At 68.0% G+C, this 112,100-nt stretch carries 101 protein-coding genes and 2 tRNA genes (2 of these 103 cut by a window edge); 69 read left to right on the forward strand and 34 right to left on the reverse strand.

Features of this window, described 5'->3' with window-relative positions; translation table 11 throughout:
* Both AC1RTO_RS15550 and AC1RTO_RS15555 read right to left on the reverse strand, forming a co-directional pair.
* On the reverse strand, positions 1–1,099 hold the 5' portion of the coding sequence (locus AC1RTO_RS15550; protein WP_493161710.1) for an ABC-F family ATP-binding cassette domain-containing protein. 746 nt of this gene lie to the left of the window's left edge; 1,099 of the gene's 1,845 nt are visible here — the first part of the coding sequence; its start codon is at positions 1,097–1,099; its stop codon lies off the left edge, out of view.
* 30 nt (positions 1,100–1,129) lie between these two features.
* On the reverse strand, positions 1,130–1,693 hold the full coding sequence (locus AC1RTO_RS15555) for a helix-turn-helix domain-containing protein (RefSeq protein ID WP_493161711.1): 564 nt from the start codon (positions 1,691–1,693) through the stop codon (positions 1,130–1,132).
* A gap of 97 nt (positions 1,694–1,790) precedes the next feature.
* On the opposite strand from AC1RTO_RS15555, the gene AC1RTO_RS15560 reads away from it, so the two are divergent.
* The 4 genes from AC1RTO_RS15560 to AC1RTO_RS15575 all read left to right on the forward strand — a co-directional run bounded on the left by AC1RTO_RS15560 (position 1,791) and on the right by AC1RTO_RS15575 (position 4,025).
* Complete coding sequence (locus tag AC1RTO_RS15560) at positions 1,791–2,243, forward strand: DUF6456 domain-containing protein (RefSeq protein WP_493161712.1); 453 nt, start codon at positions 1,791–1,793, stop codon at positions 2,241–2,243.
* Positions 2,244–2,349: 106 nt separating this feature from the next.
* On the forward strand, positions 2,350–3,312 hold the full coding sequence (gene dapF, locus AC1RTO_RS15565) for a diaminopimelate epimerase (RefSeq protein WP_493161871.1): 963 nt from the start codon (positions 2,350–2,352) through the stop codon (positions 3,310–3,312).
* 106 nt (positions 3,313–3,418) lie between these two features.
* Positions 3,419–3,670: a hypothetical protein gene (locus AC1RTO_RS15570; protein ID WP_493161713.1), complete on the forward strand. Its 252-nt coding sequence runs from the start codon at positions 3,419–3,421 to the stop codon at positions 3,668–3,670.
* A 64-nt stretch (positions 3,671–3,734) separates the two neighbouring features.
* On the forward strand, positions 3,735–4,025 hold the full coding sequence (locus tag AC1RTO_RS15575; RefSeq protein ID WP_493161714.1) for a hypothetical protein: 291 nt from the start codon (positions 3,735–3,737) through the stop codon (positions 4,023–4,025).
* Positions 4,026–4,043: 18 nt separating this feature from the next.
* Here AC1RTO_RS15575 and AC1RTO_RS15580 read toward each other — a convergent pair whose 3' ends face one another.
* Positions 4,044–4,748: a PAS domain-containing protein gene (locus tag AC1RTO_RS15580; protein ID WP_493161715.1), complete on the reverse strand. Its 705-nt coding sequence runs from the start codon at positions 4,746–4,748 to the stop codon at positions 4,044–4,046.
* A gap of 159 nt (positions 4,749–4,907) precedes the next feature.
* On the opposite strand from AC1RTO_RS15580, the gene AC1RTO_RS15585 reads away from it, so the two are divergent.
* The 19 genes from AC1RTO_RS15585 to AC1RTO_RS15675 all read left to right on the forward strand — a co-directional run bounded on the left by AC1RTO_RS15585 (position 4,908) and on the right by AC1RTO_RS15675 (position 22,380).
* Positions 4,908–5,414, forward strand: a complete 507-nt coding sequence (locus AC1RTO_RS15585) for a hypothetical protein (RefSeq protein WP_493161716.1) — start codon at positions 4,908–4,910, stop codon at positions 5,412–5,414.
* Positions 5,411–6,751 carry a DNA-packaging protein gene (locus AC1RTO_RS15590; RefSeq protein ID WP_493161717.1) on the forward strand — a complete coding sequence of 447 codons (1,341 nt, stop codon included), beginning with the start codon at positions 5,411–5,413 and terminating at the stop codon, positions 6,749–6,751. Before AC1RTO_RS15585 ends, AC1RTO_RS15590 begins: the two co-directional genes overlap by 4 nt.
* 784 nt (positions 6,752–7,535) lie before the next feature.
* Positions 7,536–8,639 carry a phage portal protein gene (locus AC1RTO_RS15595; protein ID WP_493161718.1) on the forward strand — a complete coding sequence of 368 codons (1,104 nt, stop codon included), beginning with the start codon at positions 7,536–7,538 and terminating at the stop codon, positions 8,637–8,639.
* Entirely contained in the window at positions 8,636–8,941 is a 306-nt protein-coding gene (locus AC1RTO_RS15600; protein WP_493161719.1) for a DUF6127 family protein, read from the forward strand. The genes AC1RTO_RS15595 and AC1RTO_RS15600 overlap by 4 nt, the downstream gene beginning before the upstream one ends.
* A complete protein-coding gene (locus tag AC1RTO_RS15605) occupies positions 8,938–9,297 on the forward strand; it encodes an HK97 family phage prohead protease (RefSeq protein WP_493161720.1) in 360 nt (119 codons plus the stop codon). The genes AC1RTO_RS15600 and AC1RTO_RS15605 overlap by 4 nt, the downstream gene beginning before the upstream one ends.
* 37 nt (positions 9,298–9,334) lie before the next feature.
* Positions 9,335–10,339, forward strand: coding sequence for a phage major capsid protein (locus AC1RTO_RS15610; RefSeq protein WP_493161721.1), 1,005 nt, complete (start codon positions 9,335–9,337; stop codon positions 10,337–10,339).
* Positions 10,340–10,397: 58 nt separating this feature from the next.
* Entirely contained in the window at positions 10,398–10,901 is a 504-nt protein-coding gene (locus AC1RTO_RS15615; protein WP_493161722.1) for a head-tail connector protein, read from the forward strand.
* Positions 10,898–11,278 carry a tail completion protein gp17 gene (gp17, locus tag AC1RTO_RS15620; protein ID WP_493161723.1) on the forward strand — a complete coding sequence of 127 codons (381 nt, stop codon included), beginning with the start codon at positions 10,898–10,900 and terminating at the stop codon, positions 11,276–11,278. The genes AC1RTO_RS15615 and gp17 overlap by 4 nt, the downstream gene beginning before the upstream one ends.
* A gap of 13 nt (positions 11,279–11,291) precedes the next feature.
* Complete coding sequence (locus AC1RTO_RS15625) at positions 11,292–11,699, forward strand: phage major tail protein, TP901-1 family (RefSeq protein WP_493161724.1); 408 nt, start codon at positions 11,292–11,294, stop codon at positions 11,697–11,699.
* Entirely contained in the window at positions 11,696–12,010 is a 315-nt protein-coding gene (locus AC1RTO_RS15630; protein ID WP_493161725.1) for a gene transfer agent family protein, read from the forward strand. Before AC1RTO_RS15625 ends, AC1RTO_RS15630 begins: the two co-directional genes overlap by 4 nt.
* On the forward strand, positions 12,007–12,207 hold the full coding sequence (locus tag AC1RTO_RS15635; protein ID WP_493161726.1) for a phage tail assembly chaperone: 201 nt from the start codon (positions 12,007–12,009) through the stop codon (positions 12,205–12,207). Before AC1RTO_RS15630 ends, AC1RTO_RS15635 begins: the two co-directional genes overlap by 4 nt.
* On the forward strand, positions 12,200–12,742 hold the full coding sequence (locus AC1RTO_RS15640; protein WP_493161727.1) for a tail tape measure protein: 543 nt from the start codon (positions 12,200–12,202) through the stop codon (positions 12,740–12,742). Before AC1RTO_RS15635 ends, AC1RTO_RS15640 begins: the two co-directional genes overlap by 8 nt.
* Positions 12,743–13,181: 439 nt before the next feature.
* A complete protein-coding gene (locus AC1RTO_RS15645; RefSeq protein WP_493161728.1) occupies positions 13,182–15,446 on the forward strand; it encodes a DUF2460 domain-containing protein in 2,265 nt (754 codons plus the stop codon).
* A gap of 22 nt (positions 15,447–15,468) precedes the next feature.
* Entirely contained in the window at positions 15,469–16,263 is a 795-nt protein-coding gene (locus tag AC1RTO_RS15650; RefSeq protein WP_493161729.1) for a phage/gene transfer agent baseplate hub protein, read from the forward strand.
* A complete protein-coding gene (locus AC1RTO_RS15655) occupies positions 16,256–16,648 on the forward strand; it encodes a peptidoglycan endopeptidase (protein ID WP_493161730.1) in 393 nt (130 codons plus the stop codon). The genes AC1RTO_RS15650 and AC1RTO_RS15655 overlap by 8 nt, the downstream gene beginning before the upstream one ends.
* Positions 16,648–18,792, forward strand: a complete 2,145-nt coding sequence (locus tag AC1RTO_RS15660) for a GTA baseplate fiber-binding domain-containing protein (protein ID WP_493161731.1) — start codon at positions 16,648–16,650, stop codon at positions 18,790–18,792. The genes AC1RTO_RS15655 and AC1RTO_RS15660 overlap by 1 nt, the downstream gene beginning before the upstream one ends.
* 2 nt (positions 18,793–18,794) lie before the next feature.
* Positions 18,795–19,298 carry a DUF2793 domain-containing protein gene (locus AC1RTO_RS15665; protein WP_493161732.1) on the forward strand — a complete coding sequence of 168 codons (504 nt, stop codon included), beginning with the start codon at positions 18,795–18,797 and terminating at the stop codon, positions 19,296–19,298.
* A gap of 114 nt (positions 19,299–19,412) precedes the next feature.
* Positions 19,413–20,534: an OmpA family protein gene (locus AC1RTO_RS15670; protein ID WP_493161733.1), complete on the forward strand. Its 1,122-nt coding sequence runs from the start codon at positions 19,413–19,415 to the stop codon at positions 20,532–20,534.
* A 532-nt stretch (positions 20,535–21,066) separates the two neighbouring features.
* On the forward strand, positions 21,067–22,380 hold the full coding sequence (locus AC1RTO_RS15675) for a UDP-glucose dehydrogenase family protein (RefSeq protein WP_493161734.1): 1,314 nt from the start codon (positions 21,067–21,069) through the stop codon (positions 22,378–22,380).
* On the opposite strand, the gene ygfZ is transcribed toward AC1RTO_RS15675, so the two are convergent.
* Positions 22,323–23,087, reverse strand: coding sequence for a CAF17-like 4Fe-4S cluster assembly/insertion protein YgfZ (gene ygfZ, locus AC1RTO_RS15680; RefSeq protein ID WP_493161735.1), 765 nt, complete (start codon positions 23,085–23,087; stop codon positions 22,323–22,325). The genes AC1RTO_RS15675 and ygfZ overlap by 58 nt on opposite strands.
* A gap of 71 nt (positions 23,088–23,158) precedes the next feature.
* Between ygfZ and pyrC the strand changes: the two genes are divergently transcribed.
* Positions 23,159–24,184, forward strand: a complete 1,026-nt coding sequence (pyrC, locus tag AC1RTO_RS15685) for a dihydroorotase (protein ID WP_493161736.1) — start codon at positions 23,159–23,161, stop codon at positions 24,182–24,184.
* Between the two features lie 56 nt (positions 24,185–24,240).
* Here pyrC and AC1RTO_RS15690 read toward each other — a convergent pair whose 3' ends face one another.
* On the reverse strand, positions 24,241–24,978 hold the full coding sequence (locus tag AC1RTO_RS15690; protein ID WP_493161737.1) for a DUF1134 domain-containing protein: 738 nt from the start codon (positions 24,976–24,978) through the stop codon (positions 24,241–24,243).
* 178 nt (positions 24,979–25,156) lie between these two features.
* Between AC1RTO_RS15690 and AC1RTO_RS15695 the strand changes: the two genes are divergently transcribed.
* From AC1RTO_RS15695 to AC1RTO_RS15715, 5 genes are all read left to right on the forward strand, one after another.
* A tRNA-Ser gene (locus AC1RTO_RS15695) sits at positions 25,157–25,246 on the forward strand.
* A gap of 198 nt (positions 25,247–25,444) precedes the next feature.
* Complete coding sequence (locus AC1RTO_RS15700) at positions 25,445–27,931, forward strand: N-6 DNA methylase (protein ID WP_493161738.1); 2,487 nt, start codon at positions 25,445–25,447, stop codon at positions 27,929–27,931.
* Positions 27,932–28,132: 201 nt separating this feature from the next.
* Entirely contained in the window at positions 28,133–28,591 is a 459-nt protein-coding gene (locus AC1RTO_RS15705) for a GIY-YIG nuclease family protein (protein ID WP_493161739.1), read from the forward strand.
* Between the two features lie 148 nt (positions 28,592–28,739).
* The gene (locus AC1RTO_RS15710) at positions 28,740–30,617 is read left to right on the forward strand and encodes an AAA family ATPase (protein WP_493161740.1); all 1,878 of its coding nucleotides are present in this window, start codon (positions 28,740–28,742) and stop codon (positions 30,615–30,617) included.
* Between the two features lie 192 nt (positions 30,618–30,809).
* Complete coding sequence (locus AC1RTO_RS15715; protein WP_493161741.1) at positions 30,810–31,391, forward strand: recombinase family protein; 582 nt, start codon at positions 30,810–30,812, stop codon at positions 31,389–31,391.
* Positions 31,392–31,406: 15 nt separating this feature from the next.
* Here the strand turns inward: AC1RTO_RS15715 and AC1RTO_RS15720 are convergent, their stop codons facing one another.
* A complete protein-coding gene (locus AC1RTO_RS15720) occupies positions 31,407–32,051 on the reverse strand; it encodes a hypothetical protein (RefSeq protein ID WP_493161742.1) in 645 nt (214 codons plus the stop codon).
* Positions 32,052–32,626: 575 nt separating this feature from the next.
* Here AC1RTO_RS15720 and AC1RTO_RS15725 point away from each other — a divergent pair.
* From AC1RTO_RS15725 to AC1RTO_RS15735, 3 genes are all read left to right on the forward strand, one after another.
* Positions 32,627–33,058, forward strand: coding sequence for a hypothetical protein (locus tag AC1RTO_RS15725; protein ID WP_493161743.1), 432 nt, complete (start codon positions 32,627–32,629; stop codon positions 33,056–33,058).
* Positions 33,059–33,369: 311 nt separating this feature from the next.
* Positions 33,370–34,035, forward strand: a complete 666-nt coding sequence (locus AC1RTO_RS15730; protein ID WP_493161744.1) for a hypothetical protein — start codon at positions 33,370–33,372, stop codon at positions 34,033–34,035.
* 306 nt (positions 34,036–34,341) lie between these two features.
* The gene (locus tag AC1RTO_RS15735; protein ID WP_493161745.1) at positions 34,342–34,518 is read left to right on the forward strand and encodes a hypothetical protein; all 177 of its coding nucleotides are present in this window, start codon (positions 34,342–34,344) and stop codon (positions 34,516–34,518) included.
* Positions 34,519–34,720: 202 nt separating this feature from the next.
* Here AC1RTO_RS15735 and AC1RTO_RS15740 read toward each other — a convergent pair whose 3' ends face one another.
* From AC1RTO_RS15740 to yghU, 4 genes are all read right to left on the reverse strand, one after another.
* Positions 34,721–36,172 carry a hypothetical protein gene (locus AC1RTO_RS15740; protein ID WP_493161746.1) on the reverse strand — a complete coding sequence of 484 codons (1,452 nt, stop codon included), beginning with the start codon at positions 36,170–36,172 and terminating at the stop codon, positions 34,721–34,723.
* Between the two features lie 267 nt (positions 36,173–36,439).
* On the reverse strand, positions 36,440–36,613 hold the full coding sequence (locus AC1RTO_RS15745; RefSeq protein ID WP_493161747.1) for a helix-turn-helix transcriptional regulator: 174 nt from the start codon (positions 36,611–36,613) through the stop codon (positions 36,440–36,442).
* A gap of 173 nt (positions 36,614–36,786) precedes the next feature.
* Positions 36,787–38,001, reverse strand: coding sequence for a tyrosine-type recombinase/integrase (locus tag AC1RTO_RS15750; protein WP_493161748.1), 1,215 nt, complete (start codon positions 37,999–38,001; stop codon positions 36,787–36,789).
* Between the two features lie 237 nt (positions 38,002–38,238).
* Positions 38,239–39,111, reverse strand: a complete 873-nt coding sequence (yghU, locus tag AC1RTO_RS15755; RefSeq protein ID WP_493161749.1) for a glutathione-dependent disulfide-bond oxidoreductase — start codon at positions 39,109–39,111, stop codon at positions 38,239–38,241.
* Between the two features lie 305 nt (positions 39,112–39,416).
* Here yghU and glsA point away from each other — a divergent pair, with 305 nt between their 5' ends.
* Entirely contained in the window at positions 39,417–40,361 is a 945-nt protein-coding gene (glsA, locus tag AC1RTO_RS15760; protein ID WP_493161750.1) for a glutaminase A, read from the forward strand.
* 22 nt (positions 40,362–40,383) lie between these two features.
* Here the strand turns inward: glsA and AC1RTO_RS15765 are convergent, their stop codons facing one another.
* From AC1RTO_RS15765 to pelA, 3 genes are all read right to left on the reverse strand, one after another.
* Complete coding sequence (locus AC1RTO_RS15765; RefSeq protein ID WP_493161751.1) at positions 40,384–41,187, reverse strand: phosphate/phosphite/phosphonate ABC transporter substrate-binding protein; 804 nt, start codon at positions 41,185–41,187, stop codon at positions 40,384–40,386.
* Positions 41,188–41,193: 6 nt separating this feature from the next.
* A complete protein-coding gene (locus tag AC1RTO_RS15770) occupies positions 41,194–42,105 on the reverse strand; it encodes a fatty acid desaturase (RefSeq protein ID WP_493161752.1) in 912 nt (303 codons plus the stop codon).
* Between the two features lie 188 nt (positions 42,106–42,293).
* A complete protein-coding gene (pelA, locus tag AC1RTO_RS15775) occupies positions 42,294–43,577 on the reverse strand; it encodes a pectate lyase (protein WP_493161753.1) in 1,284 nt (427 codons plus the stop codon).
* A 202-nt stretch (positions 43,578–43,779) separates the two neighbouring features.
* On the opposite strand from pelA, the gene AC1RTO_RS15780 reads away from it, so the two are divergent.
* The 7 genes from AC1RTO_RS15780 to AC1RTO_RS15810 are packed head-to-tail and all read left to right on the forward strand — an operon-like array spanning position 43,780 to position 57,208.
* Positions 43,780–44,790 carry a pectinesterase family protein gene (locus tag AC1RTO_RS15780; RefSeq protein WP_493161754.1) on the forward strand — a complete coding sequence of 337 codons (1,011 nt, stop codon included), beginning with the start codon at positions 43,780–43,782 and terminating at the stop codon, positions 44,788–44,790.
* 29 nt (positions 44,791–44,819) lie between these two features.
* On the forward strand, positions 44,820–48,383 hold the full coding sequence (locus tag AC1RTO_RS15785; RefSeq protein ID WP_493161755.1) for a TonB-dependent receptor domain-containing protein: 3,564 nt from the start codon (positions 44,820–44,822) through the stop codon (positions 48,381–48,383).
* 34 nt (positions 48,384–48,417) lie between these two features.
* A complete protein-coding gene (locus AC1RTO_RS15790; RefSeq protein WP_493161756.1) occupies positions 48,418–49,677 on the forward strand; it encodes a family 43 glycosylhydrolase in 1,260 nt (419 codons plus the stop codon).
* The gene (locus AC1RTO_RS15795; protein ID WP_493161757.1) at positions 49,674–51,287 is read left to right on the forward strand and encodes a family 43 glycosylhydrolase; all 1,614 of its coding nucleotides are present in this window, start codon (positions 49,674–49,676) and stop codon (positions 51,285–51,287) included. Before AC1RTO_RS15790 ends, AC1RTO_RS15795 begins: the two co-directional genes overlap by 4 nt.
* Positions 51,284–53,905, forward strand: a complete 2,622-nt coding sequence (locus AC1RTO_RS15800; protein WP_493161758.1) for a glycoside hydrolase family 3 C-terminal domain-containing protein — start codon at positions 51,284–51,286, stop codon at positions 53,903–53,905. The genes AC1RTO_RS15795 and AC1RTO_RS15800 overlap by 4 nt, the downstream gene beginning before the upstream one ends.
* 34 nt (positions 53,906–53,939) lie before the next feature.
* Complete coding sequence (locus tag AC1RTO_RS15805; protein WP_493161759.1) at positions 53,940–54,755, forward strand: rhamnogalacturonan acetylesterase; 816 nt, start codon at positions 53,940–53,942, stop codon at positions 54,753–54,755.
* Between the two features lie 11 nt (positions 54,756–54,766).
* The gene (locus AC1RTO_RS15810; protein ID WP_493161760.1) at positions 54,767–57,208 is read left to right on the forward strand and encodes a glycoside hydrolase family 95 protein; all 2,442 of its coding nucleotides are present in this window, start codon (positions 54,767–54,769) and stop codon (positions 57,206–57,208) included.
* Positions 57,209–57,275: 67 nt separating this feature from the next.
* On the opposite strand, the gene AC1RTO_RS15815 is transcribed toward AC1RTO_RS15810, so the two are convergent.
* The 6 genes from AC1RTO_RS15815 to AC1RTO_RS15840 form a co-directional block, all read right to left on the reverse strand.
* The gene (locus tag AC1RTO_RS15815; protein ID WP_493161761.1) at positions 57,276–58,670 is read right to left on the reverse strand and encodes an efflux transporter outer membrane subunit; all 1,395 of its coding nucleotides are present in this window, start codon (positions 58,668–58,670) and stop codon (positions 57,276–57,278) included.
* Positions 58,671–58,682: 12 nt separating this feature from the next.
* Positions 58,683–61,862 (reverse strand): efflux RND transporter permease subunit, encoded by a 3,180-nt coding sequence (locus tag AC1RTO_RS15820; protein ID WP_493161762.1) that lies wholly within the window; start codon positions 61,860–61,862, stop codon positions 58,683–58,685.
* 51 nt (positions 61,863–61,913) lie between these two features.
* Positions 61,914–63,167 (reverse strand): efflux RND transporter periplasmic adaptor subunit, encoded by a 1,254-nt coding sequence (locus AC1RTO_RS15825; RefSeq protein WP_493161763.1) that lies wholly within the window; start codon positions 63,165–63,167, stop codon positions 61,914–61,916.
* On the reverse strand, positions 63,164–63,568 hold the full coding sequence (locus tag AC1RTO_RS15830; RefSeq protein ID WP_493161764.1) for a hypothetical protein: 405 nt from the start codon (positions 63,566–63,568) through the stop codon (positions 63,164–63,166). The genes AC1RTO_RS15825 and AC1RTO_RS15830 overlap by 4 nt, the downstream gene beginning before the upstream one ends.
* 284 nt (positions 63,569–63,852) lie before the next feature.
* The gene (locus tag AC1RTO_RS15835; protein ID WP_493161765.1) at positions 63,853–64,329 is read right to left on the reverse strand and encodes a hypothetical protein; all 477 of its coding nucleotides are present in this window, start codon (positions 64,327–64,329) and stop codon (positions 63,853–63,855) included.
* A 72-nt stretch (positions 64,330–64,401) separates the two neighbouring features.
* Positions 64,402–65,205 carry a hypothetical protein gene (locus tag AC1RTO_RS15840; protein WP_493161766.1) on the reverse strand — a complete coding sequence of 268 codons (804 nt, stop codon included), beginning with the start codon at positions 65,203–65,205 and terminating at the stop codon, positions 64,402–64,404.
* 131 nt (positions 65,206–65,336) lie between these two features.
* Between AC1RTO_RS15840 and AC1RTO_RS15845 the strand changes: the two genes are divergently transcribed.
* Genes AC1RTO_RS15845 through AC1RTO_RS15870 form a run of 6 tightly spaced genes read left to right on the forward strand, consistent with a single transcriptional unit; the run spans position 65,337 to position 71,402 of the window.
* Positions 65,337–66,077: a DUF4129 domain-containing protein gene (locus AC1RTO_RS15845; RefSeq protein ID WP_493161767.1), complete on the forward strand. Its 741-nt coding sequence runs from the start codon at positions 65,337–65,339 to the stop codon at positions 66,075–66,077.
* On the forward strand, positions 66,074–67,288 hold the full coding sequence (locus AC1RTO_RS15850) for a hypothetical protein (protein WP_493161768.1): 1,215 nt from the start codon (positions 66,074–66,076) through the stop codon (positions 67,286–67,288). The genes AC1RTO_RS15845 and AC1RTO_RS15850 overlap by 4 nt, the downstream gene beginning before the upstream one ends.
* Positions 67,285–68,241, forward strand: a complete 957-nt coding sequence (locus AC1RTO_RS15855) for an AAA family ATPase (protein ID WP_493161769.1) — start codon at positions 67,285–67,287, stop codon at positions 68,239–68,241. Before AC1RTO_RS15850 ends, AC1RTO_RS15855 begins: the two co-directional genes overlap by 4 nt.
* Complete coding sequence (locus AC1RTO_RS15860; RefSeq protein WP_493161770.1) at positions 68,238–69,542, forward strand: DUF58 domain-containing protein; 1,305 nt, start codon at positions 68,238–68,240, stop codon at positions 69,540–69,542. Before AC1RTO_RS15855 ends, AC1RTO_RS15860 begins: the two co-directional genes overlap by 4 nt.
* Positions 69,539–70,561 (forward strand): stage II sporulation protein M, encoded by a 1,023-nt coding sequence (locus tag AC1RTO_RS15865; protein ID WP_493161771.1) that lies wholly within the window; start codon positions 69,539–69,541, stop codon positions 70,559–70,561. The genes AC1RTO_RS15860 and AC1RTO_RS15865 overlap by 4 nt, the downstream gene beginning before the upstream one ends.
* Entirely contained in the window at positions 70,539–71,402 is an 864-nt protein-coding gene (locus tag AC1RTO_RS15870; RefSeq protein WP_493161772.1) for an RDD family protein, read from the forward strand. Before AC1RTO_RS15865 ends, AC1RTO_RS15870 begins: the two co-directional genes overlap by 23 nt.
* On the opposite strand, the gene AC1RTO_RS15875 is transcribed toward AC1RTO_RS15870, so the two are convergent.
* Together AC1RTO_RS15875 and AC1RTO_RS15880 are read right to left on the reverse strand one after the other, a co-directional pair.
* Positions 71,399–72,763 carry a sensor histidine kinase gene (locus AC1RTO_RS15875; protein ID WP_493161773.1) on the reverse strand — a complete coding sequence of 455 codons (1,365 nt, stop codon included), beginning with the start codon at positions 72,761–72,763 and terminating at the stop codon, positions 71,399–71,401. The two genes, AC1RTO_RS15870 and AC1RTO_RS15875, sit on opposite strands and share 4 nt — an antisense overlap.
* Before the next feature lie 47 nt (positions 72,764–72,810).
* Complete coding sequence (locus AC1RTO_RS15880) at positions 72,811–73,464, reverse strand: response regulator (protein WP_293874337.1); 654 nt, start codon at positions 73,462–73,464, stop codon at positions 72,811–72,813.
* Between the two features lie 107 nt (positions 73,465–73,571).
* Between AC1RTO_RS15880 and AC1RTO_RS15885 the strand changes: the two genes are divergently transcribed.
* The 5 genes from AC1RTO_RS15885 (at position 73,572) to AC1RTO_RS15905 (ending at position 79,415) form a co-directional block, all read left to right on the forward strand.
* Positions 73,572–74,648 carry an ABC transporter substrate-binding protein gene (locus tag AC1RTO_RS15885; RefSeq protein WP_493161774.1) on the forward strand — a complete coding sequence of 359 codons (1,077 nt, stop codon included), beginning with the start codon at positions 73,572–73,574 and terminating at the stop codon, positions 74,646–74,648.
* Entirely contained in the window at positions 74,645–76,117 is a 1,473-nt protein-coding gene (locus AC1RTO_RS15890; RefSeq protein WP_493161775.1) for an OprO/OprP family phosphate-selective porin, read from the forward strand. The genes AC1RTO_RS15885 and AC1RTO_RS15890 overlap by 4 nt, the downstream gene beginning before the upstream one ends.
* A 28-nt stretch (positions 76,118–76,145) precedes the next feature.
* Positions 76,146–77,450, forward strand: coding sequence for a CitMHS family transporter (locus tag AC1RTO_RS15895; protein WP_493161776.1), 1,305 nt, complete (start codon positions 76,146–76,148; stop codon positions 77,448–77,450).
* A gap of 50 nt (positions 77,451–77,500) precedes the next feature.
* Positions 77,501–78,133: an alpha/beta fold hydrolase gene (locus tag AC1RTO_RS15900; protein ID WP_493161872.1), complete on the forward strand. Its 633-nt coding sequence runs from the start codon at positions 77,501–77,503 to the stop codon at positions 78,131–78,133.
* Between the two features lie 73 nt (positions 78,134–78,206).
* A complete protein-coding gene (locus AC1RTO_RS15905; RefSeq protein WP_493161777.1) occupies positions 78,207–79,415 on the forward strand; it encodes an SGNH/GDSL hydrolase family protein in 1,209 nt (402 codons plus the stop codon).
* Between the two features lie 28 nt (positions 79,416–79,443).
* Here the strand turns inward: AC1RTO_RS15905 and xylA are convergent, their stop codons facing one another.
* From xylA to AC1RTO_RS15920, 3 genes are read right to left on the reverse strand one after another with little or no spacing between them, the layout of a single operon-like run.
* The gene (gene xylA, locus AC1RTO_RS15910) at positions 79,444–80,751 is read right to left on the reverse strand and encodes a xylose isomerase (protein WP_493161778.1); all 1,308 of its coding nucleotides are present in this window, start codon (positions 80,749–80,751) and stop codon (positions 79,444–79,446) included.
* A complete protein-coding gene (gene xylB / locus AC1RTO_RS15915) occupies positions 80,752–82,194 on the reverse strand; it encodes a xylulokinase (protein ID WP_493161779.1) in 1,443 nt (480 codons plus the stop codon).
* Complete coding sequence (locus tag AC1RTO_RS15920) at positions 82,194–82,346, reverse strand: hypothetical protein (protein ID WP_493161780.1); 153 nt, start codon at positions 82,344–82,346, stop codon at positions 82,194–82,196. The genes xylB and AC1RTO_RS15920 overlap by 1 nt, the downstream gene beginning before the upstream one ends.
* Before the next feature lie 191 nt (positions 82,347–82,537).
* Between AC1RTO_RS15920 and AC1RTO_RS15925 the strand changes: the two genes are divergently transcribed.
* Positions 82,538–83,617, forward strand: a complete 1,080-nt coding sequence (locus AC1RTO_RS15925) for a LacI family DNA-binding transcriptional regulator (protein ID WP_293874256.1) — start codon at positions 82,538–82,540, stop codon at positions 83,615–83,617.
* Between the two features lie 143 nt (positions 83,618–83,760).
* On the forward strand, positions 83,761–85,185 hold the full coding sequence (locus AC1RTO_RS15930; RefSeq protein ID WP_493161873.1) for a sugar porter family MFS transporter: 1,425 nt from the start codon (positions 83,761–83,763) through the stop codon (positions 85,183–85,185).
* 204 nt (positions 85,186–85,389) lie between these two features.
* On the opposite strand, the gene AC1RTO_RS15935 is transcribed toward AC1RTO_RS15930, so the two are convergent.
* Both AC1RTO_RS15935 and AC1RTO_RS15940 read right to left on the reverse strand, forming a co-directional pair.
* A complete protein-coding gene (locus AC1RTO_RS15935; protein WP_493161781.1) occupies positions 85,390–88,194 on the reverse strand; it encodes a hybrid sensor histidine kinase/response regulator in 2,805 nt (934 codons plus the stop codon).
* A gap of 229 nt (positions 88,195–88,423) precedes the next feature.
* A tRNA-Leu gene (locus AC1RTO_RS15940) sits at positions 88,424–88,510 on the reverse strand.
* 108 nt (positions 88,511–88,618) lie between these two features.
* Between AC1RTO_RS15940 and AC1RTO_RS15945 the strand changes: the two genes are divergently transcribed.
* The 4 genes from AC1RTO_RS15945 (at position 88,619) to gltB (ending at position 96,516) form a co-directional block, all read left to right on the forward strand.
* Entirely contained in the window at positions 88,619–89,548 is a 930-nt protein-coding gene (locus AC1RTO_RS15945) for a complex I NDUFA9 subunit family protein (protein ID WP_493161782.1), read from the forward strand.
* A gap of 15 nt (positions 89,549–89,563) precedes the next feature.
* Positions 89,564–90,361, forward strand: a complete 798-nt coding sequence (locus tag AC1RTO_RS15950) for an undecaprenyl-diphosphate phosphatase (protein WP_493161783.1) — start codon at positions 89,564–89,566, stop codon at positions 90,359–90,361.
* 153 nt (positions 90,362–90,514) lie between these two features.
* Positions 90,515–91,948 carry an NAD(P)-dependent oxidoreductase gene (locus tag AC1RTO_RS15955; RefSeq protein ID WP_493161784.1) on the forward strand — a complete coding sequence of 478 codons (1,434 nt, stop codon included), beginning with the start codon at positions 90,515–90,517 and terminating at the stop codon, positions 91,946–91,948.
* A 44-nt stretch (positions 91,949–91,992) separates the two neighbouring features.
* Positions 91,993–96,516, forward strand: a complete 4,524-nt coding sequence (gene gltB / locus AC1RTO_RS15960) for a glutamate synthase large subunit (protein ID WP_493161785.1) — start codon at positions 91,993–91,995, stop codon at positions 96,514–96,516.
* A gap of 4 nt (positions 96,517–96,520) precedes the next feature.
* Here the strand turns inward: gltB and AC1RTO_RS15965 are convergent, their stop codons facing one another.
* Together AC1RTO_RS15965 and AC1RTO_RS15970 are read right to left on the reverse strand one after the other, a co-directional pair.
* The gene (locus AC1RTO_RS15965) at positions 96,521–96,910 is read right to left on the reverse strand and encodes a type II toxin-antitoxin system VapC family toxin (protein ID WP_493161786.1); all 390 of its coding nucleotides are present in this window, start codon (positions 96,908–96,910) and stop codon (positions 96,521–96,523) included.
* Positions 96,907–97,161: a type II toxin-antitoxin system VapB family antitoxin gene (locus tag AC1RTO_RS15970; RefSeq protein WP_493161787.1), complete on the reverse strand. Its 255-nt coding sequence runs from the start codon at positions 97,159–97,161 to the stop codon at positions 96,907–96,909. The genes AC1RTO_RS15965 and AC1RTO_RS15970 overlap by 4 nt, the downstream gene beginning before the upstream one ends.
* 96 nt (positions 97,162–97,257) lie before the next feature.
* Between AC1RTO_RS15970 and AC1RTO_RS15975 the strand changes: the two genes are divergently transcribed.
* A complete protein-coding gene (locus tag AC1RTO_RS15975) occupies positions 97,258–97,932 on the forward strand; it encodes a glutathione S-transferase family protein (RefSeq protein ID WP_293874275.1) in 675 nt (224 codons plus the stop codon).
* Positions 97,919–98,266: a tRNA-binding protein gene (locus tag AC1RTO_RS15980; protein ID WP_493161788.1), complete on the forward strand. Its 348-nt coding sequence runs from the start codon at positions 97,919–97,921 to the stop codon at positions 98,264–98,266. Before AC1RTO_RS15975 ends, AC1RTO_RS15980 begins: the two co-directional genes overlap by 14 nt.
* A gap of 4 nt (positions 98,267–98,270) precedes the next feature.
* On the opposite strand, the gene AC1RTO_RS15985 is transcribed toward AC1RTO_RS15980, so the two are convergent.
* Positions 98,271–98,690: a DUF1810 domain-containing protein gene (locus AC1RTO_RS15985; protein WP_493161789.1), complete on the reverse strand. Its 420-nt coding sequence runs from the start codon at positions 98,688–98,690 to the stop codon at positions 98,271–98,273.
* 42 nt (positions 98,691–98,732) lie between these two features.
* On the opposite strand from AC1RTO_RS15985, the gene AC1RTO_RS15990 reads away from it, so the two are divergent.
* Both AC1RTO_RS15990 and AC1RTO_RS15995 read left to right on the forward strand, forming a co-directional pair.
* The gene (locus tag AC1RTO_RS15990) at positions 98,733–99,239 is read left to right on the forward strand and encodes a hypothetical protein (protein WP_493161790.1); all 507 of its coding nucleotides are present in this window, start codon (positions 98,733–98,735) and stop codon (positions 99,237–99,239) included.
* A gap of 4 nt (positions 99,240–99,243) precedes the next feature.
* On the forward strand, positions 99,244–99,864 hold the full coding sequence (locus tag AC1RTO_RS15995) for a YbhB/YbcL family Raf kinase inhibitor-like protein (protein ID WP_493161791.1): 621 nt from the start codon (positions 99,244–99,246) through the stop codon (positions 99,862–99,864).
* Between the two features lie 187 nt (positions 99,865–100,051).
* Here the strand turns inward: AC1RTO_RS15995 and AC1RTO_RS16000 are convergent, their stop codons facing one another.
* The 3 genes from AC1RTO_RS16000 to AC1RTO_RS16010 form a co-directional block, all read right to left on the reverse strand.
* Complete coding sequence (locus AC1RTO_RS16000; protein ID WP_493161792.1) at positions 100,052–100,303, reverse strand: hypothetical protein; 252 nt, start codon at positions 100,301–100,303, stop codon at positions 100,052–100,054.
* Between the two features lie 25 nt (positions 100,304–100,328).
* Entirely contained in the window at positions 100,329–101,393 is a 1,065-nt protein-coding gene (locus AC1RTO_RS16005) for a GGDEF domain-containing protein (protein ID WP_493161793.1), read from the reverse strand.
* 64 nt (positions 101,394–101,457) lie between these two features.
* Entirely contained in the window at positions 101,458–101,988 is a 531-nt protein-coding gene (locus tag AC1RTO_RS16010) for a peroxiredoxin (protein ID WP_493161794.1), read from the reverse strand.
* Between the two features lie 66 nt (positions 101,989–102,054).
* Between AC1RTO_RS16010 and AC1RTO_RS16015 the strand changes: the two genes are divergently transcribed.
* Complete coding sequence (locus AC1RTO_RS16015) at positions 102,055–102,876, forward strand: inositol monophosphatase family protein (RefSeq protein WP_493161795.1); 822 nt, start codon at positions 102,055–102,057, stop codon at positions 102,874–102,876.
* A 107-nt stretch (positions 102,877–102,983) separates the two neighbouring features.
* Here the strand turns inward: AC1RTO_RS16015 and AC1RTO_RS16020 are convergent, their stop codons facing one another.
* Entirely contained in the window at positions 102,984–105,113 is a 2,130-nt protein-coding gene (locus AC1RTO_RS16020; RefSeq protein ID WP_493161796.1) for an AsmA family protein, read from the reverse strand.
* 162 nt (positions 105,114–105,275) lie between these two features.
* On the opposite strand from AC1RTO_RS16020, the gene rpmI reads away from it, so the two are divergent.
* The 5 genes from rpmI (at position 105,276) to pheT (ending at position 109,856) form a co-directional block, all read left to right on the forward strand.
* Positions 105,276–105,479: a 50S ribosomal protein L35 gene (gene rpmI, locus AC1RTO_RS16025; RefSeq protein ID WP_017977259.1), complete on the forward strand. Its 204-nt coding sequence runs from the start codon at positions 105,276–105,278 to the stop codon at positions 105,477–105,479.
* 12 nt (positions 105,480–105,491) lie between these two features.
* Positions 105,492–105,857 (forward strand): 50S ribosomal protein L20, encoded by a 366-nt coding sequence (gene rplT / locus AC1RTO_RS16030; protein ID WP_293874306.1) that lies wholly within the window; start codon positions 105,492–105,494, stop codon positions 105,855–105,857.
* A 206-nt stretch (positions 105,858–106,063) separates the two neighbouring features.
* Positions 106,064–106,387, forward strand: coding sequence for a GIY-YIG nuclease family protein (locus AC1RTO_RS16035; RefSeq protein ID WP_493161797.1), 324 nt, complete (start codon positions 106,064–106,066; stop codon positions 106,385–106,387).
* Positions 106,388–106,416: 29 nt separating this feature from the next.
* Positions 106,417–107,484, forward strand: a complete 1,068-nt coding sequence (gene pheS, locus AC1RTO_RS16040) for a phenylalanine--tRNA ligase subunit alpha (protein ID WP_493161874.1) — start codon at positions 106,417–106,419, stop codon at positions 107,482–107,484.
* On the forward strand, positions 107,481–109,856 hold the full coding sequence (gene pheT, locus AC1RTO_RS16045; protein WP_493161798.1) for a phenylalanine--tRNA ligase subunit beta: 2,376 nt from the start codon (positions 107,481–107,483) through the stop codon (positions 109,854–109,856). Before pheS ends, pheT begins: the two co-directional genes overlap by 4 nt.
* Positions 109,857–109,895: 39 nt before the next feature.
* On the opposite strand, the gene AC1RTO_RS16050 is transcribed toward pheT, so the two are convergent.
* On the reverse strand, positions 109,896–110,606 hold the full coding sequence (locus AC1RTO_RS16050; protein ID WP_493161799.1) for a murein L,D-transpeptidase catalytic domain family protein: 711 nt from the start codon (positions 110,604–110,606) through the stop codon (positions 109,896–109,898).
* A gap of 210 nt (positions 110,607–110,816) precedes the next feature.
* Here AC1RTO_RS16050 and AC1RTO_RS16055 point away from each other — a divergent pair, with 210 nt between their 5' ends.
* Complete coding sequence (locus AC1RTO_RS16055; protein ID WP_493161800.1) at positions 110,817–111,404, forward strand: L,D-transpeptidase family protein; 588 nt, start codon at positions 110,817–110,819, stop codon at positions 111,402–111,404.
* A gap of 69 nt (positions 111,405–111,473) precedes the next feature.
* Positions 111,474–112,100 carry the 5' portion of an aldose 1-epimerase family protein gene (locus tag AC1RTO_RS16060; protein ID WP_493161801.1) on the forward strand. The gene runs 249 nt beyond the window's last position, so 627 of the gene's 876 nt are visible here — the first part of the coding sequence; the start codon lies at positions 111,474–111,476; its stop codon lies beyond the right edge, outside the window.

Consider the following 112,100-nt stretch of genomic DNA (forward strand, 5'->3'; position numbering starts at 1 on the left):
CCATCTCGCCGTCCATCGGCGCGAGCTGCGCGGCGAGCAGGCGCGCGAGCGTCGTCTTGCCGTTGCCGTTGCGCCCGAGCAGCGCGACGCGATCGTCAGGGTCGAGGCGCATGTTGAGGCGCTTGAGGATCGGCGTCTCGCTGTAGCCGACGCTCGCCATGTCAAGCGTGATGAGCGGCGGCCGGAGCTCGCTGGGGTCCGGGAAGTCGAACGAGAGCGAAGGATCGTTGGCCAGCTCGGCGATCGGCTGCATCTTCGCGAGCATCTTCTGCCGGCTCTGCGCTTGTTTGGCGGTGGAGGCGCGGGCGGAGTTGCGGGCGACGTAATCCTGCAGCTTGGCGCGCTGGATATCCTGGTTCGCCTTGGCCGCGGCGAGCTGCGCCATGCGTTCGGCGCGCTGGCGCTCGAAGCTGTCGTAGCCGCCCGGGTAGAGCGTGATCTTGCCGTTCTGAAGGTGGAGGATGTGATCCACCACGTTGTTGAGGAAGTCGCGCTCGTGGCTGACGACGACGATCGTCGCCTTGTAGCCGACGAGGAAATCCTCGAGCCACATCACCGCCTCGAGATCGAGGTGGTTCGACGGTTCGTCGAGGAGCAGCAGGTCGGGTTGCGAGAAGAGCAGCGCTGCGAGGGCGACGCGCATTTTCCAGCCGCCCGAGAAGCTGTCGAGGGGGCGCTGCTGCATATCCTCGTCGAAGCCGAGGCCGAGCAGGATCTGCGCGGCGCGCATCGGGGCGGTGTAGGCGTCGATCGCGATCAGGCGTTCGTAGACGTCGCCAAGGCGGTCCGGGTCCTCGCTGGTTTCGGATTCGAGCATCAGCGCGGCACGCTCGGTGTCCGCGGCGAGGACCGTGTCGAACGGCGTGGCGGTGCCCGACGGCGCTTCCTGTGCGATATAGCCGAGGCGCGCGCCGCGCGGCATGTCGGCGGTGCCGTCGTCGGGTTCGAGCATACCGGCAATGACGCGGACGAGCGTCGACTTGCCAGCGCCGTTGCGGCCGATCAGCCCGACCCGACTGCCGGGCGGCAACGCTGCGGATGCGCCGTCGAGGATCGTGCGGCCGCCTAGGCGCACGGTGATGCCGTTCAGATTGAGCATGACGTGGCCTTAGCAGATGTTGCGGTGCAGCTAAAGCGTGCGGATGAGGCGGGTGGCCTGGGCCAGCCAGGGGGGGGATCCGACCGACGTGGGGCGGGCGCCGGGGGTGAGAGGGAGGAGGAGGAGCGCGTCGCCGTCGATGCCGATCAGCCGGGCGAACAGGAAGCGGCCGGCGGGCAGGGGGACGAGGACGTCGCGGTTCAGCGCCAGCGGGAAGGCGGCGCGCGCGCGCAAATCGCACCACAGCTGGTCGCCGCTGCGATAGTCAGCGACGCTGCCGGCCACGACTATCGCGACGCCGCCGGTCGCGGGCTGGGGCGGGGCGAGCGTCTGCGGCTGGCGGAGTGCATGGGCGCCGTCGGCATCGAGCGTCGCGGCGACGGGTAGCGCGGCGCGATCGGGCAGGGTGACGAGATCGGCGGGCGCGACCTCCAGCGCGGCGGCGATGCGATTGAGCCATGCGACCGAAACGGTGCGGGTGCCAGTTTCGAGCCGGCCGATAGTCTGCGCAGTCGTTGGAGGCGAGCAGCGCAGCGCGACCTGCTCCAGCGTCATGTTCCGGGCCCTACGTACCTCTCGTATCGCGGTAATCATGATCCGTCCTTAACCGCTGCGGTTATTCCTCTGTCCTACAAAGCTGACGTTGTGGCAAGTCCGCGATCGAGTCGGAGGCCGGGTCGGGAGCAGGCGCATGCGTGAGTTGGTGGAACGGACGATCATCGCGACGGGCGGGACGGGCGGAACCGGGCGGCGGGTAAGCGTGAACGTCGGCGAATCGCCGCTCGGTTGGCTGCGCGCGCGCGGGCTGGTCGATGCGCGGCAGTGCGAGGCGGGCGAGCGGCTGCGCGGCGATTACGAGACGGCGGCGCTGGGACCGCGGGTGACGATGACGTGGACGGCGCGGGTCGATGGCGGTGGCGGCGGGGGGCTCGGCCCGACGACCGCGCAGATCGCAGCCAAGGCGCGGTTCGACGCCGCCATGGCGGCAGCGGGCGCCGGGCTGGCCGATATCGCGTGGCGGGTGATCTGCGCCGGCGAGGCGCTGCCGGTGGCGGAGAGGGGGCTGGGATGGCCGGCGCGGGCGGGGCGGCTGGTGCTAACGCTGGCGCTCGACCGGCTGGCGGATCATTATCGCCTACCGTGACGGCAGGTGGGGCGGGTTTATCGTTTGCCGTCACCGGGGGGCGGGGTGTAACGGTGCGGCAGACGAGAACATAAGCGGGCCATGCGGACCGCAGAGGATGAGCGACGTGCGGTTCGATTTCGTGAAATGCCATGGCTCCGGCAACGACTTCCCCCTGATCGACGCGCGCGGGATCGCGCTGTCGCCGGCCGAATGGGCGGTGGTGGCGCGGGCGCTGGCGGACCGGCGCGGGCCTGTCGGCGGCGACGGCCTGTTGCTGCTGGGCGCGGGGGAGGGGGATTGTTGCTTTGGGATGGCGATGTACAATTCGGACGGGAGCGAGGCGGAGACGTGCCTCAACGGGCTGCGCTGCGTCGCGCGGATGGGGTTCGAGGCGCTGGGGATCGATCGCGCCCGCGTGAAGCTGAAGACGTCGAGCGCCTGGGCCGAGCGCGATGCGGATCTGGCGCCGGGGGTCTATACGGTGCGCGAGACGGCGGGGCCGGCGGGGCTCGACGTGCGCGCATGGCCGCTGCATGCCGGAACAGAGCAGATCGTCGACGCGCCGGTGCCGCCGCTGGGCAGCGACCGGGCGTTCACCGCCGTCGCCATGCCCAATCCGCATCTGGTCACCTTCGTCGAGCGGATCGACGAGGCGGAGCTGGTCGCGATCGGCACGGCGTGCGAGGCGGCGCCCGACTGGCTGCCCCATCGCGCCAACGTGTCGTTCGTCGAGCTGCGCGGGCAGGGCCCCGCATCGGGACAGGCGCTGTTCGTGCGGACCTTCGAACGCGGCGTCGGTCTGACCGACAGCTGCGGCAGCGCGATGGCGGCATCGGCCTTTGCCGCCTGCCTGACCGGACGGCTGGCCTATGACACGGCGATCACCGTGTTCAACAAGGGCGGGCTGGTGCGCGCCGCGGTCGCGCGCGATGCGATGGTCAGCCTGTCGGGCAATGCGACCTGGGAATGGCACGGATCGGTCGAGGTCGACATCGCCGCCGAGCGCGCCGGCGACCTGATCGTCCACGCCCATGCCGACGCGGAGATCGCGGCCTGGGCACGGATCGCCGACAGCGCGGGCCGATAACGGCACAGTCCGGGCGGCAGCGCGTTATGCCGAATGATGATCCACATGAGGGCGGGGGCGGAGCGGGCAGGCTATCTCCCTGGAAAGACATACAGAAGTGCAGAACATGCGTGACGATGAGATCTATTTCTACGAGCGGGCGGAGACGGAACTGGAACTGGCGCAGCGCGCCACCCACCCGCTGGCGGTGCGGGCGCATTACATCATCGCCAACCATTATCTCGACCGCTGCTACGGCGGCGCACCGACGCTGGCGGCCAACGACGGTGACGGCGACGGGGGTGGCGAGGGCGACTCGGCGGGGACCGGGAGCGCCAGCGGGGATAGCGACGGCGACGGGGCGAACCCGGCCGGATAGGGGCGAAACACTGCCATGAACCCTTGGCGCGGCCGTTCGTTGAAGCGGCGGAACGAGGGTCGCAATGGCGGATGGGTTCGGCAGGGACGAGAGCGACGAGCAGGAACTGCAGAACCGGCAGGGCGCGAAGCTCTATCCGGTGGGACAGGCGCTGCGTGCGACGTTCGACGCCGACAATCATGCGACGCTGAGCAAGGACGTTACCGGGCTGATGCTCGATCTGGCGCACGTGCCGTTCGAGCCGCATGAATTCGAACCGATCGTGACGACGCTGACGCCGCCACCGCGGATGGGCTGGCTGGCGCGGATGCGATCGGCGCTGCCGCGCGCGTTGCAGCGATCGTGGCGCGCCTGACGGACGACGCGCGCGGCGTCAGGCGGGGACCAGCGGCCCCTGCACGACGGCGACGAGCGAGCCGAAGATCACCTCCAGCATGGCGAGCGCGCGGACGCCGAGGCGGATCGGCGTGTCGCGGTCGATCGGCCCGGGCAGCTCCGCCTCGATGAAGCCGGCGTCGACCAGCGCGTGCAGCCAGCGTTGGGTGAGCGGCCAGGAGACGTTGATCCGGCCCGAGATATCCCCGGCGGAGATGGTCCGCGCCTCCGCCTCCGCGACATAGCCGACGAGCAGGATCTCGGTCGCGGGACTGCCGATCAGCGTGTCGCCGAACGCGCGCTTGCCGCCGTTGATCGCCTCCAGCAGCAGCCGCGCGACCTTCCACTGCGCCTCGATCGTCGAGGGGCGTTCGCCCTCCGGCGGCAACGGGCGGCAGGTGATGACGAGGCGGCGGCCGTCGCCGTGGCCGAGACGGGAGACGTAGATGTTGACGAAGATCGCGCGGCCATCGACATGCTGGTGCCGTTGCGTCGCGGCGAGCGTCGTCCCTTCGTCCCAGACGCGGCGCAGCAGCAGCTCGACCGCGGCGCGGTCGGCCGGCAGCACGACGTCGAGCACCGAGCGGCCGAGACCGGCGTCCGGCTCCAGCCCGAGCAGGGTTTCATAGGCAGAATCGAGATCGGTGATCCCGAGATCGGCGCCGACCAGGGCGTGGGCGATCGGTCCCGCTGCTGGATACATGTGAGTCGTCGCCTGTTCGAGCGATGGAGGCGCATCTGTAGAAACGTTCGTTGCGCAAGATCAAGTCCGTATTGGCCCTATGTGACGGCGTTGTATGGCAAATGTGTATCGGTCCGGATCAGGTATTCTCCGCGCTCTCACCGATATGGTTCAAAATGCTTGACAGCGCGACGCTGGACCGGGGGGAATGGAGAGGCGGCGCGCAGCATCACGCTGCCGCAGCGGGGAAAGCGCGTGCGCTGGACGCAGGAACTGATCGGGCTGTTCATGGATCATCTCGCCGAAACCGGAAACATCGCTGCGTCGGCGCGCTACATCGGGGTCGATCCGTCGCAGGTCTATTACCGGCAACGAACCGACGCGGCGTTCGCCGCCGCGTGGCGGGCGGCCATCGAGGCCGGATATCTGACGGTAGAGGCGCGGATGATCGGCCACGTCCTGTCGGGCGGCGACGACGCGGCGACCGCGAGCGCACGCGGTACGTTCAATTGGGAACAGGCGCTGCGCCTGCTCGCCCAGCGTGACGGCCATGCGACCCGCACGCGCCGGCATGGCCCGCAGCGGCAATTGGCGACGCGGCAGGAAACGGATGCTGCCATCTTGCGGCAGCTGTCGCGGCTTGCGCAGAACAAGGCGCGTCGCGAACGCGAGGCGGAGCCGTCATGAGCGGCGGCGCGAACAGGCCGCCGGTCGATGCGATGGCCGCCCTGCTTGCCATCTCCGAAGAGGAGCGGGGCTATGCGATACGGCGGCTGACGCCGGGGCAACGACGGGAGCTGGCGGAGCGCTGGGACGGCGGCTGGGCGCGGCCGGGGCAGGTGGCGCCGGCGGGGGACGACTGGCGGATCTGGCTGATCCGGGCGGGGCGCGGGTTCGGCAAGACGCGGGCGGGGGCGGAATGGGTGACGGGCCTCGCCGACGACCCCGAGGCGCTGATCGCGCTGGTCGGCGCGACCGCGGCGGACGTGCGGCGGGTGATGATCGAGGGGCCGAGCGGGCTGCGCGCGGTCGCCAAGACGGGGAAGATCCCGGCCTATTCGAGCAGCCGCGGCGAGATCCGCTGGCCCAACGGGGCGCGGGCGTTCGTCTATTCGGCGGACGTGCCCGACCAGTTGCGCGGGCCCGAGCATCATGCGGCATGGTGCGACGAGCTGGCCAAATGGCGGCGCGGCGATGCGGCGTGGGACAATCTGATGATGGGGATGCGGCGCGGCGCGCATCCGCGGGTGCTGGTGACGACGACGCCGCGGCCGACCAACCTGATGAAGCGCGTGTTGCGCGCCCGGGGGCTGGTCGAGACGCGCGGGCGGACGCGCGACAATCCGTTCCTGCCCGATGCCTTCGTCGACCACGTCGAGGATGCCTATGCCGGGACGGCGCTGGGGCGGCAGGAGCTGGACGGCGAGATGATCGACGACCTGACCGGCGCGCTGTGGTCGCGCGCGATGCTGGAGGCGTGCCGGGGCGATGCGCCGGGCGATCTGGTGCGCGTGGTGGTCGGCGTCGACCCGCCCGCGGGGGCGGTCGCGGAGGGCGGCGCGGGCGATGCCTGCGGGATCGTAGCGGTCGGGCTGGACGGTGACGGCATGGCGTATGTGCTCGCCGACGCCAGCGTGGCCGCGGCCTCGCCCGAGGGCTGGGCGCGGGCAGTGGCGAGTTGCGCGGCGCAACATCGCGCCGACCGGGTGGTGGCGGAGGCCAACCAGGGCGGGGCGATGGTGCGGTCGGTGCTGCTCGCGGCGGACGTGACGCTGCCGGTGCGGCTGGTGCGCGCGAGCCGCGGCAAGGCGGCGCGGGCGGAGCCGGTGGCGACGCTCTACGAACGCGGGCGGGTGCGGCATTGCGGGCGCTTCCCCGCGCTGGAGGACGAGATGTGCGGGCTGGTCGCCGGGGGCGGCTATCAGGGGCCGGGGCGTTCGCCGGACCGGGCGGATGCGCTGGTGTGGGCGCTGACGGAATTGTGCCTGGAGCGGCGTGGCGCTGCGGGGGTGCGGGGGTTGTAGCCGGGGTTTCGCGTGGGGGTGGTGGGCCTCTCGCCCATCGTCAGCGCGGACTGGTTTTAGGGGTTTGCCGGGCGGTGGGGGCGGGGCTGGAGGCTCCGGCCGTTCTCCTCGCCGCGGGGTGGGCCCCGGAACGGGGCCGGGGTGACGGGTGGGATGGGCGGGAGGCGGGAAGAAGGGGGTTCGCGCGGAGGCGCGGAGACGCGGAGACGCGGAGAAGAAGGGAAGGGGTTTTCGCGCGAAGGCGCGAAGACGCGACGGAGTTTGGGTGGGGGCGGGCCTCTCGCCCATCGTCAGTGCGGACTGGTTTTAGGGGCTGCCGGGCGGTGGGGGCGGGGCTGGAGGCTCCGGTCGTCCTCCTCGCCGCGGTAAATGCCGGAACGGGTCCGGGGTGACGGGTGGGATGGGTCGGGGGGCGGGAAGAAGAGGGTTCGCGCGGAGACGCGGAGACGCGGAGAAGAAGCGAAGGGGGTTTCGCGCGAAGGCGCGAAGGCGTTCGGGTGTGGGGCGGGCCTTTTGCGCTTCGTCACCGTGGACTGGTTTCGGGGTCTGCCGGGCTGCGGGGGCGGGGTGGGGGCTTCGGCCGTTCTCCTCGCCGCGGGGTGGACCCCGGAACGGGTTCGGGGTGACGGTGGGGGGCTCTTTCCTTCTTCTCCGCGTCTCCGCGTCTCCGCGTCTCCGCGTGAACCTCCTTCTGCGCGGCCTGACGTGAAACCAGGGATCGGGCGGCCGTTCAGGCTGCCCCTGCATCGCGGCGATCGGGCGCGGTGGCAAACGGGAGATCATCATGCGGTTGTTCGGGTGGAAGGCATCCCGCGAGGGCGGGCGGCCGGCGTTGTCGCGTGGCGGGTCGGGCGTCGCGCTGGGGGAGTGGCCGCGGTCGTACGAGGCGCAGGTGCGCGACGGCTTTGCGGGCAATGCGATCGCGCAGCGGGCGGTGAAGCTGGTCGCGGAGGGGGTCGGCTGGGCGCCGTTGACCGCGAGCACGCCGGCGCTGCTGACGCTGGTGCAGACGCGGTCGACCGGACAGGCCCTGCTGGAAACGGTGGCGGCGCAGATGCTGTTGCACGGCAATGCCTATGTGCAGGTGCTGCGCGACGCCGGGGGCGGCGTGGGCGCGCTGTACGCGTTGCGGCCCGAGCGGGTGAGCGTCGAGGTGGATGCCGGCGGCTGGCCGACCGCCTATCGTTATGCGGTCGGCGATCGGCGGGTGCGGCTGGAGGCGGAGGGGCCGCGGCCCGAGGTGGTGCATATCCGCAGCTTCAACCCGATCGACGACCATTATGGCATGGGCTGCCTGGGCGCGGCGTCGGGCGCGGTCGCGGTGCACAATGCGGCGGGGCGGTGGAACAAGGCGCTGCTCGACAATGCGGCGCGGCCGTCGGGGGCGCTGGTCTACGATCCCGGCGACGGCGCGGCGCTGAGTGCGGAACAGTTCGCGCGGCTGAAGGCGGAGATGGAGGCGGGGTTCGCGGGTGCGGGCAACGCCGGGCGGCCGATGCTGCTGGAGGGCGGGCTGCGCTGGCAGGCGCTGTCGCTGTCGCCCGCGGACATGGACTTCGTCGGGCTGAAGGCGGGGGCGGCGCGCGAGATCGCGCTCGCCTTCGGGGTGCCGCCGATGCTGCTCGGCCTGCCCGGCGATGCGACCTATGCCAATTATCGCGAGGCCAGCCGCGCGCTGTGGCGGCTGACGGTGCTGCCGCTGGCGGAGGCGATCCTGACCACGCTGGTGCAGGGCCTCGGCGGCTGGTTCGAGGGGGCGGCGCTGGCGGTCGACCTCGACCGGGTGCCGGTGCTGGCGGAGGAACGCCGGCATCTGTGGGCGAGCGTCGCCGCGGCCGATTTCCTGACGATCGAGGAGAAGCGGCAGATGGTGGGGTTGGGGGCATGAGCAGCGAGGTGCTGGCGCAGCTGATGACGCAGGCGGCGCGCGAGGGCGCGGACCTCGCCACGATGCGCGCGGTGGCGGAGGAGGCGGGCGAGCTGTCGGCGACGCGGGCGCTGACCCGGCTGGGGCTGGCCGACGAGGCGGCGCGGGCGGACCTTGCCGAACTGCGCGAGCTGCTGGCGGCGTGGCGCGATGCGAAACGGTCGGCGTGGAAGGCGGCGGCGGGCTGGTGCCTGCGGCTGGCGGGGGCGCTGCTGCTGACGGGGCTGGCGGTCAAGCTGGGGTTCCGCGGGTGGCTGGAATGAGGTTCGCTGGTTACGCGGCGGTGTTCGACCGGGCCGACCGTGCGGGCGACGTGATCCGGGCGGGCGCCTTTGCGGGCGCGGCGGCGGTGCCGCTGCTGTGGCAGCATCGCGGGGCGCCGGTCGGCCGGGTGACGGTCGCCGAGGATGCGCGGGGGCTGCGCGTCGAGGGGGTGGTGGACGATCCCCGGGCGGCGGCGCTGGTGACGGCGCGGGCGCTGGACGGGCTGTCGGTCGGCTATCGGCCGCTGGTGGTGCGGCAGGGGGCGCGGCGCGAGCTGCTGCGCGTGGCGCTGGCCGAGGTGAGCCTGGTGGCGATGCCGATGCAGCCGCTGGCGCGGATCGACCGGATCGACTGACCTTTCGGGGTTTCCAATTTCCAACGAGGAGAATGACGTGGACGTGATCGAACGGCCGGCGCTGGATGGCGCGCGCGTGGGGAGCAACGACGGGGGAGCCTTCGCGGGCTTCGTCCGGGCGGGGACGACGCTGGAGATGAAGGCGTTCACCGGGGTGACGGGGGATGCGGGCGGCTTTGCGGTGCCGCGCGAGATCGATGCGGCGATCGCGCGGGTGCTGACCGGCGCCTCGCCGATCCGCAGCATCGCCAATGTGGTGCAGGTGGGGTCGGCGGGGTATCGCAAGCTCATCACCACCGGCGGCACGCCATCGGGCTGGGCGGCGGAGACGGGGCCGCGGCCGGAGACGGCGAGCCCGGTGTTCACCGAGCTGGCGCCGCCGATGGGCGAACTCTACGCCAACCCGTCGGCCAGCCAGGCGATGCTCGACGATGCGGCGTTCGACGTCGAGACATGGCTCGCCGGGGAGATTGCGGCGGAATTCGCGCGTGCGGAGGGCGCGGCGTTCGTCGGCGGCACCGGGATCAACCGGCCCAGGGGGTTCCTGACCGGGCCGACCTCCACCGCGAAGGACGGCGTGCGCCCGCTGGGGACGCTGCAATATCTGCCGAGCGGGGCGGCGAGCGATTTCGGCGCGAACCCCGACGAACGGCTGATCGATCTGGTCCAAAGCGTGCGCGCGCCCTATCGGCAGGGGGCGAGCTGGGTGATGAACGCCAGCACGCTGGCGCGCATCCGCAAGTTCAAGACCGGCGACGGCATGCCGCTGTGGCAGCCGGGGCTCGCGGCCGGGCAGCCGGCGATGCTGCTCGGCTATCCGGTGGTCGAGGCGGAGGACATGCCCGACATCGCCGCGAACGCGCTCGCCATCGCCTTCGGCAATTTCAAGGCGGGCTATCTGATCGCGGAGCGCAGCGAGACCGCGATCCTGCGCGATCCCTACACCAACAAGCCGTTCGTCAGCTTCTACGCGACCCGGCGGATCGGCGGCTGCGTCGCCGACAGCGAGGCGATCAAGCTGCTGAAGTTCGCCACTGCGTGACGGTATCGGCGCCCCCGCCGCATCGGCGGGGGCGCGTCTTTTCCGAGGGGACGGGCTGATGGATGGGGCGGCGATGCCGGTCGGGGTGGTCGCGGCGGCGGCCGCCGTGGCGGGGGCGTATCTGCGGATCGCGGAGGCGCCCGACGGCGTGCTGACGCAGGGGGCGGCGACGGCGCTGGCGCTGGCCGAGGCGTTCTGCGGGCAGATGCTGATCGTGCGGGCGTGCGAGCAGGGGATCGGCACCGGCGGCGACTGGCAGCGGCTGGGCGCGCTGCCGGTGCGGGCGATCGACGGGCCGGTCGGTCTGCCGGTCGGGGCCTATGCGGTGGATATCGATGCGGACGGCGTCGGCTGGGTGCGGGTAACCGCGCCGGGCGGGGCGCGCCGGGTGACGGTCCGGTACAGCGCCGGGCTGGCGGAGGAGTGGGACGGCCTGCCCGCGCCGGTCGCGCAGGGCGTGACGCTGCTGACGGCGCATCTGTTCGAGCATCGCGAGGGGGGCGCGGCGCCGCCGGCGGCGGTGGCGGCGCTGTGGCGACCGTACCGGCGGATGCGGCTGTGAGCGCGGGGGCGGTGCTGCGCGCGGCGGTGGTCGCGCATCTGGCCGACATGGGCCGCGTGTTCGACGCGGCGCCGGCGCGGGCGGCGATGCCGTACGTCGTGGTCAACGATCCGGTGCTGGCGGCCGGGGATGCGATCGGCGTGTCTGGGCGGACCGGCATGCTGGCGGTGGCGTGCATCGACACCGGTGTGTCGCCGGAGCGGGTGCGCGCGCTGCTCGCCGCGGTCGAGGCGCGGATGGCGAGCCTGCCGGCGGCGCCGGGCGAGGGGTGGCGGGTGACCGCGGTGCGGCTGGCGCGCAGCCAGGTCGTGCAGGGCAAGGGCGAACGCTGGACGGCGACGGGCGTGTTCGCGGTGCGGATGTTCCGTAGCAACTAGGGGAGATACGGAGATGGCGGTGGAACGGGGCAGTGCCTTCCTGTTGAAGGTGGGCGACGGCGCGGCGGTGCCGGCGTTCGCGACGGTGGCGGGGCTGCGCACGACGCAGCTGAGCGTCAACGGCGAGGCGGTGGTGGTGACCAACAAGGATTCGGGCGGCTGGCGGCAGCTGCTGTCGGGCGCCGGGGTGCGCAGCGTCAGCGTGTCGGGGGCGGGCGTGTTCACCGGCTCCGCCGCCGAGACGCGGATCAAGGCGAGCGCGCTGGCGGGCGTGCTCGACGATTACCGGCTGAGCTTCGAGAGCGGCGACCACATGACCGGGCGGTTCCTCGTCACGCGGCTGGACTATGCCGGCGATTTCAACGGCGAGCGGTCCTACACGCTGAGCCTCGAAAGCTCCGGCCCGGTGGTGGTGGCATGAACGCGGCGGCAAACCCGGCGCGGGGCGAATGCGGCCTGCGCGTCGACGGCTGCGACCTGGTGCTGCGGCCGTCGTTCGCGGCGCTGGTCGCCGCGGAGGGCGAACTGGGGCCGCTGTTCGCGCTGGTCGAGCGGGCGGTCGAGGGCCGGCTGACGATCGCGGAACTGGTCGCCCTGTTCTGGCACTGCCTGCGCGATCATCCGGAGGGGATGACGCGCGAGCGGCTGTGCGAGGCGCTGATCGAACTGGGGCTGGCGAAACTGACGCCGGTGCTGCGCGGGCTGCTCGGGCAGATCCTGGCGGGGTGGTGAGCGACTTCGCGGGCGGGGCGGTGCGGCTGGCGGGGTTCGCGGGGGCGGTGCTGAGGTGGAGCCCGGACGCCTTCTGGCGGGCGACGCCGGCCGAACTGGCGGCGGTGGTGACGGCGGCGGGCGGCGGCGAGGGGGCGATGGCGCCGCCCGACGCGGCGACGCTGGCGCGGATGCGGGAGGCGTTTCCGGATGGATGAGGTGGAGCGGATCATGGTCGGCGTGCGCGCCGACACGGCGGGCTTCGCGCGCGAGGTCGAGGCGATGCGGGGCACGCTGGAGGGATCGCTGGGCGCGGGTGCCGAGCGCGCCGGGCGGGCGATCGAGACGGCGCTGCTGCGCGCGGCGCGGTCGGGGCGGTTCGGGTTCGAGGAGCTGAAGGGCGTCGCGCTCGGCGTGCTGGCCGACATCGCGCGGGCGGCGGTGCATGCGGGGATGGAGCGGGTGACCGGCGGCGTGTCGCTGGGGAGCACGCTGGCGGGGCTGGCGGGATCGCCGGGGCGGGCGACCGGGGGACCGGTGGCGCCGGGGCGCGGCTATGTCGTCGGCGAGCGCGGGCCGGAGCTGTTCGTGCCGACCGCGAGCGGACGGGTCGAGCCCGGGGGGCCGGGTGCCGGGGCGCGGGACGTGCGGGTGACGATCACCGTGCAGGCCGGGGCGGGGGAGGCGCCGGCGGCGCTGCAACGGTCCGGGCGGCAGGTGGCGCGGGCGGTTCGGGCGGCTCTGGAGGGGTAGCTTCGGTTTTGGCGCGCGCGGGGGCGTGGGAAGAAGGGGTTCGCGCGGAGGCGCGGAGACGCGGAGAAGAAGTAAGGGGTTTTCTCGCGAAGGCGCGAAGGCGCGAAGAGGTTTTGATGCCTCTTGCGCGTCGTCGCCTGGACCAGTTCCGGGGTCTGCCGGGTCGCGGGGGTGGGGCTGGAGGTTCTGGCGGTTGTCCTCGCCGCGCGGGGGGGACCCCGGGACGGGGTGACGGTCTGGGTGCATGGCGGGCGCGCCTTCGCGGCGGTGTGGGGCCGTGGGTCCCGACTTTCGTCGGGATGACGGGTTTGTCCGGGGCGGGCGGCGGCTCTTTGCGGCTTTGCGGCTTCGCGTGAACAGGCCTTCTTCTCTGCGTCCTCTGCGCCTCTGCGCGCGCCCTTCTTCTTCGTGCGCGGTGGGAAACATTCAGGAGAGCATCATGGCGCATTGGCTGTGTACCCGGCGGGACGGGCAGGTCGAGGGGGTGGTGAGCCGGTTCGATCCGCGGTTCTGGACGGTCAATTTTCCGCGGCCGATGATGGCGGCGGTGACCAATCCGGCGGCGGATGCGCTGCGGGTGGATGCGGTCTTCTATACGCGCGGCGATCTGGCGGGGCTGATCTGGGAGGCGGAGGACCGGTTCGACCATGCGCTGCTGCGCTACGCGACGGCGCGGGATTTCCGGGACTGCCGGTTGCGGTTCCGCTGGCGGTCGGCGGGGATCAAGCCGCTGGATGCGGTCAACGGGCCGACGCTGACGATCGAGGGGCGCGATGCCGCCGGGCAGCCGCGCGCCTGGTACGTGCGGCTGTGGAATTATGCGGTCGGGACGCCGGAGGATGCGGTCGTCGGACTCGACTTCGCCGATCTGGCGGGCGGGTTCCTGTTGCCGGGCGAGGCGGACCCGGTGTGGGCGGGGGACGTCGACCGGATGTTCGTGTCGCTGGTCGCACCCGATTACGACGGCGGCGCGGCACCGCTGGCGGCGGCGCAGGAGGGCTGGGTCGAGTGGACCGGCATCGCCTGCGAGGGGCCGGGATCGGTGCTGGCGATCGGCGATGCGGTGCTGCCCGACCATGGCTTTGCGATCGCGAGCGGTTTCGACGACAGCTACAATCTGACGCCGGCCCGGCTGCTGCGCAACGCGCTGCACCTGGGGTATCGCGGCACGATCACGCATTACGTGGGGATGAGCCATTATTTCCGGCTCGAGGCGCTGTATGGCGGCTTCTACGTCGGGCTGGCCGGCGGCGTGCTCAACGTCGCCTGCGCCGCGTGGCATCGCGATTTCGCGGACCGGGCGCGGGTGCTGGGCTATGACCTCGTCTGGTCGCTGAGCTACGAACTGTTCGACGCGCATTGCTGGAACGACTGGAAGCAGCGTGCCGCCGACGGGGCGCCGGCGCTGACCGGCTGGGAACCGCCGTCGACGCTGTTGTCGCCGTGTCACGCGGGGGCGATGGCCTATCTGCAGCAGGTGGCGGCGGCGTTCGTCGGGATCGGCGTCGCCGCAGGGCTGGCGCCGCGGTTCCAGGTCGGCGAGCCATGGTGGTGGACGATGCCGGACGGGCGGCCGTGCCTGTACGATGCGGCGGCGGTGGCGGCGTTCGCACCAGCGGCGATCCCGAGCGTGCGGGGGGCGATGACCGCGGCGCAGACCGAGACGATGGACCGCGCCGGGGCGGCGCTGGCGGCGTCGACCGCGGCGCTGGTCGCGGCGGTGAAGGCACGCTTTCCGGGCTGCGAGACGCTGCTGCTCACCTATCTGCCGACGGTGCTCGACCGCGCCGCGCCCGAACTGAAGCGCGCCAACATGCCGGTGGGCTGGGCGTCGCCCGCCTTCGACGTGTTGCAGCTGGAGGATTACGACTGGGTGACCGAGGGCGACAGCGCCTCGACCGCGCGCGGCGTCGCGGCGGCGACGGCGCGGCTCGGCTATCCGCCGGAGCGCCAGCATTATCTGTCGGGCTTCGTGTTGCGACCCGATCAGGCGGCGCAATGGGCAAGGATCGAGGCGGCCGGGCTGGCGGCGCGGGCGCGCGGCGTCGCGGCGGTGTTCCTGTGGGCGCTGCCGCAGGTGATGCGCGACGGCTTCGTGCATTTCGAGGGGGATGACGACGTGCAGGACTATGACGACGTGCTGTTCCCGGTCGCGCTGGGGCGCGAGGCGGAGGTGGCGCCGGCCTTTTCGACGACGATCCTGACCGCGGCGGGCGGGGCGGAGCAACGGCTGGTCGGCTGGGCGGAGGCGCGGACCAGCTACGACGTCGGGCCGGGCGTCCGCTCCGAGGCAGATATCGCGACGCTGCTGGCGTTCTTTCGGGCGCGGATGGGGCCGGCGCGCGCGTTTCGGCTGCGCGATCCGTTCGATGCGGAGGGGGCGGACGAGGCGATCGGGACCGGCGACGGGGTGCGGCGGCGGTTCGATCTGGTCAAACATTATGGCGCGGCGACGCGGCGGATCGTGCGGCCGGTCGCGGGCAGCGTGCGCGTCGCGGTGGACGGCGTCGCGACGCAGGCCTTTGCGGTCGAGGACGACGGCGTCGTGCTGCTCGATGCGGCGCCGGCGGCGGGTGCGCGCGTGACGGCGAGCTTTGCGTTCGACGTCATGGTGCGCTTCGCCGAGGACCGGTTGCGGGTGGCGCGGACCACGTTCCTCGCCGGCGAGGCGGTGTCGGTGCCGCTCGTCGAGGTGCGCGCGTGACCGCGGTGGGGGAGGTGCGCGCATGACCGCGGTGGGGATCGCGCTGTGCTGGCGGGTCGAGCGCGGCGACGGGGTGGCGATCGGGCTGACGACGCACGACCGCGACCTCGTCCTCGACGGGCTGGTGCATCGCGCCGCGCCGGGGATGACGCCGTCCGCGATCGAGCGGTCGGCGGGGCTGGAGGCGGATACGATGGACGTCGGCGGGGCGCTGAGCAGTGGCGCGATCGGCGAGGCGGACCTGCTGGCGGGGCGCTGGGACGGCGCGCGGGTGCGCCTGTTCGCGATCGACTGGGAGGCGGGGACGACGATCGCCGTGCTGGGCGAGGGGCGAATCGGCGCGGTCGCGCTGGGCGAGGACGGCTTCACCGCGGAGCTGGCGGGGGCGAGCGCGGGGCTGGCGCGGCCGGTGGTCGAGGAGACCTCCGCCGAATGCCGGGCCGAGCTGGGCGACCGGCGGTGCCGGGTGGCGCTGGGCGGGCGCCGGCGGTTCGTGCGGGTGCTGGGCGTCGGCGACCGGGTGGTGACGCTGGATGCGGCGGAGCCGGTGGCGGGCGCCTATGCGGGCGGGACGTTGCGCTGGTTCGGCGGGGCGAACGGCGGGCTGGCGCAGGCGGTGGACGCCTCGGCCGGCGCGACGCTGACCTTGCGGGCGGCGCCGGCGTTCGCGGTGGCGGCGGGCACGTTGGTCGAGGTGATCGAGGGGTGCGACAAGAGCCTCGCCACCTGTGCGGCGCGGTTCGGCAATGCGGCGAACTTTCGCGGCGAGCCGCACCTGCCGGGGATCGACCTGCTGACGCGCTATCCCGGTGGGTGAGGCGGTGGCGGCGGGGGCGCTGGCGCTGGTCGGCGCGCCGTTCCGGCTGCACGGGCGCGATGCGGCGCACGGGTTCGATTGCATCGGCGTGATCGCGGCGGCGCTGCGCGCGGCGGGCTGGGCGGGCGCGGTGTCGAGCGGATACGCGCTGCGTGGCGGCGCGGCGGAGGCGGTGGCGGCGCGGTTCGATGCGGTGCTGGCGCGCGGCGACGGATCGGTGGGGGACGTGCTGCTGTTCCGGGTCGGGCCGGGGCAGTTGCATGGCGCGGTGCGGGTGGCGGGCGGGATCGTCCATGCCGACGCGGCGCTGCGCCGGGTGGTGATGCGGCCGGGAACACCGGACTGGGTGCCGATCGGCGCCTGGCGCTATGACGGGAGGGGCTGATGGCGACGCTGGTGCTGACGGGGCTGGGGCAGGCGATCGGCGGGCCGGTCGGGGGCGCGCTGGGGGCGCTCGCCGGGCAGGCGATCGACGGGCGGCTGTTTCGCGGGGCGGCGCGCGAGGGGCCGCGGCTGACCGAGCTGGCGGTGCAGACGTCGAGCTACGGCACGCCGATCCCGAAGCTGTTCGGGACGATCCGGGTGGCGGGGACGGTGATCTGGTCGACCGACCTGATCGAGACGCGCAGCACCAGCCGCGCGGGCAAGGGGCAGCCGGGGACCAACACCTACAGCTATTCGGCGAGCTTCGCGGTGGCGCTGTCGGCGCGGCCGATCCGGGGCGTGCGGCGGATCTGGGCGGAGGGGAAGCTGCTGCGCGGTGCGGCGGGCGACTGGAAGGGGCGGACCGGGTTCCGGCTGCACATGGGCGGCGAGGACCAGGCGGCCGATCCGCTGATCGCTTCGGCAATGGCGGTGACGCCGGGGTATCGCGGCCTCGCCTATGCGGTGTTCGAGGGGATGCAGCTGGCGGATTACGGCAACCGCATCCCGTCGCTGACCTTCGAGGTGGAGGCGGATGCGGGGGCGGTGGCGAGCGGGGACATTGCGGCGGCACTCGCGGCGGAGGTGACGGGGCGCGGCGGCGCGCTGCTGGGCGGGTTCGCGGCGTCGGGGGCGAGCGTGCGCGGCGTGCTCGACACGCTGGCGGTGCTGGACGGCGGCTGGTGGCAGCCCGTGGGGGCGACGCTGGCGCGGCGGCACGATGCGGGGCCGGCGCTGGTGGTGACGGATGCGGGCGTCGGCGCGGCGCGGCGGCGGCGGACGGTGGCGGCGCTGGCGAGCGCGCCGCGCGAGGTGGCGGTGGCGCATCACGATCCGGCGCGCGACTATCAGATCGGCGTGCAGCGGGTGCGGCGGCCGGGGGCGGGGGAGCGGATCGACCGGGTCGAGCTGCCCGCGGTGCTCGACGCGGCGAGCGCCAAGGCGGTCGCGGGCGCGCTGGTCGCGCGCGGCGAGGCGGAGCGGACGCGGCGGCGGGTGACGCTGGGGATCGAGGGCCTGGGCGTCGCGCCGGGGGAGATCGTGACGGTCGCAGGCGAGACGGGGCGCTGGCGCGTGGCGGGCAGCAGCACGGTCGGGCTGGCGACGACGCTGGAGCTGGTCCCGCTGGCGGCGATGCCGGTCGCGGGCGCGGCGACCAGCGGCGCGGTGCGCGCGGCGCCCGACCTGACCGCGGGACGGACGCTGCTGATCGCCGCGGAGCTGCCGGCGCTGGGCGAGGCGCCGCTCGCCGCCCCGCGTGTCTGCGTGCTGGCGGCGGGCGAGGGGGCGGGGTGGCGGCAGGCGGCGCTGCTCTACAGCCTCGACGACGGTGCGAGCTGGACCGCGGCGGGCGGCACCGCCGCGCCGGCGGCGATCGGGCGGATCGAGGTCGTGCCCGAAGCCGCGTCGACGTGGCTGGTGGACCGGCGCAGCCGCGTCGTGGTGGCGATGGCGCGGCCGGACATGATGCCGGGCGATGCCGATGCGGCGGCGCTGGCGCAGGGGACGAACCTTGCGTTGCTGGGCGACGAGCTGATCCAGTTCGCGCGCGCCGATCCTTTGGGGAACGGCCGCTGGGCGCTCACCGATTTGCGGCGCGGGTTGCACGGCACCGAGGCGGCGATCGGCATGCAGCGGCCGGGGGACCGGTTCGCGCTGATCGAGGCGGACGCGGTCGCGACGATCGACCTGCCGGTCGCGGCGATCGGGCGCCGGCTGCGCATCCTTGCGAGCGGAACCGGCGACGATGCGGCGCCGGTGGAGGTCTCGCTGATGGTGACCGGCGCGTCGGTGGCGCCGCCGGCGCCGGTGCATGGCACGGTCGCGGCGCAGCCGGACGGCGGGCTGGCGATCGGCTGGGTGCGGCGCAGCCGGGCGGGCTGGTCGTGGAGCGATGGCGCCGACGTGCCGCTCGCCGAAGAGACGGAACGATATCGGGTGACGCTGACGGCCGCAGGCAGCGCGCGGACGTTCGACGTGACCTCGCCGCGGCTAGCCCTGCCCGTAGCGGAGCGGCCGCATGGCATGGCGACGCTGCGGATCGTCCAGCAGGGGACGCTGGCGCCCTCGCCGGCGGCGGAATTCACTTTCGATGCAGGAGGATGACGATGACCGAACCGGCGACCGCGCGACTCGCGATGCCGCTGCTCGCGGCCGGGCAGGCGGAGAAGGAACTGACGCACAACGAGGCGCTGGCGCGGCTGGACATGCTCGTCCAGCCCGCGGTGATCGCGCTCGGCGTCGACCAGCCGCCGGCCGCACCGGCCCCCGGGCAATGCTGGGTCGTCGGGAACACCCCCACCGGCGCATGGGCCGGCCATGGTGCGGAACTGGCGGGCTGGACCGACGGCGGATGGCGGTTCGCGGTGCCGCGCGAGGGCTTCTCTGCCTGGTGTATTACGACTGCTAAACCAATAGCTTACCACAATGGTCTGTGGCAGGAAGGTGACGTGTTCGCCGATCGCCTGATCGTCGGCGGCAAGGCGGTGGTGGGCGCCCGCGCCGCCGGGATCGCCGACCCGGCCGGCGGCACCGTGGTGGACGAGGCGGCGCGGCAGGCGGTCGCGGCGATCCTGGGCGCGTTGCGACAACATGGGCTCATCGCGAGCTGACCCGAAGTGTTGTATCCTTGCCACAGGTCCGGACTTTTGCGTGCTTGCGTGGAAACCAACCCCGGGATAGTGAGTTTGCGCTGTCCGTAGTGACACTCAAGAAAGGGGACTTCTATGCGGAAGCTTGCCGTCGTTCTGGCACTGGCCTCCACCGCACTCGCCACTCCTGCCCTCGCCCGCGACAAGTCGTGGTACGTTGGCATCGAAGGCGGTGCGATGATCGTCGAAGACATCGATTACGACATCGGTGCAACCAACAACGCCGCCACGGTTGACCACAACTATGGCTATGACGTCGATGGCGTCATCGGCTACGATTTCGGCGGTTTCCGCGTCGAAACCGAAGTCGGCTACAAGAGCGCGACCGTCGATGGCTACAGCTCCACGCTGACCACGCCGCGCTACAACGCAGCCGGCGCGATCGTCGCGACCCCGGCCGGCACCTATGACTATGCCGGTGGCAAAACCTCGGCGCTCAGCTTCATGCTGAACGGCCTGCTGGACTTCGGCGACGATGACGGCATCCAGGGCTTCGTCGGCGGCGGTGTCGGTGTCGCTCGCGTCAAGGCGAACTACGCGCTCACCACGCGCGGCAACTTCGTCGATGATTCGGACACCGTGTTCGCATGGCAGGGCCTGGCGGGCGTGCGCGCTCCGCTGACCGACCACATCGACGCGACGCTGAAGTATCGCTTCTTCAACGCCGACAACGTCAAGCTGGTGGACGTGACCAACCGTACCTTCGAGGGCCGGTTCCGTTCGCACAGCATCCTGGGTGGCGTGACGTACAACTTCGGTTCGCCGACGCCTCCGCCGCCGCCGCCGGTCGAAACGCCGCCGCCGGCTCCGCTGCCTGCGCCTGCGCCGGCTCCGGAAGCTCCGGTCTGCTCGCCTGGTCCGTTCATCGTGTTCTTCGAATGGGACAAGTCGGACATCACGCCTGAGGCCGGTTCGATCCTCGACAACGCGGTCAGCCAGTACCAGAGCTGCGGTAACGCGCAGGTCATGCTTGCCGGTCACGCCGACAAGTCGGGTTCGGCATCGTACAACGTCGGCCTGTCGCAGCGTCGCGCGGACTCGGTGAAGGCGTATCTCACGTCGCACGCCATCCCCGATGGTGTGATCTCGACGGAAGCGTTCGGCGAGAGCCGTCCGCGCGTCGACACCGCCGATGGCGTCCGCGAGGTTCAGAACCGTCGCGTGGAAGTCACCTACGGTCCGGGCGCAGGTCAGTAAGACCTACGTCTACCGTTGGAGTACAGATCGGGAGGTCGGCACATGCCGGCCTCCCTTTTTGTTTGTCTGCGGTACGGGGCGGGGCGGGAAGACGGGTCCGTCCAGGGCGCGTGAATGGTGTCAGGAAAGTGTATTCGCGCAGAGGACGCAGAGGGGCGCCGCGTCGGGCTGCGCGGCCCTGTCATCTTCGACGCCTGACAGGACGGACCACTGCGGCGGGCACAATATCTCTGCGTCCTCCGCGCCTCCGCGCGAACCAAAGTCTTTTTCCCTTTTCTCTTCGCGTCTCCGCGTCTTCGCGTGAACACAACCTGCCGCCGTTCACCGGATCCGCTGGCCGGAAGAGATTCGCGCGAAGACGCGAAGGCGCGACGATGGTGCGCGAGAGGGGATGCGGGTGGATCTCATGGCGCGTCGATTGTCTTACGGTCGGTATCCGACGTGCGGGTTGCTGTTGCGGGATGCTGGCAATCCGCGGCTGTTGGGGTAGAGAGCGCGGGTCCGGGGTTCGTCCCATCGCCAAGAGGTATCGATGCGCATCACGATGATCGGTTCGGGCTATGTCGGCCTGGTGTCGGGCGCCTGTTTCGCCGATTTTGGTCACGACGTGATCTGCGTGGACAAGGACGAGAGCAAGATCGCCGCGCTGAGGGCGGGGCGGATGCCGATCTACGAACCGGGCCTCGAGGCGCTGGTCGCGACCAATGTCGCAGCGGGGCGGCTGACCTTCACCACCGATCTCGCCGCTTCGGTCGCAGGCGTCGATGCGATCTTCATCGCGGTCGGCACGCCGTCGCGCCGCGGTGACGGCCATGCCGACCTCAGCTACGTCTTCGCCGCCACCGAGGAGATCGCCGCTGCGGTGACCGGGCCGACGGTGGTGGTCACCAAGTCGACCGTCCCGGTCGGCACCGGCGACAAGGTCGAGGCGATCCTGCGCGAGACGCGCCCCGACGTCGACATCCAGGTCGTCTCCAATCCCGAGTTCCTGCGCGAGGGTGCCGCGATCGGCGACTTCAAGCGCCCCGACCGGATCGTGATCGGCACCGACGACGAGGGCGCGCGCATCGTGATGCGCGGCGTCTACCGGCCGCTCTATCTCAACGAATCGCCGATCCTGTTCACCGGCCGGCGGACCAGCGAGCTCATCAAATATGCCGCGAACGCGTTCCTCGCGACCAAGATCACCTTCATCAACGAGATCGCCGATCTGTGCGAGGCGGTCGGCGCCAACGTCCAGGACGTCAGCCGCGGGATCGGGCTCGACAACCGCATCGGCAAGAAATTCCTCCATGCCGGTCCCGGCTATGGCGGGTCGTGCTTCCCCAAGGACACGCTGGCGCTGCTCAAGACCGCCGAGGATTTCGAAAGCCCGGTCCATATCGTCGAGGCGGTGGTCAAGGTGAACGACAGCCGCAAGCGCGCGATGGGCCGCAAGGTGCTGCACGCGCTGACCGCGGGCGGCGACGGCGAGGCGAAGGGCAAGACCGTCGCGCTGCTGGGCCTGACCTTCAAGCCCAATACCGACGACATGCGCGACGCGCCGTCGATCGCGATCGCGCAGGCGCTGACCGATGCCGGGGTGACGGTGCGCGCCTATGATCCCGAGGGAATGGAACCGGCGCAGCGGATGATGCCCGAGCTGACCTGTTGCAGGGATGCCTATGAGGCGGCGACCGGGGCGGATGCGGTGGTGATCGTCACCGAATGGGATGCGTTCCGCGCGCTCGACCTCGTCAAGCTGAAGGGCGTGATGGCGGCGCCGGTGCTGGTCGACCTGCGCAACGTCTATCGCCGCGAGGACGTCGAGGCGACCGGCTTCGCGTATACCGCCGTCGGGCGCTGATCGTCGGCGAGCGCCGCGGCAAGCCAGTCGGGGATCAGCGCGTCGCCCAGCGTTTCGACCCGGCGGTGTTCGATCATCAGGCCGAGGTCCGGATAGGTCGCGCGGGTGCGGTCTCCCGCTTCGGTCAGCGGCGCGACGACCAGCCGGCGGTTCACCTTCGCGCGGTGGTGCATGCGCGCGGTATTCTCCTGCCCGATATAGCAGCCGCTGGTGAAGCTGACGCCGTTCAGTTCGCGCGCGTTGCATTCCAGCCAGAGCGTCTCGCCGTTGCCGAGCTCGCCGACGCCTTCGGCGACGCCGAGCAACAGGCGGTGTTCGTGCCAGCCCTGCGCCGGGGCGGACGGGGCAGCGATCCAGCGGCGGCCGAGCGCGGGCAGGCGCGGGTCGGGTACGCCTTCGTCGCCGTCGCGCGACCAATGCGCCGCCAGCGTGTCGTCGCGGACGATGGTGATCGCACGGCGCAGCCGGTACAGGCCCAGCCGGCGGATCAGCGCATCCGCCTGCGCCGCTTCGGCATCGAGCAGCACATCCTCTCCGTCCGCCCAGACGATGAAGTCGAACAAGGCCTTGCCCTGCGGCGTCAGCAACGCCGCCCAGACCGGTAGCGGCCCGGCGACGTCGTTGGTGACGAGGCCCTGGAGAAAGCCGCGGACGTCCTCTCCGGACAGGCGGACGATCGCGCGATCGGTGAGCGTGGTGGCATGCATGCCTTGCACCTAGGTGTCGCGGCGCATTTTCCAAGGTGGCGGTGCGCCGATGCGATCGGTAGGAGGGCGCCATGACCGACCGCCTGACCATCCGCCGCCCCGACGACTGGCACGTCCACCTGCGCGACGGCGCGATGCTGCAGGCGGTGGCGGGCCATACCGCGCGCCAGTTCGGCCGGGCGATCATCATGCCGAACCTCACCCCGCCGGTGACCGACGTCGCGATGGCGGAGGCGTATCGCGCGCGCATCCGCGCGGCTGTAGGCGAGGGCGTCGATTTCACGCCGCTGATGACCTGTTACCTGACCGATCACAGCGATCCGGCCGAGATCGCCGCGGGCCATGCGGCGGGGGTGTTCACCGCGTGCAAGCTGTACCCGGCGCATGCGACGACCAATTCCGCGCACGGCGTCACCGATATCCTGAAGCTGACCGCGGTGCTCGAAACGCTGCAGCGGATCGGCATGCCGCTGCTGATCCACGGCGAGGTGACCGATCGCAGCATCGACATCTTCGACCGCGAGGCGGTGTTCGTCGAGCGGGTGCTGACCCCGCTCACCCGCGACTATCCGGCGCTCAAGATCGTGCTCGAGCATATCACCACTGCCGAAGCCGCGGCGTTCGTCGCCGAGGCGGCGCATCCGATCGCGGCGACGATCACGCCGCAGCATCTGCTCATCAACCGCAACGCGATCTTCGACGGCGGATTGCGGCCGCATGCCTATTGCCTGCCGGTGCTGAAGCGCGAGGCGCATCGGCTGGCGGTGCGGCGTGCGGCGGTGTCGGGCAGCCCGCGCTTCTTTCTCGGGACGGACAGCGCGCCACATGTCGTCGGCGCAAAGGAATCGGGCTGCGGCTGTGCGGGGATCTTCAACGCGCCGTTCGCGCTGGAAGCGTATCTGCGCGTGTTCGACGAGGAGGGCGCGATCGACCGGTTCGAGGGGTTCGCCGCGGAACATGGCGCGCGCTTCTACGGGCTGCCGCTCAACGCGGGTACGGTGACGCTGGTGCGCGATGCGGTCGTGGTGCCGGAGCGGATCGGCGAGGTGGTGCCGTTCCTGGCGGGCGAGACGCTGGGGTGGCGGTTCGAGGGGTAGCGGCCGGGGCAGGGCCGCTGGCAACGCCCGCGTCGTCTGACGCCCCGGCGCTCGGCCTAGAACGGCATCCATTTCGCGGTGTGGGTGATCTTCATATAGCCGACGTTGACGCCCGCCCGATAGCCGACGCCGAGGCGGATCGGGATCAGCACGATGTTGCCGCGCCGCAGATAGGTCGCGGCGAATCCGCCGACGAGGTACAGCCGCCCCTCCGCCGCCGGGAAGCGATGGAACAGCTCTTCGGTGTCGTAGAGGTTGTAGACCAGCACGAACACCTTGTTGGCATCGCCGCCGACGTCGAAGCCGACCGAGGGGCCGGTCCAGTAGACCGGCTGCTGCCCTTCGACCTTGTGGCTCATGATGCCCGATCCGTAGCGCAGACCAATGACGAACGCGCCCGCCGCCTCGCGCCCGGCGATATAGGCATTGGGCTGGCCCTGATCCTTCAGCACCTTTTCGAGCATGCCGGCGAGCCCCGCGGCGCCCTTGCCGAACACGCCCTCGCCCGCGGCGAGCAGGTCCTCGCGCTGATAGGTCGCGGCGGCTTGGCTGGTCGCCTCGGCGCGCGCTTCCTGCTGCGCGGGCGAGGCGACGGCGGGGACGGGAGCCGATTCGAACGCGGGGGCGGGCTGCTGCTGCGGGGCCGGTGCGGGCGTGGTGGCGCGCGGCGCCGGGCGGACCGGGGCGGAGAGGTCGCCGTCGATCGCGCGATTGGGGTCGATCGTCGTCACCTGCGCCGGCGCGCTCCCGGCGAGCAGGCCCGCCAACGCTATCCCCAATCCGATCACACGCATGCCGTCCCCCTTCGCAATTCCGGCCCCCGCGACCGCGCCGTCGCGGCGACGTTAACCAGCCTCGCGCTTGCCCGGCAATGAACGAACGCCGATGTGCCGCGAAATTACGTTCGATCGCGGGTGTCAGCCCGGTTGATCGGGCCGCCGACCGTCGCTATAGCCCCACTCCTGCCGCACCGGAGACGTGGGTGAGTGGCTGAAACCAACGCTTTGCTAAAGCGTCGTACGGGAAACCGTACCGAGGGTTCGAATCCCTCCGTCTCCGCCAGCGGGCTCTCCAAGTGACTGGTTTTGTTTAGAAAAAACCTGTCATTGGCGGCATGGTCAACACACCGCCCAACATCACTTCCGCGGTGCCCTCTTTTGCTCATGCCTAAACTCGGCGCCGATGATTCGAGGGCAAGGTCAAATGAGCCTTCACGACCCGAATCTGCCACGATAGGGTAAGGTAAATTGTAGGGTTGCCATGACTGAACGTATTACCGAAGACTTCGTCCGCGCGCACTTTAAGGCCGATCCGATATACGATCAGGTTTCCTTGGAAGAGCAAAAGTCTTCGAAGGAACGATTCCAAAAGTTGTTCGCAGCCGCCTCGAAGAAGGCAAGTGGAAATGCGGGCTACCCGGAGTTTATCATCACGTTTTCCGCAAATCGGTTCGTCATGATAGTGGTCGAGTGCAAGCGTGATGCGAAAAAGCACGAAAGCAAAGGACGAAACAGGCCTTCTGATTATGCGGTGGATGGTGTTTTGCATTACATGCAAGCTGCAAAACAAGTAGATGATCGTTATGACATTATAGGCATTGCGGTGTCAGGAAGTGACGAAAATGCTCTTGAAATTTCGCATTTCCATTCGCCAGCGGGATCGACTGATTATACTGAAACAGGCGACAGTAAGCTTCTGTCAATTTACTCATACCTAAAGCTGAATCAGAATGTCGAGTTCGCCAAACAGCTTGGAAACATTCATATCCAAGAAAAGGCGCAAGAGTATAACAGCGTACTGCATCAGTACGAGATACCAGAACACGAACGCTGTACTTTTATCAGTGCGGTATTGGTTGCGCTACAGGATGACTTTTTCCGTAAGACCTATGGAGCGAGTGCAGATGTGTCTGCACTTATAGAGATGATCGTGGATGCTTGTAAGCGCGTACTAAAGAAGAATGGCATTACCGAAGGGCGCCGCGAAACGATCATTATGCAATACAATAGCATACGCGGGCATAAGATAACTAGTGTGAAAGTAATACGTAACAAAGTTACAGGAAAAGAAGAGGCAAATGATGCTGTTCTGCTTTTTATAGAAAAGATACATGCCCAGATTTACCCTCTTGTCTTGTTTGAAGAACAGGGTTTTGACGTTTTAGGCAGGTTCTATCGCGAATTTGTGCGATACGCCGGCTCTGACCAAGCAACGGGTTTGGTATTGACTCCGGAGCATGTGACCGACCTGTTCTGTGATTTAGCAAAGCTTACCGTCAACGACGTTGTTTATGATCCCTGCTGTGGCACTGGCGGCTTTCTGATTGCCGCTCTTAAAAGGATGATATCCTTTGCGGGCAATGACAAAGCAAAGATAAAGCATATTAAGGAGCATCAGCTTGTTGGCAGCGAGGTTCGCGCTGATATGTTTACTTATGCCTGCTCGAATATGATGATGAGGGGTGATGGCAAGTCACAGGTTTATAATGATGATTGCTTTAATTCTTCACACAAGGCGCTAGTAAAGCAGTTGGCGCCGACTGTCGCATTACTAAATCCGCCATATTCCAAAGCTAATGGACCCGCAGAGCAACTGGATTTTGTTTTGAATGCCTTGGATAGCCTCGCTCCAAACGGACGTTGCGTTGCGATTGTGCAAACTAGTTGCGCATTAACTACGAAAACTGACGTTGTCGCAAAGCACAAGGCCTTGCATAAACGGCATAGGCTTGACGCGGTAGTTTCGGCCCCCGATCAACTGTTCTATCCCGTGGGCGTGACCACATGCATAATGGTCTTTACCGCGCATGTTCCGCATCCTGTGGATCATCCAACATGGTTTGGATACTTAAAGGATGATGGATTTACGATCCATAAGAAGAAAGGTCGTATCCCAATCACTTGGGATACCAAGCGGGCTAACTTCTTAGCGGCGTACCCGAATTATGATCGTCCCGGGCTGGCTGTCAGGCAGGTGGTCGGGCCAGCGGACGAATGGGTAGCGGAGGCGTATCTAGATACCGATTTCTCGGTTCTTAATAAGGCAGCTTTTGAAAAGAAGGTAAGAACCTATCTTGGTTACCAGTACGTATCGGGCAACATAAGCGTTATAGATGATAGCTCGGCCTCTGCCGAGTTAGTGCCTCTAGACACATCTAAATGGAAATCATTTCGTTTTGACGAGGTTTTCAGGATAAGGAACGGATACTATAACAAGAAGCCGCCGATTCACTCTGGTGATAGTGTAACCATTCCCTTTATTGGGGCGACCGAATTTAATAATGGGGTTACATCCTTTCACGAACTTGATGACATACTTATTTATTCCAGAAATGGTGATGAGAATCCCTATGAGTCAAGTGACAGAAAAATGTTTAACCCTGGGTGCATAACAGTTTCGAATAATGGTTCTGTAGGTAATGCATTTTATCAGCCTAAGAAGTTTACCTGCTCTCATGATGTTAATCCTCTTTACCTTCTAGAGGGAGAAATGTCGGCAGAACTGGGTATGTTCATCAGTACCGTTATTGAAGTGGATAGGTATAGGTGGGGGTATGGTAGAAAGTGGAGACCATCGCGGATGCCGTCTTCCATTATTAAGCTACCAATCGACGTCAAAGGTAAGCCAGATTGGAAGTATATGGAGCGGTACATTCATAGTTTAAGCCATAGTAGTAATTTAACAACCAGTAAGCCTAACGCGATGGTGAAATCAGAGGTAAAAAAGGCCTCTATAGCCAATAAGTAGCGATACCGCTTGCTATGCGCGGAAAAATTGGCCCCGCAACTGGGTGGTTTTCCGGCGTTGCGTCACGGTTCCTGCCCGCTCGAATGCGGACCCCTTCGATGCAGGCGGATGGGCACTCCCTGCCCCCCTGCTGTGGGGGTCTTTCGCCCGCTGCCGTTCCGATCTACGTTTTAGAGCGAGCGCAAACGAGGGGGTGTCCCATTGAACAACACCTTTGCGGAGCACGTCACCCGGATGCCTGCGCTGTTCCGAGCGCTCATCGAGTCAACGCTCGTCCCGGTAAGCGCAATCGGGCACGCGGCGACCGCTGGTATATACCTGCTTATCGGCCCGGATGGCGATATCCAGCACGTTGGTCGAACCAGGAACCTGAAACAGCGCTTGCGGGCGCATCGGACACCGAACCACAATTCCGCTTCCTTCGCGTTTAAGCGCGCACGCCGCGAACTCGGGATCGCTGCGTCCTACACGAAGGCGAACTCGCGGGCGGCACTACAGGCTGACGAGACGTTCGGAGCCTGCTTTCGTCGGCACGTCGAAGCGGTGGCCAGTATGTCGGTTCGGTTCCTGCCGGTGCCCGATCCAGTCGATCAATACCTCTTAGAACTGTACGCCGTGCTGGAACTCGGAATGCCCGCAGACGAGTTCGACACGCACTAGGCGGGGACGGCAGACCGAGATCACGATGTTCTAGCAAGGTCAGGATGAACTTCCGTCCGAAAGCAGGCATTTGACCAAGGCCTTGCCGCCAACGTCTCAATCTGGTCAATTCGCGGCTAGGATGTAAGTTTAAGAGGTCTGGTTGGATATGGTTAAGATCACTAGTTTTCAGGTTAAGAACTTCAAGGGCATCGACGACATAAGGATTTCCGTCGAAGGTGGAAAGTCTCCCGGTCGCTTTGTATCTCTGATAGGTCTTAATGAGGGAGGTAAAACCTCTTTGATAGAGGCGCTATCCCAGACGATATTACAGGATGCTGACACCAGTGATTTGTTAGAAGCGACCAACACAAACATTGATCTGGACGACTTCGTGCCGAAGCATCACAGTGCAGGTTTTACCGGTAAGTCGGAACTCACCGTAGAACTTGACTTTGGGCAAAATCCAAAGTTTGCAGACGAAGTGTCGTCTATTCTCAAAACCGAAAATTACCTCCTCGTAGGAGAATTGCAAAGCAAAATAAACATCACTAAATGGTATTCGTTTATTGAAAGTGAATACAAAAGTAGTGGAACAAACTGGAATTTTTTGCCGAAAGTTAGAAAAATTACAGGTAGTAAAGTTGGTTCTCTTTTTGATTTGTCTCGGCCGACTTGGCATAAGTGCATCTCTGCGATCAGGAAGCATCTTCCACGATCCATATATTTCCCAACATTCTTGATAGATTTTCCTAAGCGGGTCTATCTTGAAGGAGATTATGGTAAGGTAGATTCGTATTATCGCGCAATTATGTCGGATGCCCTCAACGGTTTGCCTACCCCGCTTAATGTATCGACTCACATATTAAATCGGGTAAACAAGCATCGCAAGCCCGGTCAAACGTTCAGTTCTGCTCTACGTTCATCACATGATGGACGCTTGATCGATTCCACAGTCCAAGCCTTGGCTGCTGAACTCAACCGAGTTGTCTTTGGTGCGTGGGGGGAAATATTTAAGAAGCCGGTTACAAATAGGCAGATAGTTGTCGAGTGGCATATTGACGAGCAACAAGACAACCACCTTTATTTAGAGTTTTCAATTTTGGCGGGCGATCACAGGTTTTATATATCTGAAAGGTCCGTCGGATTCCGGTGGTTTTTCTCGTTTTTGCTATTCACGCAATTTCAGGGTGCGCGTGCAGACAAAAGAAAGCTTATATTTTTATTCGACGAGCCAGCATCGCACCTCCATCCTAAGGCTCAGGAGCGATTGTTGAAAAGCTTTGAGAAAATAGCAGAGCCCAATCACGTAATCGTTTATTCCACTCACAGTCACTATCTCGTAAATCCCTTATGGCTAGAGCAAGCCTACATTGTGTCGAACTCGGCTATCGATGCAGAAAAGGACGAGACCGGTGTGACTTCGATAGGTAGCCGAGTAAAAATCAGTGCTGCTAAGTACAAAGAGTTTGTGTCAAAGCACCCAAGTAAAACGACTTACTACCAGCCCGTTCTAGACGTTTTAGATCACTCCTCGGGTTCCTTAGATTTAACTGACCCGGTGATCATTTTAGAGGGGAAATTTGACTATTACCCGTTTCGGTTTTTTTTGGAAGAATTGGGTCGTGACAGTGAATTCCGGGTCATTCCGGCGGTGGGCGCTGGCGGAATGACGTCTCTTATCGGAATTCTAAGAGGGTGGGGTATCCGTTTTGTTGCCGTATTGGATGACGACGACGCTGGGCGCAAAGAGAAGGCTAAATACAAGACAACTCTAATGCTCGATGAAAACCAAGTAGCCACTCTTGATGAATTAAGTTCCACACTAAAAGGTAAGGAGTTCGAAGGCTTATTTCAAGACGATGTACGTCAGGCGTGCTTGAAAGACGGGTTTTGTCAGACAGATAGTAAGATAGATAAATCCCAATTTTACAGCTACTTTCAAGCTGTTCGAGCTGGCCTGACGGCAGCTTCACCTATGCCGGACACTATTGCTCTATTTGAGGTGGTTCTGAAAGAAATATCTACAAAGTTGCAATCACAGTGATCCTCACTGCGCGCCTTCGATGTATCATTACGATTTTGGGCGCGGAAAGAGGGCGTTCAAAAGGTGAGTTTCAAAGTTGTAGCCTTTGAGCCCCCCGCCACAGACTACAAGGCTTAGGTCAAAAGATAGGACTCCACATATACGCGCTACGCGCGTAAAAAGTGTATATCTTTTGAGCGACTCGGAGCCCGTATGTCCCGCATTGCCTATTACCGCTGTTCAACGTCGGATCAGAGCATCGAGTCCCAACGGCAAGCGCTTGGTGGTGTGTTCGACCGCGAGTTTTCGGACGAAGGCGTATCGGGTGCCGTGTTAGCCGCAGATCGTCCGGGCTTCGCCGCTTTGCTAGGCTACGTCCGCGAGGGCGATACGGTCTGCATTTACGCTATTGATCGTCTGGGTCGCGACGCCTTGGACATTCAAGCGACGATCCGGCGCCTGATCGGCAAAGGCGTTGCAGTCGATGTTCGGGGCCTTGGCCCTATCGGTAAAGGCGTTGGAGAGTTGATCGTCGCGGTATTGGCGCAGGTCGCGGAGATGGAACGGCAGCGCATTAGGGAGCGGTGCGATGCCGGACGCGCCGCCGCCAAGGCCTCCCTTGCCGCTACAGGGAAGACCCATAGGGGGAAGGTAAGCCTTGGTAGGCCAGTGGCTGCGGATCGTGTACAGGTGCAGGCGTGGCGCAAAGATAACGCTGCCAGCATTGCGCAAACGGCGGCGCAATTTGGTTTGTCGTTAGCGACCGTTAAACGCTATTGTGCCACCGCTGAATGATGCCTTATGCCTCGCCTACAAAGACGGCAGCCGGGCTTTGCCGCAAAGCATAGCATTTAGTTCGCTACCGGGACTATCGATCGACAAGTGTCGTATGGTGCCATCGTTGATGACAACTGCGAAGGTCATCCGGCCCGTATATCCGCCCATACGGTTTTTCGAGTTGACGTAGCCGCACGTTAACAACCCACTGACGTTTTTCTTGAAGAGGTCGTGCTTCCAAGAACCGTTGATAAAGTTAAAAGGCCACTCGATCTTGGCCGAATCAGGATCGACTAGCTGTTCAAGGATACGGCTCTCCACCTGCTTTCGGAGGATAGAGTACTCACGTCCTTGACGTGCATAATATGACTCCGGTTCGACGTAGACATACGGTTTACCGTTGCGCCATGAAAAATAAGCATCCGCCGCCTTTTTCCAATCGGTAATCTTACCGCTCGTATAGTCAATGACGAAGGCTGCCATTTTCTCACGCTGTTCGGGCGTTGTAACGTCGGCTTTCCACGCTGCGTCAAGACGGGCCGCATACGGGTCAAGCTGTATTGCATCGCACGCGGGACTTCCGCAGTCGTATGTCGACTGCGCAGCGGCGGCAGGTGATGCTAACGCAAGTCCTACGGTGCATATCGTGGTGGCGACGCTCTGTTTCAGATGTTTCACTGACTAATCCCCCGTTCAGTGGGGGGCAGGCCAGCAGAAGCCGGCCGTTGGTAAACCCTGCACTCGGACAAGGCCGCTACCGCTTTTAGGTAGGACCTTGGACATGGCGGCAGCCAGCCGGCCGAGAAATCTCGACCGGACCGAATGACAAAAGGGGTTACCACGCCCCACTCACCTGATTTTGCAGGCAAGCGGCTACCAAATGCCTTAATCCGTTCCGGTGGGCAATCGTCGAGTTAGGCCGAAGTCCTAGATGGTGATCAACCTGCTAGGTGTATTCGTATCAGGCAGATGCCGGATGATTAATCATCCTCATACTTGTCACCTTGGTTAGTTGCCGCCGCCGGCCGACGGGTCACCATCAGTTTGCCGTGGGCAGGTAAGAGGGAGGCATGTCGTTCAATAAGCCGTTCCGCGCCGTCCCTATCCAGATAGGTAAGCATTATCGCGTCAAGCGGCGGCAAGCGCAGTTTCGGTGGGAAGCTATACCGGCTCCGATCTTTACGCTGCGCCCCTGTATGCTGTAGCCTAAAATTCTGTCCGGCTATTCTTGATAAAATAACGGAGGCCCGTTCATGTTTGCCTTGACGATTGTAGTAGCGGCATCGGTCACGCTACCTTTACGCGCGGATGCCTCGAAACCCATTTTAGAACCGGGTCAGGCAATTGTGGCTGCGGATGCAGCCCGAAAGGGTCGGCATGGACAATACGTCATGACGGTGTTGGCTACAGGGAAAGATCGGAAGGCAACCTACCTAAATTCCTCGGGAGACTACCGCTCGCCCGATAACGTGACGTTCCGTTTAGCCCCCAATGTAGCCGGCGTCCTTACCAGACGATATGGCAGCCCGGCAGAACAATACCTAAAAGGTAAGCGGGTAACCGTTGAAGGGATTATTGAGCGGCGAATGATTGTAAATTCGGAGCACGGCCGCATTAAAAGCTTTAATCGATGGGCGCATCAGGTTTATGTGCGGCTTCCGAGCCAGATTATATCAGTTGATTAGCCTATTTTAGCGATATTGATGTTACATCGCCGCTGCATTGACTTATTTAGCGCGAATGAAATAAAAAGTGTGTGCTGCGAACGTGTCCTACCGTTACGCTACTTCGGATAAAACGTGGTTCATGAAAGCAATTATTTGAACCGGCGTTACCTTATGGCGCACAAGAGGATATTCTTAGGTGTGATGGCATCTTGGGCCACAGCCTGCATTATCGATGGCAATCGCCACGGCATGTAAACGGCTGCTATTGGGTGGAATGCAGTCTGTCCGCTTTAGGGTAACCCCGCTATGCTTGCACGTGTAATAAGGCAGTGAAAACCATGCTTGCAGCAGCCTTGATGCTTATCCAAACCGCGTCGGTTCCAACGTTGGGCGAATTTGCCGCGTTATCCCCTTCATCGGCTGGCACACTGGTTTTGCGGGGCGAACCTCACGGACTTGTCGAGTCAGTAGTGGAGCCGAATGTGATTGGGTTAAGTCTGCCTTACACGGTCGAGCGGGACCTAGTGGAGAGAGCATCATTCAGTGAGGAGGGCTGTGTTAGGACGCGCTGGACAGTAGAGTTTGTTGGATTTCCGGGTGAGAATATGAACGATGCCCGACTTAAAAACAAACGACGATCCGTTGAGATTATAAAGTCTCTTTCTCCGATTTGCCCCGCCGGTCAGTATGTCCATCTGAACGCCGGTCTTGACAGCGCGGCAGGCTTTGCTGCTCTATCACAACTTGAAGAGTTGCGTTCAGGACGCCGGAACGTGCAATTCGTTTGTTCAGACGAAACGCCGTCCAAATTCTGCGGGACCCCAACTGTTATCCGTGCAGCATTGAAAAAGCTTACGCCGTGGATGCTGACGCGCGAAGGTAGCGCGATTTTAGTTACACTTGGTGAACGTGGCTCTGCGGTCACCATCGTGCGATTTGACAGCATCAGGCCGAACATCATCGGTGTTTCCCGCCGCTACCCCGCGCCATCGTAGCTGCGTGTGATTGACAACGGTTGTGATGTAACCTTCACGACCAGATGAATAGGCGTCCTCTTTTGGGCGAAGCCCTTCGCCGGAGGCCTGCGGCCACGGCAGATGCTAACCTCGCTTATCGGCCATTTTTAACGCCTTAGAACGCGGTTGTGGTCATTAGGCCATCCAGATATGCCAGAACCTCGGAATGGCGTCTGGCGGCGGAGAAGTCGGCCCGTAAGGCTGTTTCTGTCAGCATGGCGTCGGCACGGTTGGCCCTGTCCTGCGTCGCCGTCATTGAAAGCGCCCAAGAATGCAGGTCGCCCCATGATCGCTTTCGGATGCCTGCTGCTTTTCGTCCTTCCCCTGATCGGGCTTGCCGTTGGCGGCTACGTTGCTGGCGGCGAAGGTGCAGCATGGGCGGCACTTGCCGGGCTGGCGATTGCCATCGCGGTTTGTGGGGTGTCGGCGGCGGCATTGGTAAAGGCTGGACGCCGCCGCTAAATCGGCATTCGTTCAAACGCCGCTACGTGACAGGTTATTCAGGACACCCTCGGCGACCCTGATGGTAGGCCGATTTAGGCCGTTTTCTCGACCGTAGAACGCCAAATGCCCTTTTCAGCTACCTCGATACCCTGCCAAGGTGTTTCTACGCTGTATGGTCGAGAATTCGGCCTTTTCGAGGGTTCTGCCCCACACTCCTGTTCTACTTGCACCTTAAGGTTGGGGTTGCACCAATTTTATCCTCAAAATGACGCGCTAGAACGTCCTTTGCGAGGAAGGCCGCAGATGCCGGGCAGATGATCGAGTCATGCACCGGCAGGGCGACAACCCCGTGGATGGTGCAAAGTTCATGTACAGCATCAACGACGACCCGGCTTTCCTCGAACTGTAGAACACCCCAGTTGATGCCTGCGCCATTGACAAGCCCAAGGACAGGAAAGTGAGGTAATACCTTCTTTGTAAGGAGCCTGACTGGCCAGTCTGTACCCAGCTTGCCGGTGTATTTATATCCGTCGGCAAGAATGCTTTCTTTCGTTTTGTTAGGCTTTTCCGGTGTCCCAGCCCGAGCATATTGCTCAATGGCATCGCTAGGCCATTTGCCAATAGGTTTGCCGTTACCTAGCGAAGCGTTGACGTAAAGCTTCACGATAGCACGCGGGATACCGGGCACGGCGTACAGATCGCCGGTAGCTGGCACGGGCAAGCCCAGCTTCATCATGGCAATCGTCAGGTGACTCGAAGAGATATCCCACTCTACGACGGGTTCACCGTCGATGGTCATTCGCGAACGTTTGTCGCCGCTAAGCTGCTGGTAGCCGCCGCCGATGGAATACAGCCGTCCGCCTCGGTCGTAATGAACGCCCGCTTCATCGCCTTGGTTGAAGATGCGCCGAAAGCCGAGGTGGGGCGCACTGATAGGCGTGTTGCCGATAGCGCCGTTGATCTCGTCTACCTGTCGGGCAAGTGCCACCACGACGGGATCGGCATAATCAACCGTCATCGGCTTGCCAAAGATTCTGTGTCCGTATGCGCCGTGTTGTCGCTTGGACGCTGCACGTAAGCTGATGGGACGCTGCACTTTAGGCCGTGCGAATACGGGCCGAAAATGTTTGCCGAATTCCGTCGCATCGATCCCAAATTTCGCAGCCAGGTCAGTTAGCGCTGGCGTCGGATGGAAACGAGTGGCCAAGCCCTTCCAGCCGGGAGCAAAGGCGACGACACCCGGTTCCACGATCAACATTCCTTGCTCGGCTAACGCTTTGTAGGCGCGCGTGAAGGGTCGCCAATTGACGGCACTATCAACGAAGGTTCCCGCCCCAACAGAGCGGTAGAGGTAGGTCAGCGGGCCTTCACCTACGGCGCGTATTAGGTCGGCAGCGATAATGCCAAGCGCGTTTTGTGCAGCAAGCTTAGGACCACGGCTGGACTGGTTCATTCCATCAACAAGCTTAGCAGCGAAGGATTTCGCTTCTTCGGAGTGAGGTTCATACATTAGGGTCATGAACAAGCCAGTTTTCTCCGAGGCATCGGATTTTTTGGGCCTATGATCGATATCATCGTCGGTAGCCGAGGAAGGTGCGACTGACCATTCCCTAGCACATTTAAGCAAAGAGTTTACACGAGACCTTAGTTCATTACTGGCATGCTTTTTCATCGCAGAATCCAAGGTAAGTAGCATCGTTTCAGCACGTGCGGTGACGCTACGTTGCCAATTCGATACTATAGTGGAGTAAGGGAAGGGGGGGGGGCTATATCGGTCTTGATTCTTTTAATTAAAAAACAAGCATCGATACTGAATCAGAAAATAGAAAATTAGAAGCAATTTATCAGTTCTATAAAGAATCAAAATTAATCGGTTTAATTAAGTTTAAAAAACAACGCATATTTGGTGTAGAACGTTAACATAGGCGCTTGAAGTAGTTTACCATCCGAAGGATGTAGGGCGTGCATCAAGCCATGCGCTTACATCGTTGGATTTCCATCCGACGGCCCTACGTCCGATTTGAATGGGCCGGGGAAAATCACCACGATCCATAGCCGCGTAAATAGCACTGCGACTAAGGCCTACAGTCTTCTCCACTTCTGGGCGGCGCATGATCCTATTTGCTTCCACGTTATTCCTCCAATCGCTGATGAAGGTGTGCTAGATCGAAGCAAAGACGGCAGTCAACACGGAGTAAGGCGAACAAAATGAGATATTTATTTAGCCACTTTAAAGAAGAGGATTTTAGATAAGCTAAAGTTTTTACGGGGAATAAAAGGGTTCAATTAGTTGACCTTACTAGCCCCTGTGGCCAAAAAGACACTCCATTCCGCCATTAAATCGCGGCGGCGTTCCAGCAGGTCGGAACGGGCGTAAGCGGCCTCCGCTTTATTCTGAATGACATGGGCAAGGGCCTGCTCAATAACCGCATGGGGATGGTTTGTCGTTTCGCCAGCCCAGTCTCGAAAGCTTGAACGGAATCCATGGGGAACGGCGGCGATGCCAAGTTCCTTCATCAGTTTGGACAAGGTCATATCGCTTAGCGGCTTGACCGCTGCGTCTGGCGTTTTGCCCTTGGAGCCGGGGAAAACGAGGTCGCTTCCTTCCTTACGGTGTTCCGCCGCCGAATCCAGAATGGCTAAGACGGCCTCGGTCAGCGGAACCCGATGCTCCTTTTTGGCCTTCATCCGCTCTTTTGGAATCGACCAAACTCGCTTGTCCAAGTCGAACTCCGACCATTCCGCCCCACGGACCTCGCCGGATCGACAGGCGGTATGAATTAATAGACCAACTGCGAGTTTAGTAACGTCGGAAGCCTTACTTGCCTTCACCGTGGCAATCGCATTTGCAACCTCACCATAGGGTAAGGCCTTCATGCGATTTACCTTTGATCGGTCATGCTTGGCCAAGGCTTGCTGGACAACGTCAGCGGGATTGTCGGTCCTATAACCACGAGCGATCGCCCATTTTAGAACCGTACCGATGCGTTGTTTAATACGTCGTGCTGTTTCGTACTTAGTCGTCCAAATGTCATCAAGAGCAATGGTTACGTCGTGGCTATCGATTTTATCGATGCGCTTCGATCCAAGCACTGGGAACGCGTAGGTTTCCAAAGAGGACAGCCACTGCTTCCTGTGCTTGTCGTTCCTCCATCCAACTTCGTTATGGGCGTGGACCTGTTCGGCAGCTTCCTTGAACGTAGGAATGCTTTTGGCACGCCGCTTGGCTGCTAATGGGTCGTCGCCTGCCCGCGCAACCTTTCGATGCTGTAGAGCAGCTTCGCGGGCTTCCGCGAGGGTTACCAATGCTGCTGACCCCAGACCAATGTCACGGCGTTTGCCTTGGATGTTAAGCCGCACAATCCAACGACGAGCGCCGGAGGGATCAACCTTAAGGTAGAGGTTTCCGCCATCGGAATGGAAACCTTCGCCGAGGTTACGGACGGTAGCGGCAGTAAGTACCTTTTCCCGATGCCTACCGGCTGGCTTATAACCGCTCATTCTAACCTCCGCCCAACATTGCCCGTTGGATTCGCGCCCATCATAACGCCCAACACTAATTTTTGGAAAGCGGCTGATTGTCGAGGATCGTACAGGAACCTATTGTTTAAAAAGTCAAAAGAAACAGTCATTTAAGGAAGCTACGGGAACACGCTGGAACAAGTGGAAGCGGCCTCCGTCTCCGCCACTCCGCCCGCGATCCGACCCATCGACAGCCAGCCCGCGCACCCCGGTCCGCTAACCCTGTCCTTGCAGCATGTCCTGCGTCCGCGTCGCGAAGTCGCTCGCGTCGTGGCGTTCGTGGAGTTGGCTGGCGGGTTCGCCGGTCACGCGATTGACCATCCGGCCGCGCTGGACGGCGGGGCGGGCGGCGATCTGTTCGGTCCAGCGCTGGAGGTTGCGATAGTCCTGCACGGCGAGGAAGTCGCCCGCGCCATAGAGCGCGCCCTGGGCGAGCTGGCCGTACCAGGGCCAGATCGCCATGTCGGCGATCGTATAGTCCGGCCCGGCGACGAATTCGCTGTCGGCGAGGCGGCGGTCGAGGACGTCGAGTTGCCGCTTCGTTTCCATGGCATAGCGGTCGATCGGATAGGCGAACTTTTCGGGCGCATACGCGTAGAAATGGCCGAAGCCGCCGCCGAGGAAGGGGGCGCTGCCCATCTGCCAGAACAGCCACGACAGGCATTCGGCGCGCGCCGGGCCGGCCGGCGGCAGGAAGGCGCCGAACGCCTCGGCAAGATAGACCAGGATCGCACCGGATTCGAAGACGCGCACCGGCTCGGCACCGCGGCGATCGACCAGCGCCGGGATCTTGGAATTGGGGTTCGCCGCGACGAAGCCGCTGCCGAACTGGTCGCCCTCGCCGATGCGGATCAGCCAGGCATCATATTCGGCCGCCGCATGGCCTGCCGCGAGCAGCTCCTCGAGCAGGATCGTGACCTTGACGCCGTTCGGCGTACCCAGCGAATAGAGCTGGAACGGATGCCGGCCGACCGGCAGCGGCGCATCGTGCGTCGCGCCGGCGATCGGTCGGTTGATGTTGGCGAAGCGGCCCCCGCTCTCCCGGTCCCAGGTCCAGACGGCGGGGGGCGTGTAGGGATCGTTGCTCATCGGTGATCCTTCGTTGGGGCAGGTTTGGACGGGAACGCGGGCGTCCCGCCGCGGCAACGCCGATCTAGGGACGTGCTTTCCATCGGCAAGGTGCGGATCAGGCGCCGGCCGCGGTCGATCCCGGTTCGTGCAGGACCGGGCGGCACCGGCCGCCGCGCCGGAACATGCGCCATGGTCCGGGCTTTCTGCGGAGACCGCCGGCGTCGGCCCGCGGCACCGGGAGACATCATGGCAGTGCATAGCGAATGCGGTCGGGGCGATGCCCCGTCGAACGGTCGGCTCACCCACGGTGTGGCGGCACGGCGATGAGCGCGCTGACCGGGATCGTCACCGATATCGCCGCGACGATCCGCCGGGACGCCGCCGCCATCGAGGCCGCGGCGGATCGCAAGGCGGACGTCGCGCCCGGGCCGTTCGGCATCGCCGTCGCACTGGCTTCCGGGGCGATCGTCACCGCCGGCGATGCGGAGACCGGCTTCCCCATCCAGAGCATTTCCAAGGTCTTCGCGCTGGACATGGCGCTCGGTGCGGAGGGCGACGCGTTGTTCGACCGCGTCGGGCGCGAGCCGTCGGGCGACCCGTTCAACTCGATCGTCGACCTCGAGCGGACCGAGGGCATTCCGCGCAATCCGTTCGTCAACGCCGGCGCGCTGGTCGTGGTCGACATGCTGGTCGAGGCGCTTGCCGACGACTGGCAGGCGAGCGCGGTGGCGGAGGACGTGCGCCGCCGCGCCGGGCTCGACCGGATCGTCGCCGACGCGGAGGTGCTCGCCTCCGAACAGGAGGGCGGCGATCTCAATCGCGCGATGATGAGCTTCATGCGCCACCACGGCAATCTGCACTCCGACCCGGACGCGGTGATGGAGGCCTATGTCCGGCAATGCGCCATCGTCCTCGATTGCTGCGAGCTGGCGCGGGCCGGCCTGCCGTTCAGCGCGACGCGGCGCCATCCGGAGGACGCCGACGCCGATGCCGTCGCGCGCCGCCGGCGACGGGTGCTCGCGCTGATGATGACTTGCGGCCATTACGACGGCTCCGGCGATTTCGCGCTGCGGGTCGGCGTGCCGGCGAAGAGCGGCGTGGGCGGCGGCATCCTCGCGATCGTCCCGGATATCGCCTCGGTCGCGGTATGGTCGCCCAATCTCGACCAGCATGGCAACAGTATTCTCGGCGTCCGCGCGCTCGAGATGCTGTGCGACCGGACCGGCTGGTCGGTGTTCGGCCCGCCGCTGGCGGACGGCGCCGGCTGACGCGCCGGGGCCGTCGCCTGCGTCATTGCAGGGCCGGATAGCCGAGCCGGCACGCCTCCGCCTCGATCCGGCCGACACGATCGTAGGCGGCGAGGCCGATGTCCCGGCTCGCGCGCAGCCGCAGCGCCCGTGCGGCTTCGGGTTCGGCCAGGATGCTGTCGTCCACGGCGCGGCGCAGTTGGTCGACGAGGGCCGGGTCCGTCGACCGGCTGGTGACGAACGGCAGGTTGGGGCCAGGCAGGCTCCACCCGATCGTCCGGATCCGTGCGGCGAGCGCAGGCTGCTGCTCCGCGAGATGCGCGAAGGTGACCGCGTCGATCGCGGCGACGTCCGCCGCGCCCTGCGCCACGGCGTCCAGCGAGGATGCGTGCGACCCGGTCACGACGACGCCGGCGAAGAAGGGGCGGCCGGCGCTGAGTGGCGCGACCGCCCGGCGCAGCAGGTTCATGCCGGTGTTCGACGTCGCGTCGTTGATCGCGGCGCGTCGCCCGGCGAGCGCGCCGAGGTCGGTGGCGGCATCATCGCGGCGAACGACGAAACGGCTGCGGTGGCAATGGCCCTCGCACCCCGGCGCCTCGTAGAGCGGCGTCGCGACATAGGTCAGCCGATCGCGCCACCGCGTCGTCAGCGGATAGCCGCAGGTCTGCGCGAGCAACAGCGCGGGATCGTCCCAGATCGCGTCGAGCGGCCGGTCGCGATCCAGCCGCTCGGGAACACCCGTCACCCCCGCCTGCCGCAGCCGGTCCGCGATCGCCCGCCACAGCCGGTCGTTCGCGGCGTGGAGCGGCGGCAGGTCGTACATCCCCAGCGAGGCGACCCGGCTCATGGCCGGTCAATGCGCATGATCGGGATGCACCAGCACGTCGTGCGGGCGCAGCGCATAGCGGCGGAACACCTCGCCATAGCCGCGATAGAGCAGCCCGCCATTGTGGCGCAGCAGGTCGGTCCGGTGGTCCGCGTAGAAACGCGGTAGCGCATACCAGGGCAGCGCGGGCGCGCGATGATGCGCGGCATGCAGATTGTTGTGGAGGAACAGGATGCCGAACAGCCCTGCCTGTTCGACCACCGCGACGCGGTGATCCGATACCGGCGCGGCGCGATGTTCGGCGAAGGACCGCAGCAGCGTCAGCGACGTCCCCGCATAGACGATCAGCAGATAGCTGCCGATGCCCATGCCGCACAGCCGCAGCCAGGCGAGGATCGCGACGACGCCGAGCAGATGCACGCTCCAGTCGCGCAGGACGAGGGTGGGCGACGACACCGCGCGACGGACCTCGCCGGTGAGGAAGCCGCAGATCACCACCGCCGGCCCCAGAAGCAGCCGCCCGAGCAGCGGTGCCTGCGCCGCCGTCAGCGCGAGCCGGATCCTGCCCCGCATGCCGGTCGCGCGTCGGGCATAGCGCGATTCGGGATCGCGCAGCGGATCGGTGACATGATCGGTCGCGTGATGCGCGATATGGTCGCGCCGGTAACAGGCGAACGGCAGCCACAGCGCCAGCGGCACGCCGCCGATCAGCGCGTTGATCCCGCGCCAGCGGGTGGGATGGCCGTGGATCGTCTCATGCTGGAGCGACCCGTGCCACGCGATCAGCCACGCCCCGGCCGCGATCGCGACCGGCGCCGGCAGCCGTGCGTGGACGGCGGTGAGCAGCAGCCAGCCGGCGTAGATCACCACCGCAAGCGCCATCGTCGGCCATTCGATCGACCGCGAAGCGCCGGTGTCGCGCACTGCCTGCTGGACCAAATGCCGTCCCTCCGCCGTGAAGCACATATCCTCGCCCGGGCGGGGATGGCGGCAGGATGCGCAGCCGCCCCGCACCGGGCAAGCAATCTATACTATATCGGTGGGAGTTAGGATTGTCTCGGCGGTTCAGCGGCATCGTCCCCCGGATCGTCGCGGAACAGCGGCGCGTCCGGGGGCATGCGGCGCGATCACCCGCCGTGGCGCTGCCGCCATTTGGCATAGGCCGTCGCGACGCCGATCCCCGACGTGCTGAACCAGGAATAGCCGTTGCGACGCTCGAGGCTCACGTCGTTGACGTCGTCGCGGATCGAGCGGTCGCGGTCGCCGTAGATCGGCTTGCCGGTCGCCGGATCGTAGAAGCGCGCCCAGAGCGGTCCCGCACCCGGCGCCGCCACCAGCCGCCGCCCGTCCGCGCCCGCCGGCCGCGTCCACGCCACGTCGCGCAGCGCATGCGCGGCGAACCAGTCGGCGCCGCTGGCGATCGCCTGCTTCACCGCCGGGCTCGGATCGGGCTGCGCCATCAGGAAACGGAGCAGCGCCGCGCTCTCCGCGGTCGCCAGCGCGATCGGTTCGAAGTTGCGCGCGCCGACGGCCGTGCGGGTGAGCGGGTCGTACTGCTGCGCCCAGATCGACGGGCGCCCCGCCGACGGCACCTGCGTCGCCAGCATCGTCGCGACCGATCGCGCCGCAGCGTCGCGCGCGGCGGTGCGCAGATCCGCCGGCACGAAGGCATAGTCGCCGTCGCCCGCCGCGGTCTTCTGCAGCAGCGCCGTCGCCTTCACCATCATGTCGTCGTTGAGCGTCAGCGCGTCGTGATAGCCGCCCTGCAACGGATAGACCTGCGGCCAGCCGCCGCCGGGCAGTTCCGCGGCGAGCAGATAGCGCAGGCCCCTGGCGAATGCCGTGCGATAGCGTTCGCCCGCCGAACCGGCCCGTGCCGCCTGCACCCGCGCGAGGAAGGCGAGTTCGCTGGTCGTCGCATCATTGTCGAGCGTGCCGATGAAGCTCCATCCGCCCGCGCCGTCCTGCGCGGCATAGATGCCCGCCTTGCCGTCGAACGGCAGGTACATCTGGCCCGGGACCCGCGGCGGTGCGCTGCGATCCTGATTCTTGCCCCAGCCGCCGGTCGGCGTCTGGTAGCTGACGATATTGTCGGCGATCGCCTGCGCCTCCGGCCCCGCATACCAGGCGGGATCGCGGTCGAGCGGCATCGTCTCCGCCTTCGATTCGGGGGGCGGGGCGGGGATCGTCGCGAGGCCCCGGCGTTCCGCGGCGAGCGCCGCCTTGTCGCGCGCCATCGCCGCGGTCGAGCGCGCGATATAGGCCTGCCACGCCGGCCGCGCCGCCGCCGGCAGCACGGCGAGTCGCTGCACGGTCAGCGACGGCGGCGGCGTCATCTGCCCGACGACCGCCGCCGCAACCGGCGCGGCAAGGCCGGCCGCACCCAAAAGAAAGCCCGTCGTCCGTCGCATCAGCGCATCCTTCCCTCAAACACGGCATCGTCGCACCGCTGATGACACCGGTAGCAATATCCGCTTGCCAGTGGCAAGAAATCGCGTAAATTTAGCGCTATCACAGAGTTCGATAGGACCGGTGGGACAGGGAGGGGATGTGTCGATATTTTCGACGTCTAATCTGGGGCTTATCCAATCGCGGCGGCAGGCCGTCACGCTGTTGGGCACGACGGGAGCGCTGATCGTCGCCGGTCCGGCCGCTGCCGCACCGGGCAAGACGACGCTCCGGGTCGCCAAAAATGATACCGGTATCACAACCATCGCGGAGGCGCTGGCAAGGGCGGCGACGCTGCCCGGCCCGGTCGTCATCGCGATCGCGCCGGGGGTCTATCGCGAAAAGCTGACCGTCACGGTGCCCGACGTCACGCTCGCGGCCGCCGCGCCCGGCGTGACGATCGTCTACGGCGCCGCGGCGGGCCATATCGCGCCCGACGGCAAGCCTTGGGGCACCGGCCGCACCGCGACACTGACGGTCGAGGCGCCCGGCGTGACCCTGCGCGGCCTCACCATCGCCAACGATTTCGACTTCATCGCCGACACCGTCTCCCACGCCAGCAACGGTGCGCAGGCAGTAGCGCTATCACTCGCGCGCACCGCCGACCGCATCCGCGTCGATCGCTGCACGATCGAGGGCTATCAGGACACGCTCTACGTCAACGCCCGCTCGCACTTCCGCCGCTGCCGGATCGTCGGCGGCGTCGACTTCATCTTCGGCGGCGCGGCGGCGCTGTTCGACCAGTGCACGATCGTCACCCGCCACGTCCCCGGCGCGCTCGAATCCGGCTACATCGCCGCGCCGAGCACGCTCGCCGACCAGCGGTTCGGGCTGGTGTTCGATCGCTGCCACCTGACGCGCGAGGCGGGCGTGCCGGACGGGTCGACCTGGCTCGGCCGGCCGTGGCGTGCCGGCGGCAACATGGCGATCCTCGGCAGCGCGGTGTTCCTGCGCTGCCGGATGGACGCGCATATCAAGGCGGCGGGCTGGACGGCGATGGGGTTCACCGATCCCGCCCGCGTCCGCCGCATGCTGGAGCCGCAACAGGCGCGCCTGTTCGAATGGCGCTCGACCGGGCCGGGCGCCGCGCCCGCCGGGCCGACGCGCCGCCGGCTGACCGACGGGGAGGCCGCGGCCTTCACCCCGACCGCCATTCTACAAGGCTGGGCGTCGTGAACGCACCGGCCAATCCAAGGGAGAGCATCATGACCTATTCGACGACCGCGTTGGCGAAGCTGGGCACCTCGCTCGGCGCACTGGCGCTGGCGAGCCTGTTCGCCCCCGCCGCGCTGGCGCAGGACCAGGCCGCGCCGCAGGCGAGCCCGGCGCGCCCCGCCGGTTCCGACCCCGCGGTCGACACCAGCGGCAATCCGACGCTGACGCCGGCCGCCGACGGCCCGTCGCGCGCGGTCGAGACCGGTCCGGCAACGACGCAGACCGCGGACAGCGCGGTCGATACCGATGCGGCCGACGGCGCGCAGGACATCGTCGTCACCGGCTTCCGCGCCTCGATCCAGAGCTCGCTCAACGACAAGCGCTATTCGGACGTGCAGATCGACGCGATCAATGCGCAGGACATCGCCGACTTCCCCGACGCCAACCTCGCCGAATCGCTCCAGCGTCTGCCTGGCGTGTCGATCGACCGCGACAACGGCGAGGGGCGCGGCATCACCGTCCGCGGCCTCGGCGGCGACTTCAACCGCACTCGCCTGAACGGCATCGAGGCGCTGTCGACCGCCGGATCGAACGATTCGGGCACCAGCCCCAACCGCAGCCGCTCGTTCGATTATTCGACCTTCGCCTCCGAATTGTTCAGCTCGCTCAAGGTGCAGAAGACGCCGATGGCGGAAACCGACGAGGGTTCGCTCGGCGCGACGATCGACCTCGAAACCGGCCGCCCGTTCGACTTCAAGGGCACCCGCATCGGCGGCTCGGCGACCGCCAGCTACAATGAGAACAGCAAGAAGACGAACCCGCGCCTCGCCGGCCTCGCCTCGTTCCGCTTCGGTGCGGACAAGCGCATGGGGTTCCTGTTCTCGGGGGCGTACAACAAGACCGTCAACATCATCGACCAGTATAACCGCGGCGTCGGCGCATCGGATTATCTGTATCGCAGCAGCCAGTTCGTCGGCGAGGGCGCGACGCAGCGCGCCGGCTTCTCCGCACCCGTCGGCACGCTCAACTACGCCAATCCGGATGCGACCGCCTTCCAGACCGGCTCCGATCCCGCCGCATATGCGAAGCTGTATCCGGGCGCGCCGTACAACACGCCGGGCCGGTTCGACGATTCCACCGTGCGCATCCCGGCGCTGCCGGCGCTGACCCATCAGGTGGTGCGCAACCAGCGCCTCGGCCTGACCGGCGCCTATCAATGGGACGTCACCGACAAGACGCGCGTCTCGATCGACGGCCTCTATTCGCGCTTCCATAACGAGAGCGAGAACAACCAGCTGTCGCCGGTCGGCCTCAATCGCAACAACACCAATGCCGCCTACAACAGTGCCAGCGGCCGCCTGACGCCGATCAACGCGCGCGCCGCCTATCCCGGCCTCTGCACCCCCGCGGCGGGCAGCGACATCGCGGTGTCGCAGGATTGCGGCCAGTCGCTCTACGGCACCACGCCCGCCTTCGGCACCGCGCTCAACGCGCAGGGGCAATTGGTACCGTCGGTGCTCGGCAATGCGGCGGTCGTGCCGGGCGGCGTCAATCCTGCCAACGCCAACATCTTCTCGACCAACCCGTTCAACCTCGATCCGTACGATTATTACAACAATCCGAACTCCGTCGGCTACATCCCGTCCAGCAACGGCCTCGCCTATCGCGGCCAGCTGATCGGGCGGCCGGGCGTCGACGTGCTCGATGCCAACGTCACCAACGGGCTCGCCGACTATCTGAAGCTGCGCAACGTCGATATGCGCTCGGCGGTCGACTATTCGGAATATACGACCAAGTTCTGGCAGGGGACCTTCCGCCTCGACCACGAATTCGCCGACAATTTCAAGATGACCGCGATCTACGGCCGGTCGAAGTCGGTAAACCGCTCCACCGGCCTGCTGGTCGAATTCAACCGGATGGATTCGCCGCAGACCTTCACCTTCGACGATCGCGCCGGCGGCAACATGCCGCTGCTCGACTTCGGCTTCGACGTCGCCGATCCCGCCAACTGGCAGACGGTGAAGGGCTTTTCGGCGATCCGCCACTATCAGCGCTACGTCAGCAACACCTATGAATCGGTGCGCGCCGATTTCGACTGGCGGGTCAACGACCAGTTCAACATCGGCTTCGGCGGCACGCTGCGCCGCTTCGGCTTCTCCACCTCGCAGGGCGAACGCAACACCGACACGCTCAACCCGACGCTGCTCGAGGCGGGCTCGACCACCGCGGCGAACAGCAAGGTGGTGCCGTTCGGACAGGGGCTGCAGACGCCCGCGGGCACGGTGTCGAGCTTCCTCGTCCCCGACCTCGCCAAATTCAACAACCTGCTCGGCTTCCAGTGCGACTGTATCAACAAATACGGCGACTGGCGCCTGACCACGAAGCGCAACGGCGGCTCGGCGACGTTCGGCGTCGATGAATATGACAAGGGCCTGTACCTCCAGTTCGATTTCAACACGGAGATCTTCGGCCGGTCGCTGCGCGGCAATGCCGGCACCCGCGTCGCCTTCACCGGCGTCACCTCGAACGGCACGTCGCAGGCGGGCCGGCCGATCGTCGGCCGCAACGACTATACCGACTGGCTGCCGTCGCTGAACCTCAATTACGAGATCGTGCCGAACCTGATCCTGCGCCTCGGCGCGTCGAAGGTGATGGCGCGGCCGCTGCTCGGCAACCTGTCGCCGACGATCACCTCGATCTCGATCCCCAACAACGGCGACAACCAGGGCGCATCGTTCACCATCGGCAACCCGCAGCTCGCGCCGTTCCGCTCGAGCAACATCGATCTCAGCGCCGAATGGTATTTCACCCGCAGCAGCCTGTTCTCGGTCGCGGCGTTCCAGAAGGATATCGCCAACTTCCCGCAGACGGTGCTGTTCGCCGCGCCGCTGTCGCAGTTCGTCGACGACGCCACCCGCGCCGCGATCCGGGCGCAATATACCAACGTCAACCAGCTCGCCTATCTCGACGCCAATTTCCCGTTCATCGCGCGCCAGTATCGCGATGCGCCGGGCGGCTACATCAAGGGGATCGAGGTCAACTTCCAGCAGAACCTGACCTTCCTGCCCTGGGCGTTCCGCAACCTCGGCGTGCTGCTCAACTACACGCACATCAAGTCGGAGCTGAACTACATCCTCGATCCGGGTGCGGTCAGCGCGGCGGGCGTGCAGACCCGGCCGCAGGTGCTGGGGCAGGGGCCGTTCCTCGGCGTGTCGCCGGACGCGATCAACGCGACGTTGTTCTACGAGACCAAGGCGTTCCGCGCCCGCGTCTCGGTCGCGCAGCGTGCCGGCTACAGCACCACCTATCCGCTCGCGGCGGGGTCGTGCAGCCCGGGCCTCACCACCGTCGGCGGCAACGTCGTCAACGGCGCGGTCGTCGAGACCGTCGGTTGCGACAGCCCGCTCATCAACGACTTCGGCTTCAGCCGCTCGACCACCAACGTCGATGCCTCGATCAACATCAACCTGATGCAGGGCCTGTCGATCTCAGCGGAAGGGCTCAACCTGACCAACCAGACGAGCAACCGCTACGCCTACGACGGCCAGGAGGCGGTGTCGCAATATGGCAGCTCGGGCCGCGTCTATCGCCTCGGCGCGCGGTTCAGCTTCTGATGCCGGTCCGCCACTTCTGCTTCGGGAGCCGATCATGAAACGACGCGACCTGTTGATCGGGGGGCTCGCGATCGCGGGCAGCGCGGCGGCGCGGCCGCTGCTCCAGACGGCGTCGGGCCTACCCTATGGCCCGGCGCCGCTGCCCGGCACTAAACGGGCGGCTGATGCCGACGACAGCGGCCGCATCGTGCCGCCGCCGCCGAAAGGCTATTGGCCGTTCAGCGGCGTCAGCGGCCCCGGCCGCCGCGCCACCGCGGCCAGCGCCAGCGGCGGCTGGACCAGCGGCATGCCCGACGTCCGCTACAAGGGGCCGGGCCGCCCGCGCTATCCGGTCGCGCCGTGGAACGCCTCCGACGCCGGCACCGCGGTCAAGGCGGGGCTGCTGCCGCGCATTCGTCCACTGCACGACGTCCATATCCGCGACACGATCGTCTGCCCCGGCGGCGACGGCTATTATTACATGACCGGATCGACCGGCGACAACATCTGGGCGGTCAACGACGGCGTCGAGCTGTGGCGGTCGAAGGACCTCGACAGCTGGGAGTATCGCGGCCTCGTCTGGGGAATCGAGCGCGACGGCACATGGGAAAAAAGCTGGCGGATGCGCGCCGGCGTGCCGTTCCGTGCGCTCTGGGCGCCCGAGATCCACTTCATCCGCGGCAATTACTACATCTGCCATTCGATCAGCCGCGCCGGCCTCGCGGTGCTGCGCAGCACGACCGGCAAGGCGGAGGGACCGTACGTCCACGCCTTCTCGCCCGACGCCCCGATCCGCCGCAGCATTGATGCGACGTTGTTCGACGACGGCACGTCGGTGTGGCTGACCTATGGGTCGGCGAACGAAATCGTCCGTCTGAAGGACGATCTGTCCGGCCTCGCCGGCGACTGGCAGCCGATGACCGCGACCGAATGGGACAACGACCCGCGCCACCACCGCGCGCCCTGCGGCCCGGAGGGCTGTCGCAAGCTCGGCTATGAGGGGGCGACGATGTTCACCCGCGACGGCGTCTATTACCTCGGCGTCGTCGACCGGTACGAGGGGCGCTATTCCTTCCGCATCTGGATGAGCGACGCCCCCACCGGCCCGTGGCGCGAACCGCACGAGGGCGCGCCCTGCGGCGGCGGTGGCAACATCTTCCGCGACCGGCAGGGCCGCTGGTGGCAGACCTTCTTCGGCAACGACGAGGCGAGCCATTTCCGCGAAAAGCCCGGCCTCGTCCGCATCGACTTCGACGCGCGCGGCCATGTCGTCGTCCATCGCGACCAGCCCTTTCTGATCCAGGAGCCCTCATGACCGAGTTCAACAGGCGCGACGCGTTCGGTCTCGCGCTGGCCGGCGGCGCGGCGCTGATCCCCGGCACACCTGCGCAGGCCGCCGTCGCCGACAAGGGCTGCGTCCGCCCGTTCGACGCGAGCTGGCGCCGTGGCTTCGAGGGGCAGCGGATCGCCGACCTCGGCGACGGGCGCTTCCTCAACCCGCTGATCGGCGGCGACCGGCCCGATCCCGCCATCCTCAAGGACGGCGCGGATTATTACATGACCTTCTCCAGCTTCGACAGCTATCCCGGGCTGACGATCTGGCACAGCCGCGACCTCGTCAACTGGCGCCCGCGCACCGCCGCGCTGACCCGCAACATCGGCTCGGTCTGGGCGGTCAGCCTCGAAAAGCACAACGGCCGCTATTTCCTCTACATCCCGGTCAAGGCGAGCCCGAACGACATCTACGTCATCCACGCCGACCATATCGACGGCCCGTGGTCGGACCCGGTCAGCCTCGGCCTGCACAGCCATATCGATCCCTGCCACGCGGTCGGCGAGGACGGGTCGCGCTGGCTGTTCCTGTCGGGCGGCGACCGCATCCGCCTGTCCGACGACGGGCTGAAGACGGTCGGCAAGGTCGAGCATGTCTACGATCCCTGGCGCTACCCCGACGACTGGGACGTCGAGGGATTCAGCCCCGAAGGCCCCAAGATCCACCGCCACGGCGGCTGGTTCTACATGATTACCGCCGTCGGCGGCACCGCCGGCCCGCCCACCGGCCATATGGTGATCGTCGCCCGCTCGCGCTCGATCCACGGGCCGTGGGTCAACGATCCCGGCAACCCGATCGTCCGCACGGTCTCGAACGACGAGAAATGGTGGTCGCGCGGCCACGCCAGCCTGGTCGAGGCGCCGGACGGCAGCTGGTGGTCGGTCTATCACGGCTATGAGAACGGCTATTGGACGCTGGGACGGCAGGTGCTGCTCGATCCCGTCCGCTGGACCGCGGACGGCTGGTTCCGGATGACCGGCGGCGACCTGTCGAAGCCGCTGCCGAAACCGAAGGGCGGGCAAAGCGGCGCCCACGGCCAGCCGCTCAGCGACGACTTCACGCAGCCCCTCAAGCTCGGCGCCAAATGGAATTTCTTCCGCCCCGGCCCCGCCGAGCGCGATCGCATCCGGCTCGACAAGGGCGCGCTGGTGCTGAAGGCGAGCGGCAAGGCACCGGTCGATTCCTCTCCGCTGATGCTCATCGCCGGCGATCAGGCCTATGAATTCCAGTGCGATATCGAGATCGCGCCGGGCGGCACCGCCGGCCTCGTGCTGTTCTATGACGACAAGCTCTATTGCGGCCTCGGCTTCGACGAGAAGCGTTTCGTCACGCATCAATATGGCATCGAGCGCGGCCGTCCCGCCAACCCGCACGGCCGCCGCATGCTGATCCGCATCGCCAACAAACGGCATATCGTCGCGATCCACACCTCCGGCGACGGCGGCAAGACGTGGCAGCGCTTCGACCGCGGCATGGAGGTGTCGGGCTATCACCACAATGTCCGTGGCGGCTTCCTGATGCTGCGGCCCGGCCTCTATTCGGCCGGCACGGGCGAGGCACGCTTCCGCGACTTCCGGTTCCGCGCGCTGTGAGGCGGCTGGCATGTGCGCTGCTGCTCGCGGCGGCATCGGCGGCGGGCGTTGCGGCGCAGGACGCGCCTTGGCGCGACACCCGCCTGCCCGCGGAGCGACGCGCTGCTGATCTGGTCGCGCGGATGACGCTGGCGGAAAAGGCGGCGCAGCTGAAGGACAATGCCCCCGCGATCCCGCGGCTCGGCATCCCCGCCTATGCGTGGTGGAGCGAGGGGTTGCACGGCGTCGCGCGTGCCGGCAACGCCACCGTCTTTCCGCAGGCGATCGGGCTGGCGGCGACATGGGACGCGCCGCTCGTCCATCGCACCGCCGACATCATCGCCACCGAATTCCGCGCCAAATATCTCGCCGCCCGGCATCCCGACGGCAGCTCCGACCGCTATCGCGGGCTCACCGTCTGGTCCCCCAACGTCAACATCTTCCGCGACCCGCGCTGGGGACGGGGGCAGGAGACGTTCGGCGAGGATCCCTATCTGACGTCGCGGCTCGGCGTATCGTTCATCACCGGCCTGCAGGGCGACGATCCCGCCCGGCCCAAGACGCTCGCGGTGGTCAAGCATTTCGCGGTCCACAGCGGGCCGGAGGCGGACCGCCATCGCGACGACATCCATCCGAGCGCGCACGATCTGGAGGATACCTACCTCCCCGCCTTCCGCGCCGCGGTGACCGAGGCGAAGGTACAGGGGCTGATGTGCGCCTATAACGCCGTGGACGGCGTGCCGGCCTGTGCCAGTCCGCTGATGCAGAGCCGGGTGCGCACGCAATGGGGCTTTGCCGGCCATATCGTGTCGGACTGCGCCGCGATCGCCGATCTGTTCCTGCCGACCTCGCACGCTTGGGTGCCGACGCCGGAGCGCGCGGTCGCCGCCGCGGTCACCGCCGGCACCGACCTGATCTGCGCCGAATTCAGCCGCGACAAGGGCGCCGACCCGCAGGTCGTCGTCAATGCGGTCGAGCAGGGCCTGCTCGCCTCCGCCACGCTCGACCGCGCGGTGACGCGCCTGTTCGAGGCGCGCATCCGTCTCGGCCTGCTCGACGGCGGTCGCTTCGGCACGATCGCCGCGACCGACTTCGATACCCCCGCGCATCGCGCCGCCGCGCTCGATGCCGCGCGCAAGTCGCTGGTGCTGCTCAAGAACGACGGCCTGCTGCCGATCAAGGGCGCGCCGCGCCGCATCGCCGTCATCGGTCCCAACGCGGATTCCATCGATGCGCTGGTCGGCAATTACAACGGCACGCCCTCCGAACCCGTGACCGTCGTCGCCGGGCTGCGCCGTCGCTATCCCGATGCGCGGATCCAGGTCGTCGAGGGCACCGGCCTGATCGGTGCGCCGCTCAAGGCGATTCCGTCGGAGGCGCTGTGCGTCGATCGCGCCTGCACCGCCCGCGGCCTGCGCGTCGAGGAATTCGCCGGCACCGCGCTGGCGGGCCGGGCGGTGCGGACTGAAACCACCCCCGCCGTCCGCTTCGGCTGGGGCCGGCCCGAACGGCGCGAGCGTGCCAGCTCGATCCGCTGGACCGGCTTCCTGACCGCGGACGAAACCGGCCCCTATCGCTTCCGTCTCGACGGCGACGGCGGCTATCGCATCCGGGTCGACGGCCGCACCGTCGTCGATGCGTGGGACGCGGCCGACCCCGCGTCGATCGCGGACGGCGAGATCACGCTCACCGCCGGCCAGCGCTATCCGATCGTCGTCGAGGCGATCCAGACCGGCCCGCGCGGCGACCAGAGCCTGAGCTGGAGCAATTTCGGCGCGCGGGGCGAAGCGGCGGTCGCGGCGGCGCGCGATGCCGACCTCGTCGTGTTCGTCGCCGGCCTGACCGCGCGGCTGGAGGGCGAGGAGATGCGCGTCCGCGCACCGGGCTTCGCCGGGGGCGATCGCACCAGTCTCGACCTGCCCGCGCCGCAGCAGGATCTGCTCGAACGGGTGCAGGCGACGGGCAAGCCGCTCGTGCTCGTCCTGATGAACGGCAGCGCGCTCGGCGTCGGCTGGGCCGACCGTCACGTCCCCGCGATCGTCGAGGCCTGGTATCCGGGCGGCGAGGGCGGGCAGGCGGTGGCGGAGCTGATCGCCGGCGACTTCAGCCCCGCCGGCCGGTTGCCGGTGACCTTCTATCGCGACGCCGGGCAGCTGCCGCCGTTCAAGGACTATGCGATGGCGGGCCGGACCTATCGCTATTTCGCCGGCGATCCCCTGTACCGCTTCGGTCACGGGCTCAGCTACACGCGCTTCGCCTATGGCACGCCGCGGCTCGCCCGGTCGCGCATCCGTGCCGGCGACGGCGCGACGCTCTCCGTCCGCGTCACCAATGCCGGCGCGGTCGCCGGCGACGAGGTCGTCCAGCTCTACGGGTCGCAGGCCGCGCCCGGCGCACCGCTGCGCGCGCTCATGGGTTTCCGCCGCATCCATCTGAAACCGGGCGAGAGCCGGGACGTGGCGCTGTCCATCGATCCACGGGCGATGAGCATCGTCGATCCGGCGGGCCATCGCCGCGTCGCGCCCGGCGTCGTCGACCTGTGGGTCGGCGGCGGCCAGCCGCCCGCGGCGGGCGCAGGCAAGGCCGCACCCGGCGCGGCCGCGCGCCTGACGATCGCCGGCACGCGGGCTTTGGACTGACCGGCCGGCACGGCCGCAGAGAGGATATCGTCCCATGATCCGTTTTCTTGGTCTGCTCGCATGGGCGACCGCCAGCGCGGCGACCGCGCAGATGACGCCGCCGCCCGGCAGCCCGCCGGTGCGCCGGATCGAACCGTCGAAGGTCATCCTCGTCGGCGATTCGACCACCGCCGTCATCGGCGGCTGGGGGCCTGCCTTCTGCGCCGATCACGTCACCTCGTTCCTCGCCTGCATCAACCTCGCGCGCGGCGGGCGCAGCTCGGGCAATTACCGGTGGGAAGGGTCGTGGGACGTCGCGCGGAACGAGATGCGCGTGCCGGGCTATCGCGCGGTCTGGGTGCTGATCCAGTTCGGCCACAACGACCAGCCGGGCAAGCCCGGCCGCTCGACCGACCTTTCGACCGGCTTCCCCGAAAACCTGCGCCGTTACGTGCGCGAGGCGCGCGCGCTCGGTGCGAAGCCGATCCTCGTGACGCCGCTGACCCGGCGCATCTTCGCCGACGGCCGGCTGGTCGACGACCTCGCGCCCTGGGCCGCCGCGACCCGGCAGGTCGCCGCCGAGCTCAAGGTGCCGCTGCTCGACCTCCATGCCGACAGCGCCGCCATCGTCCAGGCGATGGGGCCGGCGGCATCGCAGATGTTCGCGCAATTGCCCGCCGGATCGCAGCCGCTCGCACCCGCCGCCACGCCGCCGGCGGCGACCGAGGTACAGGTGCAGCCGCTCGCGGTGCCGAAACTGTCCTTCGACAACACCCACCTCGGCAAACAGGGCGCCGCCTTCTTCGCGACGATCGTGACGAAGGAACTGGCGGACGCGGTGCCCGACATGCGCCCGCTGCTGGTGCCATGAAGGACAGGATGATGACGCGAGACACCGGACCGGGCATCAGCCGCCGCGACGCGATCGCGGGCCTGTCGGCGGGCGCCACGCTCGCCGTGCCCACCGCCGCCGCTGCCGCCGCGCGGCCCGCGGCGAGCGACCCCGCCGCCACCATCCTGTGGTATGCGCAGCCGGCCGCGAGCTGGGTCGAGGCGCTGCCCGTCGGCAATGGCCGGATCAGCGCGATGGTCCATGGCGGGATCGACCACGAACATATCCAGCTCAACGAGGATACCCTGTGGGCGGGCGGGCCGTATGCGCCCGCCAGTCCGGACGCGCTCGCGGCCTTGCCAGAGGTGCGGCGGCTGGTCTTCGCCGGAGAATTTGCCAAGGCGCAGGCGCTGGTCGGCGAGGCGGTGATGGCGCGCCCGCTCCGGCAGATGCCCTATGGCACGATCGGCACGCTCGTGATCGACCGCGCCGGTGCGCCCGCCGCCGCGGCGCCTGCCCCCGCGCCCAAGGGATTGCGGAGCGAGGTCACCCCCGCCGAACCGTCCCGCCCCGTCGCCGGCTATCGCCGCGAACTCGACCTCGACACCGCGATCGCCAGCACCCGCTGGTCGGCGGGCGGCGTCGCGTACCGGCGCGAGGTGATCGCCTCGCCGACCGATCAGGTCATCGCCATCCGGCTGACCGCCGCGCCCGGTGGCACGATCGACGTCGACCTGTCGCTGACGACGCCGGTCAAGCAGGCGCAGGTGACGGCCGGCCGCGGCGATGGCGAGATCGTCCTGTCCGGCCGCAACGAGGCGGCGCACGGCATCCCCGGCGCGCTGCGCTACGAGGCGCGGGTCCGCGCGTCCGCCAGCGGCGGGCAGGTGCGGCGCGACGGCGGGCGCCTCGTCGTGCGCGGCGCGCGCGAACTCGTCGTCCTCGTCGCGATGGCGACCAGCTATCGCCGCTTCGACGACGTCGGCGGCGATCCGACCGCGATCACCGGCGGCCAGATCGATGCCGCCGTCCGGCGCGGCTATCGCCGCATCGCGCGCGACACGACCGCGGCGCATCGCACGCTGTTCCGCCGGGTTTCGCTCGATCTCGGCCGCGGCGTGGCGGCGCAGTTGCCGACCGACCACCGCGTCCGCGGCGGCGAGGCGGGAAGCGATCCCTCGCTCGCCACGCTCTACTTCAACTATGCGCGCTACCTGCTCATCGCCTGCTCGCGCCCGGGCAGCCAGCCGGCCAATCTGCAGGGCATCTGGAACGACACCACCAACCCGCCCTGGGGCGGGAAATACACGATCAACATCAACACGCAGATGAACTATTGGCCGGCCGAACCGGCGAACCTGCCGGAATGCGTCGCGCCGCTCGTCGCGATGGTCCGCGACCTCGCCGTCACCGGCGCGCGCACCGCCCGCGTCATGTACGGCGCGCGCGGCTGGGTCTGCCATCACAACACCGATCTGTGGCGGGCGACCGCGCCGATCGACGGCCCCGCGTTCGGCATGTGGCCGACGGGCGGGGCGTGGCTGTGCACGCATCTGTGGGACCATTACGATTATGGCCGCGACACGGCGTTCCTCGCCTCGGTCTACCCGCTGATCCGCGATGCGGCGCTGTTCTTCGTCGACACGCTGCAGCAGGATCCGGGCACCGGCTTCCTGGTGACCAACCCGTCGCTGTCGCCCGAGAACAACCACGGCCACGGCTCGTCGATCTGTGCCGGCCCGACGATGGACATGGCGATCCTGCGCGACCTGTTCGGTCAGGCGGCGGAGGCGGCGACGATCCTCGGCCGCGACGCCGATCTCGCGCGGCAGTTCCTCGCCACGCGCGACCGGCTGGCGCCATACCGGATCGGCGGGCAGGGGCAGCTGCAGGAATGGCAGGCCGACTGGGACGCGGGCGCGAACGACCTCCACCATCGCCACGTCAGCCATCTCTACGGCGTCTTCCCCAGCCAGCAGATCGATGCGGTGGCGACGCCCGCGCTGGCGGCCGCCGCGCGCCGCTCGCTCGACACCCGCGGCGACGAGGCGACCGGCTGGGGGACGGCGTGGCGCGTCGCGCTCTGGGCCCGCCTCCGCGACGGCAACCGCGCCCACCGCATCTTGCGCAACCTCATCGGTCACAAGCGCACCTACCCCAACCTCTTCGACGCCCACCCCCCGTTTCAGATCGACGGCAATTTCGGGGGTGCCGCGGCGATCGCCGAGATGCTGGTGAGCAGCCGCCGGGACGAGATCGCGTTGCTGCCCGCGCTGCCCGATGCATGGCCGACGGGGCAGGTTACCGGCCTGCGCGCGCGTGGCGGGCATACGGTCGCCCTGTCCTGGGCCGGCGGCCGGCTGGTGTCGGCGACGATCACGCCGACCCGTGACGGAACGGTCGCCATTCGTCTGGGCAGCCTGGTGCGAACCGTACCGATGACGGCGCGCCGGCCGGTCCGGCTGATCGGGCCGACCCTTGCGATAGCCTGAGGCGGAATCGTCGGGCGGCTCCCCGACGGAGCCGCACGGGGATCCGCGTCATGGCCGGCGCATGCCGTCAGGCGCTCCATCCCCCGCCCAGCGCGCGGAACAGGTCGACCTGCGCGTCGGCGATCTGCGCGTCCGCCAGCGCCAGCGTCGCCTCCGTGTCCGCCAGCGTGCGCTCGGCGTCGAGTGCGACGAGGCTGTCGATCTGGCCCTCGCGCTGCTGCGCGCGCGTGATCCGCGCGGCGGTGGCGGCCTGATCGCGCGCGGATTGCAGCGCGGTGCGGCGCTGGAGCGCGTTGGCATAAGCCGAGAGCGCGGTTTCGCTCTCCTCGAGCGCCTGCAACACGGTGCCGTCGAAGGTCGCCAGCGCGGCCTGCGTGTCCGCCTCCGCCCCGGCGATCCGCGCGCGCGCCTTGGTCGGGTTGGCGTTCCAGCTGATGAGCGGGCCGAGCAGCCAGCGCAGCGGCCCGCCGCCGAACAGGTCGCCGAGGCCGGTGCTGGTCTGGCCGATCGATCCGCCGAGGCTGATCTTCGGGTAGAGGTCGGCGGTCGCGACGCCGATGCGGGCGGTCGCGGCGGCGAGGCGGCGTTCGGCGGCACGCACGTCGGGACGGCGGGCAAGCAGGCCGGCGCCGTCGCCGACCGGGATCGGACGGTCGAGGCGCAGCGTCGTGGTGCGCGCCGCGGCGATCGTCGGTAACGCCGCAGGCGCGCGGCCGGTCAGCGTGGCGAGGCGGAACAGCGCCGCCTGCCGCTGCGCCCGGATCGCCGGAATGTCGGCACGGCGCTGGTCGCGCAACGCGGCGATGCGCGCGGTGTCGAGCGGGGTGGTGAGGCCGACGTCGGCACGGTGCGACGTCACCGTCAGCGATCGGTCGATCAGCGCGACGATGCGTTCGGCGACGGCGATCCGCTCGGCGGCGGAGGCGGCGTCGGCATAGGCGCGCGCGGTTTCGGCGGCGATCGAGACGCGTACCGCGTCGAGATCGGCCTGCGCCGCGCCGACGTCGCCGCGTGCCGCCTCGACGTTGCGGCTGATGCGGCCGAACAGGTCGACCTCATAGGAGACGTTGAGGCCGCCATCGATCCGCCAGCCTTCGCGGTCGACGCCGGGGACGGTCTGGATCGCGGCGACGCGGCCGTAATTGCCGCTGGCGCTGACATTGCCCTGGGGCTGCCGGTCGCCGCGGACCTCGCGCAGCGAGGCGCGCGCGCGGGCGAGGCGGGCGGCGGCGACGCGCAGGTCGGTGTTGGCCGCGAGCGCGTCGGTGACGAGGCCGTCCAGCACGGGATCGGCATAGAGCTGCCACCAGCGCGTCGCGACGGGGGCATTCGGATCGACCGCCATGCTGGTCGAGAGGAATGGCCCGGCAGCGGCGGACGGCGTCGGCGGGGCGACATAATCGGGGCCGGTCGCGCAGGCCGCCAGGGCGAGCGCGGACACGGTGGCGAGGATAGCACGCATATCGGGAGCTCCTTATTCCGCCGGCAGCGCATGGGGCGCGGCGGCGGCGGTATGCCGGCGGCGGGCGAGTCGATCGCCCAGCGCGCGGCACACGACGTAGAAGGTGGGCGTGAACAGCAGGCCGAACCCGGTGACGCCGATCATGCCGAAGAACACCGCGGTGCCGAGCGCCTGCCGCAATTCCGCGCCGGCGCCCTTGGCGATCAGCAGCGGCACCGCGCCGAGGATGAAGGCGAAGCTGGTCATCAGGATCGGCCGCAACCGGTCCTGCGCGGCGCGGACCGCGGCCTCGACCGGCGACAGCCCGTCCTGCTCTTCCGCCTGCTTGGCGAATTCCACCACGAGGATGGCGTTCTTGGCAGCGAGCGCGATCAGCACGACGAGGCCGATCTGGGTGAGGACGTTATTGTCCATGCCGCGCAGGTTCACGCCGATCATCGCCGCGAGCAGGCACATCGGCACGATCAGGATGATCGACAGCGGCAGCACGAGGCTTTCGTATTGCGCCGCCAGCACGAGGAAGACGAACACCACCGCGAGCGCGAAGACGATGGCGGCGGTGCTGCCCGCCGCCTTCTGCTGGAAGGCGATGCCGGTCCATTCGGTGCCATATCCCGCAGGCAGCGTTTCGGCGGCGACCTTTTCCATCGCGACCAGCGACCGGCCGGAGGAATAGCCGGGCGCGGTGTCGCCATCCACCTCGACCGCGGGGAAGAGGTTGTAGCGGGTGACGCGATACGGCCCGGTCTTGTCGCGGAAGGTCGACACCGATCCGATCGGGACCATCGCACCCGAGTTCGACCGCGTCTTCAGGTTGGCGATGTCCGCCGTGGTCGCGCGGAACGGGGCGTCGGCCTGTGCGGTGACGCGATAGGTGCGGCCGAGCAGGTTGAAGTCGTTGACGAATGCCGAGCCGAGATAGACCTGCAACGCCTCGAACACGCGTTCCGGGGGGACGCCGAGCATGTCGGCCTTCGCCCGGTCGATATCGGCGAAGATGCGCGGTGTGGCCGAATCGAAGAAGGTGAAGACCTGCGCCAGCCCCTCGGTCTGGTTCGCCTTGGCGATCAGCTTGCCCGTTTCTTCACCGAGCTTCTGGTAGTTGCCGCCATTCTTGTCCTGCACGATCAGGCGATAGCCACCGGCCGAGCCGATGCCCTGGATGAGCGGCGGCGGGATCACGAGGATGCGTGCCTCGTCGATGTCGGCGGTCGCCTTTTGCGCTTCCGCCATGATGCTGGCGAGGGTGACGCCGAGGTCCTGCCGCTCCTCGAAGGACTTCAGCGGGATATAGGCTGCGGCGGCATTGGGGGCGAGCGTCTGCGACGGGCCGTCGAAGCCGGCGAGCATGACCGCGCCCTTGACGCCCGCCAGCGGCAGGATGCGCTTGGCGACCTTCTGCACGACGGCATCGGTACGCTCGACCGAGGCGCCGGACGGCAACTGGACGACGGTCAGGAAATAGCCCTGGTCCTGCGCCGGGATGAAGCCCGAGGGCGTCGCCCAGAACAGGGCTCCCGTCGCCGCGATCAGCCCGACGTATACCATTCCCATCCGCTTAGGCCGCGCAACCAGCACCGCCGTCAGCGAGGCATAGCCCACGCTCATCCGTTCGAACCCGCGGTTGAAGGCGTCGCCGGCACGGCGCACGGCCTGCGTCAGGCGATTGCCGGCATGGTCGCGGTCGTGCGCCTTGAGCAGCATCGCGGCGAGCGCCGGCGACAGCGTCAGCGACAGCAGCAGCGAGATGATCGTCGCGGTCGAGATCGTCACCGCGAACTGCTGGTAGAAGGCACCCGACAGGCCGGTCAGGAACAGGGTCGGCACGAACACCGCGCACAGCACCAGCACGATCGCGACCAGCGCACCCGACACTTCGTCCATCGAGGTGCGCGCCGCTTCCAGCGGGGTCAGCCCGCGTTCGAGGTTGCGCTCGACATTCTCGACCACGACGATCGCGTCGTCGACGACGATGCCGATCGCCAACACCAGGCCGAAGAGGGAGAGGTTATTGAGGCTGTATCCTAGCGCCGCCAGTACCGCGAAGGTGCCGATCAGCGAGACCGGGATCGCCACGATCGGGATGATCGCCGCGCGCCATTTCTGCAGGAAGACGAGGATGACCAGCACGACGAGGATCATCGCCTCGATCAGCGTATGCTTCACCGCGTCGATCGACTGGGCGATGAATTCGGTGGGATTGTAGATGACGCGATAGGCGAGCCCCTTGGGGAAGTCCTTCGCCATCGCCTCCATCTCGGCGCTGACCGCCTCGGCGGCGGCGAGCGCGTTCGAGCCGGGACGCTGGAACACCGCGGCGATCACCGTGGGCTCCCCCGACAGATAGGTGTTGGAGGCATAGTCGGCGGCGCCCAGCTCGACCCGCGCGACGTCGGCGACGCGGACTTGGCGGCCGTCGGCATCGGTGCGGATCACGACCTGACCGAATTGCGCCGGATCGACGAGCCGGCCCTGCGTCTCGACGTTGAGCTGGAAGGCGCTGCCATTGGCATAGGGCGGCTGGCCGAGCGTGCCTGCCGCGACCTGGACGTTCTGCGCGCGCAACGCCTGGACAATGTCGCCCGCGGTGAGGTTCAGCGCGGCGGCGCGGCCGGGATCGATCCACACCCGCATCGCATAGTCGCGCGCGCCGAACAGCCGCACGTCGCCGACGCCCTCGATCCGCGCCAGCCGGTCGCGGACCTGCGTCAGCGCATAGTTGGAGATATAGCCGCGATCGAGGCTGTGATCGGGTGAGACCAGATTGACGACCATCAGGAAGTCGGGCGAGGTCTTGCGCGTCACCACCCCCAGGCGCTGCACCTCCTGCGGCAGGCGCGGCACCGCGACCGCGACGCGGTTCTGGACGAGCACCTGCGCGGCGTCGAGGTCGGTGCCGAGGCGGAAGGTGACGGTGATCGTCACCGTGCCGTCGCCGGTCGACTGGCTGCTCTGGTAGAGCATGTTGTCGACGCCGTTGATCTCCTGCTCGATCGGTGCGGCGACCGTCTCCGCGACGGTTTCCGCCGACGCGCCGGGATAGGTCGCGGTGACGGTTACCGTCGGCGGCACGATGTCGGGATATTGCGACACCGGCAGGCCCCAATAGGCGATGGCGCCGACGATCGTGATGATGACCGCGATGACCGCGGCGAAGATCGGCCGCGTGATGAAGAAGCGCGAAAAGCGCATGATATGCTCCCCGGAAGAGGATGGAGTTCGGCAGGTGAGGGCGAGCGGCGCTTACTGGGCGAAGGTGACTTCGCCCGCGGTCGGCGCGGTGCTGCCGCCGGGCAGGGCGACGTCGCCGACGGGTGCGATGCGGCCGGGTTTGGCCGTCACCTTCGCCCCCGGCATCGCCATCTGCGTGCCGCTGATGACGACGCGGTCGTTCGGCGACAGGCCGGCGCGGATCACGCGCAGGCCGCCGAGGACCGGGCCGAGCTGCACCGGTTTGGCGGTCACCGACCCGTCCTGCGCGACGGTGAGCAAGGTCTTGCGCGCCTGATCGGTCTGCACCGCGGCATCGGGCACCAGCAGCGCGCGCACCGTGCCGCCGCTGCCGAGCCGCATGTTGCCGAACATCCCCGGCGTCAGGAACAGGCCGGGGTTGGCGAGCACCGCGCGGCCGCGGATCGTGCCGGACTTGGGATCGAGCCCGTTGTCGGTGAAATCGAGCCGGCCCTTCCAGCGATAGTCGCCTTCGTCCTGCAACCGGACCTCGACCGGGGTTAAGTCGGCACCCGAGGCGGCGGCGCGCTTGGTCTTGAGGAACAGCGCCTCCGACCCGTCGAAGGTGAAGTAGATCGGATCGAGCGCGTTGATCGTGGTCAGCAGCGTGCCGGTGGCATCGCCCGCCGCGACCAGATTGCCCGCATCGATGCGGCGATCGGAGATGCGGCCGGCGATCGGCGCGCGCACCTGCGTGAATTCCATGTCGAGCGCGCGGGCACGCACCCGCGCCTGCGCCGCGGCGAGCGAGGCGGTGGCGGCCCGCAGCCGGGCGTTGAGCTGGTCGACGTCGCTCTTCGACACCGCATCGTCCGCGACCAGCCGGTTGGCGCGGTCGAGGTTGGCGCGGGCGAGCGCGACGTCGCTCTGCGCGCTGGCGAGGCCGGCGCGCGACTCCGCCAGTGCGGCGGCGAAGGGGCGGGGATCGATCGTGAAGAGCAATTGCCCCTGCCGCACGATCGCGCCGTCGGTGAAGTGGATCGCGGTCACCGCGCCGGAGACGCGCGGGCGCACCTCGACGCTGCGGCTCGGTTCGAAGCGGCCGACGTAATCGTCCCATTCGTTGACCGCGCGGACCAGGGGGTGCGCGACGGTGACGGAGGGCGGTGGCGGCGCGGCCGTGGCGGGCGCATCGCGATCGATCAGGCCATAGGCGAGGCCGGCGGCGGCGATCGGTACCAGCACCAGCGCGCCCTTGCGCCACCGGCGCTTCGGGCGGACGGTCGTGCCGACGGCGTCGGTATCGATGGGGGCATGCATGTTCATGCGTAGGCTCCCGCGTTGCGGATCGCGGCGTGCAGGCTGTCGACGATCAGCTCATACTGATCCTCGCTGAAGCCGGCGGCGACGAAGGCGCGGATCTCGGTCGGGGCGACGGTATAGCCCTGATGCCGGCTGAGCACCGCGATCCGGCGCAGCGCCTCCAGCCGGGGGTCGGCGAGCGCGGAGCGGCGGCGGTCGCCGAACAGGGCGCCCATCGCCAACGCCATGCGGCCGGGGGTGCGCAGCGACGACAGCGGGTCCTTGGCGGCGAGCGCGACGACCGACCATTCGAGCGCGCTGAGCCGGGGGCGGGGCGCGGGTGCGGTGGGGATGGGGTCCACGACCGGACGCGGTGCCGCGGCAATGGTGTCAGCACCCCAGGCAGTGAAGGCTAGATAGGCCATGATGATCTCCCTCGATCATGTCGTGAGGACGCGGCGGGTCGTTGCCCGTGGACGCCCGGTCCGTGGCTGATGGTCGGCGATGGCGAGCGACCGCGACCGGCGCACAGGGCTGTGCGTCGTCGGATCGCTCCGGCTGGAGGACGGTTTGCATGGCTATCGCTGTGCGGGCGCCATGTTCTATACTGAACGGTATATAAACAGGCGCGGCGGCCCGTCAACCGCTTTCTATACCGGCAGGTACGTTTGTTTGATTTTTATCGTCGGGACGGTTCGACGACCGATCGTCAGGGGCGTGCTTCGTCCAGTCCCGCGAGCGCTCTTGCGGTGGTGTAGCAATCCTCGATGTGCGCGTTGCCGGCGAGCTTCATCGCGCCAAAGCTGATCGTCGCGGCCACCGCCGATCCGATGAAGGGCACGTAGCGCGCGACCGAGGCGGTGGCGACACGGACGCCCATCCGGCGCAGCAGCACCATCACGACGCGTTTGGTGACGGCGCGGCCGATGACGTTGTTCCCCAGGCTCGCGGCGATGGCGAGGACCTGTTGGGCGCGGGTGGAATCCATTTTCTCGATCTGGTCGGCGCGCAGGCCGAAGCGTTCGCTGATCTGCGGCAGCATCTTCTTGAGGATGCCGACGTCGGCGACGAGGTCTGCACCCGGCACGGGCACCACCGACGCCCCGGCGGAGATCGCCGCGCGCTTGGTGACCATGCGGCGGCAGTCGGCGCGGATCGCATCGAGTTCGGCGAGGGTGTGCGTCATGGCGGGGCTCCTGTGGTGCGCGTGCAACAGTCGACGCCGCCGCGAGGTCCACCGCGTGCGCCCTCGGCGGCGTCAGGCAAAGATGTCGGCGAGCCGGTCGGCATCGGGGCCGTCCTTCCAGTGGCGCAGTTCGACGAACAGCGCCGCACCGACGATGGTGAACCAAGTCAGCATCACCGTCGTCACCACCGACTGGAGCAATTGCGCGAGGAGCGGCACGCGCGGCGCCGCGCCCTCCGCCCCGCCGGCGATCGCGGCGAACGAACCCGACCCGGCGACGCTCGCCACCCCGACCGCGGCGCTGGCGAGGCTGTAGATGACGAGCGCGAGCAGCAGGATGCCGAACACCGGCCAGCGGGCGCCCTTGGTCAGCGCGCGGCTGCGTCCGAAGGCGCCGAATACGCCGGTCCGTTCCGCGACGATCGCTGGCAGCGACACCGACCACATCACCGCCAGTATGACGCCGGGAACGACCAGCAGCATCGCGCCGATCATCACGCCGATCGTGAACAGCAGGTAGACCGCGAACAGCGGCAGCGTGCGCAGGATGCCGACGCGCAGCATTTCGGGCAGCGCGGCCTTGCGGCCCTGGTCGTGTGCGATCGTTGCCTGGACCAGCGCACCGCTCGCGGCCAGCCACAGCACGCCGACCACCAGCGCATAGAGGCCCGCGGCGACGTACAGTCCGTCGCGGACGCCGTCGAAGATCGCGCCACCGCGGCCGATCTGTGCGATCAGCAGCTGCGGCAGTGCCATCAGTACGAAACTGGTGCCGAGCGTCGCGACCGGATTGGCCCGGATGACATCGGTGCTGCGGCCGAACACGCCGCCCACGGAGATGCCATGTCCGCGCCCGACCCTCGCGCTGCCCGCCATCTCTCTCGTCCCCCGGCTCTGTCCCGGAGGCGATGGTGGCGGGCGATGCGGAGGCTGTCCAGCCCGATCGACGGGCGGGCGGATTTCGGTGATTGCTTGACGGGCCGATCCGGCTAGGTTCGCCGCGGGGCGTGCCTGATGCCGTCGGGCATCTGGGCTGGGAGGGTAGCATCGCGGCGTCAGCACAGGATCCGGCGGTGGCCGACCGGCTCGCCGCAGCGCATGCCGCGCTGCGCGCCGATCCGTCGATCCAGTTCACGCTGACCCGTCCGCCGGCGCCGCCGCAGACGCCGGAATGGCTGGAGATGCTCGGCCGCTGGATCGCCGCGGCGTTCCGGCCGGTCGGGCGACTGCTTGGCTGGATCGCAGGCCTGATGCCCGATGCGCCTTATGCCCGCATCCTGCTGTGGACGCTGCTCGCGACGGTTGCGGCGGCGATGGTCTGGATGGTGGTCGAGCGCATCCGGTCGGGCGAATGGCGCCTGCCCCGGCGGCGACGTGGCGCGCCTGCGGTGGAGAGCGATGGCGACGGCGAGGGCTGGGCGCCCGACGCCGCGCCGGCGCGGGCCTGGCTGCGCGAGGCGGACCGGCTCGCCGCCGAGGGGCGGTTCGCGGAGGCGATCCATTACCTGCTGTTCCATTCCATCGACGATATCGCCCGTCGCCGCCCACAGCTGCGCCGGCCGTCGCTGACCGCGCGCGAACTGGCCGCCGCACCGTTGCTGCCGGCGGTGGTGCGGCCGCTGTTCGCCAGTATCGCCGCGCCGGTCGAGCGCAGTCAGTTCGGCGGCCGGCCGGTCGCCGACGCCGACTGGCGGGAGGCGCGCGCCGCTTATGCCGGTTTCGCGTTGCCGCAGGCGTGGCGTTCATGAGCGAGGTCGCGATCGGCGATCGGGCGCGGGCGGACAGCGTCTTTGCGCCGCTGACGGTGGCATTGCTGCTGGTCATCGGCGTGCTGGGGTTCGCCGGATCGCTGCTGCTCGGCGCCTATGCGCCCGATTTCGCATCGGGCCGCAACGCCGGCGCGCATGCGCTGTCCCATGCGGCGACGGGGTATGCGGGGATCGTCGACCTCGCCCGCGCGACCGGGCGCAACCCGCGCATCCTGCGCGCCGAGGAGGGGTGGGATACCGAGGATCTGGTGATCGCCACCCCCGACCACGGCACCGTCGACGTCAGCAAGTTCATGGCGATGCGGCGCAATCGCGCGACGCTGATCGTCCTGCCGAAATGGACGAGCGTGGCGGACGACGCAGTAGAGGGCTGGGTCGACGTCACCGGGCTGCTGCCGGCCGCAGACCCGGCGGCGATGCTGGCGCCGGCGACGGAGATGACGGTCACCCGCCGGCCGAGCGGTGCGCAGCCCCTGCACCCGGTGTTCTGGGCGCCCAAAACGCTGGCGGTGGTGGCGCCGCGACCGTTGCAGGCGGTTACCGGGCCGGCGCTGACGCCGCTGGTCGCCGACGATGCCAGCCGGATCGTGCTGGGGCAGGTGACCGGCACCAACACCTATGTCCTTGCCGATCCCGACCTGCTCGACAATCACGGTATCCGGCGGCTGGATCGCGCCCGCGCCGCGCTCGACCTGCTCGATTTCGTCAATGCGACGGGGGCGGAGGGTGTCGCCTTCGACGTGACGCTCAACGGGCTGGGGCGCGGCCGCAGTCCGTTGAAGCTCGCGTTCGAGCCGCCGTTCCTCGCGATGACGCTCGCCATCCTCGTCGCGCTGGCGCTGGTCGGCTGGCAGGCGCTGGTCCGCTTCGGCGCGGCGCAACCGCGCGCCCGCGCGATCGCCTTCGGCAAAGCCGCGCTGGTCGACAACAGCGCGATGATCGTGCGCAAGGCGGGGCGCGAGGGCGGGCTCGGCGGACGCTATGCAGCACTGGTCCGCGAACGCGCGCGCGCGATCTTCGGCGTGCCGGCGGGCCTGTCCGACGACGCCGCCGACCGTTATCTCGACCGGCTGCGCGGGGGGAGCAAGTTCAGCGCGCTCGCCGCCGAGGCGACCCGCACGGACCATCGCGACGACATGCTGGCCGCCGCACGGGCGCTCCATCGATGGCAACAGGAGAAGACACGGTGACGGTTGAAGAGGTCCAGGCGCTGGGGCAGGCGATCCGCGCCGAGATCGGCAAGGCGGTGGTCGGCCACGACGGCACCGTCGACCTGCTGCTGGTGGCGCTGTTCGCGGGCGGGCATATTCTGCTGGAGGGGCCGCCGGGCACCGCCAAGACGCTGATCGCGCACAGCTTCGCGCAGACGGTCGGGCTCGATTTCGGGCGCATCCAGTTCACCCCCGACCTGATGCCGGGCGACATCATCGGCGCCAATTTGTTCAACTTCCAGACCTCGACCTTCACGCTGACGCGCGGGCCGATCTTCACCGAATTGCTGCTGGCGGACGAGATCAACCGCACCTCGCCCAAGACGCAGGCGGCGCTGCTGGAGGCGATGCAGGAGCGCACCGTCACGATCGACGGCGAAAGCCTGCCGCTGAGCAACCGATTCATGGTGGTGGCGACGCAGAACCCGATCGAGCAACAGGGCGTCTATCCGCTGCCTGAGGCGCAGCTCGACCGGTTCCTGTTCAAGCAGACGGTGGCCTATCCGAGCGCGGAGGAAGAGCGGCGGATCGTCGCGGCGCATGGCGCGCGGGCGGCGGCGATGTCGCCGGCCGACTGGGGCGTCGCGCGCTGCACCGACGCGGTGACGATCGACGCGGCGGTGAAGACGGTCGCGGGCGTCCGGCTGGTCGATGCGGTGATCGACTATATCGTCGCGCTGGTCCGCGGCACCCGCGACGTCGCCGATCTGGAAAGCGGCGCATCGCCGCGCGCGGGCGCGATGCTGGCGGGCGCGGCGCGGGCGCGGGCGGCGCTGGACGGGCGCGACTTCGTCATCCCCGACGACGTCAAGACGCTCGCCCCGGCGCTGCTGCGCCACCGCCTGATCCTGTCGCCCGCCGCTGAGATCGGCGGGCGCGGCATCGAGGACGTCGTCGCGCAGATCATCGAGACGATCGAGGCGCCGCGTTGATCTATCCGACCCGCATGGCGGTGCTGGCGGCGGCGATCGGGGCTCCGGTCGCGCTGCTGGTCGCCATGCTGGTGCCGGGGCGGTGGTATGCAGGGCTCGGCTGGCCGCTCGCGCTGCTGCTGCTGGTCCTCGCCGATGCGCTGCTCGGGCGCGGCCGGGCGGGCGCGACGCTGGCGCTGCCGCCAAGCGCGTCGATCGGTGTGCCGCTGACCGTGCCGGTCGCCGTGACGATCGCGGGAGCGGCGCGTTCGACGACGGCGCAGGTGGCGCTGGCACCCGATCCGCTGCTGGCCGGCGGCGACCGGTTCGACGTGGCGCTGGCCGGCGGGCGCGGCGAGGGGGCAATGGTGCTGACACCGGTGCGACGCGGTACCGCGCGGCTCGATACCCTGTGGGTACGCTGGGCGGGGCCGCTCGGGCTGGTCTGGCGGCAGGCGCGGATCGGAACGGGGCAGGCGCTGCCGGTGCTGCCCGATGTCGAGGCGATCCGGCGGCAGGGCGCGCAGGTGTTCCAGCGCCACGCGGTGCAGGGATTGCTCGCGCAGAGCGACCGCGGCGACGGCACCGATTTCGACGGGCTGGTCGAATTCCGGTCGGGCATGGACCGGCGGGCGATCGACTGGAAACAGTCGGCCCGCCACCTGAAGCTGCACGCCAAGGAATATCGCACCGAACGCAACAGCCAGATCGTCTTCGCGATCGACACGGGGCGGCAGATGTCGGAGCCGGTCGGCGGCATCCCGCGCGTCGACCGCGCGGTGTCGGCGGCGCTGCTGACCGGCTGGGTGGCGCTGAAGCTGGGCGACCGGGTCGCGCTCCACGCTTTCGATTCGCGCCCCCGCGTCGCCAGCGGCTTCATCGGCGGATCGGCGGCCTTCCCGGCGCTGCAGCAGCTGGCGGCGGGGATCGATTACAGTGGCGAGGAAACCAATTACACCTTCGCGCTGACGACGATGGCGGCGGGGCTGACGCGGCGGTCGATGATCGTGCTGTTCACCGAATTCACCGACCCGACCTCCGCCGATTTCATGGTCCGCGCGGTCGCACGACTGCTACGCACGCATCTGGTGCTGATCGTCGTGCTGCGCGACGAGGAGCTGGAGACGATCGTCGCGCGCGCCCCCGCAACGCCCGCCGACGTCACCCGCGCGGTGACCGCCGCGGCGCTGCTGCGCGACCGGCGGCTGGTGCTGCTGCGCCTCCGGCATCTGGGCGTCCACGTCATCGAGAGCCCGTACGATCAGGTGCCCGAGCGGCTGGTCGAGGGCTATGTCGACCTTAAGCGGAGGAGCCTGTTGTGAGCGCGTTCGTCGATGCCGCCCCGCCGCCGCTCAACGCCAGCCGCTTCCGCGCCGCGCACGGCGCCGACTGGGAGCGGCTCGACGCATTGCTCGGCCGGATCGAAAAACGCTCGGTGCGGGTGCTGACCGATGACGAGCTGCTCGCACTGCCGCTGCTGTACCGGTCGGCGCTGTCGTCGCTGTCGGTGGCGCGCGAGACGTCGCTCGACCGCGCCCTGGTCGCCTATCTCGAGCAATTGTGCGCGCGTGCCTATTTCCAGATCTACGGCGTGTCGGATTCGGCGTGGCGCGATCTCGGGCGCTTCTTCACGCATGGCTGGCCGGCGGCTGTCGCGTCGCTGTGGCGCGAGACGCTGGTGATGGCGGTGCTAACGGTGGCGGGGGCGCTGGCGGCCTATGCGCTGGTCCGGTCGGACCCGTCGTGGTTCTTCGGCATCATCCCCGAAGGTCTGGCGGGCGGGCGCGATCCGAGCGCCTCGGCGGCGATGCTGCGCCATACCCTCTACACCACCCAGCAGGACGGGCTCGGCGTGTTCGCCAGCTTCCTGTTCGGGCATAATACGCAGATCGCGATCTTCGCCTTCGCGCTCGGTTTCGCCTTTGTCGTGCCGACCGCGCTTCTGGTGCTCTACAACGGGCTGACGCTGGGCGCGATGATCGCGGTGTTCGCCGACAAGGGGCTCGGCCCGAATTTCGGCGCATGGCTGGCGATCCACGGCACGACGGAGATGTTCGCGATCATGATCGCGGGCGCGGCGGGGATGCGGATCGGCACTGCGATCGCCTTTCCGGGGGCACAGGAGCGGATGGTCGCGCTGGTCGCCGCGGGGCGCACCGCCGCGATCGCCGTCGCCGGGGTGGTGCTGATGCTGGCGGTGGCGGCGATTTTGGAAGGGGTCGGGCGGCAGGTGGTGACCGGTGACGGCGCACGGCTGGGAATCGGGACGGCGATGCTGGCGGCGTGGCTGGTCTATTATTACGGGATCGGGAGGCGGCATGCGCTTCGGTCGCCGGACTAAGGGCCCCGCGTCGCTGCGGCGCGGCTTCGTCACGCCGGAGGGCGTCGACCTGCAGCTTGAACTGGGCGGGGCCGGCACGCGCGCGGCGGCGTTCCTGATCGACACCGGCGCGATGCTGGTCGCGCTGATCGTCGCGACGATCGCGCTCGCCTATATCGACCGGTCGACCGGCGCCGATATCGCCAAGATCCTGTGGCTGATCGGCGCATTCCTGTTGCGCAACGGCTGGTTCGTATTGTTCGAGATGGGCGGGCGCGGTGCGACGCCGGGCAAGCGGCTAATGGGTCTGCGCGTCGTCGCGCGCGACGGGGCGCGGCTGACCGCTGGCGCGGTGCTGGCGCGCAATGCGATGCGCGAGATCGAGGTGTTCCTGCCGCTGTCGTTCCTCGGCGCGCAGGCGGCGGCGGGGACGGCGGATGCCTTCCTGACCATCTTCGCGTTGCTGTGGACAGGTATCTTCCTGTTCTTCCCGCTGTTCAACCGCGACCGGCTGCGGATCGGCGATCTGGTCGCGGGAACGTGGGTGGTGCAGACCGTGGTGCGGCGGCTCGCGGTCGATCTGGCGGTGACCGCGGAACGGCCGCGCCGCCGGTTCCCGGAGGCGGCGCTGGCGCTGTACGGCGTCTACGAATTGCAGACGCTGGAGGACGTGCTGCGCGGCGGCGACCCGGTCGCGATCGGTGCGGTCGCCGCGACGATCCGGCGCAAGGCGGGGCTGGCCGATCATGGCGACGATGCGGCGTTCCTGGCCGATTACTACACCGCCTTGTGCGCGCGGCTGGAAAGCGGCCTGCTGATCGGTCGCCGTCGTCGCGACAAGTTTGAGGGCGCGGCGCCCTAGAAGCGCAGGCGGACGATCAGGCCCGGCGCGGCATCCTCCAGCGTCACGCGTGCGCCGATTCGCGCCGCGGCCGAGCGGACGACGGCGAGGCCGAGGCCGCTGCCGTCGGGGTCGGCGGGGTCGCCCAGCCGGACGAAGCGTTCGAACACGCGCTCCCGGTCGGCGGCGGCGATGCCGGGGCCGTCGTCGCGCACCGACAGCAGCGCCGCGCCGTCCGCCGCGCCGGCGATGCCGACCGTCACCGTCCCGCCGGGGCGATTGTAGCGGATGCCGTTGTCGACGAGGTTGCCGAGGATCTCGACCAGCAAGGTGCGGTGGCCGGTGACCGGCATCGGCGTGTCGGGGGCGTCGAGTTGCAGCTCGACCCCCGCCTCGATCGCGGCGCCGATGCGGCGGCTGATGACGCGCACCGCCACCTCGCGCAGGTCGACGCGTTCGAGCGGCGGGGCGACGCCCGCCTCCTCGGCGCGGGCGAGCGCGAGCAGCTGCACGAGCAGCCGTTCGAGGCGGGCGACTGCGGTCGCGATCTCGTCCAGCGCCTCGCGCGAGCCGCGGCGGGCGAGCTCGATCTGCACCTTGAGCACCGACAGGGGCGTGCGCATCTGGTGCGAGGCGTCGGCGGTGAAGCGCCGCGTCGCCGCGGTGGCGGTGTCGAGCTGCGCAAGCAGGCGGTCGAACGCCTCGGCGAGCGGGCGCAGTTCGAGCGGCAGCGGGCCGGCGTCGATCGGCGACAGGTCGGGCGCGGCGGGGCCGTTGCGCGCCTCCACCGCGCCGCGTAGCCGGGCGAGCGGGCGCAGGCTCCACCCCAGCGCCGGACGGAGCAGCAGGATAGCGATGCCGACCAGCGCGACCTCGCCGCCGAACAGCGCGACGAGCAGCCGGCGGGTCAGCGCGGCACGGCCGTCGAGCGTCTCGGCGATTTGGACGACGACCGGGCGCTCGATCGCCGGCAGCGCGCGGCGCACCTCGGCGATGCGGATGCGCTGGTCGCGATAGGTGGCGAAGCGGAAGCGCGGCTGGTCGATCGCAAGGTCGTCGGGCGCGGGCGCGGGCAGGTCGGCATAGCCGGTGAGTAGGTCGCCGCCGACCGCGATCCGGTAATAGACGTTGTCGCGCTCGCTGTTCTCCAGCATCCCGAAGGCGGCGGGCGGCAGGTCGAGCGTCACCTCGCCGCGCTCGACCTGCACCGTTTCGGCGATCGCGCCGAGCGCGCCGCCGAGCACGCGGTCGTTGGTGCGGCGGACGACGTCGGCGATCAGCGCCGCGCCGGCGATGCCAAGCAGCATCGCGACGCCGAGCAGCGGCCCGATCATCGCCACCAGCAGCCGCGTCCGCAGCGCGATCGAGCGCGGGGCGGTCATCCCGCCCCTCGTTATCTGGCCGGTCATCTGGCCCGTCGTCCGGCCCGTCATCCGGCGTCGAGCAGATAGCCGACGCCGCGGATCGTGCGGATCTGCGGGCCGTCGGGGGCGAGCTTGCTGCGCAGCCGGGTGACGTTGACCTCGATCGCATTGGGGCCGACCGGCTCGTCATAGCCGAACACCTCCGCCAGCAGCAGCTCGCGCGGTACGACCTGTCCCGCCCGGGTGGCGAGCGCGTCGAGCACCGCCCATTCGCGCCGGCGCAGGTCGAGCGCGCGGCCCGCGACCTCCGCCTGGCCCGACGAGCGGTTCAGCGTCAACGCGCCGATCGTCACTGCCGCCGCCGGATCGCCGCCGCGGCGCCGCCCGAGCGCGCGCACCCGCGCCTCCAGCTCGACCGGTTCGAACGGCTTGCGCAGATAGTCGTCGGCGCCGAGGTCGAGCCCGCGCACCCGGTCGTCGAGCGCGTCGCGCGCGGTCAGCATCAGCACCGGCACCCGCTCGCCGCGCCGCCGCAGCCGTTCGAGCACCGTGAAGCCGTCGATATCGGGCAGGCCGACGTCGAGGATGACGAGCGCATAGGGTTCGCCCGACACCAGCGTCAGCGCTTCCTCGCCGCTGGCGGTGTGATCGACCGCATGGCCGCTGGCGCGCAGCAGCGCGGCGATGCTGCGGGCGAGCGCGGCATCGTCCTCGATCATCAGGATCCGCACGGGCGAAACCGGTGAAAGGTTGCTGACAGGTGCGCCTTGTATCCCACGGTGGCAGCTTATCCGATCACAGAAGCGGAAAAGCGAGAGGAGCCGGGATGAGGTCTGTCCTATTTCTGACGATGACGTGGCTGACGGTCGCCGTACCAGCGCAGGCCCAGTTGCGTCCAGCCGGCTATCCACGCTCCTATGACGCGTTGATCGCGACGGCGAAGGCCGAGCGCGGGCTCACCATCTACGGCAATGCCGATCGCGCCGAACTGGTCGGCGTCGTCGCCGCCTTCCGCCGTGCCTATCCGGGGATCGCGGTGCGCTACGCCGATCTCGGCTCGCTCGACATCTATCGCCGGCTGGTCACCGAAACGCGGGCGAAGCGCCCCTCCGCCGACCTCGTCTGGTCGTCGGCGATGGCATTGCAGGTCAAGCTCATCAACGACGGCTATGCGCAGAGCTATGCCAGCCCGGAAAAGCCGGCGCTGCCGCCGCAGGCGGTGTGGAAGAACATGGGCTATGGCGTCACCGCCGAGCCGATCGGCATCGTCTACAACCGGCGCCTGATCCCCGATGCGCAGATGCCGCGCAGCCATGCCGCGCTGGAGGCGATGCTGCGCCAGCGGCGCGTCGCGTTCACCGGCAAGGTGACGACCTTCGATCCCGCGCGCTCCAACGTCGGCTATCTTTATCTGGCGCAGGACATGGCGATCACCCGCGACAGCCGTGCGCTGCTGCGCGCGATCGCCGCGACCCGGCCGGTGCTGCAGGCGAACACCGAACCGATGCTCGCCGCGGTCGCCGCGGGGAAGCAGGCGATCGCCTATAACGTCATCGGATCCTATGCGCTGGAACAGGCGAAGCGTGATCCTCGCCTGGGCGTCGTGCTGCCCGCGGATTTCACCATCGTCACCTCGCGCATCGCCTTTATCGCGCGCGATGCGCGGGCGCCGGCGAGCGCGCGGCTGTTCCTCGATTTCCTGCTGTCGCGGCGTGGCCAGAGCCTGCTCGCCGCGCGCAGCCTGTGGCCGGTGCGCACCGACGTGCCGGCGCGGCGGCTGCCCGCGGCGCAAGCACGCCCGATCCGCGTCGGGCCGCAATTGCTCGTCCACCTCGACCGCATCACCCGCCAGCGCTTCCTGCGCGACTGGCAGGCCATCCTTGCCGGAGCCCCGACCCCATGATCCTGCGTACCGGGAGCGCCCTGTTGGCGCTCGTCATCGCCACGCCTGCGCTCGCGCAGACGCCCGTCCCGTCCGACCTCGCCGAACTTGTCCGCGCGCAGGCGGCGGAGATCGCGGCGCTGAAGGCGCGGCTCGACCGGCTGGAGGGGCAGCAGACGGTGGCGGCTGCAGCCCCCACGCCCACGCCTGCACCCACCCCGGCGCAGGTCGCGCAGGCCGAGCCGCGGCGGACCGTGCCGTTCGCGCCGCAGCTGGTGCCGCCCGGGCCCGCCGACCGCGACGTGACGCAGGCGCTGGCGGCGCGCGACAATCCGTCGGGGATCACCACCGAATGGGGATCGGGGCTGCCCGTGTTCCACTCCGCGGACGGCGTCTACACGTTCAAGCCGCGCGGCCGCATCCTTGCCGACGTCAGCAGCACCTTCGGGTCGAAGTCCGACAGCCGCAACCTGACGACCACCGGGATGCGCGCGCTGCGCCTCGGCCTCGAAGGCGGGGTCGGCACGCATTTCTTCTACCAGATGGAGGCGGATTTCTCGGAGAACGAGGTCGACGTCGTCACCGCCTTCATGGGCTGGCGCGACCGGATCAGGCCGGGCCTCGACTATGACGTGCGCGCCGGCCACCTGTTCAACGACCGCGGCTTCGAAGGGTCGACGGGGTCGGATTCGACGCCGTTCCTCGAGCGCACCACGGTCGCCACCGCAATTATCCCGCAGCGTGGCTTCTACGGTATCGGCATCATGCCGCGGCTGTTCTGGAAGACCGGCCACGCCTCGCTGACCGTCACCGGCGACCGCGTCGACGGCACGCAGGCGGTCAGCGACGGGCGGACGATCCTGGGCCGCGCGCACTGGAATCCGGTCAAGACCGAGGACACGGTCCTCCATCTGGGCCTCTGGGGCTTCGATGAGAGCCTGTCGTCCGCGGCAACCACGCTCACCCGCAACACGGTGATCGGCGGGCGGTTCAACGGTGGTCTGCGGGTATCGACCGGGCCGCTGCTCGGCGGCACCGGCACGACCGGCTACGGCCTCGAATTCGGCGGCTATCGCGGGCCGGCGTGGGTGATGGCGGAGGCGGGCCGGCGCGACGCGCGGCTCGATGCCGGCCGTCCCGATTTCACCAGCAAGGCGTGGAGCCTGTCGGGCGGGTTCTTCCTCACCGGCGACCTGCCGCCGTACAATCCCCGGCTCGGCAGCTTCGGCCAGCCCAAGGTGCTCAAGCCCACCTTCGACGGCGGTCCCGGCGCGATCGAGCTGACCGCGCGCTACGAGAGCCTCGATTACACCGATCTCGTCACCGGCGGCGAGGGCTGGGCGGGGACGCTGGGCGTCAATTGGTATCTCAACAGCTTCACCCGGTTCCAGGTCAACGCGATCCACTGGAACACCGACAACCGCAGCGGCGCGGTGACCGGCAGCGACGACGGCGAGACCGTCAGCGCCCGCGTCGCCGTCACCTTCTGACCTTTCCGACCTCGAGGACCTAACGCCCATGAATCTGGCGCTGCTCGGCTTCCTGATGGTGGCCACCTTCATGACGCTCATCATGACCCGGCGGATGACGCCGCTGGTCGCGCTGATCGTCATCCCGACGATCTTCGGCATCGTCGCCGGCCAGGCCGCGGGCCTGGGCGACATGATGATCGACGGGATCAAGAACCTCGCGCCGACCGGCGTGATGCTGCTGTTCGCGATCCTGTTCTTCTCGACGATGACCGATACCGGATTGTTCGATCCGCTGGTCGGCAAGCTCATCCAGCTGGTCCATGGCGACCCGACCCGCATCCTGCTGGGGACGGTGGTGCTGTGCGCGCTGGTCAGCCTCGATGGCGACGGATCGACGACCTATATCATTACGATCGCCGCGCTTCTGCCGCTTTACAAGCGCTACGACATGAACCGGCTGTACCTGTGCTGCCTGTTGATGGCGACCAGCGGCATCATGAACCTGACGCCATGGGGCGGACCGACCGCGCGCGCGGCGAGCGCGCTGAAGCTCGATCCCGCGACGCTGTTCCTGCCGCTGATCCCCGGCATGATCGCAGGGCTCGCCGGCCTGCTCGCGCTCGCCGTGTGGTTCGGCCGCAAGGAGCGCGCGCGCATCGGTACGGTCGAGACGCGCGAGGAGGCGGAGTTCACCGGCATGGCCGTGTCGCAATATCCCGAGGCGCGGCGGCCGCGGCTGATCTGGTTCAACGGGCTGCTGGTGCTGACGCTGCTGACGCTGCTGGTCTGGGGGCTGCTGCCGCTGTCGGTGCTGATGATGATCGCCTTCGCGATCGCGATGATCGTCAACTATCCCGGCGTCGCCGAACAGAAGGAGCGGATCGCCGCGCATGCCGGCAACGTGCTGTCGGTCGTGTCGCTGATCTTCGCCGCGGGCATCTTCACCGGCATCCTCGGCGGCACCGGCATGGTCGAGGCGATGAGCAAGGAGGTGGTCGGCATGATCCCGCCGGCGCTGGGGCCGTATATGGCGCCGATCACCGCCGCGCTCAGCCTGCCCTTCACCTTCTTCATCTCCAATGACGCCTTCTATTTCGGGATGCTGCCGATCCTGGCGGAGGCGGGCGCGCATTACGGCGTGTCGCCGATGGCGATCGCGCGTGCGTCGCTGATGGGGCAGCCGGTGCATCTGCTCAGCCCGCTGGTTCCCTCGACCTATCTGCTGGTCAGCCTCGCTGGCATCGACCTGGCCGATCATCAGAGGTTCACGCTGCTGCCCGCCACGCTGGTGTGCGTCGTGATGACGCTGGTCGGCATGATCGCGCTCGCCTTTCCGTTCGTGGCGGGCTGAGCGTGGCGGCGCTTCGCAGAAGCCACGCGGATCACCCGCGCGCGCCGTTGATGCTGCTACCCGCGATGGGCTGCGACGGGCAATTATGGGCGCGGCAGATCATGGATCTGGGCGACGTAGCCGAGCCCGAGTTCGGCGACCTGTCGCAGGATGCGACGATCGCGGCGATGGCGGCACGGGTGCTCGCCGATGCGCCGCCGCGCTTCGCGGTCGCGGGCGTCAGCCTGGGCGGGTACGTCGCGCTCGAATTGCTGCGGCAGGCGCCGGCGCGGGTGACGCGCATCGCGCTGTTCGGCACGCGCGCGTCGATGGAGGCGCGGACGCGCTCGGTCGGCGATCAGGGATCGATCGCGACCGCGCCGCATGCCGATCCGCAGCTGTCGGCGATCGTCAGCGGCCCGGCGGCGGCGATGGCGGAGCGCGTCGGCCCCGCCGTCTTCGCCCGCCAGCAACGCGCCCTGCTCGCCCGTCCCGACATCGCCGAGGCGATCGCGGCGATTCGCGTGCCGACGCTGGTCGCGGTCGGCGATCGCGACCGGATCTGCACGCCCGACGATGCGCTGGCGTTGGCGAAGCTGATCCCGCACGCACATTTCCATATGCTGCGGTCCTGCGGGCATCTGTCGCCGATGGAGCGGCCGGGCGAGGTGACGCAATTGCTGCGCGACTGGCTGCGCGGCTAGCGACGCCATAACCGCTTGCGCGCCGGGGGGCGGGGCATCCAGAAGGGTGTCCGTTCCCCGGAAGGATCCGCGCATGCTGTCGTCGCTGTTGCCCGCCCTGTTGCTCGCCGCCGCACCGGCCCCCGCACCGGCCGCCGCCTGTCCGTGGCAGGCGAGCTGGGGAACGTCGGTGATGCAGCCGGGGGCCGACTCGACCTTGCCCGCCGGTCGGCTCGCCGATGCGACGCTGCGGCAGGTGATGCGGGTCAGCGTTGGCGGCGACAGCGTGCGGGTGCGGCTGTCCAACGCCTTCGGCCGCGCGCCGCTGCGCATCGACGGCGCCGCGATCGGCCGGGTCGCGACGAACACCGCCGCGGCGCTGGTGCCGGGCAGCAACCACGCGCTGACCTTCGCCGGGCGCGCCGACGTGCTGGTCCCCGCGGGCGCGGACTGGTGGAGCGATCCGGTCTCGCTGCCGGTCGCCGCCTTCGCCGATCTGGCGGTCAGCCTGCATCTGCCCGAGGACCCCGAGGGGCAGACCGGCCATCCCGGATCGCGCGCTACGTCGTATCTGGCGAAGGGCGCGCATGTCGCCGATACCGCGCTGCCGGGTGCGGATACGACGCCGCACTGGTTCTTCGTCGGCGGTATCGAGGTGCGCCGATGCGGCAGCGTGCGCGGGATCGTCGCGTTCGGCGATTCGATCACCGACGGCCATGGCGTGGCGATCGATTCGAACGAGCGCTGGACCGACGCGCTCGCGCGCAGGCTGGGCGGCCGCCGGGCGGTCGTCAATCAGGGGATCAGCGGCAACCGCATCCTGCGCGACGGCACCGGGCCGAACGCGCTCGCCCGCTTCGAACGCGACGTGCTGTCGCAGGCGGGCGTCGGCCATGTCGTGCTGCTGGAGGGGATCAACGACGTCGGCGTGCTGCAGCGCGACGCCCCGGCACGGGTGGCCGAACAGGATGCGCTGATCGCGCAGGTGACGGCGGGCTATGCGCAGATGGTCGCGCGGGCGCACCAGCGCGGGATCCGGGTCTATGGCGGTACGATCCTGCCGTTCATGGCGAACCGCTATTACCATCCCGATGCGGCGTCGGAGCGGATGCGCCAAGCGATCAACGCCTGGATCCGCACCCCCGGACATTTCGATGCGGTGATCGATTTCGACGCGGCGCTGCGCGATCCGGCCCGCCCAGCCTATCTCGCCCCCGCCTATGACAGCGGCGACGGCCTGCACCCCGGTGCCGCCGGCTATCGCGCGATGGCCGACGCGGTGCCGGTGACGCTGTTCCGCTAGCGTCGACCGGCACCGCCGTCCGGATCGGTCAGACGAAGCGGTTGACGAGATTCTCCAGCCGCTCCTGCCGGCCCGAACGCGGCTTCGGATCGATCGCGCGTGCGACGGCGAGATCGGCGATGCCGGCGAGGTCGAGGTCGGCGATCGCGCTGCCGAAGTCGCCGGTCCAGCCGGCATAGCGTTCGGTCCGGGCCGCATCGAGCCGCCCGTCCTCGATCAGCGCGGCGGCGTTGAGCAGCCCCTTCGCCACCACGTCCATGCCGCCGATATGACCGTGGAACAGGTCGACCGCGTCGATCGACTGGCGGCGCACCTTGGCATCGAAGTTGAACCCGCCGGTGGTGAAGCCGCCCGCGCGCAGAATCTCCAGCATCACCAGCGTCATCTCCTCGACCGAGTTCGGGAATTGGTCGGTATCCCAGCCGTTCTGCGGATCGCCGCGATTGGCGTCGATCGAACCGAAGATGCCGAGCGCGCTCGCGGTTGCGATCTCATGCTCGAACGTGTGGCCCGACAGCGTGGCGTGGTTCGCCTCGATGTTGACGCGCACCTCGTTCTCGAGGCCGTAACGCTTGAGGAAGCCGTACACGGTCGCGGTGTCGAAGTCGTATTGGTGTTTGGTCGGCTCATGCGGCTTGGGTTCGATCAGGATCGTGCCGGTGAAGCCGATCCTGTGCTTGTGTTCGACCACGAGGCTGAGGAAGCGGCCGAGATTGTCGAGCTCGCGCTTCATGTCGGTGTTGAGCAACGTCTCATAGCCTTCGCGGCCGCCCCACAGCACGTAGTTCTGGCCGCCGAGCCGGTGCGTCGCCTCCAGCGCGTCGCGGACCTGCATCGCACCGAACGCGAACACCTCCGGATCGGGGTTGGTCGCGCCGCCGGCGGCGAAACGGGGGTGGCTGAATAGGTTGGCGGTGCCCCACAGCAATTTGCGGCCCGATGCCGCCTGCAACCGCTCGAGGTGGTCGACCGCCTCGGCGAACGAACGGCGGTGTTCGGCGACATTGCCGGCATCGGCCATCACGTCGACGTCGTGGAAGCAGTAATAAGGCACGTCGAGCTTCGAGAAGAAATCGAACGCGACCTCGCGTTTCTGCGCCGCGGCGGCGTCGTCGTTGGCACCGCGATGCCACGGCCGGTCGAAGGTGCCGCCGCCGAACACGTCGCTGCCCGGCCAGCAGAAGCTATGCCAGAAACAGGCGGCGAAGCGCAGATGCTCGGCCATCGTCTTGCCGAGGACGACACAGTCCTTGTCGTAGAAGCGATAGGCGAGGTCGTTGTCGCTGTCCGGCCCTTCGTAGCGGATTTGCGGAATGTCGGCGAAGAAGTCGGCCATCTAGAGGGTCCTTATGCGGGGATAGGCGTCGCGGAAGGCGGCGTATTTGGGGGCGAGGCGGTCGACGAGCGCCGGATCGGGGGCGATGACGTGGCTGACCGGCGGCGGCTGGCAGACGTCGGCGGGGGTGCCGCCGTCGACCGCGATCTGCGCGAGCCGGGCGGCGCCGAGCGCGGGGCCGACCTCGCCGCCCTTCAGATAGACGAGCTCGACGTTCATCGCGGCGGCGAGCGTTTCGCCCCAATAGCGCGAGCGGGCGCCGCCGCCGATCACCGACAGCCGCTCGACCGTCGTGCCGGCGTCGCGGACGACGCTGAGGCCGTCGGCAAGCGCGAAGCCGACCCCCTCCAGCACCGCCTGCGCGAGGGCATCGGGGCCGCTGTCGTTGTCGAGGCGGAGGAAGGCGCCGCGCACCTGCGCATCGTTGTGCGGGGTGCGTTCGCCGGACAGATAGGGGAGGAAGAGTTCGGGACCGGAGGCCGGGCCGGCGCGCTCGGCCCGCGCGAACAGGTCGGCGGCGCCGTTCGCGCCGGTGAGCCGCGCGACCCAGTCGATACAGGCGGCGGCGGAGAGGTGGACCGCCATCTGGTGCCACATTGCCGGCACGCAATGGCAGAAGGCGTGGACCGCGCCGGCGACATTGGGGCGGAAGCCGTCGGTGGCGACGAAGATCACCCCCGACGTGCCGAGCGACAACAGGGCATCGCCGTCGCGCACCGCGCCGACGCCGGCCGCGCCCGCAGCATTGTCGCCGCCGCCGCCCGCTACGGGGACCTGGTCCATCCCCCAGTCGGCGGCTACGTCGGGGCGCAGGCGATCGGTCGCGGCGCTGCCCTCGACCAGCCGCGGCATCTGTTCCTCGCCGAGGCCGGTGGCGGCAAGCAGCGTGTCGCTCCACCGGCGTTTCGCGACGTCGAGCCACAGCGTGCCGGCGGAATCCGACACGTCTGACGCCTTGTCGCCGGTCATCCGCAGCCGGACGTAATCCTTGGGCAGCAGCACGGTGGCGATGGCATTGAATACGTGTGGTTCGTGATGGCGGACCCATTGCAGCTTGGGCGCGGTGAAGCCCGGCATGACGAGGTTGCCGCCGATCGCGTGAAAGGCTGGCGTCGTCGCCTCCAGCTCCGCGCATTCGGCGGCGGAGCGGCCGTCGTTCCACAGGATCGCGGGGCGCAGCGGCCGGTCGTCCGCGCCGAGCAGCGTCGCGCCGTGCATCTGCCCGGCAAGGCCGATGCCGCGCACCTGCCGCCGTATCGCGGGATCGATCCCCTGCACGGCGGCGCTGGTCGCATCCCACCAGGCGTCGGGGTCCTGTTCCGACCAGCCTGGACGGGGGCGCTGCACGGTCAGCGCGGCGGTGGCTTGCCCGACGACGGTGCCGGCGGTGTCGAGCACCACTGCCTTCACGCCGGACGTGCCGATATCGATGCCGAGGAACATCAGTTGGCGAACGGAGCGAGCGCGCCGGGGATGGTCGCGACCGGCGGTTGCGAGCGATACCGTCGGTCATCGGGACTGCGCGGCTCGTGGGCGCCTGCGGCGCCGGCCGCGAGGGCGGCGATCGCCAGGCACAGCGTCATATGGTGGGGCATGGCCCGTCATCCTTCCTGTCCGACGGCCTTCTGGCGAGGCCTGCGTTACCGCCGATGCGGTTTAGATAGCGCTACCATATGACGACGTTTGCCGGCGCGCAAGGCATATGCGGTACGGGGGCGCTCTTGCTCCGCCTGCCGCTTGCGTCCATGCCTGTCCGGTTTCCTCTCCGGATTGGCCGACCCGCCGCATGCGCCCACCCACCGCCGCCCCGCCCCGTTCCTCCCGCCGCTCGGGGTCCGCCCCGACGATCAGCGACGTGGCGCGGCGCGCGGGCGTGTCGCCGATGACCGTGTCGCGCGTCATCAACGGCGAGACCAACGTGCGTCCGACGACGCGCGAGGCGGTGAATGCGGCGATCAGCGCGCTCAATTACGCGCCCAATCCGGCGGCGCGCAGCCTGGCGGGGGCGGGGCCGGCGCGGATCGGCCTGCTCTACAGCAACCCCAGCGCCGGCTTCCTCAGCGAATTCCTGCTCGGCAGCCTCGATCAGGCGAGCCGCAGCGACGTGCAGATCGTCGTCGAGAAATGCGATCTCGGCGACCATGAGCTGGAGGTCGCGCAGCATCTGGTCGACGGCGGCATCGACGGCATCATCCTGCCGCCGCCGCTGTGCGAGGCCCCGGCGCTGCTCGCGCTGCTCGCCGCGGCGAACGTGCCGACGATCGCGGTGGCGACTGGCCTGCCCGCCGCGAGCCAGCTCGCGATTCGCATCGACGACCGCGAGGCGGCGGCGACGATGACGCGGCATATCATGGACCTGGGCCATCGCCGCATCGGCTTCATCAAGGGCAATCCGAACCTGTCCGCCAGCGACCAGCGCCTTGAAGGCTATCGCGAGGCGCTGACCGCCGCCGACATCCCGGTCGATCCGGCCCTGATCGTCGACGGATTGTTCACCTATCTCTCCGGCCTCGATGCCGCCGAGCAACTGCTCGAACAGGACGATCCGCCGACCGCGATCTTCTCGTCCAACGACGACATGGCGGCGGCGACGGTGGCGGTGGCGCATCGCCGCGGGCTCGACGTGCCGGGCGACCTGACGGTGTGCGGGTTTGACGACACGACGCTGTCGACCGCGATCTGGCCGGAACTGACCACGATCCACCAGCCGATCGCCGACATGGCGCGCGCCGCGGTCGAGCTGCTCGTCGGCACGCTGCGCCGGCAGAAGGGCGGCGAGGGCATGCCGCAGCAGCAGGTGCTCGACTACACGCTGATCCGCCGCCAGTCGGACGCGCCGCCACGGCGCCGGCCGCGCGCGCGCTGAGCGCCGCCCCACCCGCGCACGCCGCTTGACGCGGGGCCGGATGGTGATAGCGTTACCAGAATAAGGTGCGGTCCATCGCCGGCGAACAGGCTCGCCCGCGGTTCGACACGCGCCGGCCGGCGCCCGCCGGTGGAGGAGAGACGATGACGGACAGCGCGCGCGCGGCGGGGGGCACCGCCACCAATCACGGTTTCATCGCGGCGATCGTCGCGGTCGCCACGATCGGCGGTTTCATGTTCGGCTATGATTCGGGGGTTATCAACGGCACCCAGAAGGGGCTGGAGGCGGCGTTCGACCTCGGCCGGCTGGGCATCGGCGTCAACGTCGGCGCGATCCTGGTCGGATCGGCGATCGGCGCGTTCGGGGCGGGGCGGCTGGCCGATGCGATCGGGCGGCGCAACGTGATGATGATCGCCGCCTTCCTGTTCCTCGTCAGCGCGGTGCTGGCGGGCGCCGCCAACGGATCGGTCGTCTTCATCATCGCACGCATCATCGGCGGCCTCGGCGTCGGCGCGGCGAGCGTGATCTCTCCCGTCTATATCTCCGAAGTCACCCCCGCCTCGATCCGCGGCCGGCTGTCGAGCGTGCAGCAGGTGATGATCATCACCGGCCTGACCGGCGCGTTCGTCGCGAACTTCGCGCTCGCGCGCTATGCCGGCGGATCGACGGCGGACTTCTGGCTCGGCTTTCCGGCGTGGCGCTGGATGTTCTGGCTGCAGGCGATCCCGGCGGCGATCTATCTCGTCGCGCTGCTGGTGATCCCGGAAAGCCCGCGCTTCCTCGTCGCCAAGGGCCGCGATGCCGAGGCGCATGTGGTGCTCACCCGCCTGTTCGGCAGCGCGGAGGCGGACCGCAAGGTCGGCGAGATCCGCCGCAGCCTCGCCGCGGATCACCATAAGCCCAGGCTGTCCGACCTGCGCGACAAGACGACGGGCAAGATCCGCCCGATCCTGTGGGCGGGGATCGGCCTTGCCGTGTTCCAGCAGTTCGTCGGCATCAACGTCGTCTTCTATTATGGGGCGGTGCTGTGGGAGGCGGTCGGCTTCACCGAAGACAATGCGTTGCAGATCAACATCCTGTCGGGCGTGCTGTCGATCGCGGCGTGCCTGTTCACGATCCTGACGGTCGACCGGATCGGCCGCAAGCCGCTGCTGCTGGTCGGATCGGCGGGGATGGCGGTGACGCTGGCGGTGGTCGCCTATGCCTTTTCAACCGCGGTCACCGATGCGGCGGGTGCGGTGTCGCTGCCGGGCAACAACGGCATCCTCGCGCTGGTCGCGGCCAATCTGTACGTCATCTTCTTCAACGCCAGCTGGGGCCCGGTGATGTGGGTGATGCTGGGCGAGATGTTCCCCAACCAGATCCGCGGATCGGGGCTGGCGGTGTCGGGCTTCGCGCAGTGGATCGCCAATGCCGCTATCTCGGTCAGCTTCCCGGCGCTGGCGGTGTCGCCGGGGCTGTCGGCGACCTATTTCGGCTATGCCTTCTTCGCGGCGGTGTCGTTCTTCTTCGTGAGGGCGATGGTCAACGAAACCCGCGGGCGCGAGCTGGAGGATATGGCGGGGTAGATCGGATCGACGGTCTGGTTCGCGCCGAGGCGCGGAGGACGCGGAGGTGTCCCGTATGGGGAAGCGTGGCCCTGTCATCACGACGGCGTGATGGGAGGGCCGTGGATGAGGCGAGGGCAACACCTCCGCGTCCTCTGCGCCTCTGCGCGAACAGCTTATGTTATTCAGCAATGACTGGAGAACCGGTTCAGGCGCCGGCGTCCCTCATCCCTCGGTGCCGATGATGTCGCGGATGCGGGTCGCCAGTGCGTCGATCGCGAAGGGCTTGGTTATCATCTCCATGCCCGGATCGAGGAAGCCGTTGGCGACCGCCGCATTTTCCGCATAGCCGGTCATGAACAGGATCTTCAGCCCCGGCCGGTGCTGGCGCGCGGCATCGGCCAGCTGGCGTCCGTTCAGCCCGGGCAGGCCGACGTCGGTGACGAGCAGGTCGATGTGCATCGACGATTGCAGCAGCTGGAGCCCGGAGGGGCCGTCGCTCGCCTCGATCGCGCGATAGCCGAGCTCCTGCAGCAGCTCGACGACGAGGTCGCGCACCGCGGTTTCGTCCTCGACGACGAGCACCACCTCGCCATGCTCGGCGCGATGCTCTTCCGTCAGGCCGGCGGCATCGGGTTCGTCCTGATCGGCGGCGCCGTGATGACGCGGAAGGTAGAGCTTGATCGTGCTGCCCTGGCCGAGCTCGGAATAGATGCGCGCATAGCCTTCCGACTGGCGCGCGAAGCCATAGATCATCGACAGGCCGAGCCCGGTCCCCTGACCGATCGGCTTGGTGGTGAAAAAGGGTTCGAACGCCTTCTCGATCGTCTCGCGCGTCATGCCCGTGCCGGTGTCGGTGACGCAGATGCAGACGTACTGGCCGGGGCGGACGTCGCGCTGGCGGGCGGCATAGGCGCCGTCGAGGTGCGCGTTGCAGGTCTCGATCGTCAGGATGCCGCCCGTCGGCATCGCGTCGCGCGCGTTGATCGCGAGGTTGAGGATCGCGCTTTCGAGCTGGTGCGGATCGCACAGCGTCTGCCACAGCCCGCCGGCGGTGACGATCTCCAGCCGCACGGCCTCGCCGATCGTCCGGCGCAGCAGCTCCTCCATACCGGTGACCAGCCGGTTGGCGTTGACCGGTTTGGGATCGAGCGGCTGGCGGCGCGAGAAGGCGAGCAGACGATGCGTCAGCGCCGCGGCGCGGTTGGCGGAGGTCATCGCGGTGGTCGCGTAGCGTTCGATCCGGTCCAGCTCGCCGCGCGCGATCCGCCGCTGCATCATGTCGAGCGAGCCGATCACCCCGGTCAGCAGATTGTTGAAATCATGCGCGATGCCGCCGGTCAGCTGGCCCACCGCCTCCATCTTCTGTGCCTGCCGCAGCTGTTCCTGCGCCGCCTCCAGCGCGAGCTGCCGTTCGCGTTCGGCGGTGACGTCGCGGCCGACCGCATGGATCAGGCCGGCACCGGGCACCGCGGTCCAGGAGATCCACCGATAGCCGTCGTTGCGAGTGCGATAACGGTTCTCGAAGCGGCCGATCGTCGTCCCGTCCGACAAGGCGGCCGCCGCATCGGTGGTGGCGGCGCGGTCGTCGGGGTGGACGAGGTCGAGGAACGAATGGCCGATCAGGTCCTGCTCCTGCCAGCCGAGCAGGGCGGTCCAGGCCGGATTGACCGCGGTGATCGTGCCGTCGAACTGCGCGACCAGCATGATGTCGGTCGACAGCCGCCACATGCGGTCGCGATCGGCGGTGCGTTCGGCGACCTGTGCCTCCAGCGTCTCGTTGAGCTGGCGCAGCTGCTCCTCGGCATTGCGCCGGGCCGAGATGTCGTTGAACAGGATGGCGACGCGGCGGTCGTCCGCCTCGCCGATGCGGAAGGCATAGACGTCGAACCAACGGCCGAGCGCGATCGAGCCCTGTTCGAACCGTTCCGGCACGCCGGTGCGCGCGACGCGGCCGTAGATCTCGTACCATTCCTCCTCCAGCGCCGGCGCTGCCTCGCGCAGCCAGCGGCCGATCACGTCTTCGGGAAAGCCGGTCTGGCGGTGGAAGGCGGGGTTCGCCTCGATCACCCGATAGTCGATGCGCGCGTCCAGCCGCACCTCGACGACGCAGAAGCCCGATTCGATCGATTCAAATAACGTGCGGTAGCGGGCCTCGCTCTGGCGCAATCGCTCGCCCATCCGACGGCGTTCGGTGAGGTCGAGCATCGCGCCGATCATGCGCACCGCGGTGCCGGATTCGTCGCGCAGCACCGTGCCGCGGTCGAAGACATGTGCGTGGCTGCCGTCGGCGCGGCGGAATCGGTATTCCGCGGACCAGTTGACCCCGTCGCTGTCGCCGTCGCCGTCGGCCTCTCCGTCGATGACGGCGTGGATGCTGTCGCCGACCCGCTGGCGATCGTCGGGGTGGATATGGTCGAGCCACCAGTCGGCGTCGGTGTCGCGCCGCGGATGGCCAAACAGCGCGGTGAGCGCCGCATTCCAGATCACATGGCCGTCGGCCATGCGCCAGTCCCAGACCGCGTCGTTGGTGGCGCGGGCCACCAGCCGATAGCGCTCCTCCGTCTCGCGCCGCGCCTCTTCGATACGAACGCCGCTGCGTGCGCCCGCGTCGGGCGACGGGGTGCAGGAGGCGAAGGCGCCGACGACGTTCCCGTCGCCATCCCGCACGGGGGTGCAGGAGAGCGCGGTGCCGGGTCGGCGATGACTGGCGGGTTCGCCAGCAAAGGCGCGTTCGATCAGCGGCGCGAGATCGGCGTCGACGTCGCGCGCATCCAGGCCGAGCGCGGCCGGATGCCGCGTCGCGAGCATGCCGGCATAGGCCTGGTTATGGATCAGCGTACGCTGCGGCCCCCAGGCGACGGCCATCGCCTGGTCCGATCCCAGCATCAGTCCGACCAGCGTCCGCAACGGCTGCGGCCACGCATCGGGCGGCCCGAGCGGCGAGGCGGCCCAATCGTGCTGTGCGATCGGTATCGCCATGGGGTCACGCATCCGCGCGATCTGTTCACGAAAGGAAGGGGTCGACATGCGGGGGGCACCATCCTCTTGCGCCAGCGCCGATGCAACCGGTTACGTGCCCGCCCTTAGGTGATCGCCAAAGCGACGTCATCCATTGGCAGGGGGCAAAAAAGACTTCGCTGGGGTCGCGATCCGCAACTGCGCTGCGGCCCGCAGATCAGCGGAAAGCGCGAGACCCGCAGAGGGGAGCGATGTTCGGGTTCTCTACTGTCCGCGGATCACCCGCAGGCAGGAAAAATGGTGCCCAGAAGAGGACTCGAACCTCCACGACCTTGCGATCGCCAGCACCTGAAGCTGGTGCGTCTACCAATTCCGCCATCTGGGCACGGGGTAGGCGGCGGCCTTTAGGGGGCGGTCGCTGCGCTTGTCAACACGGGTTTCGCCGGGCAAGGGGCGGATTGTCAGGAAAGCGACGAAAAAAGGCTGCAGGCGCATGAAGGACAAGCTGGTTACGATCTTCGGGGGCGGCGGTTTCGTTGGCCGCTATGTGGTGCAGGCGTTGCTGCGCGGCGGCGCGCGCGTGCGCATCGCCGAGCGCGATCCGCGCCACGCCTGGTTCCTGAAGCCGCTGGGCGGGCTGGGCCAGACGCAATTCGTCGCCGCCGACGTGACGCTGCCCGACACGGTGCGGCGTGCGGTCGCCGGGGCGGACGTGGTCATCAACATGGTGGGCGTGCTCGCCGGCGATTTCGAGCGCATCCATGTCGCCGGCGCGCGCCACGTCGCCGAGGCGGCGGCCGGTGCGGGCGTCGCGACGCTGGTTCACATGTCCGCGATCGGCGCCGACAGCGCCGCGCCGTCGGCCTACGGCAGCAGCAAGGGCCGCGGCGAGGAGGCCGTCCGTGCGGCGTTCCCGGGTGCCGCGATCATCCGCCCGTCGATCGTGTTCGGGCGCGAGGACCAGTTCATCAACCGCTTCGCCGCGATGATCGGCAAGTCGCCGGTGGTGCCGGTGCTGCGTGCGCCGGTGAAGTTCCAGCCGGTGTTCGCCGGCGATGTCGGCGAGGCGATGGCGCAGGCGAGCGATCCGCGCTTCGCCGGCCGGACGTTCGAACTGGGCGGTCCCGACGTGATGAGCATGGGCGAGATCATCTGCTGGATCGCCCGGACGATCGGCAAGACGCCCTCGATCGTCGAACTGCCCGATGCGGCGGGGTCGCTGCTCGCCAGCCTGCCGTTCGCGCCGATCAGCAAGGACCAGTGGCTGATGCTCCAGCGCGACACGATCGTCGCGCCGGGCGCGGCCGGGCTCGACGCGCTCGGCGTCGAGGCGACGCCGCTGCAGGCGGTCGCGCCCGAATGGCTCGTCCGCTTTCGCCGGACCGGCCGCTTCGGACGCCGCGCCGAAACGCTCGCTGCTTAAATCACGGGAACTTCCATGGACCTCCTCACCGTCATCCTCCTCGGCATCGTCGAGGGGGTCACCGAGTTCCTGCCCGTCTCCTCGACCGGGCATCTCATCCTCGCCGGTACGTTGCTCGGCGTGCAGGACAAGGCGACCGCGACGTTCGACATCGTCATCCAGCTGGGCGCGATCCTGGCGGTGGTGGTGCTCTACTGGCGCCGGTTCTGGGACGTCGCGGTCGGCCTCGTCGCCGGCCAGCCCAAATCCTGGGCGTTCGTCCGCAATATCGCGCTGGGCTTCATCCCCGCCGCGGTGATCGGCCTCGTCGTCTACAAGGCGGTCAAGGCTTTGCTGGAAAGCCCGACGGTGGTCGCGGTCGCGCTGATCGTCGGCGGCGTCGCCATCCTCGCGATCGAGCGGATGGTGAAGCAGCCGCGCTACGACACGGTCGAGGCGATGCCGTGGAAGACCTCGCTCGGCGTCGGTGTGATCCAGTGCATCTCGATGATCCCCGGCGTCAGCCGCTCGGGCGCGACGATCATGGGCGCGCTGAGCCTGGGCGTCGACCGGCGCGCCGCGGCGGAATTCTCGTTCTTCCTCGCGATCCCGACGATGCTGGCGGCGTCCGGCTACGACCTGCTCAAGTCGGGCGCGGCGCTGGGGGAGGGCGAATGGCTGAGCATTGCGATCGGCTTCGTGGTGTCGTTCATCGTCGCGCTGGTGGTGATCCGCTGGTTCGTCGGCATCGTCAGCCGCCACGGCTTCGCGCCCTTCGCCTGGTACCGGATCATCGTCGGTGCCATCGCTCTGATCGCGCTGCAAATGCGATAGGGCCGAAAAACACCCTAAATTATGGCCTTCAACGGTTGTTGCGAAGCGGTCGCAAAGAAAACCGACCTAACCGATACAGCATTACTTACCTAATACTTATTTTGTGCGTGACATGGCGCCTTCACCTTCGTAGCGGCGAGGGGAGGAGGCCCCATGGCGCACGATTCGATGCTCAAGTTCGTTGGCCGCCCGCAGGCCTATCCGGCCAAGCGCGAGGCGGATATCCGCGCGGAGGACTTCGCCGAGATCGCCGCGCGCTATGCGCCGCCGGCGGCGGAGGATCAGGCCGGACGCTGCTCGCAATGCGGCGTGCCCTATTGCTCGGTCCATTGCCCGCTCCACAACCATATCCCCGACTGGCTGCGCCTCACCGCCGAGGGCCGGCTGCGCGAGGCCTATGAGCTGAGCAACGCGACCTCGACGATGCCCGAGATCTGCGGCCGCATCTGCCCGCAGGACCGGCTGTGCGAGGGCAATTGCGTGATCGAATTCACCGGCCACGGCGCGGTGACGATCGGGTCGGTCGAGAAGTTCATCACCGACACCGCCTGGGAAGAGGGCTGGGTCGAGCCGCTCGTCGCCGGGCCGGCGCGCGGCCAGTCGGTCGCGGTGATCGGCGCCGGACCCGCGGGCATGACCGCGGCGGAATATCTGCGCGGCCACGGCTATGACGTCCACGTCTACGACCGCCACGACCGCGCCGGCGGGCTGCTGACCTATGGCATCCCCGGCTTCAAGCTGGAAAAGCCCGTCGTCATGCGCCGCGTCGAGCGGCTGAAGGCGGGCGGAATCGTCTTCCACGAAGGCTTCAGCGTCGGCGAACAGGCGAGCCTCGACGCCTTGCGCCAGCAGCATGATGCGGTGCTGATCGCGACCGGCGTCTACAAGGCGCGCGCGCTCGACGTCGCGGGCGGGGACGACGCGCGCGTCGTCGCGGCGCTCGACTATCTGATCGCGTCGAACCGCAAGGGCTTCGGCGATGCCGTGCCGGCGTTCGACGGTGGCACGCTCAATGCCGAGGGCAAGCATGTCGTCGTGATCGGCGGCGGCGACACCGCGATGGACTGCGTCCGCACCGCGATCCGCCAGGGCGCGGCATCGGTGAAGTGTCTGTACCGTCGCGACCGCACCAACATGCCCGGCAGCCAGCGCGAGGTGACCAACGCCGAGGAGGAGGGCGCCGAGTTCGTCTGGCTCTCCGCCCCCGCCGCGTTCGACAGCGACGGCACGGTCCGCGCGCGCAAGATGCGGCTCGGTGCCCCCGATGCGAGCGGCCGCCGCGCGCCGGAGCCGGACCCGAGCGGCGACTTCACGCTCAAGGCGGATCTGGTGGTGAAGGCATTGGGCTTCGATGCCGAGGACCTGCCCGCGCTGTTCGGCGCGCCCGAACTCGGCGTCAGCCGCTGGGGCACGGTGCTGGTCGACGGCAAGACGCTGATGACCAGCCTCGACGGTGTCTTTGCGGCGGGCGACATCGTCCGCGGCGCGAGCCTGGTGGTGTGGGCGATCCGCGACGGTCGCGACGTCGCCGCGACGATGCACAAATGGCTGAAGGCGAAGGCCAAGGCCGGGAAGGTCGCAGCGTGACCGACGTTCCGATGATGATGACGCCCGGCAGGGAAGGCGAAACCATGACCGATCCGATGAAGACCGACCAGCGTGCGTATCTCGCCGAGCACGGCATGTACCGTCCCGACAGCGAAGGCGATGCGTGCGGCGTCGGCCTCGTCGCCGCCACCGACGGGCGTGCCTCGCGGCGCGTCGTGCAGTCGGCGGTCGATGCGCTGAAGGCGGTGTGGCACCGCGGCGCGGTCGATGCGGACGGCAAGACCGGTGACGGCGCGGGCATCCACATCGACCTGCCGCATCGCTTCTTCGACGATGCCGTCGTCGCATCGGGGCACAAGGTGCTGCCGAACCGGCTCGCGGTCGGCATGATCTTCCTGCCGCGCACCGACCTCGGCGCGCAGGAGAATTGCCGCACGATCGTCGAGAGCGCGATCATCGAGGCGGGCTATACGATCTACGGCTGGCGGCAGGTGCCGGTCGACGTGTCGGTGATCGGCATGAAGGCGCAGACGACGCGGCCGGAGATCGAACAGATCATGATCGCCGGGCCGCTGCCCGACGCGGTCAGCGCCGCGGAGTTCGAGAAGAACCTGTACCTCGTCCGCCGCCGGATCGAGAAGCGCGTGATCGCCGCGCAGATCCAGGGCTTCTACATCTGTTCGCTGTCGTGCCGCTCGATCGTCTACAAGGGGCTGTTCCTCGCCGAGAGCCTGTCGGTCTTCTACCCCGACCTGCAGGATCAGCGTTTCGAATCCCGCGTCGCGATCTTTCACCAGCGCTATTCGACCAACACCTTCCCGCAATGGTGGCTGGCGCAGCCGTTCCGCTGCCTCGCGCACAATGGCGAGATCAACACGGTCCGCGGCAACAAGAACTGGATGCTCAGCCACGAGATCCGGATGGCGAGCCTCGCGTTCGGCGACAATTCGGAGGACATCAAGCCGGTGATCCCGGCGGGCGCATCCGACACCGCGGCGCTGGATGCGGTGTTCGAGGCGATCTGCCGCTCGGGTCGCGATGCGCCGACCGCCAAGCTGATGCTGGTGCCCGAAGCGTGGCAGAAGGACGCCGACATCCCTGCCGACCATTCGGCGATGTATCAGTATCTCGCGTCGGTCATGGAGCCGTGGGACGGCCCCGCCGCGCTGGCGATGACCGATGGTCGCTGGGCAGTGGCGGGCGTCGATCGCAACGCGCTGCGGCCGCTGCGCTATACCCAGACCTCGGACGGGCTGCTGATCGTCGGATCGGAAACCGGCATGGTCGTCGTTCCCGAATCGACCGTCGTCGCCAAGGGGCGGCTGGGGCCGGGGCAGATGATCGCGGTCGACCTCGACGAAGGCCGGGTGATGAACGACCGGCAGGTCAAGGACCGGATCAGCGGCGAGCATGACTATGCCGCGATGATCGGTGAATTCCACACGCTCGACGACCTGCCCGACGTGCCGGACGCTCTGGTGCAATACGACCGCCCCGCGCTGGCGCGACGGCAGGTCGCCGCCGGCCAGACGCTGGAGGACATGGAACTGATCCTGTCACCGATGGTCGAGACGGCCAAGGAAGCGATCGGGTCGATGGGCGACGATACGCCACTCGCGGTCATCAGCGACAAGCCGCGGCTCATCAGCCAGTTCTTCCGCCAGAACTTCAGCCAGGTGACCAACCCGCCGATCGATTCGCTGCGCGAACGCTATGTCATGTCGCTCAAGACGCGGTTCGGCAATCTCGCCAACATCCTCGATACCGAGGATCAGCGCGACCGGGTGCTGGTGCTCGATTCGCCAGTGCTGACCGGGCAGCATTGGGCGCGGCTGCGCGCGCATTTCGCGGGCAGCGCGACCGAGATCGACTGCACGTTCGATGCGGAGGGCGGCCCCGAAAAACTGCGCGCCGCGATCCAGCGGATCCGCAACGAGGCCGAACAGGCGGTGCGGCAGGGCAAGAGCGAGCTGTTCCTGACCGACGAGCATGTCTCCGAGGACCGGATCGCGATCGCCGGCGTGCTGGCGGCGGCGGCGGTGCATACGCATCTCGTCCGTCGCGGCCTGCGCTCCTATGCGTCGATCAACGTGCGTTCGGCCGAATGCCTCGACACGCATTATTATGCGGTGCTGATCGGCGTCGGCGCGACGACGGTAAACGCCTATCTGGCCGAAGCGGCGATCGTCGATCGCCAGCGGCGCGGGCTGTTCGGCGACCTCGGCATCGACGAATGCCTCAAGCGGCATCGTCATGCGATCGAGGAGGGCCTGCTCAAGATCATGAGCAAGATGGGGATCGCGGTGATCTCCTCCTATCGCGGCGGCTATAATTTCGAGGCGGTCGGCCTGAGCCGCAGCCTGGTCAACGACCTGTTCCCCGGCATGCCCGCCAAGATCAGTGGCGAGGGCTATAACTCGCTGCATTACAGCGCGCTGGTCCGCCACGAACTGGCGTGGGACGAAGCGGTCGCAAAGCTGCCGATCGGCGGCTTCTACCGCCAGCGCCACACCGGCGAAACGCATGCCTATTCGGCGCAGCTGATGCACCTGTTACAGACCGCGGTGTCGACCGACAGCTATACCAGCTACCTGCAGTTCAGCCGCGGCGTCGCCGACCTGCCGCCGGTCTATCTGCGCGACCTGCTCCAGTTCAACTTCCCCAACGAAGGCGTGCCGGTCGATCAGGTCGAGGCGATCACCGAGATCCGCAAGCGCTTCGTGACGCCGGGCATGTCGCTGGGCGCGCTGTCGCCGGAGGCGCACGAGACGCTGGCGATCGCGATGAACCGGATCGGCGCCAAGGCGGTGTCGGGCGAGGGCGGCGAGGATACCAAGCGCTTCACGCCCTACGAGAATGGCGACAACGCCAATTCGACGATCAAGCAGATCGCGAGCGGCCGGTTCGGCGTCACCGCCGAATATCTCAACGCCTGCGAGGAGATCGAGATCAAGGTCGCACAGGGTGCCAAGCCCGGCGAGGGCGGGCAGCTGCCCGGCTTCAAGGTGACCGAGTTTATCGCCAAGCTGCGCCATGCGACGCCGGGCGTGACGCTGATCTCGCCACCGCCGCATCACGACATCTATTCGATCGAAGACCTCGCGCAGCTGATCTACGACCTCAAGCAGATCAATCCGCGCGCACGGGTGTGCGTCAAGCTGGTCAGTTCGTCGGGCATCGGCACCGTCGCGGCGGGCGTCGCGAAGGCGCATGCCGACGTCATCTTGATCGCCGGCCATGTCGGCGGCACCGGCGCCTCGCCGCAGACCAGCGTCAAATATGCCGGTACACCGTGGGAAATGGGCCTGTCCGAGGTCAATCAGGTGCTCACCCTCAACGGCCTGCGCGGCCGGGTGCGACTGCGCACCGATGGCGGGCTCAAGACCGGGCGCGACATCGTCATCGCGGCGATCCTCGGTGCGGAGGAATATGGCATCGGCACGCTGTCGCTGGTGGCGATGGGCTGCATCATGGTACGCCAGTGCCATTCGAACACCTGTCCGGTCGGCGTCTGCACGCAGGACGAGGCGTTGCGCGGCAAGTTCGTCGGCACGCCCGAAAAGGTCATCAACCTTATGACCTTCATTGCCGAAGAGGTGCGCGACATTCTCGCCCGGCTGGGCGTGCGCAGCCTCGACGAGGTGATCGGGCGGACCGAATTCCTCCGTCAGGTCAGCCGCGGTGCCGAGCATCTCGACGACCTCGACCTCAACCCGATCCTTGCCAAGGTCGATGCGACCGATGCGGAACGCCGCTTCTCGCTGTCGACCTTCCGCAACGAGGTGCCCGACAGCCTCGATGCGCAGATCATCAAGGATGCCGCCGCGGTGTTCAGCCGCGGCGAGAAGATGCAGCTCACCTATTCGGTGCGCAACACGCATCGTGCCGTCGGCACGCGACTGTCGTCGGAGATCACGCGGCGGTTCGGGATGAGCAAGCTGGCGGACGGCCATGTGACCATCCGCCTGCGTGGCAGCGCGGGGCAGTCGCTCGGGGCGTTCATGTGCAAGGGCATCACGCTCGAGGTGTTCGGCGACGCCAACGACTATGTCGGCAAGGGCCTGTCGGGCGGCACGATCGTGCTGCGGCCGGCGGTGTCGTCGCCGCTCGCCAGCCAGCAGAACACGATCCTCGGCAACACCGTCCTGTACGGCGCGACCTCCGGCACGCTGCTCGCGGCGGGGCAGGCGGGCGAGCGTTTCGCGGTGCGCAATTCAGGCGCGACCGTGGTGGTCGAGGGCTGCGGTGCCAACGGCTGCGAATATATGACCGGCGGCGTCGCGGTGCTGCTCGGCAAGGTCGGCCAAAATTTCGGTGCGGGCATGACAGGCGGCATGGCGTTCGTCTACGATCCCGACGCTGACTTCGAACGCCGCGCCAACCCGGAAAGCATCGTCTGGCAGCGCCTCGCCTCGGCGCATTGGGAGGGCGTGCTGCGCGACTTGGTCGAACGCCATGCCAAGGCGACCGACAGCAAATGGTCGAAGGGCCTGCTCGCCGACTGGGACCGGATCGCCGGCGACTTCTGGCAGGTGGTGCCGAAGGAGATGCTGTCGCGGCAGGCCTATCCGCTCGACGATACGGTCGAACTGGTCGCGGCGGAGTGATGGATCACAGCGCGGACCGGATATCGGTCCGCGCGAAATCCTCGCCTTTGTAGAGCAGGGGGCAACCCGCGACCTGCGCCACCGCATAGGCCATGCAGTCGCCGTAGTTGAGCGATGCGGGATGCCGCCCCTTGCCGAACCGATCGAAGGCGACGGTGGCTGCGGCAAGATGCTCGGCATCGAAGTCGATCCGTTCGACACCTGACAGAATGGCGGCCACCGACGCACGGGCGGCGGAATCGCCGACCTTGTTCGTGGTCACGAGATGCAGTTCGAGCTCGGTCGGACGACCGATCAGCAGTCGTGCCGCATCGGACATCCGCTGGGCAAACCGTTCGGCGTTCGGCTCGTTACGCAACAGCGCGACGATGGCCGACGTGTCGAGCGCGATCATGTCGGCAGACCGTTTTCGTCATAACCGAGGATCTCATCCGGCGTCCGCGGATCGATCATCGGCGCGGCGGCGAAAATGGCTTGCGCTTCCCGCACCCTGGCCATGAAACCGGCCTTGCGGTCCGCATCGCGATCACGCTGCAACTCATTGCACACGGCCATGCCGATGGCGTCTGTCAGGGACAGGCCGCGGCTGGCCGCCAGTTCACGGATCGCCTGTTCATAGGCGTCATGCTTGATGTTGATGCCCATCGCGCCGCTTTCTAGAAAATCGTGTTCAATTTATAGAACGCCCGCCGGAACGCAACGACTTCACCTCCACGCCACGATTGGCCTACAGGTGCCGATATGTGGCAGCTTTACCAATTCCCCCTGTGTCCGTTCAGTCGCAAGGTGCGCCTGCTGCTCGGCGAGAAGGGCATCGGCTATGAGCTGGTGCGCGAATCGCCCTGGGATCGGCGCGACGAATTCATGGACATGAACCCCGCCGGGGAGACGCCGGTGATGGTCGATGCCTCCCGTCCCGGCGCGCCGCTGATCGATTCGATGGCGATCTGCGAATATTTCGAGGAAACCGTCGACAAGGCCGCGACGATCAACGGCACCGCCGCCAACCGTGCCGAGATCCGGCGACTGGTGACGTGGTTCGACACGCATTTCTATCGCGACGTCACCGGGCCGCTGCTGCACGAGCGCGTCGTGAAGCGGCTCGCGCATCGCGCCGCGCCCGACGCCAAGGGGCTGCGCGAGGCGATGAAGGCGGCGGTCAGCCATCTGGATTACACCGATTATCTGCTCGATCACCGCAACTGGCTGGGCGGCGCGACGATGAGCCTCGCCGATCTCGCCGCCGCGGCGCAGATCTCGGTCGCCGACTATCTTGGCGGCATCGACTGGAAGGGGCATGACCAGACCGCGCGCTGGTATCGCGGCTTCAAGAGCCGGCCGAGCTTCCGGCCGCTGTTGTCCGAACGCATGGAAATGATCGCTCCGCCGGTGCATTATGACAATGTCGACTTCTGATCCCATCGCCTTCGCCGATTTCGAGGCGGTCGACATCCGCGTCGGCACGATCGTCGTCGCTGAGCCGTTCCCGGAGGCCAGCAAGCCGGCGATCAAGCTGCGCATCGACTTCGGCGAGGCGATCGGCGTCAAGAAATCCTCCGCGCAGATCACCGAACATTATACGCCGGACATGCTCGTCGGGCGGCAGGTGGCGGCGGTGGTCAACTTCGCGCCGCGGCAGATCGGGCCGTTCATGTCGGAGGTGCTGACGCTGGGCTTTCCCGATGCGGACGGCAAGGTCGTGCTGATCGGCCCCAGCCTGCCGGTGCCGAACGGCGGCCGGCTGTTCTGACCGGTCAGCCCCGGTCGAGCAGCGCCAGCGTCGCAGGATCGCTCATTCCGCTGAAGAATCGGTCGAGCGCGGCGACGAACGGTGCCGGGTCGTCCGCCACCGCGGCGAATAGCGTCATCGACGATCGCAGCTTGATCGCATCGATCCCGCCGAGGATCGCCTCGGCGCTGCCGGTGGCGGCCGTGACCGCGGCGGTCGCTTCGTAAAGGCGCGGCCCGAGCGTCGGGTGTTCCAGATATGCCCGCGCTTCCGCCGAGTCGCGGATCGCATAGAAACGCGCGGTGTCGCTGCGGCCGAGTCCGGCGATCTGCGGGAAGACGAACCACATCCAGTGGCTGGACTTGCGGCCACGACGCAGTTCGACCAGCGCGTGGTCGTGGATGTTCGCCTGTGCGAATGTAAAACGGTCTAGGTCCTGTGCCATGGCGCAGGCAACCCTCGGGCGTCTTGCCGCGTTCCACCTTCCATGCGCGTGCTTTTCCTCACCCCGTTGTTGCTGCTCGCGGGATGCGGCAGCCAGACCGACAAAACGGCGGACAATGCCGCCGCGGCAGGATTCGTGCCGCCGCCGACGCAGGCACCGACACCGATCCCGGGGCAGGCGCACAGCAATCCGATCACCGCCTATGTCGGCAAATATCCGACCGATGCGGTCGATGGCGTCGGCTTCTACGACCGGACCGAGGTGTCGCGTGCGTTGAACGACGCGGTCGGCGACGACGCGGTTCGCCGCCGTTTCCTGGCGCGCGATGCGGTGACCGTGCCGATCTTCGCGATGCGGGACGGCCGCGTCGCCGCGCACGGCTGCGAACCCCACAATTGCGCCGATGCCAACTGGACGTTCGTCGTCGCGGCCGACGGCAGCCGAGGCGAGGCCTGTTATCACGACGCGGCCGACATGGGCGCGACCAGCCGCTGGTATGCCGCAGGCGCGGCACCCAAATCCCGTCCCGGCGATTGCCCGCAGGAGTAGATCGATGCTCGAACATGTTCCCGCCTGGCTGGGCAAGGCGCTCGGCGACGTACGCGCCGGCATGGAGAAACTGGCGGTGGCGCGGCTGGTGACCGACAATGGCGTGCCGTCGCTGGAGCTGTCGAGCCCCGCCTTCGCCGATGGCGCGCGGATGCCCGAACGGTTCACCGCGGATGGCGATGGCGTATCCCCGCCGCTGACCTGGGGTATGCCGCCCGCCGGCACCGCGCGGCTCGCGCTGCTGGTCGAGGATGCGGACGCCCCCGCGCCGCAACCGCTGGTCCATGCGGTGGTGTGGGGGATTCCCGCCGCCGCCGGCCGGCTGGCGGAGGGCGCGGTGATCGGTGACGGTGCCGGCACGCCCGAGCGCGACGTCGGGCGCAATTCCTATTTCCGCGAAGGCTGGCTGCCGCCCGACCCGCCCACGGGGCACGGGCCGCATCGCTATGCCTTCCAACTGTTCGCGCTGGACGCGGGGGCGGGCGATCCGGGCGAGACGCCCGGCCGTAGCGCGGTGCTGGAGGCGATGGCGGGGCATGTGCTCGCCGCCGGGGTGATGATCGGGACCTATAGCCGCGGCGAGGATGCACCGGTCGGTCCGGTGGGCGCGGCGGCGGTCGCCTGAGAATTGGTGGAGGGCGGAGGCCCGGCCGAGACGCGCCGAGCCCGATCCGCTCTGCCGTCGGCCTCAGCCGAGGGTCGTGCCGCCCTGGCTGGCGAGGACGAGGATGGTCGTCGCGAACGAGGCGAGACCGAGGAAAAGACTGCGATACATGGTGTTTCTCCCTTACGGGCGCTGATGCGGTGGCGGATCAGGCGATCGGAACGACGGGGACGGCGGCGCTGACGGCGACGGCGGCGAAGGCGAGGGCGGCGACGACCGAGAAGGCGGCGCGCTGGGCGAGTTCGAAGCGGATGAACATGATGGCATTCCCTTTTGTGATCGGTGCGAGGTGTTCGCTGCCGATACCAGGGACATTGCAGCTGCCGTGCCAGTTTTCGTAACTGACGGAAAACGCAGTAAAAGTGAAGTTCCTCCCGGCGGACTTGGCGTTTTTCGCCAAGTGACCCGCGGATTTTACGCCATTATCAGGCGGCGCATACCCGATCGCGGCCTTCGGCCTTGGCCGTGTACAGCAGGCGATCGGCGCGATCGAACGCCGCGGCGATGGTTTCGCCCGTCTGGACCGCGGTGACGCCGATCGAGATCGTCACTTGCCCGAGCGGCTTGTCGGTTTCGCGCAGCCGCATGCGTTTGCCGGCGATGACGTTGCGCACGCCGTCGAGATGCGCGGCGGCGTCGGCGAGCGCGATGCCGTGGAGCAGAACGGCGAATTCCTCGCCACCATGGCGGACGACGAGATGCCCCTCGCATTCCTCCGCCAATGTCCGGCCGACCGCGCTCAGCACGCGATCGCCGATCTGGTGGCCGTGGACGTCGTTGATCCGCTTGAACCGGTCGATATCGCACATGGCGAGGCAGAAGGGGCCGTCGGGCTCGCTACGGGTGGCAAAGGCCTCGTCGAAGGCGCGGCGATTGGGCAGGCCGGTGAGCGCGTCGCGCCGCGCGGTGTCGTTCGCCTCCGCCAGCTTCGCCCGCAGCGCGTCGGCCTCGTGCGTCGCCCGCGCCAGCCGTGTTTCGGCATCGCGGATGCGCGACAGCATCGATCCGGTGATGCGCGCGATCTCGTCCAGCCCCGCCGCGGCCTGCGACACCGGTGCGCTGCGTTCGATCGCGGCTGCGCTCTGCGCCAGGTCGCGGCCGAAGCCGCGCGTCTCGTCCTGCATCGCCCGCATCATGTCGGCGAAGCCGTCGACCTGCGCCTGCGTCTCGGCGACGAGCTGCACCGCCTCGTCCTCGACGCGATGCTCCGCGGCGCGCTGCTCGTGGCGGGGGGGCGGGGACGACACGGCGCCGCCACCCATGACCACGGTCCCGCCGAGCTTTTCGATATCCGACCGGCTGAGCCGGACGCCGCCATCGGTCAGCCGCGCCACCGCCTGCGCGATCGGGCCGTCCGGGTTGGCGATGACGTCATAGGCGAAATTATAATGGGCCGGTTCGGGGCTGAGCGCATGCGACGCAAGGAAGGTGCCGATCTGCGCGAACAGATCGCCCTTGTCGTCCTTCCTTGCCGCGAACGGTCCGCGCATGCCCCACCCTTCGATCTCCGCCGTGTGTGTAGCGGCGATTGGTTATCGGAGCGTTGCACTTGGGTCAGGAATGATGAAGTTTCTGCACCGCAGCGAGGGTCAGCGCGACATGCTGCGCGGGGTTCATATCGTCGTGGACGAAGGCGACGCGGCCGTCGCGGCCGATGACGTAACTCGTCCGCTTGGTCAGCGACTTACCCCGGGCGTTCAGGGCGACGTCGTAATTGCCGATGACCGCCGGACCGGCGCTGGCCACCGCGAACTTGCCGGCGCATTTTTCCGCGGAAAAGCGCTGCAGCGTCGGCACGTCGTCCGCCGACATGCCGATCACCGTCGCGCCCGCCTTCTGAAAGGCGGGAATGGCCTCGGCGAACGCGTGCGCCTCGGCGTTGCAGCCGCCGGTGAAGGCGGCGGGGAAGAAATAGAGCACCACCGGCCCCTTCTTCAGCTGCTGCGCGAGGTCGATGTTGACGACCTTGCCCGCGATCGCGCCGCGGGTGGCGAAGGTCGGCGCCTTGGCCCCGACCGCCAGGCCCGCGGCGGTGGCGGGTGCGGCGACGATGGCGACGGCGGCGAGCATGGGGAACAGGCGCATCAGACGATCCTCTCGAAGTTGCCGCACCCTAGCGCGGCGCGAGCGGGCAGGATAGGGCGCAGGGCCATGCCGATCACCGCCGCAGACATCCAGCTCGCCAGCCGCCTCGCCGACGCCGCCGGCACCGCGATCCGCCCCTATTTCCGTGGCCAGCATGGCGTCGAGCTGAAGGACGACCATTCCCCCGTCACCCGCGCCGACCGCGAGGCGGAGGCGGCGATGCGCAAGCTGCTCGACGCCGAGGCGCCCGGCGACGGCGTGATCGGCGAGGAATATGGCGAGAAGCCTGGCGTGACGGGGCGGACATGGGTGCTCGACCCGATCGACGGCACGCGTAGCTTCACCGTCGGCCGCGCGATCTTCGGCACGCTGATCGCGCTGGTCGAGGACGGCTGGCCGCTGCTCGGCATCATCGACCAGCCGGTGCAGCGCGAGCGGTGGGTCGGCGTCGCCGGGCGGCCGACGACGTTCAACGGCAAGCCGACGCGGACGCGGACCTGCGCCGCGCTGGAGGGCGCGGTGCTGGCGACGACCAGCCCGCATCTGTTCGGCGACGACGACGTGCCGCATTACATGGCGCTGGTCGCTGCGGCCTCGGGCGGGCATGCGCGGCAGGGGCCGGTCTATGGCGGCGACTGCTACAATTACGGCCTGCTCGCGAGCGGTCACCTCGACATCGTCTGCGAATCGGGGCTGCAACTCTACGATTTCGCGGCGCTGGTGCCGGTGGTCGAGGGCGCCGGCGGACGGATGTGCGACTGGAACGGCGACCCGCTGACCGCCGCCAGCGCCGGCCACGTCCTCGCGATCGGCGACCCGGCGCGGACGGACGACGTACTGGAGGCGATCCGGGCGACGGCGGGTGGCCACGGTCCCCACGATCACTGATATCCGTCGTTTCCGCGCCGCCTGGGACGCAGACGCGCGATCAGCGTGAGGTGTCGCGGCGTCGGCGTCCATGGGCCCCGCCTGCGCGGGGATGACGACGGGCGCCTTCAGAAAATCCCCAGAAACTTCTTCCGCTGGTCCTTCTTCTCGCCGCCCGACCCCTTGCCGTTCTCGGCCTTGGCGGTCGTGCCGCGGCCGACGTCGTCGCGGGCCTCGCCCTTGGTGGTGCGCTGCGCCTTTGCCGTCGCGCCCGACAGCACCGGTCCGCAGGCGGCCGACTTGGCGTCGCCGACATCGACGAAGGCGAGCACCCCCGCCACCGGCGTCGCGACCAGCGCCAGCCCCAGGCCGACGCCGGCGCGGCCGAGCAACTGGTCGCTGATGACGTCGAGCTTCGGCGCGGCGAACACGCCGCCGACGCCGACCGGCGACTGACCGGAGAAGAGGCTGAACTTCTTGCCGTCGGCGCGGAAGGCGAGATCGACCCCTTCGGTGCGGAAGCTGAAGCCGCCACGCCCGACGATGACGTTCTTGGTCGTGTCGATCAGGATCGGGTCCGCCGCGGCGACGCCGTTGCGAACGGTGAAGGCGATCAGCCCGCAATTGACCTCGACGGGCTTCTTCAACTTGTCCTCGAACATCTTCTGCACGAACGTGCCGAGGTCGAGTTCGGCGAGCTGGACGTTGCGCGTCCACAACTGGCCCTGCGGCATGACGAAGGCGATGCGGCCGGCAGCGGTGCTGAGCGAATCGTGGATCGAATCGCCACGCCCGTCCAGCTTGATGCGACCCTTGATCGTGCCGGTCGTCCCCGCCTCCGCCACGCCATAGCCGGCGAGCAACCGTCCCATCGGCGTCGGTGCGAGGCGGATGTCGTAGCTGACCGCGCTGGGCCGCTGGCGCGTGTCGAACACCACGTCGGAGGCGACGTTGCCGCGCGCCATCGCGAAGCTGAGCGGCGACAGCGCGAGCCGCCCGCGGTCGAGGTTCAGCGTCAGGTCCATGTTGCTGATCGGCAGGTTGCGCGACCGGACCGTGCGGATCGTCCATTTCAGGTCGGCGTCGAACCGGCGCATCGTCGCGATCGGCAGCTCGGCATCGGGCATGATCCGCTGCGGCGCGGCACCGGTCGCGGCCGCGGCGGCGACCGCGCCCCGGGTGGCGACGATATCGGGATTGTAGCCGATGAACGGCGCGGCATCGATGATGTCGAGGGTCCTGGTCGCCAGCACCGAATCGAGGTGCAGCCGGTCGCCGTTGGTAATCGTCAGCGTGCCGGCGACGTCGCTCGCGCCGACGATGCCGCTCATCCGCGTGAAGCGATATTCCTGGCCCTGCTGCACCAGCTGCGCCTTCAGCCGGTAGGTGCGCGTGGTCGGGATGACGACGCCGATGATGCCGAGCAGCTCCGACAGGTTGCGGCCGCGTGCACGGGTCTGGAGCGGCACGCCCTCGATCCCGGCGATCGACGGCAGCGTGCCGGACACGTCGACGACGTTGTGCGCGGCCCAGGCGCGCGCGACGAGCTGGTTGCGGCCGCGATTGACGGTGGCGTCGGGCGACAGCAACTGCGCGGTCACGCGGAACGGCGTGCCGCGGATCGTGCCCTTGCCGTCGACCCCCACCGCCTTGCCGATCCGCGCATCGGTGGAGCGGATGTCGTCGACGTCGAGGTCGGCGAGCAGCTGCATGCGGGGATCGCGATAGCGGACGGTGGTGCCGCGCACGCTGGCGACGTCGATCCGGGGGAAGTCGAGCGGCTTGCCGCCCTTTTCGGTGCTGAACGTCCAGGTGTTGGCGGTGTGCGCCGCATTCCATTCCAGATCGACCGCGCCGTTCACCAGATCGAGCCAGTACAGGCGCCGCTTGCCCCAGATCAGCGACAGCGGCGCGATCCGCGTGTCGATCCGTTCCGCCTGGAACAGATAGGGTTTCGTCGCCCAGTCGGGATTGGCGATCGTCATCCTCTCGGCGAGGAACTTGATTCGGAACGGCGCGAAATAGAGCTGGAAATCGCCCGCGACGGTGACCGGCCGGTGCGTCTGGCCGCCGACGAACCGCTCGAACGGATGCTTCAGGAACCGGCCCTTGGTGATGTAGAGCACCAGCCAGATCGCGACGATCAGGCCGACCAGCGTCAGCAGCGTGTTGCGCGCGATCCGCCATATCCGACGCCGCCGCCAAGCCTCGGTCGGCGAAGGGGCGGGAGTATCCGGGGCGGGGGTGGCCGTGTCCATGGAGCGACCAAGCGCGCGCGGCCTTGTTCCGGTTCCGCATCGGTTGCGTTTCGCGATCAGGCCCGCTAAGGGGCGCGCTTCCCGAGCGAGGCGCTACAGGACTGCCCGGCCATCAAGGGCTGCCGCGGCTGTCCATGCCATGCTCATAGCGAAAGGACCAAAATGCCCAAGCTCAAGACCAAGAGCGGCGTCAAGAAGCGCTTCAAGCTGACCGCCAGCGGCCTGCTGAAGCACGGCGTCGCCGGCAAGCGCCACCGCCTGATTAGCCACAACAGCAAGTACATTCGCCAGAATCGCGGCACCAAGGTGCTGTCGAAGGCCGACACCGCCACGGTGAAGGCCTGGGCGCCGTACGGCCTCAAGTAAGGATAACAGGATATGGCACGCGTCAAGCGCGGTGTAACCACCCGGGCCAAGCACAAGAGGATTCTTGTACAGGCCAAGGGCTATTACGGTCGCCGCAAGAACACCATCCGCATCGCCCGCCAGGCCGTCGAAAAGGCCGGCCAGTATGCGTATCGCGACCGCAAGGTAAAGAAGCGGACCTTCCGCGGCCTGTGGATCCAGCGCATCAACGCCGGCGTCCGCGCCGAGGGTCTGACCTATTCGCAGTTCATGCACGGCCTCAAGCTCGCCGGCGTCCAGCTCGACCGCAAGGTCCTGGCCGACATCGCGATGCACGAGGGCGCGGCATTCAGCGCCATCATCGCCCAGGCGAAGGCGGCACTGCCCCAGGCCGCATAAGCGACTGGCGCGATGCGACCGGATCGGGGCGTCGGTGGGATACCACCGGCGCCCTTTTTCCGTCGTGGGGCGGGGCGGGTGTACACGTCCCCTTTCCGTCATCCCCGCGCAGGCGGGGATCCAGACGCGCAACGTCGCCGATCATCCGCTACGTCGGCGTCTATGGATCCCCGCCTGCGCGGGCATGACGATGGTGGGGGAACAGCATGGATCGGGAACCCTGCGGCTACATCCTCGTCAGCCGCCGGCACGGCGCGCCGTATGTCGGCGTGACGTCTAATCTGCCCGGCCGGCTGATCCAGCATCGCGAAGGATTGATCCCGGGGTTCACCTCCCGCTACGGCGTGCATCGTCTGGTCTGGTACGATGTGGCGGACACGATGAAGGTTGCGATCGTCCGCGAGAAGCAGCTGAAGCGATGGAACCGTGACTGGAAGCTGCGGCTGATCGAAGAACGCAATCCCGCATGGGATGATCCGGCGATCGGCCTCGGCCTGGCGTCGGCACCGGTGAAAGAGAGCAACACGTGACTGACGACCTCGATACCCTTCGCGACCATATGCTGACCGCGATCGACGCCGCGACCGGACTCGACGCGCTGGAGGCGGTGCGGGTCGAGGCGCTCGGCAAGCAGGGCAGCGTCACGCAATTGCTCAAGACGCTCGGCAAGATGAGCCCCGAGCAGCGCCAGAGCGAAGGCCCGCGGATCAACGGTCTGCGCGAGGCGGTCGCGGGCGCGATCACCACGCGCAAGGCGACGCTGGAACGCGCCGCGCTCGACGCGCGCCTCGCCAGCGAGACGCTCGACATGACGCTGCCGGCGGAGGGCGTCGCGGCGGGCACGGTGCATCCGGTCAGCCAGGTGATGGACGAGCTCGCCGAGATCTTCGCCGACCTCGGCTTCGCGGTGGCGACCGGGCCGGAGATCGAGGACGACTGGCACAATTTCACCGCGCTCAACATTCCCGAAACGCATCCGGCGCGCGCGATGCACGACACCTTCTATTTCCCCGACGGCGAGGCGGGCGAGAAGCGCATGCTGCTGCGCACGCACACCTCGCCCGTGCAGATCCGCACGATGCTGAGCCAGCAGCCGCCGATCCGCATCATCGCACCGGGCCGCACCTACCGGTCGGACAGCGACGCCACCCACACGCCGATGTTCCATCAGGTCGAGGGACTGGTGATCGACAAGGGGATCACGCTCGGCCACCTCAAATGGACGCTGGAGACGTTCCTGAAGGCGTTCTTCGAGCGCGACGACATCGTCCTGCGCCTGCGCCCCAGCTATTTCCCCTTCACCGAACCCTCGGCCGAGGTCGACGTCGGCTATACGATCGAGAAGGGCAAGCGCGTCATCGGCGGCCACCCCGGCAGCAAGGGGGGAGGCGGCTGGATGGAGGTGCTCGGGTCGGGCATGGTCCACCCCAGGGTCATCGAATCCTGCGGCCTCGATCCGGACGAATGGCAGGGCTTCGCCTTCGGCTGCGGCATCGACCGGCTGGCGATGCTGAAATACGGCATGGACGACCTGCGCCCCTTCTTCGACGGCGATATCCGCTGGCTGAAGCATTACGGCTTCTCCGCGCTCGAAACCCCCACGCTGTCCGGAGGAGTCGGCGCATGAAGTTCACCCTCGACTGGCTGCGCCAGCACCTCGATACCGATGCCGACCTCGACACCATCGTCACCGGCCTGACCCGCATCGGGCTGGAGGTGGAGGGCGTCCACAATCCGGGCGACGCGCTGAAGGCGTTCCGCGTCGCGAAGGTGCTCAGTGCCGAGCGCCATCCGCAGGCCGACAAGCTGCAGGTCCTGTCCGTGGACGCGGGCGACGGCCCGCTGCAGGTCGTCTGCGGCGCGCCCAACGCCCGCGCCGGGCTGGTCGGCGTGTTCGGCCCGCCGGGCGCCTATGTCCCCGGCCTCGACGTGACGCTGAAGGTCGCCGCCATCCGCGGCGTCGAATCGAACGGCATGATGTGCTCGACCCGCGAACTCGAGCTGGGCGAGGATCATGACGGGATCATCGAACTGCCCGCCGACGCGCCGGTCGGCACGCCCTTCCCGGACTATGCGGGGCTCAACGATGCGGTGATCGACATCAGCGTCACCCCGAACCGGCAGGATTGCATGGGCGTGCGCGGCATCGCCCGCGATCTCGCCGCCGCCGGGCTCGGCACGCTGAAGCCGCTCGCCGTCGCGCCCGTCGCGGGCGAGGGCGCGGCGCCGGACGTGCGCACCGACGATCCCGCCGGCTGCCCCGCCTTTTACGCGCAGAACGTCAGCGGCGTCGCCAACGGCGAATCGCCCGAATGGATGCGTCACCGCCTGACCGCGATCGGGCAGAAGCCGATCAGCGCGCTGGTCGACATCACCAACTACGTCTCGATCGATCTCGGCCGACCGCTCCACGTCTACGACCGCGCTCGGCTCAGCGGCGGGCTGAGGGCGCGCAAGGCGCAGGCCGGCGAGCAGGTTCTCGCGCTCAACGGCAAGACCTATACGCTCACCCCGGCGATGACCGTCATCGCCGACGATGCGCAGGTCCACGACATCGGCGGCATCATGGGCGGCGAGCATTCGGGCGTGTCCGCGGACACGACCGACGTGCTGATCGAATGCGCCTTCTTCGATCCCGATCACATCGCCCGCACCGGTCAGGCGCTGATGCTGACGAGCGACGCGCGCCAGCGGTTCGAACGCGGCGTCGATCCGGCGTTCCTCGACGACGGCCTCGCGATCGCGACGCGGCTGGTGCTCGATCTTTGCGGCGGTACGCCGTCGCCGGTGACCCGCGCCGGCCAGCCGCCGCTCGCGCCACGCGTCTATGCCTATGATCCGGTCAAGGCGGAGACGGTCGGTGGCCTCGCCGTTCCGGCAGACCGCCAGCGCGCGATTCTCGAATCGCTCGGCTTCGGGGTGGATGGCGACGGAGATGGCGACTGGCGCGTCACCGTGCCGAGCTGGCGCCGCGACATCGACGGCGCCGCCGATCTGGTCGAGGAGGTCATCCGGATCGAGGGGATCGACAAGGTCGCGCCGGTGCCGCTGCCGCGCACGCCGGGCGTCGCCCGGCCGACCGCGACGCCCGAACAGAAACTGGAGCGCCGCGTCCGCCGCGCCGCCGCCGCGCGCGGCCTCGACGAGGCGGTGACGTGGAGCTTCCTGTCCGAAGCGCAGGCCGCGCCCTTTGGTGGCGGCGCATGGACGCTCGCCAATCCGATCAGCGAAGACCTGAAGGTCATGCGCCCCTCGCTGCTCCCCGGCCTGCTGTCGGCGACCGAACGCAACCTCAAGCGCGGCATTGCGGCTGTGCGCCTGTTCGAGATCGGCCGTCGCTATCTCGCCGACGCCGAACGCCCGACGCTCGGCCTCGTCCTCGCCGGCAACCGGCGCGAGCGCGGCTGGCGCGACGGCAAGGCCGCCGGCTTCGACGCGTACGATGCCAAGGCGGAGGCGCTGGCGCTGCTTGCCGCCGCGGGCGCGCCGGTCGACAATCTGCAGGTGATGGGCGAGGCGGGTGACGCCTGGCATCCCGGCCAGAGCGGCACGCTCCGCCTTGGGCCGAAGACGGTGCTGGCGACGTTCGGCATGCTCCATCCGAGCCTGCTCAAGGCGTTCGACCTCGACGGCACGGTCGCGGCGGTGGAGCTGTATCTCGACGCGCTGCCGGCGAAGCGGGCGTCGGGCTTCATGCGTCCTGCCTTTGCGCCGCCCGCGCTGCAATCGGTCCGCCGCGATTTCGCGTTCCTTGTCCCGGCATCGGTGAGCGCCGATGCGCTCGTCCGCGCGGTGCGCAGCGCCGACAAGGCGGCGATCACCGGCGCGCGCGTGTTCGACGTCTTCACCGGCGCCGGGGTCGAGGAGGGCGCCAAATCGGTGGCGGTCGAGGTGACGCTGCAGCCTGCCGACAAGAGCTTCACCGACGAGATGCTGAAGGGGATCGCCGACAAGGTCGTCGCGGCTGCGGCGAAGCAGGGGGCCAGCCTGAGGGGGTGACGGCACGCGTGACGGGACCGGGCAGCAGCCCGGTCCGGATCACACCTTGGCGGAGAAGATCATCCGGCCCGCGCCGAGTTGCGCGAACACGTCGCTGAGGTCGCCTTCGCCGACCGCGAAACAGCCCTGGCTGCGGCCGAGCATGCCGTGGGTGCGCAGCATGTCGCGGTTCGCATACCAGGCGGAATGGACGACGATCGCGCGGGCCAGCGCATTGTCGTTGGTCGGATCGAGGCCGATCAGCCGCTGCGACCGGCCATGCTTGCCGACGTAATAATCGGCGGTGACGAACGACCCTTCCGACGAGGCGTTCGAATTGGGTTCGTTGGAGAAGCGCTTGAGGAAGCCGGTATGCGCGGGGTCCGACCCGCTGCCGTGCGCGACGAGGAACGAGCGGCTCTTGCCCGACACCAGATCGACGAGGTGGAAGCGCGCCTGCGACGAGGGCGCCGACATGTCGGCGATCGCGATCCGGTCGCGATGCGCGACGCGGCGGCCGTGGGTGTTGAGCGCGGCGAGCGCCTGGCGCATCAGGTCCGGGCGCACCACTCGCGGCGAGGTGACCGGACGCGCGGCCACCATCGGGCGCGGTGCGGGGATCGGCGGTTCGGTGAGCGGGCGAAGATCCTTCTGGGTCAGCCGCCGCGTCGCCGCGGACACCGTGCCCGGCACCGCCAGCGTCGCCGCCAGCACCAGGCCGTTCTTCAGAAGAGCGCGTCGGTCATGTGCGCTATCGTGCTCAATTTGCATCGAAATTTCAAAAGCCCCGGTTGATCCCGCTAAAGCTCATATAGCAGCTTTGGACTTAATTTTCTGCAACTTGCCGCCCCGGTCGGCTCTTTGGTTGCACGGCTGGGCGCGAGTCGGGCTCGATTGATCCCGAATCCGGCGCGGCACGAATCGAAATGTCATGCGTTGATCGCGGTGAAGGGGGACGGACGAGGAAAGGCTGGAATTCCTATGAAGCAATGGCTCATCATGGCTGGTGCCGCGATCATCGCCATCGCTCCCGCGCCCGTGCTGGCGGCGACCGACGCGCTGGCGCCCGAGGTGACGACGCTCGCACCCAATCGCTTCCTGTGGAACGACAATGCGACGCTCGAACCGGTCAGCATCGTCATCTCGATCCCCGACCAGAAGGCCTATGTCTATCGCGGCGAGCTGTTGATCGGCGCGTCCACTGTATCGACGGGCAAGGACGGCAAGGACACGCCGGTCGGCGTCTTCCCGATCCTGCAGAAGTCGGAAAAGCACAAGAGCAACCTGTACGACGACGCGCCGATGCCGTTCATGCAGCGGCTGACGTGGGACGGCGTCGCGATCCACGCCGGTATGAACCCCGGTTTCCCCGCCTCCCACGGCTGTATCCGCGTGCCGACCGCATTCGCCAAGAAGCTGTTCGCGGTGACGTCGAAGGGTACGCCGGTGCTGGTGACCGATGCGTCGGCCGCCGAAGGCTGGACGCCGCCGACGCCCTATGACGCGCAGGCGATGCAGGCGGAAACCGCCAGCGCCAATACGGCGCTGCTGGACACTGCGGCGCAATAGGGTTGTGGATGCGTTGACCGGCGACCGCGACGCGGGCAATCGCGCCGAGGACCGTTGGGAAATTCGCTCATGACCGCACTCGTCACCATCACTTCCGGCGCGCTGACCGCGATGATCGACCCCTTGGGCGCGGAGTTGATCCATCTGCGCGATGCCGACGGGCGCGAATTGATGACCGACGCGGACCCGGCCTTCTGGACGGGGCATGCACCGATCCTGTTTCCCGTCGTCGGCATGCCGTTCGAGGAGACGATCCGTGTCGACGGTCGCGCCTATCCGATGAAGAAGCACGGCTTCGCCCGCCGCGCGCAATTCGAGACGGTCGAGGCGAGCGAGACGAGCGTCACCTTCGCCTTGACCGACAGCGCGGCCACCCGCGACAGCTACCCCTTCGCCTTCCGGCTCGAACTCACCTACACGCTGGACGGCGCGACGCTCGATATCGCCGCGCGGGTGATGAACCCCGCGGAGACGCCGCTGCCGGCCAGCTTCGGCTTCCACCCCGCCTTCGCCTGGCCGCTGCCGTACGGGCAGGACCGCGCCGCGCATCGTATCCTGTTCGACGCCGACGAGCCCGATACGCTGCGCACGATCGCCGCCGACGGCACGATCGCGGCGGCGCGCAAGGAATCGCCGCTCGACGGCCGCGAGCTGCGGCTGCGGGACGATCTGTTCGCGCAGGACGCCCTGGTCTGG

The sequence above is a fragment of the Sphingomonas sp. GW821-FHT10F09 genome (genome assembly GCF_058809195.1).

What these genes read in the sequence shown, in the direction of transcription:
- AC1RTO_RS15555 (WP_493161711.1), bottom strand. Translation starts at nt 1,693, where the DNA reads ATGATTACCGCGATACGAGAGGTACGTAGGGCCCGGAACATGACGCTG.
- AC1RTO_RS15560 (WP_493161712.1), top strand. Translation starts at nt 1,791, where the DNA reads ATGCGTGAGTTGGTGGAACGGACGATCATCGCGACGGGCGGGACGGGC.
- AC1RTO_RS15570 (WP_493161713.1), top strand. Translation starts at nt 3,419, where the DNA reads ATGCGTGACGATGAGATCTATTTCTACGAGCGGGCGGAGACGGAACTG.
- AC1RTO_RS15575 (WP_493161714.1), top strand. Translation starts at nt 3,735, where the DNA reads ATGGCGGATGGGTTCGGCAGGGACGAGAGCGACGAGCAGGAACTGCAG.
- AC1RTO_RS15580 (WP_493161715.1), bottom strand. Translation starts at nt 4,748, where the DNA reads ATGTATCCAGCAGCGGGACCGATCGCCCACGCCCTGGTCGGCGCCGAT.
- AC1RTO_RS15590 (WP_493161717.1), top strand. Translation starts at nt 5,411, where the DNA reads ATGAGCGGCGGCGCGAACAGGCCGCCGGTCGATGCGATGGCCGCCCTG.
- AC1RTO_RS15595 (WP_493161718.1), top strand. Translation starts at nt 7,536, where the DNA reads ATGCGGTTGTTCGGGTGGAAGGCATCCCGCGAGGGCGGGCGGCCGGCG.
- AC1RTO_RS15600 (WP_493161719.1), top strand. Translation starts at nt 8,636, where the DNA reads ATGAGCAGCGAGGTGCTGGCGCAGCTGATGACGCAGGCGGCGCGCGAG.
- AC1RTO_RS15605 (WP_493161720.1), top strand. Translation starts at nt 8,938, where the DNA reads ATGAGGTTCGCTGGTTACGCGGCGGTGTTCGACCGGGCCGACCGTGCG.
- AC1RTO_RS15615 (WP_493161722.1), top strand. Translation starts at nt 10,398, where the DNA reads ATGGATGGGGCGGCGATGCCGGTCGGGGTGGTCGCGGCGGCGGCCGCC.
- AC1RTO_RS15625 (WP_493161724.1), top strand. Translation starts at nt 11,292, where the DNA reads ATGGCGGTGGAACGGGGCAGTGCCTTCCTGTTGAAGGTGGGCGACGGC.
- AC1RTO_RS15630 (WP_493161725.1), top strand. Translation starts at nt 11,696, where the DNA reads ATGAACGCGGCGGCAAACCCGGCGCGGGGCGAATGCGGCCTGCGCGTC.
- AC1RTO_RS15640 (WP_493161727.1), top strand. Translation starts at nt 12,200, where the DNA reads ATGGATGAGGTGGAGCGGATCATGGTCGGCGTGCGCGCCGACACGGCG.
- AC1RTO_RS15645 (WP_493161728.1), top strand. Translation starts at nt 13,182, where the DNA reads ATGGCGCATTGGCTGTGTACCCGGCGGGACGGGCAGGTCGAGGGGGTG.
- AC1RTO_RS15650 (WP_493161729.1), top strand. Translation starts at nt 15,469, where the DNA reads ATGACCGCGGTGGGGATCGCGCTGTGCTGGCGGGTCGAGCGCGGCGAC.
- AC1RTO_RS15660 (WP_493161731.1), top strand. Translation starts at nt 16,648, where the DNA reads ATGGCGACGCTGGTGCTGACGGGGCTGGGGCAGGCGATCGGCGGGCCG.
- AC1RTO_RS15665 (WP_493161732.1), top strand. Translation starts at nt 18,795, where the DNA reads ATGACCGAACCGGCGACCGCGCGACTCGCGATGCCGCTGCTCGCGGCC.
- AC1RTO_RS15670 (WP_493161733.1), top strand. Translation starts at nt 19,413, where the DNA reads ATGCGGAAGCTTGCCGTCGTTCTGGCACTGGCCTCCACCGCACTCGCC.
- AC1RTO_RS15675 (WP_493161734.1), top strand. Translation starts at nt 21,067, where the DNA reads ATGCGCATCACGATGATCGGTTCGGGCTATGTCGGCCTGGTGTCGGGC.
- ygfZ (WP_493161735.1), bottom strand. Translation starts at nt 23,087, where the DNA reads ATGCATGCCACCACGCTCACCGATCGCGCGATCGTCCGCCTGTCCGGA.
- pyrC (WP_493161736.1), top strand. Translation starts at nt 23,159, where the DNA reads ATGACCGACCGCCTGACCATCCGCCGCCCCGACGACTGGCACGTCCAC.
- AC1RTO_RS15690 (WP_493161737.1), bottom strand. Translation starts at nt 24,978, where the DNA reads ATGCGTGTGATCGGATTGGGGATAGCGTTGGCGGGCCTGCTCGCCGGG.
- AC1RTO_RS15700 (WP_493161738.1), top strand. Translation starts at nt 25,445, where the DNA reads ATGACTGAACGTATTACCGAAGACTTCGTCCGCGCGCACTTTAAGGCC.
- AC1RTO_RS15710 (WP_493161740.1), top strand. Translation starts at nt 28,740, where the DNA reads ATGGTTAAGATCACTAGTTTTCAGGTTAAGAACTTCAAGGGCATCGAC.
- AC1RTO_RS15715 (WP_493161741.1), top strand. Translation starts at nt 30,810, where the DNA reads ATGTCCCGCATTGCCTATTACCGCTGTTCAACGTCGGATCAGAGCATC.
- AC1RTO_RS15725 (WP_493161743.1), top strand. Translation starts at nt 32,627, where the DNA reads ATGTTTGCCTTGACGATTGTAGTAGCGGCATCGGTCACGCTACCTTTA.
- AC1RTO_RS15735 (WP_493161745.1), top strand. Translation starts at nt 34,342, where the DNA reads ATGATCGCTTTCGGATGCCTGCTGCTTTTCGTCCTTCCCCTGATCGGG.
- AC1RTO_RS15740 (WP_493161746.1), bottom strand. Translation starts at nt 36,172, where the DNA reads ATGAAAAAGCATGCCAGTAATGAACTAAGGTCTCGTGTAAACTCTTTG.
- AC1RTO_RS15745 (WP_493161747.1), bottom strand. Translation starts at nt 36,613, where the DNA reads ATGCGCCGCCCAGAAGTGGAGAAGACTGTAGGCCTTAGTCGCAGTGCT.
- AC1RTO_RS15750 (WP_493161748.1), bottom strand. Translation starts at nt 38,001, where the DNA reads ATGAGCGGTTATAAGCCAGCCGGTAGGCATCGGGAAAAGGTACTTACT.
- yghU (WP_493161749.1), bottom strand. Translation starts at nt 39,111, where the DNA reads ATGAGCAACGATCCCTACACGCCCCCCGCCGTCTGGACCTGGGACCGG.
- glsA (WP_493161750.1), top strand. Translation starts at nt 39,417, where the DNA reads ATGAGCGCGCTGACCGGGATCGTCACCGATATCGCCGCGACGATCCGC.
- AC1RTO_RS15765 (WP_493161751.1), bottom strand. Translation starts at nt 41,187, where the DNA reads ATGAGCCGGGTCGCCTCGCTGGGGATGTACGACCTGCCGCCGCTCCAC.
- pelA (WP_493161753.1), bottom strand. Translation starts at nt 43,577, where the DNA reads ATGCGACGGACGACGGGCTTTCTTTTGGGTGCGGCCGGCCTTGCCGCG.
- AC1RTO_RS15785 (WP_493161755.1), top strand. Translation starts at nt 44,820, where the DNA reads ATGACCTATTCGACGACCGCGTTGGCGAAGCTGGGCACCTCGCTCGGC.
- AC1RTO_RS15790 (WP_493161756.1), top strand. Translation starts at nt 48,418, where the DNA reads ATGAAACGACGCGACCTGTTGATCGGGGGGCTCGCGATCGCGGGCAGC.
- AC1RTO_RS15795 (WP_493161757.1), top strand. Translation starts at nt 49,674, where the DNA reads ATGACCGAGTTCAACAGGCGCGACGCGTTCGGTCTCGCGCTGGCCGGC.
- AC1RTO_RS15805 (WP_493161759.1), top strand. Translation starts at nt 53,940, where the DNA reads ATGATCCGTTTTCTTGGTCTGCTCGCATGGGCGACCGCCAGCGCGGCG.
- AC1RTO_RS15810 (WP_493161760.1), top strand. Translation starts at nt 54,767, where the DNA reads ATGACGCGAGACACCGGACCGGGCATCAGCCGCCGCGACGCGATCGCG.
- AC1RTO_RS15815 (WP_493161761.1), bottom strand. Translation starts at nt 58,670, where the DNA reads ATGCGTGCTATCCTCGCCACCGTGTCCGCGCTCGCCCTGGCGGCCTGC.
- AC1RTO_RS15820 (WP_493161762.1), bottom strand. Translation starts at nt 61,862, where the DNA reads ATGCGCTTTTCGCGCTTCTTCATCACGCGGCCGATCTTCGCCGCGGTC.
- AC1RTO_RS15825 (WP_493161763.1), bottom strand. Translation starts at nt 63,167, where the DNA reads ATGAACATGCATGCCCCCATCGATACCGACGCCGTCGGCACGACCGTC.
- AC1RTO_RS15830 (WP_493161764.1), bottom strand. Translation starts at nt 63,568, where the DNA reads ATGGCCTATCTAGCCTTCACTGCCTGGGGTGCTGACACCATTGCCGCG.
- AC1RTO_RS15835 (WP_493161765.1), bottom strand. Translation starts at nt 64,329, where the DNA reads ATGACGCACACCCTCGCCGAACTCGATGCGATCCGCGCCGACTGCCGC.
- AC1RTO_RS15840 (WP_493161766.1), bottom strand. Translation starts at nt 65,205, where the DNA reads ATGGCGGGCAGCGCGAGGGTCGGGCGCGGACATGGCATCTCCGTGGGC.
- AC1RTO_RS15850 (WP_493161768.1), top strand. Translation starts at nt 66,074, where the DNA reads ATGAGCGAGGTCGCGATCGGCGATCGGGCGCGGGCGGACAGCGTCTTT.
- AC1RTO_RS15870 (WP_493161772.1), top strand. Translation starts at nt 70,539, where the DNA reads ATGCGCTTCGGTCGCCGGACTAAGGGCCCCGCGTCGCTGCGGCGCGGC.
- AC1RTO_RS15875 (WP_493161773.1), bottom strand. Translation starts at nt 72,763, where the DNA reads ATGACCGCCCCGCGCTCGATCGCGCTGCGGACGCGGCTGCTGGTGGCG.
- AC1RTO_RS15880 (WP_293874337.1), bottom strand. Translation starts at nt 73,464, where the DNA reads ATGATCGAGGACGATGCCGCGCTCGCCCGCAGCATCGCCGCGCTGCTG.
- AC1RTO_RS15885 (WP_493161774.1), top strand. Translation starts at nt 73,572, where the DNA reads ATGAGGTCTGTCCTATTTCTGACGATGACGTGGCTGACGGTCGCCGTA.
- AC1RTO_RS15890 (WP_493161775.1), top strand. Translation starts at nt 74,645, where the DNA reads ATGATCCTGCGTACCGGGAGCGCCCTGTTGGCGCTCGTCATCGCCACG.
- AC1RTO_RS15895 (WP_493161776.1), top strand. Translation starts at nt 76,146, where the DNA reads ATGAATCTGGCGCTGCTCGGCTTCCTGATGGTGGCCACCTTCATGACG.
- AC1RTO_RS15900 (WP_493161872.1), top strand. Translation starts at nt 77,501, where the DNA reads ATGCTGCTACCCGCGATGGGCTGCGACGGGCAATTATGGGCGCGGCAG.
- AC1RTO_RS15905 (WP_493161777.1), top strand. Translation starts at nt 78,207, where the DNA reads ATGCTGTCGTCGCTGTTGCCCGCCCTGTTGCTCGCCGCCGCACCGGCC.
- xylA (WP_493161778.1), bottom strand. Translation starts at nt 80,751, where the DNA reads ATGGCCGACTTCTTCGCCGACATTCCGCAAATCCGCTACGAAGGGCCG.
- xylB (WP_493161779.1), bottom strand. Translation starts at nt 82,194, where the DNA reads ATGTTCCTCGGCATCGATATCGGCACGTCCGGCGTGAAGGCAGTGGTG.
- AC1RTO_RS15920 (WP_493161780.1), bottom strand. Translation starts at nt 82,346, where the DNA reads ATGCCCCACCATATGACGCTGTGCCTGGCGATCGCCGCCCTCGCGGCC.
- AC1RTO_RS15925 (WP_293874256.1), top strand. Translation starts at nt 82,538, where the DNA reads ATGCGCCCACCCACCGCCGCCCCGCCCCGTTCCTCCCGCCGCTCGGGG.
- AC1RTO_RS15930 (WP_493161873.1), top strand. Translation starts at nt 83,761, where the DNA reads ATGACGGACAGCGCGCGCGCGGCGGGGGGCACCGCCACCAATCACGGT.
- AC1RTO_RS15935 (WP_493161781.1), bottom strand. Translation starts at nt 88,194, where the DNA reads ATGTCGACCCCTTCCTTTCGTGAACAGATCGCGCGGATGCGTGACCCC.
- AC1RTO_RS15945 (WP_493161782.1), top strand. Translation starts at nt 88,619, where the DNA reads ATGAAGGACAAGCTGGTTACGATCTTCGGGGGCGGCGGTTTCGTTGGC.
- AC1RTO_RS15950 (WP_493161783.1), top strand. Translation starts at nt 89,564, where the DNA reads ATGGACCTCCTCACCGTCATCCTCCTCGGCATCGTCGAGGGGGTCACC.
- AC1RTO_RS15955 (WP_493161784.1), top strand. Translation starts at nt 90,515, where the DNA reads ATGGCGCACGATTCGATGCTCAAGTTCGTTGGCCGCCCGCAGGCCTAT.
- gltB (WP_493161785.1), top strand. Translation starts at nt 91,993, where the DNA reads ATGACCGATCCGATGAAGACCGACCAGCGTGCGTATCTCGCCGAGCAC.
- AC1RTO_RS15965 (WP_493161786.1), bottom strand. Translation starts at nt 96,910, where the DNA reads ATGATCGCGCTCGACACGTCGGCCATCGTCGCGCTGTTGCGTAACGAG.
- AC1RTO_RS15970 (WP_493161787.1), bottom strand. Translation starts at nt 97,161, where the DNA reads ATGGGCATCAACATCAAGCATGACGCCTATGAACAGGCGATCCGTGAA.
- AC1RTO_RS15975 (WP_293874275.1), top strand. Translation starts at nt 97,258, where the DNA reads ATGTGGCAGCTTTACCAATTCCCCCTGTGTCCGTTCAGTCGCAAGGTG.
- AC1RTO_RS15980 (WP_493161788.1), top strand. Translation starts at nt 97,919, where the DNA reads ATGTCGACTTCTGATCCCATCGCCTTCGCCGATTTCGAGGCGGTCGAC.
- AC1RTO_RS15985 (WP_493161789.1), bottom strand. Translation starts at nt 98,690, where the DNA reads ATGGCACAGGACCTAGACCGTTTTACATTCGCACAGGCGAACATCCAC.
- AC1RTO_RS15990 (WP_493161790.1), top strand. Translation starts at nt 98,733, where the DNA reads ATGCGCGTGCTTTTCCTCACCCCGTTGTTGCTGCTCGCGGGATGCGGC.
- AC1RTO_RS15995 (WP_493161791.1), top strand. Translation starts at nt 99,244, where the DNA reads ATGCTCGAACATGTTCCCGCCTGGCTGGGCAAGGCGCTCGGCGACGTA.
- AC1RTO_RS16005 (WP_493161793.1), bottom strand. Translation starts at nt 101,393, where the DNA reads ATGCGCGGACCGTTCGCGGCAAGGAAGGACGACAAGGGCGATCTGTTC.
- AC1RTO_RS16010 (WP_493161794.1), bottom strand. Translation starts at nt 101,988, where the DNA reads ATGCGCCTGTTCCCCATGCTCGCCGCCGTCGCCATCGTCGCCGCACCC.
- AC1RTO_RS16015 (WP_493161795.1), top strand. Translation starts at nt 102,055, where the DNA reads ATGCCGATCACCGCCGCAGACATCCAGCTCGCCAGCCGCCTCGCCGAC.
- AC1RTO_RS16020 (WP_493161796.1), bottom strand. Translation starts at nt 105,113, where the DNA reads ATGGACACGGCCACCCCCGCCCCGGATACTCCCGCCCCTTCGCCGACC.
- rpmI (WP_017977259.1), top strand. Translation starts at nt 105,276, where the DNA reads ATGCCCAAGCTCAAGACCAAGAGCGGCGTCAAGAAGCGCTTCAAGCTG.
- rplT (WP_293874306.1), top strand. Translation starts at nt 105,492, where the DNA reads ATGGCACGCGTCAAGCGCGGTGTAACCACCCGGGCCAAGCACAAGAGG.
- AC1RTO_RS16035 (WP_493161797.1), top strand. Translation starts at nt 106,064, where the DNA reads ATGGATCGGGAACCCTGCGGCTACATCCTCGTCAGCCGCCGGCACGGC.
- pheS (WP_493161874.1), top strand. Translation starts at nt 106,417, where the DNA reads ATGCTGACCGCGATCGACGCCGCGACCGGACTCGACGCGCTGGAGGCG.
- pheT (WP_493161798.1), top strand. Translation starts at nt 107,481, where the DNA reads ATGAAGTTCACCCTCGACTGGCTGCGCCAGCACCTCGATACCGATGCC.
- AC1RTO_RS16050 (WP_493161799.1), bottom strand. Translation starts at nt 110,606, where the DNA reads ATGCAAATTGAGCACGATAGCGCACATGACCGACGCGCTCTTCTGAAG.
- AC1RTO_RS16055 (WP_493161800.1), top strand. Translation starts at nt 110,817, where the DNA reads ATGAAGCAATGGCTCATCATGGCTGGTGCCGCGATCATCGCCATCGCT.